Annotated in this window: 112 protein-coding genes and 3 pseudogenes (2 of these 115 cut by a window edge); 42 read left to right on the top strand and 73 right to left on the bottom strand. The window is 67.7% G+C overall.

Annotation, left to right across the window (positions count from 1 at the left end; genetic code table 11):
- The 5 genes from NI1_RS28920 to NI1_RS28900 all read right to left on the bottom strand — a co-directional run.
- On the bottom strand, positions 1–1,543 hold the 5' portion of the coding sequence (locus NI1_RS28920; RefSeq protein WP_067826848.1) for an FAD-dependent monooxygenase. 161 nt of this gene lie to the left of the window's left edge; the window shows 1,543 of its 1,704 coding nt (coding positions 1–1,543); its start codon is at positions 1,541–1,543; its stop codon lies off the left edge, out of view.
- Positions 1,540–2,472: a hypothetical protein gene (locus tag NI1_RS28915; protein WP_067826845.1), complete on the bottom strand. Its 933-nt coding sequence runs from the start codon at positions 2,470–2,472 to the stop codon at positions 1,540–1,542. The genes NI1_RS28920 and NI1_RS28915 overlap by 4 nt, the downstream gene beginning before the upstream one ends.
- Positions 2,469–3,617, bottom strand: coding sequence for a StlD/DarB family beta-ketosynthase (locus NI1_RS28910; RefSeq protein WP_067826844.1), 1,149 nt, complete (start codon positions 3,615–3,617; stop codon positions 2,469–2,471). Before NI1_RS28910 ends, NI1_RS28915 begins: the two co-directional genes overlap by 4 nt.
- A gap of 3 nt (positions 3,618–3,620) precedes the next feature.
- The gene (locus NI1_RS28905) at positions 3,621–3,902 is read right to left on the bottom strand and encodes an acyl carrier protein (protein ID WP_067826841.1); all 282 of its coding nucleotides are present in this window, start codon (positions 3,900–3,902) and stop codon (positions 3,621–3,623) included.
- A gap of 260 nt (positions 3,903–4,162) precedes the next feature.
- The gene (locus tag NI1_RS28900) at positions 4,163–4,612 is read right to left on the bottom strand and encodes an SCP2 sterol-binding domain-containing protein (protein WP_067826839.1); all 450 of its coding nucleotides are present in this window, start codon (positions 4,610–4,612) and stop codon (positions 4,163–4,165) included.
- Between the two features lie 242 nt (positions 4,613–4,854).
- Here NI1_RS28900 and NI1_RS28895 point away from each other — a divergent pair, with 242 nt between their 5' ends.
- From NI1_RS28895 to NI1_RS28875, 5 genes are read left to right on the top strand one after another with little or no spacing between them, the layout of a single operon-like run.
- On the top strand, positions 4,855–5,112 hold the full coding sequence (locus NI1_RS28895) for a hypothetical protein (protein ID WP_067826836.1): 258 nt from the start codon (positions 4,855–4,857) through the stop codon (positions 5,110–5,112).
- A complete protein-coding gene (locus NI1_RS28890; RefSeq protein ID WP_067826834.1) occupies positions 5,109–5,732 on the top strand; it encodes a hypothetical protein in 624 nt (207 codons plus the stop codon). The genes NI1_RS28895 and NI1_RS28890 overlap by 4 nt, the downstream gene beginning before the upstream one ends.
- Before the next feature lie 5 nt (positions 5,733–5,737).
- Positions 5,738–6,202 carry a hotdog family protein gene (locus NI1_RS28885; RefSeq protein WP_067826831.1) on the top strand — a complete coding sequence of 155 codons (465 nt, stop codon included), beginning with the start codon at positions 5,738–5,740 and terminating at the stop codon, positions 6,200–6,202.
- Entirely contained in the window at positions 6,199–6,609 is a 411-nt protein-coding gene (locus tag NI1_RS28880) for a 3-hydroxyacyl-ACP dehydratase FabZ family protein (protein ID WP_067826827.1), read from the top strand. Before NI1_RS28885 ends, NI1_RS28880 begins: the two co-directional genes overlap by 4 nt.
- Complete coding sequence (locus NI1_RS28875) at positions 6,606–7,307, top strand: LppX_LprAFG lipoprotein (RefSeq protein ID WP_067826825.1); 702 nt, start codon at positions 6,606–6,608, stop codon at positions 7,305–7,307. The genes NI1_RS28880 and NI1_RS28875 overlap by 4 nt, the downstream gene beginning before the upstream one ends.
- Before the next feature lie 42 nt (positions 7,308–7,349).
- On the opposite strand, the gene narI is transcribed toward NI1_RS28875, so the two are convergent.
- Genes narI through NI1_RS28855 form a run of 4 tightly spaced genes read right to left on the bottom strand, consistent with a single transcriptional unit; the run spans position 7,350 to position 14,060 of the window.
- Positions 7,350–8,084: a respiratory nitrate reductase subunit gamma gene (gene narI, locus NI1_RS28870; protein ID WP_067826822.1), complete on the bottom strand. Its 735-nt coding sequence runs from the start codon at positions 8,082–8,084 to the stop codon at positions 7,350–7,352.
- Positions 8,081–8,719 (bottom strand): nitrate reductase molybdenum cofactor assembly chaperone, encoded by a 639-nt coding sequence (narJ, locus tag NI1_RS28865; protein ID WP_067826819.1) that lies wholly within the window; start codon positions 8,717–8,719, stop codon positions 8,081–8,083. Before narJ ends, narI begins: the two co-directional genes overlap by 4 nt.
- The gene (narH, locus tag NI1_RS28860; RefSeq protein ID WP_067826816.1) at positions 8,716–10,374 is read right to left on the bottom strand and encodes a nitrate reductase subunit beta; all 1,659 of its coding nucleotides are present in this window, start codon (positions 10,372–10,374) and stop codon (positions 8,716–8,718) included. The genes narJ and narH overlap by 4 nt, the downstream gene beginning before the upstream one ends.
- On the bottom strand, positions 10,371–14,060 hold the full coding sequence (locus NI1_RS28855; RefSeq protein ID WP_067826813.1) for a nitrate reductase subunit alpha: 3,690 nt from the start codon (positions 14,058–14,060) through the stop codon (positions 10,371–10,373). Before NI1_RS28855 ends, narH begins: the two co-directional genes overlap by 4 nt.
- Before the next feature lie 165 nt (positions 14,061–14,225).
- Between NI1_RS28855 and NI1_RS28850 the strand changes: the two genes are divergently transcribed.
- On the top strand, positions 14,226–15,401 hold the full coding sequence (locus tag NI1_RS28850; protein WP_067826811.1) for an MFS transporter: 1,176 nt from the start codon (positions 14,226–14,228) through the stop codon (positions 15,399–15,401).
- A 66-nt stretch (positions 15,402–15,467) separates the two neighbouring features.
- The gene (locus NI1_RS28845; protein ID WP_067826807.1) at positions 15,468–16,919 is read left to right on the top strand and encodes a flavin-containing monooxygenase; all 1,452 of its coding nucleotides are present in this window, start codon (positions 15,468–15,470) and stop codon (positions 16,917–16,919) included.
- A gap of 58 nt (positions 16,920–16,977) precedes the next feature.
- Here NI1_RS28845 and NI1_RS28840 read toward each other — a convergent pair whose 3' ends face one another.
- From NI1_RS28840 to NI1_RS28805, 8 genes are all read right to left on the bottom strand, one after another.
- The gene (locus tag NI1_RS28840; RefSeq protein ID WP_067826804.1) at positions 16,978–17,790 is read right to left on the bottom strand and encodes a lysophospholipid acyltransferase family protein; all 813 of its coding nucleotides are present in this window, start codon (positions 17,788–17,790) and stop codon (positions 16,978–16,980) included.
- A gap of 144 nt (positions 17,791–17,934) precedes the next feature.
- The gene (locus tag NI1_RS28835) at positions 17,935–18,783 is read right to left on the bottom strand and encodes a GNAT family N-acetyltransferase (protein ID WP_067826801.1); all 849 of its coding nucleotides are present in this window, start codon (positions 18,781–18,783) and stop codon (positions 17,935–17,937) included.
- A 219-nt stretch (positions 18,784–19,002) separates the two neighbouring features.
- Positions 19,003–20,115, bottom strand: a complete 1,113-nt coding sequence (locus NI1_RS28830; RefSeq protein WP_067826798.1) for an S-adenosylmethionine:tRNA ribosyltransferase-isomerase — start codon at positions 20,113–20,115, stop codon at positions 19,003–19,005.
- Complete coding sequence (locus NI1_RS28825) at positions 20,115–20,798, bottom strand: SDR family NAD(P)-dependent oxidoreductase (protein ID WP_067826795.1); 684 nt, start codon at positions 20,796–20,798, stop codon at positions 20,115–20,117. The genes NI1_RS28830 and NI1_RS28825 overlap by 1 nt, the downstream gene beginning before the upstream one ends.
- A gap of 57 nt (positions 20,799–20,855) precedes the next feature.
- Positions 20,856–21,614 carry an ABC transporter permease gene (locus NI1_RS28820; protein ID WP_067826792.1) on the bottom strand — a complete coding sequence of 253 codons (759 nt, stop codon included), beginning with the start codon at positions 21,612–21,614 and terminating at the stop codon, positions 20,856–20,858.
- Entirely contained in the window at positions 21,611–22,633 is a 1,023-nt protein-coding gene (locus tag NI1_RS28815) for an ABC transporter ATP-binding protein (RefSeq protein WP_084523874.1), read from the bottom strand. Before NI1_RS28815 ends, NI1_RS28820 begins: the two co-directional genes overlap by 4 nt.
- 56 nt (positions 22,634–22,689) lie before the next feature.
- The gene (locus tag NI1_RS28810) at positions 22,690–23,307 is read right to left on the bottom strand and encodes a PadR family transcriptional regulator (RefSeq protein WP_067826786.1); all 618 of its coding nucleotides are present in this window, start codon (positions 23,305–23,307) and stop codon (positions 22,690–22,692) included.
- A gap of 108 nt (positions 23,308–23,415) precedes the next feature.
- The gene (locus NI1_RS28805) at positions 23,416–24,708 is read right to left on the bottom strand and encodes an NAD(P)/FAD-dependent oxidoreductase (protein ID WP_067826783.1); all 1,293 of its coding nucleotides are present in this window, start codon (positions 24,706–24,708) and stop codon (positions 23,416–23,418) included.
- 113 nt (positions 24,709–24,821) lie between these two features.
- Between NI1_RS28805 and NI1_RS28800 the strand changes: the two genes are divergently transcribed.
- Positions 24,822–25,679, top strand: a complete 858-nt coding sequence (locus tag NI1_RS28800; RefSeq protein ID WP_067826781.1) for a LysR family transcriptional regulator — start codon at positions 24,822–24,824, stop codon at positions 25,677–25,679.
- 65 nt (positions 25,680–25,744) lie between these two features.
- Complete coding sequence (locus NI1_RS28795; protein ID WP_067826778.1) at positions 25,745–26,146, top strand: DUF1707 domain-containing protein; 402 nt, start codon at positions 25,745–25,747, stop codon at positions 26,144–26,146.
- Here NI1_RS28795 and NI1_RS28790 read toward each other — a convergent pair.
- From NI1_RS28790 to NI1_RS28770, 5 genes are all read right to left on the bottom strand, one after another.
- Entirely contained in the window at positions 26,143–27,084 is a 942-nt protein-coding gene (locus NI1_RS28790) for an aminoglycoside phosphotransferase family protein (protein WP_067826776.1), read from the bottom strand. The genes NI1_RS28795 and NI1_RS28790 overlap by 4 nt on opposite strands.
- Positions 27,085–27,093: 9 nt before the next feature.
- Positions 27,094–27,495 carry a hypothetical protein gene (locus NI1_RS28785; protein ID WP_067826773.1) on the bottom strand — a complete coding sequence of 134 codons (402 nt, stop codon included), beginning with the start codon at positions 27,493–27,495 and terminating at the stop codon, positions 27,094–27,096.
- A 61-nt stretch (positions 27,496–27,556) separates the two neighbouring features.
- A complete protein-coding gene (locus NI1_RS28780; protein ID WP_067826770.1) occupies positions 27,557–27,793 on the bottom strand; it encodes a hypothetical protein in 237 nt (78 codons plus the stop codon).
- A 177-nt stretch (positions 27,794–27,970) separates the two neighbouring features.
- A complete protein-coding gene (locus NI1_RS28775) occupies positions 27,971–28,930 on the bottom strand; it encodes an electron transfer flavoprotein subunit alpha/FixB family protein (RefSeq protein ID WP_067826768.1) in 960 nt (319 codons plus the stop codon).
- 69 nt (positions 28,931–28,999) lie between these two features.
- Complete coding sequence (locus NI1_RS28770) at positions 29,000–29,785, bottom strand: electron transfer flavoprotein subunit beta/FixA family protein (RefSeq protein ID WP_067826765.1); 786 nt, start codon at positions 29,783–29,785, stop codon at positions 29,000–29,002.
- 191 nt (positions 29,786–29,976) lie between these two features.
- On the opposite strand from NI1_RS28770, the gene NI1_RS28765 reads away from it, so the two are divergent.
- The 5 genes from NI1_RS28765 (at position 29,977) to NI1_RS28745 (ending at position 35,548) form a co-directional block, all read left to right on the top strand.
- Positions 29,977–30,759, top strand: coding sequence for a class I SAM-dependent methyltransferase (locus tag NI1_RS28765; protein WP_067826761.1), 783 nt, complete (start codon positions 29,977–29,979; stop codon positions 30,757–30,759).
- Positions 30,756–32,282, top strand: a complete 1,527-nt coding sequence (locus NI1_RS28760; protein WP_067826759.1) for a 1,4-alpha-glucan branching protein domain-containing protein — start codon at positions 30,756–30,758, stop codon at positions 32,280–32,282. The genes NI1_RS28765 and NI1_RS28760 overlap by 4 nt, the downstream gene beginning before the upstream one ends.
- On the top strand, positions 32,282–33,544 hold the full coding sequence (locus NI1_RS28755) for a glycosyltransferase family 4 protein (protein WP_067826757.1): 1,263 nt from the start codon (positions 32,282–32,284) through the stop codon (positions 33,542–33,544). The genes NI1_RS28760 and NI1_RS28755 overlap by 1 nt, the downstream gene beginning before the upstream one ends.
- Positions 33,545–33,622: 78 nt before the next feature.
- Positions 33,623–34,777 (top strand): serine hydrolase domain-containing protein, encoded by a 1,155-nt coding sequence (locus NI1_RS28750; protein WP_067826755.1) that lies wholly within the window; start codon positions 33,623–33,625, stop codon positions 34,775–34,777.
- Positions 34,778–34,837: 60 nt separating this feature from the next.
- Complete coding sequence (locus NI1_RS28745) at positions 34,838–35,548, top strand: class I SAM-dependent methyltransferase (RefSeq protein ID WP_084523872.1); 711 nt, start codon at positions 34,838–34,840, stop codon at positions 35,546–35,548.
- Between the two features lie 3 nt (positions 35,549–35,551).
- Here NI1_RS28745 and NI1_RS28740 read toward each other — a convergent pair whose 3' ends face one another.
- Together NI1_RS28740 and NI1_RS28735 are read right to left on the bottom strand one after the other, a co-directional pair.
- A complete protein-coding gene (locus tag NI1_RS28740) occupies positions 35,552–36,097 on the bottom strand; it encodes a DUF1697 domain-containing protein (RefSeq protein WP_067826754.1) in 546 nt (181 codons plus the stop codon).
- Positions 36,094–36,840 carry an acyltransferase gene (locus tag NI1_RS28735; RefSeq protein ID WP_067826752.1) on the bottom strand — a complete coding sequence of 249 codons (747 nt, stop codon included), beginning with the start codon at positions 36,838–36,840 and terminating at the stop codon, positions 36,094–36,096. The genes NI1_RS28740 and NI1_RS28735 overlap by 4 nt, the downstream gene beginning before the upstream one ends.
- A 206-nt stretch (positions 36,841–37,046) precedes the next feature.
- Here NI1_RS28735 and NI1_RS28730 point away from each other — a divergent pair, with 206 nt between their 5' ends.
- Both NI1_RS28730 and NI1_RS28725 read left to right on the top strand, forming a co-directional pair.
- A complete protein-coding gene (locus NI1_RS28730; protein ID WP_067826751.1) occupies positions 37,047–39,008 on the top strand; it encodes a zinc ribbon domain-containing protein in 1,962 nt (653 codons plus the stop codon).
- A 128-nt stretch (positions 39,009–39,136) separates the two neighbouring features.
- The gene (locus tag NI1_RS28725; protein WP_067826749.1) at positions 39,137–40,429 is read left to right on the top strand and encodes an outer membrane protein assembly factor BamB family protein; all 1,293 of its coding nucleotides are present in this window, start codon (positions 39,137–39,139) and stop codon (positions 40,427–40,429) included.
- Here NI1_RS28725 and NI1_RS28720 read toward each other — a convergent pair.
- Positions 40,413–40,859 carry a MarR family winged helix-turn-helix transcriptional regulator gene (locus NI1_RS28720; protein WP_084523870.1) on the bottom strand — a complete coding sequence of 149 codons (447 nt, stop codon included), beginning with the start codon at positions 40,857–40,859 and terminating at the stop codon, positions 40,413–40,415. The two genes, NI1_RS28725 and NI1_RS28720, sit on opposite strands and share 17 nt — an antisense overlap.
- Positions 40,860–40,926: 67 nt before the next feature.
- On the opposite strand from NI1_RS28720, the gene NI1_RS28715 reads away from it, so the two are divergent.
- Positions 40,927–41,385, top strand: a complete 459-nt coding sequence (locus tag NI1_RS28715; protein ID WP_245663451.1) for a MarR family winged helix-turn-helix transcriptional regulator — start codon at positions 40,927–40,929, stop codon at positions 41,383–41,385.
- Here NI1_RS28715 and NI1_RS28710 read toward each other — a convergent pair.
- Complete coding sequence (locus NI1_RS28710) at positions 41,382–41,825, bottom strand: MarR family winged helix-turn-helix transcriptional regulator (RefSeq protein WP_245663450.1); 444 nt, start codon at positions 41,823–41,825, stop codon at positions 41,382–41,384. The genes NI1_RS28715 and NI1_RS28710 overlap by 4 nt on opposite strands.
- Positions 41,826–41,937: 112 nt before the next feature.
- On the opposite strand from NI1_RS28710, the gene NI1_RS28705 reads away from it, so the two are divergent.
- Positions 41,938–42,948, top strand: coding sequence for an SMP-30/gluconolactonase/LRE family protein (locus tag NI1_RS28705; RefSeq protein ID WP_067826746.1), 1,011 nt, complete (start codon positions 41,938–41,940; stop codon positions 42,946–42,948).
- Position 42,949: 1 nt separating this feature from the next.
- Positions 42,950–43,345: a PPOX class F420-dependent oxidoreductase gene (locus NI1_RS28700; protein WP_067826744.1), complete on the top strand. Its 396-nt coding sequence runs from the start codon at positions 42,950–42,952 to the stop codon at positions 43,343–43,345.
- 1 nt (position 43,346) lies between these two features.
- Here the strand turns inward: NI1_RS28700 and NI1_RS28695 are convergent, their stop codons facing one another.
- From NI1_RS28695 to NI1_RS28675, 5 genes are all read right to left on the bottom strand, one after another.
- A complete protein-coding gene (locus NI1_RS28695; RefSeq protein ID WP_067826742.1) occupies positions 43,347–44,513 on the bottom strand; it encodes a class I SAM-dependent methyltransferase in 1,167 nt (388 codons plus the stop codon).
- Between the two features lie 21 nt (positions 44,514–44,534).
- Entirely contained in the window at positions 44,535–45,512 is a 978-nt protein-coding gene (locus NI1_RS28690; RefSeq protein ID WP_067826740.1) for a class I SAM-dependent methyltransferase, read from the bottom strand.
- 48 nt (positions 45,513–45,560) lie between these two features.
- On the bottom strand, positions 45,561–46,328 hold the full coding sequence (locus tag NI1_RS28685) for an enoyl-CoA hydratase-related protein (protein ID WP_067826739.1): 768 nt from the start codon (positions 46,326–46,328) through the stop codon (positions 45,561–45,563).
- Between the two features lie 54 nt (positions 46,329–46,382).
- A complete protein-coding gene (locus NI1_RS28680; protein ID WP_245663449.1) occupies positions 46,383–47,213 on the bottom strand; it encodes an NUDIX hydrolase in 831 nt (276 codons plus the stop codon).
- 88 nt (positions 47,214–47,301) lie between these two features.
- Positions 47,302–48,531, bottom strand: a complete 1,230-nt coding sequence (locus tag NI1_RS28675) for an MFS transporter (protein WP_084523989.1) — start codon at positions 48,529–48,531, stop codon at positions 47,302–47,304.
- Between the two features lie 84 nt (positions 48,532–48,615).
- Here NI1_RS28675 and NI1_RS28670 point away from each other — a divergent pair, with 84 nt between their 5' ends.
- The gene (locus tag NI1_RS28670; protein WP_067827707.1) at positions 48,616–49,497 is read left to right on the top strand and encodes a LysR family transcriptional regulator; all 882 of its coding nucleotides are present in this window, start codon (positions 48,616–48,618) and stop codon (positions 49,495–49,497) included.
- Here NI1_RS28670 and NI1_RS28665 read toward each other — a convergent pair.
- The 6 genes from NI1_RS28665 to ctaD all read right to left on the bottom strand — a co-directional run bounded on the left by NI1_RS28665 (position 49,487) and on the right by ctaD (position 56,011).
- A complete protein-coding gene (locus tag NI1_RS28665) occupies positions 49,487–49,939 on the bottom strand; it encodes a MoaF-related domain-containing protein (RefSeq protein WP_157535388.1) in 453 nt (150 codons plus the stop codon). The genes NI1_RS28670 and NI1_RS28665 overlap by 11 nt on opposite strands.
- Before the next feature lie 169 nt (positions 49,940–50,108).
- On the bottom strand, positions 50,109–50,942 hold the full coding sequence (locus tag NI1_RS28660) for an ABC transporter ATP-binding protein (RefSeq protein WP_067826731.1): 834 nt from the start codon (positions 50,940–50,942) through the stop codon (positions 50,109–50,111).
- A 307-nt stretch (positions 50,943–51,249) separates the two neighbouring features.
- Positions 51,250–52,005: a peptidyl-tRNA hydrolase gene (locus NI1_RS28655; protein WP_245663448.1), complete on the bottom strand. Its 756-nt coding sequence runs from the start codon at positions 52,003–52,005 to the stop codon at positions 51,250–51,252.
- 14 nt (positions 52,006–52,019) lie between these two features.
- Complete coding sequence (locus NI1_RS28650; protein WP_157535387.1) at positions 52,020–52,520, bottom strand: protease inhibitor I42 family protein; 501 nt, start codon at positions 52,518–52,520, stop codon at positions 52,020–52,022.
- A 152-nt stretch (positions 52,521–52,672) separates the two neighbouring features.
- Positions 52,673–53,902, bottom strand: a complete 1,230-nt coding sequence (serB, locus tag NI1_RS28645; RefSeq protein ID WP_067826729.1) for a phosphoserine phosphatase SerB — start codon at positions 53,900–53,902, stop codon at positions 52,673–52,675.
- Between the two features lie 372 nt (positions 53,903–54,274).
- On the bottom strand, positions 54,275–56,011 hold the full coding sequence (ctaD, locus tag NI1_RS28640; RefSeq protein WP_084523863.1) for an aa3-type cytochrome oxidase subunit I: 1,737 nt from the start codon (positions 56,009–56,011) through the stop codon (positions 54,275–54,277).
- Between the two features lie 178 nt (positions 56,012–56,189).
- Between ctaD and NI1_RS28635 the strand changes: the two genes are divergently transcribed.
- On the top strand, positions 56,190–57,323 hold the full coding sequence (locus tag NI1_RS28635; protein ID WP_067826725.1) for an iron-siderophore ABC transporter substrate-binding protein: 1,134 nt from the start codon (positions 56,190–56,192) through the stop codon (positions 57,321–57,323).
- A gap of 3 nt (positions 57,324–57,326) precedes the next feature.
- On the opposite strand, the gene NI1_RS28630 is transcribed toward NI1_RS28635, so the two are convergent.
- From NI1_RS28630 to mgtE, 3 genes are all read right to left on the bottom strand, one after another.
- A complete protein-coding gene (locus NI1_RS28630; RefSeq protein WP_067826722.1) occupies positions 57,327–57,545 on the bottom strand; it encodes a hypothetical protein in 219 nt (72 codons plus the stop codon).
- A gap of 132 nt (positions 57,546–57,677) precedes the next feature.
- Complete coding sequence (gene nrdF / locus NI1_RS28625) at positions 57,678–58,649, bottom strand: class 1b ribonucleoside-diphosphate reductase subunit beta (RefSeq protein ID WP_067827700.1); 972 nt, start codon at positions 58,647–58,649, stop codon at positions 57,678–57,680.
- 253 nt (positions 58,650–58,902) lie between these two features.
- Positions 58,903–60,366, bottom strand: coding sequence for a magnesium transporter (gene mgtE / locus NI1_RS28620; RefSeq protein ID WP_084523861.1), 1,464 nt, complete (start codon positions 60,364–60,366; stop codon positions 58,903–58,905).
- A 400-nt stretch (positions 60,367–60,766) separates the two neighbouring features.
- On the opposite strand from mgtE, the gene NI1_RS28615 reads away from it, so the two are divergent.
- The gene (locus NI1_RS28615) at positions 60,767–61,426 is read left to right on the top strand and encodes a response regulator transcription factor (RefSeq protein WP_067826718.1); all 660 of its coding nucleotides are present in this window, start codon (positions 60,767–60,769) and stop codon (positions 61,424–61,426) included.
- 55 nt (positions 61,427–61,481) lie between these two features.
- Positions 61,482–62,789, top strand: a complete 1,308-nt coding sequence (locus tag NI1_RS28610) for a sensor histidine kinase (protein ID WP_157535386.1) — start codon at positions 61,482–61,484, stop codon at positions 62,787–62,789.
- A gap of 78 nt (positions 62,790–62,867) precedes the next feature.
- On the opposite strand, the gene NI1_RS28605 is transcribed toward NI1_RS28610, so the two are convergent.
- Both NI1_RS28605 and NI1_RS28600 read right to left on the bottom strand, forming a co-directional pair.
- Positions 62,868–63,536 carry a hypothetical protein gene (locus tag NI1_RS28605; protein WP_067826712.1) on the bottom strand — a complete coding sequence of 223 codons (669 nt, stop codon included), beginning with the start codon at positions 63,534–63,536 and terminating at the stop codon, positions 62,868–62,870.
- Positions 63,537–63,641: 105 nt separating this feature from the next.
- Positions 63,642–63,785 (bottom strand): annotated as a pseudogene (locus tag NI1_RS28600) (MMPL family transporter); the annotation flags it as partial.
- Positions 63,786–63,877: 92 nt separating this feature from the next.
- On the opposite strand from NI1_RS28600, the gene NI1_RS28595 reads away from it, so the two are divergent.
- The 3 genes from NI1_RS28595 to NI1_RS28585 all read left to right on the top strand — a co-directional run bounded on the left by NI1_RS28595 (position 63,878) and on the right by NI1_RS28585 (position 66,909).
- Entirely contained in the window at positions 63,878–64,531 is a 654-nt protein-coding gene (locus NI1_RS28595) for a histidine phosphatase family protein (protein ID WP_067826707.1), read from the top strand.
- A gap of 96 nt (positions 64,532–64,627) precedes the next feature.
- On the top strand, positions 64,628–65,404 hold the full coding sequence (locus tag NI1_RS28590; RefSeq protein ID WP_067826704.1) for an alpha/beta fold hydrolase: 777 nt from the start codon (positions 64,628–64,630) through the stop codon (positions 65,402–65,404).
- 236 nt (positions 65,405–65,640) lie between these two features.
- Positions 65,641–66,909 (top strand): PucR family transcriptional regulator, encoded by a 1,269-nt coding sequence (locus NI1_RS28585; RefSeq protein ID WP_067826697.1) that lies wholly within the window; start codon positions 65,641–65,643, stop codon positions 66,907–66,909.
- On the opposite strand, the gene NI1_RS28580 is transcribed toward NI1_RS28585, so the two are convergent.
- A complete protein-coding gene (locus tag NI1_RS28580) occupies positions 66,894–68,066 on the bottom strand; it encodes a lipase family protein (RefSeq protein ID WP_245663482.1) in 1,173 nt (390 codons plus the stop codon). The two genes, NI1_RS28585 and NI1_RS28580, sit on opposite strands and share 16 nt — an antisense overlap.
- Positions 68,067–68,402: 336 nt before the next feature.
- Between NI1_RS28580 and NI1_RS28575 the strand changes: the two genes are divergently transcribed.
- Complete coding sequence (locus NI1_RS28575) at positions 68,403–68,621, top strand: hypothetical protein (RefSeq protein ID WP_067826694.1); 219 nt, start codon at positions 68,403–68,405, stop codon at positions 68,619–68,621.
- Between the two features lie 10 nt (positions 68,622–68,631).
- Here NI1_RS28575 and NI1_RS28570 read toward each other — a convergent pair whose 3' ends face one another.
- A complete protein-coding gene (locus tag NI1_RS28570; RefSeq protein WP_067826691.1) occupies positions 68,632–69,576 on the bottom strand; it encodes an alpha/beta hydrolase in 945 nt (314 codons plus the stop codon).
- 554 nt (positions 69,577–70,130) lie between these two features.
- Here NI1_RS28570 and NI1_RS28565 point away from each other — a divergent pair.
- From NI1_RS28565 to NI1_RS28555, 3 genes and pseudogenes are all read left to right on the top strand, one after another.
- Positions 70,131–70,658 carry a hypothetical protein gene (locus tag NI1_RS28565; RefSeq protein ID WP_067826686.1) on the top strand — a complete coding sequence of 176 codons (528 nt, stop codon included), beginning with the start codon at positions 70,131–70,133 and terminating at the stop codon, positions 70,656–70,658.
- A gap of 382 nt (positions 70,659–71,040) precedes the next feature.
- Positions 71,041–71,139 (top strand): annotated as a pseudogene (locus NI1_RS39590) (cytochrome c oxidase subunit I); the annotation flags it as partial.
- 512 nt (positions 71,140–71,651) lie between these two features.
- A complete protein-coding gene (locus NI1_RS28555) occupies positions 71,652–72,065 on the top strand; it encodes a hypothetical protein (RefSeq protein WP_157535385.1) in 414 nt (137 codons plus the stop codon).
- Between the two features lie 85 nt (positions 72,066–72,150).
- Here the strand turns inward: NI1_RS28555 and NI1_RS28550 are convergent, their stop codons facing one another.
- The 8 genes from NI1_RS28550 to NI1_RS28515 all read right to left on the bottom strand — a co-directional run bounded on the left by NI1_RS28550 (position 72,151) and on the right by NI1_RS28515 (position 79,610).
- Positions 72,151–73,065 (bottom strand): tyrosine-type recombinase/integrase, encoded by a 915-nt coding sequence (locus NI1_RS28550; RefSeq protein ID WP_067826680.1) that lies wholly within the window; start codon positions 73,063–73,065, stop codon positions 72,151–72,153.
- Between the two features lie 877 nt (positions 73,066–73,942).
- Positions 73,943–74,101 (bottom strand): DUF397 domain-containing protein, encoded by a 159-nt coding sequence (locus NI1_RS28545; RefSeq protein WP_067826677.1) that lies wholly within the window; start codon positions 74,099–74,101, stop codon positions 73,943–73,945.
- A gap of 188 nt (positions 74,102–74,289) precedes the next feature.
- Positions 74,290–74,508 carry a type II toxin-antitoxin system VapB family antitoxin gene (locus tag NI1_RS28540; protein WP_067827692.1) on the bottom strand — a complete coding sequence of 73 codons (219 nt, stop codon included), beginning with the start codon at positions 74,506–74,508 and terminating at the stop codon, positions 74,290–74,292.
- A 137-nt stretch (positions 74,509–74,645) separates the two neighbouring features.
- Entirely contained in the window at positions 74,646–76,751 is a 2,106-nt protein-coding gene (gene nrdE / locus NI1_RS28535; protein ID WP_218026847.1) for a class 1b ribonucleoside-diphosphate reductase subunit alpha, read from the bottom strand.
- Between the two features lie 32 nt (positions 76,752–76,783).
- Positions 76,784–77,254: a class Ib ribonucleoside-diphosphate reductase assembly flavoprotein NrdI gene (nrdI, locus tag NI1_RS28530; RefSeq protein ID WP_067826671.1), complete on the bottom strand. Its 471-nt coding sequence runs from the start codon at positions 77,252–77,254 to the stop codon at positions 76,784–76,786.
- 57 nt (positions 77,255–77,311) lie between these two features.
- A complete protein-coding gene (locus NI1_RS28525) occupies positions 77,312–77,551 on the bottom strand; it encodes a redoxin NrdH (protein ID WP_067826669.1) in 240 nt (79 codons plus the stop codon).
- A gap of 474 nt (positions 77,552–78,025) precedes the next feature.
- Complete coding sequence (locus tag NI1_RS28520; protein WP_067826667.1) at positions 78,026–78,910, bottom strand: G1 family glutamic endopeptidase; 885 nt, start codon at positions 78,908–78,910, stop codon at positions 78,026–78,028.
- Between the two features lie 136 nt (positions 78,911–79,046).
- Positions 79,047–79,610 (bottom strand): NAD(P)H-dependent oxidoreductase, encoded by a 564-nt coding sequence (locus tag NI1_RS28515; RefSeq protein ID WP_067827689.1) that lies wholly within the window; start codon positions 79,608–79,610, stop codon positions 79,047–79,049.
- Positions 79,611–79,809: 199 nt separating this feature from the next.
- Between NI1_RS28515 and NI1_RS28510 the strand changes: the two genes are divergently transcribed.
- Both NI1_RS28510 and nadE read left to right on the top strand, forming a co-directional pair.
- Complete coding sequence (locus NI1_RS28510; RefSeq protein WP_439957321.1) at positions 79,810–80,433, top strand: TetR/AcrR family transcriptional regulator; 624 nt, start codon at positions 79,810–79,812, stop codon at positions 80,431–80,433.
- Positions 80,434–80,437: 4 nt separating this feature from the next.
- Complete coding sequence (gene nadE / locus NI1_RS28505) at positions 80,438–81,277, top strand: NAD(+) synthase (RefSeq protein WP_067826664.1); 840 nt, start codon at positions 80,438–80,440, stop codon at positions 81,275–81,277.
- A gap of 2 nt (positions 81,278–81,279) precedes the next feature.
- Here nadE and NI1_RS38210 read toward each other — a convergent pair whose 3' ends face one another.
- The 3 genes from NI1_RS38210 to moaA form a co-directional block, all read right to left on the bottom strand.
- The gene (locus NI1_RS38210; protein WP_157535384.1) at positions 81,280–81,420 is read right to left on the bottom strand and encodes a hypothetical protein; all 141 of its coding nucleotides are present in this window, start codon (positions 81,418–81,420) and stop codon (positions 81,280–81,282) included.
- Between the two features lie 88 nt (positions 81,421–81,508).
- Positions 81,509–81,751 carry a MoaD/ThiS family protein gene (locus NI1_RS28500; RefSeq protein WP_067826662.1) on the bottom strand — a complete coding sequence of 81 codons (243 nt, stop codon included), beginning with the start codon at positions 81,749–81,751 and terminating at the stop codon, positions 81,509–81,511.
- The gene (gene moaA, locus NI1_RS28495; RefSeq protein ID WP_067826660.1) at positions 81,744–82,802 is read right to left on the bottom strand and encodes a GTP 3',8-cyclase MoaA; all 1,059 of its coding nucleotides are present in this window, start codon (positions 82,800–82,802) and stop codon (positions 81,744–81,746) included. Before moaA ends, NI1_RS28500 begins: the two co-directional genes overlap by 8 nt.
- Before the next feature lie 86 nt (positions 82,803–82,888).
- Between moaA and NI1_RS28490 the strand changes: the two genes are divergently transcribed.
- The 3 genes from NI1_RS28490 (at position 82,889) to NI1_RS28480 (ending at position 85,716) form a co-directional block, all read left to right on the top strand.
- Entirely contained in the window at positions 82,889–84,094 is a 1,206-nt protein-coding gene (locus NI1_RS28490) for a molybdopterin molybdotransferase MoeA (protein WP_067826658.1), read from the top strand.
- 157 nt (positions 84,095–84,251) lie between these two features.
- Entirely contained in the window at positions 84,252–85,295 is a 1,044-nt protein-coding gene (gene moaCB, locus NI1_RS28485; RefSeq protein WP_067827684.1) for a bifunctional molybdenum cofactor biosynthesis protein MoaC/MoaB, read from the top strand.
- Positions 85,288–85,716, top strand: a complete 429-nt coding sequence (locus tag NI1_RS28480) for a molybdenum cofactor biosynthesis protein MoaE (protein ID WP_067826655.1) — start codon at positions 85,288–85,290, stop codon at positions 85,714–85,716. Before moaCB ends, NI1_RS28480 begins: the two co-directional genes overlap by 8 nt.
- A gap of 57 nt (positions 85,717–85,773) precedes the next feature.
- Here the strand turns inward: NI1_RS28480 and NI1_RS28475 are convergent, their stop codons facing one another.
- Positions 85,774–87,159: a uracil-xanthine permease family protein gene (locus tag NI1_RS28475; RefSeq protein WP_067826652.1), complete on the bottom strand. Its 1,386-nt coding sequence runs from the start codon at positions 87,157–87,159 to the stop codon at positions 85,774–85,776.
- Positions 87,160–87,351: 192 nt separating this feature from the next.
- Between NI1_RS28475 and pucL the strand changes: the two genes are divergently transcribed.
- On the top strand, positions 87,352–88,263 hold the full coding sequence (gene pucL / locus NI1_RS28470) for a factor-independent urate hydroxylase (RefSeq protein WP_157535414.1): 912 nt from the start codon (positions 87,352–87,354) through the stop codon (positions 88,261–88,263).
- On the opposite strand, the gene NI1_RS28465 is transcribed toward pucL, so the two are convergent.
- The gene (locus NI1_RS28465; RefSeq protein WP_169815647.1) at positions 88,245–90,038 is read right to left on the bottom strand and encodes a PucR family transcriptional regulator; all 1,794 of its coding nucleotides are present in this window, start codon (positions 90,036–90,038) and stop codon (positions 88,245–88,247) included. The two genes, pucL and NI1_RS28465, sit on opposite strands and share 19 nt — an antisense overlap.
- A gap of 140 nt (positions 90,039–90,178) precedes the next feature.
- Between NI1_RS28465 and NI1_RS28460 the strand changes: the two are divergent.
- Positions 90,179–91,108: pseudogene (locus NI1_RS28460) on the top strand (CobW family GTP-binding protein); the annotation flags it as partial.
- 93 nt (positions 91,109–91,201) lie between these two features.
- Here NI1_RS28460 and NI1_RS37490 read toward each other — a convergent pair.
- The 5 genes from NI1_RS37490 to NI1_RS28440 form a co-directional block, all read right to left on the bottom strand.
- Positions 91,202–92,014 (bottom strand): GlxA family transcriptional regulator, encoded by an 813-nt coding sequence (locus tag NI1_RS37490; protein WP_084523986.1) that lies wholly within the window; start codon positions 92,012–92,014, stop codon positions 91,202–91,204.
- A gap of 61 nt (positions 92,015–92,075) precedes the next feature.
- Entirely contained in the window at positions 92,076–92,789 is a 714-nt protein-coding gene (locus tag NI1_RS28455) for an alpha/beta fold hydrolase (RefSeq protein WP_067826644.1), read from the bottom strand.
- 27 nt (positions 92,790–92,816) lie between these two features.
- Entirely contained in the window at positions 92,817–93,782 is a 966-nt protein-coding gene (locus tag NI1_RS28450; protein ID WP_067826641.1) for an alpha/beta hydrolase, read from the bottom strand.
- A 45-nt stretch (positions 93,783–93,827) separates the two neighbouring features.
- On the bottom strand, positions 93,828–94,541 hold the full coding sequence (locus NI1_RS28445; protein WP_067826638.1) for an alpha/beta fold hydrolase: 714 nt from the start codon (positions 94,539–94,541) through the stop codon (positions 93,828–93,830).
- Positions 94,542–94,645: 104 nt separating this feature from the next.
- Positions 94,646–95,665, bottom strand: a complete 1,020-nt coding sequence (locus tag NI1_RS28440; RefSeq protein WP_067826635.1) for a GlxA family transcriptional regulator — start codon at positions 95,663–95,665, stop codon at positions 94,646–94,648.
- A gap of 75 nt (positions 95,666–95,740) precedes the next feature.
- Here NI1_RS28440 and NI1_RS28435 point away from each other — a divergent pair, with 75 nt between their 5' ends.
- Positions 95,741–96,349, top strand: coding sequence for a TetR/AcrR family transcriptional regulator (locus NI1_RS28435; RefSeq protein ID WP_084523856.1), 609 nt, complete (start codon positions 95,741–95,743; stop codon positions 96,347–96,349).
- A gap of 226 nt (positions 96,350–96,575) precedes the next feature.
- On the opposite strand, the gene NI1_RS28430 is transcribed toward NI1_RS28435, so the two are convergent.
- The 5 genes from NI1_RS28430 to NI1_RS40170 form a co-directional block, all read right to left on the bottom strand.
- Positions 96,576–97,571, bottom strand: a complete 996-nt coding sequence (locus NI1_RS28430; protein ID WP_067826632.1) for a sulfate/molybdate ABC transporter ATP-binding protein — start codon at positions 97,569–97,571, stop codon at positions 96,576–96,578.
- Positions 97,568–98,377 carry a sulfate ABC transporter permease subunit CysW gene (cysW, locus tag NI1_RS28425; protein WP_067826630.1) on the bottom strand — a complete coding sequence of 270 codons (810 nt, stop codon included), beginning with the start codon at positions 98,375–98,377 and terminating at the stop codon, positions 97,568–97,570. Before cysW ends, NI1_RS28430 begins: the two co-directional genes overlap by 4 nt.
- A complete protein-coding gene (gene cysT, locus NI1_RS28420) occupies positions 98,374–99,261 on the bottom strand; it encodes a sulfate ABC transporter permease subunit CysT (protein ID WP_067826628.1) in 888 nt (295 codons plus the stop codon). The genes cysW and cysT overlap by 4 nt, the downstream gene beginning before the upstream one ends.
- Positions 99,262–99,296: 35 nt before the next feature.
- Positions 99,297–100,343, bottom strand: a complete 1,047-nt coding sequence (locus tag NI1_RS28415; protein WP_174564535.1) for a sulfate ABC transporter substrate-binding protein — start codon at positions 100,341–100,343, stop codon at positions 99,297–99,299.
- 192 nt (positions 100,344–100,535) lie between these two features.
- Positions 100,536–100,625 carry an Ms4533A family Cys-rich leader peptide gene (locus tag NI1_RS40170; protein WP_328601465.1) on the bottom strand — a complete coding sequence of 30 codons (90 nt, stop codon included), beginning with the start codon at positions 100,623–100,625 and terminating at the stop codon, positions 100,536–100,538.
- A 70-nt stretch (positions 100,626–100,695) separates the two neighbouring features.
- Here NI1_RS40170 and NI1_RS28410 point away from each other — a divergent pair, with 70 nt between their 5' ends.
- Together NI1_RS28410 and NI1_RS28405 are read left to right on the top strand one after the other, a co-directional pair.
- Positions 100,696–101,751: a M48 family metallopeptidase gene (locus NI1_RS28410; protein ID WP_067826626.1), complete on the top strand. Its 1,056-nt coding sequence runs from the start codon at positions 100,696–100,698 to the stop codon at positions 101,749–101,751.
- Positions 101,751–103,298: a serine/threonine-protein kinase gene (locus tag NI1_RS28405; protein ID WP_067826623.1), complete on the top strand. Its 1,548-nt coding sequence runs from the start codon at positions 101,751–101,753 to the stop codon at positions 103,296–103,298. The genes NI1_RS28410 and NI1_RS28405 overlap by 1 nt, the downstream gene beginning before the upstream one ends.
- A 172-nt stretch (positions 103,299–103,470) precedes the next feature.
- Here NI1_RS28405 and NI1_RS28400 read toward each other — a convergent pair whose 3' ends face one another.
- Positions 103,471–103,722, bottom strand: a complete 252-nt coding sequence (locus tag NI1_RS28400; protein ID WP_067826620.1) for a hypothetical protein — start codon at positions 103,720–103,722, stop codon at positions 103,471–103,473.
- A gap of 105 nt (positions 103,723–103,827) precedes the next feature.
- Complete coding sequence (locus NI1_RS28395; RefSeq protein ID WP_067826618.1) at positions 103,828–104,064, bottom strand: hypothetical protein; 237 nt, start codon at positions 104,062–104,064, stop codon at positions 103,828–103,830.
- Between the two features lie 222 nt (positions 104,065–104,286).
- Here NI1_RS28395 and NI1_RS28390 point away from each other — a divergent pair, with 222 nt between their 5' ends.
- On the top strand, positions 104,287–106,185 hold the full coding sequence (locus tag NI1_RS28390; protein ID WP_084523982.1) for a glycoside hydrolase family 15 protein: 1,899 nt from the start codon (positions 104,287–104,289) through the stop codon (positions 106,183–106,185).
- Positions 106,186–106,290: 105 nt separating this feature from the next.
- On the opposite strand, the gene NI1_RS28385 is transcribed toward NI1_RS28390, so the two are convergent.
- The 3 genes from NI1_RS28385 to lepA form a co-directional block, all read right to left on the bottom strand.
- Positions 106,291–108,102, bottom strand: coding sequence for a P-loop NTPase family protein (locus NI1_RS28385; RefSeq protein WP_245663446.1), 1,812 nt, complete (start codon positions 108,100–108,102; stop codon positions 106,291–106,293).
- Positions 108,099–110,807 carry a hypothetical protein gene (locus NI1_RS28380; RefSeq protein ID WP_067826615.1) on the bottom strand — a complete coding sequence of 903 codons (2,709 nt, stop codon included), beginning with the start codon at positions 110,805–110,807 and terminating at the stop codon, positions 108,099–108,101. The genes NI1_RS28385 and NI1_RS28380 overlap by 4 nt, the downstream gene beginning before the upstream one ends.
- A gap of 380 nt (positions 110,808–111,187) precedes the next feature.
- A complete protein-coding gene (gene lepA, locus NI1_RS28375; RefSeq protein ID WP_067826612.1) occupies positions 111,188–113,038 on the bottom strand; it encodes a translation elongation factor 4 in 1,851 nt (616 codons plus the stop codon).
- Between the two features lie 156 nt (positions 113,039–113,194).
- Here lepA and NI1_RS28370 point away from each other — a divergent pair, with 156 nt between their 5' ends.
- On the top strand, positions 113,195–113,776 hold the full coding sequence (locus NI1_RS28370; RefSeq protein ID WP_067826610.1) for a type II toxin-antitoxin system PemK/MazF family toxin: 582 nt from the start codon (positions 113,195–113,197) through the stop codon (positions 113,774–113,776).
- 94 nt (positions 113,777–113,870) lie between these two features.
- Here NI1_RS28370 and NI1_RS28365 read toward each other — a convergent pair whose 3' ends face one another.
- Positions 113,871–113,977, bottom strand: the 3' portion of a protein-coding gene (locus tag NI1_RS28365) for an aquaporin (protein WP_067826607.1). It continues 673 nt past the right edge of the window; 107 of the gene's 780 nt are visible here — the last part of the coding sequence; its start codon lies off the right edge, out of view; the stop codon is at positions 113,871–113,873.

Genomic DNA, 113,977 nt, shown 5'->3' with positions numbered 1-113,977 from the left:
CGAGTTCGCCGGAGTGATCGACCAGCGTCCGCGCACCGGCGAACTCGGTCGCCTCGGACTCCGGTTCGAGCACCAGCGCCGCGTGTACGGGCACGGTGTTCATCAGGTGGACGTAGCCCACCGCGTCGATCCACTGCTCGGCCGCCGTGGGCCCGAACAGCAGCGCGAAGCCACGGTCGGGCAGGTCGAGGGTCGAGATCAGCTCACCCTCGATGGTGCGGACCCAGAAATGCGGTGCGCGGCAGCCGGATTCGACCCGGGGCAGGTAGTCGATCACCTGCTCGACCACTTCGGCCGCCCCGTAGCGGAAGCCGAGCGCCTGCCCGGAGATATCGAAATGCGGTCGCTGCACCTCGATTCCGGCCCGCAACCGCTCATCGCGGTCCGGATCGGCATCCTCGGCGAGCAGGGCCGCCGCGGTTACCGCGAATTCGCGCATGGCCAGGGCATTGCGCTCGCTCTGCGCGCCGTTGAAGTCGGCGACGGGCGCACGATCGGATTCGTAGCTGTCCAGCAGCGCCGGTGCCGCCCAGCCGTCCAGCACAGCGGCGAGTTTCCAGGCCAGATTGTGCCCGTCCTGAATACCGGTGTTCATGCCGAAACCACCGGTGGGCGGGAAGGCGTGCGCGGCATCGCCCACGACGAGCACCCGGCCGCTCGCGTCCCGCCAGCGCTGCGCCCGGCTCGAGCCCATGGTCCAGGTGCGGATGCCGATGATCGGGGCCTCGACGCCCGGCCCGAGCGCGGCGGCCAGGATCTCCGCCGCCTGTTCCGGCGTGATCGCCGGATCCGCCTCCGGCAGTGGGACTTCCAGCATCCACTCACCGTCCTCGGGCGCGACCGTGATCAGCACGCCGGCGGTGCGGTCGTTCATGATCCAGGACAGCACGCTGTCGGCGGCCTGCGGCAGCACCCGCGGATCGGCGCGGAAATGGATGTCGAGCAGGGTGCCCAGCGGCGGTTCGGCCCGCGTGTCGATGCCGACCGTGGAGCGCAGCGCGCCGTGCACGCCCTCGGCCAGCACCACGTATTCGGCGGCCAGGGTGTGGCGGGTGTCGTCGGCCGTTGCGCGATAGGCGATTTCGGCGCCGTGCACGGTGGTGACCAGGTCGGTCACCTGCGCGCCGGTGATCAACCGGACCGCCGGATGATCGGCGAGTTGTTCGGCCATCACCGTCTGGAGCTTCTGCTGCGGACAGAGCAGCGGCTGAACCGGGCTCTGGGTGAGCACCCGCATCAGCTTCCCGGTCGATTCCACCAGCTCCAGCCGCCCGAATTCGGCGCCGGTCTGGGTGCGCAGGAAGCGCACCCGGGTGGCGTTCTCCAGGGTGGTGCCGGCGGCTCGGGTCTGCTCGAGCAGGCCGAGTTCGCGCAGGATCTCGGCGGTCCGGGTGTTCACCAGGGTGGCCTGCGGATGCGCGGAGGGCGTGGTGCGCCGTTCCAGCAGCACGGTCGGAATTCCCCAGTGGCCCAGACAGAGTGCGGTCGCCAGTCCGGCCGGGCCGGCGCCGATGACGGCGACGCGGGTGTTCGAGACGGTCATGCGAGCACCACCGGTCGGGCGGGCCGGTCCAGCGCGGCCGCCACCCGCGCGCTCACCCAGCGGTCGAAACGCGCGCCGAAGAGCAGGCGCGCCACGGCCAGTGCGGGCAATCCGGTGGCGATGGCGACGCCGAGCGCGGCGACGAAACCGGTCATCGCACCGGCCCAGGCCAGCGGCCCCCGGCCCGCCGCGCGCCGGATGACCGCACCGAACTTCCGGAAGACCCGGCCCGCCAGCAGATCCGCCGCCGCCAGCACCGGAACCACCGGCGCCGCACCGGAATTGCGCAGCACGGCCGCCGGATCGTCCGCCTCGGCCAGACGCGCGCCGAGCACCCCGATCCGCTCCAGTTCGTCGGCGCCCACCCCGGCCCGACCGAATACCGCGCCGTCTCGCGGCCCGGTGAGCAGCCAGCGCAGCGTGGTGACGAACGTGATCGCCTGTGCCCGGGTGTCGATGGCGGCCACCGTGCCCAGTGGACGCGCCCCCATATCGGCGAGCCGGCCCTGCACCTCCGCCGCGGCGGTGTACCACATATTGCGGCAGGCCACGACGCTCAGCACCTCCCGGCCGGTGAAGAGTTCGCTGTGCCCGGCCAGCAGCGACCGGGCGGGCAGCGACGGTGCGAGATACCAGACCTGATAGGCGAATATCACCAATTCATCGGGTGCGGTGTGGAACTCGTCGTCCGCCAGCGCGATGGTGGCGTCCCGGTCCACGCAGGCCGGGAATACCCCGAAGAACCGCAGCACCGGCCACGGGAACGGGAACGGGGTGGCGGGACGCACCGCGACCCGGCGGATCAGCCAGCCCGCGGCCACCAGCGGTGCCACCAGCGCGTCCACCACCTCGCTCAGCTGCCCCGTCTGGGTGTACTCGAAAACGACCGCGCGGCGGCCTCTTTCGCGCCCGGCGTCGGACCGCGTCATGCCCGGGCCTCATCGGAGGCCCCGGCGACGGCGGTCAGATGCATGAACGAAATCGCGAAGCGGCCCGATTCCGGCACCATGCACAGCAGGGTGTCGCCCGCTTTGATGAGCCCCTCGTTCAGCATTTCGTCGAGAATCACGTAAATGCTTGCGCTGCCGATATTTCCGACCTGGGTCAGGTTGCTGTACCAGGCTTCGGGCCGTCCGGCCGAGACGCCGCGCCGTGTCAATTCACCGATGAGCATGGTCTTCATGCGCTCGCTCGAATAATGCGCGGGAAACCAGGTGACGGCATCCGGGTCGAATTTCCCGGCCTCGGCGAGTTTCACGTATTCGTCGATGCCGATGCGCACCAGGTGCGGCAGCAGCGACAATTTCTGGCGCGGCGCGAGCGCACCGTCGAGTGCGGCCGCGGCGGTGGTGGGATAGTCGCCCCAGGTCTTCTCCGCCGAATTCGTCTTGCTGCCGAAGAACATGCAGGCTTTCTGCGTATTGGCATAGGACGTCAGCGAAATCCAGTCGATCCGCAGGCTGATGCGGCCGGGGGCCGGGGCATTGGCGACCACCGCCGCGCCCGCGCCATCGGAGAGCATGTAGCGCAGGAAGGCCGCCTCCATGGGCAGCGAGCCGTCCTCGGAGATGGCCTTCATCTCCTCGTAGCGGGTGTGCTTGAACCCGCGCGAGGCCAGTTCGCTGGCGACCGAGACGGCGGTGGCCTTCTCGCCGACCTTGACCTGGAGGTAGGCGCTCTTGAGCGCCATCATCCCCGAGCTACAGATGCCGTGCGCGGTAATGATCTCCATGGGCGGGTAGCCGAGCTCGCCGTGCACCATGCTGGCGTGGCCCGGGCCCATCAGGTCGGGCAACGTCGTTGCGGCGGCGAGCATCTCGACATCGTCGGGGGCCAGCCCCGCGCGTTCGACCGCGTGCCGCACCGCGCCCGCCGCCATGGCGGCGTTGGAGACGACGGTCTGCTGCTGCTTGTCGATGGCGTAGTAGCGGGTCTTGATCCCGTTATTGGTGAGGATCTGATCCTTGAGGTCGGAGGAGGCGCGCCCGGCCTTGCCGATGTACTCCTCCATTTCGTCGTTGCCGACGGGCGCACCGGGTAGGAAACGGCCGGTGGCGGTGATGTAGGCCTCCACCGGTCACACCCCTTCGGCGGGCTCGGCCGCGGCCGGCGCGGCCTCGGCGATCTTGAGCTTGATCAGATCCAGCAGGCCGGCAAAGGTTTTCACCGTCGCGATCCGCTCGTCGTCGAGGGAGATGCCGTAATTGGTCTCGATGAGATCGGCAATGGTCAGTACCCCGAGGGAATCGAGGCCGATGTCCTGCATGGTGGCATCGGGAGAAATGGTCTCGATATCCAGGTTGTAATGGGTTCGCAGAAACTCCGCGATATCGTCCCTGATCGAAATGTCAACGGGCATGGTGCGGAAACCTCTTCACAATGACGCACAATCGAATTGCGCACACAGCGGACACGAAAGAAGGCCGGCGTCGGCCGATCTGATTTGGGATTTGTCCGGCCACGTTGCCGAGACGTCCATTCACACACTCGCCTGTGCAAATCCGCGGGATACATGGCAGCGCCGCGGGTATTTCGAACATTAAGTAACGGTTCGGGTGAAGTCAATCGAACGCGGACGGCTCCGCGTTGACAAGAACCTGCCATGGCAGGCCCTGGCGATCAGCCGCGCGCGAACCAGTCCTCCAGGTGCCGCGCGATGGTGAGACTGCCCTTGATGCGCAGTTTGCCACTCAGCACCAGCGCCATGCCGCCGGTCTGACCTGCGATCATGCGCAGAAATGGCACGGTGCCCAATTCCAGGGTGACAGTAGGGGTCCGGCTTGTCATACCGGACCTCACCGCACAGGCACCCCCGTCGATGAGAACGGTCCAGCAATCGGGTTCGTCACCGATGCGCCAGCGGATCACCGCCGAGACGCCGTCGATCTTGTCGCCGCGAACCCGCTGCGGCATCCCGGCGAACACCGCGCCGAGCACCACGGCCCGGGTCATCGGATCCGCCATGGCGGTGCGCAGCGTCCGGTCGTCGATGCGGGCGACGATCGCATTGAATTCGGCGGCCTGCGCGAGGGTGGCCGGGGCAGTGGGAAATTGGGATGACGAGGACATGTCACTCACTCCAGAGCTGGGGAAGGGGAGAATCGCGGCGGCACGGCGGCCCGGCCACGATGGGGCACACCATAGGTGCCCGGATTCCGGGCGGTCAACGACGGCGCATCCGGCATCCGCCGTGTTAAGCTCCGGCCACACACTCGCGAGTTCTCCGATCCCCTTGTATCACTGCGGTTCTCGATCACTACTCGATGCCGAGTACGCCCCGTCGCGACCGCTTCTCCAGTGAAGAGTGTGAAATGACTCCACCTGATTCCGGCCCGGCGACCTCCGCCGCGGCAGCACCGGGCGGCTTCGACAAACTGACCGCCGTCCTGCGGACGCGAGCACCCGAGAGTCTCGCGGCGCTGCCCGCCGATCAGCTCGAGGAGCTGGCGGACCTGATCGAACAGGCGAATCAGCGCCTGCTCCAAGAACTTTCCTACGCCGCACTGGGCGCCCTGGACAATGTGCCCGGCTTCCTGCGCCCGGTGGTGCGGAAGGCGGTGGGGCGGTGAGCACCTCGCCGGCGCCCGCGGAGATCGAGGTCACCCGGCTGGCGCGCGCGCTCGGGGTGCCGTTCGAGCGGATCGGGTACCTGACCCAGCTGCCCGCCGAAGACATCGCGGCGCTGCGGCATTCGGTGGCCGACCTGTTCCACGACACGGTGGCCCCGGGCCTCGGCAAGATCGCGGCCGTCACCAAGGTCATCCCGCCGCCCATCGCGGCCAAGGTCGCCACCCGCAACGACAATCCGCTGTGGACGGCGTATCTGGCCTCCGTGCTCGATACCGAGCGGGCGGTGGCCGTGGCCCAGCGGCTGCCCGCACGGTATCTGGCGCTGGTCGCCACCCATCTCGATCTGCGGCGCTCCGCACCGATCATCGCGGGCCTGCCGCGCGAACAGTTGATCGCGGCGGCCCGGGCGCTGGCCGAGCTGGAGGATTGGACCACGCTCGGAGAAATGATCGAGATCCTGCCCGCCGCCTATCTGGCGCGCTGCGTCGCCGTGCTCGACGCCGGTCAGATCCACAGCGCCGCGGCCCGTATCGCGGATGCGGCGGCGCTCGACCGCCTGATCGGCGCGGTCTCGGAGCCGCTGGCCACCCAGCTCCGTGACAGCTTCGGAAAAGACTGAACGACATGCGATTTCATTTGATCGATCGGGTGGAGTCGTGGGAACCCATGCGGCACATCACCGCCCGCAAGGCCACCTCGGTGTACGAGGACTACTGGCAGCACTCCGCCGCCGGGCCGGTCGCCCCGTTCGGGGTGGTGCTCGAGGCGCTGTGCCAGGCCGGCGCCTGGCTGGTGCTGCTGAGTTCCGAACATCGCAAGCGCGCCGCCCTGCTCGGCATCGGCGAGGTGAGCGTGCTGGGCGAGGCGACGCCCGGCGATGTGCTGCGCATGAGCGCGGAGGTGGTCTCGGCGCATCGGCGCACCGCGGTCGTGCACGGGCGGGTGACGGTGGGCGAGCACCCGATCCTGGTCGTCCGCAACCTGATGTGCGCGCTCATCGACGCCGATCGCCTCGACGATCCCGCCGACACCGAACGGCTGGCGCACGCGCTGCTCGGCCGCGGACCATTGGATTGGAGCCGACAGTGAAAGAAGCCATGCTGGAGACGCCGGCGCTCGGCCCCGCGACCCTGGGCGCGCCGCGTCTGGACCGTATCGACCTGCTCGAGCCCGGCCGCCGCGCCCGCGGCTACCTCAATGTGACCGGCACGCTGCCGTTGTTCGCCACGCACTTCCCGCGCTATCCGGTGCTGCCGGGCGTGCTGCTGGTGGAGAGCGCGCTGGCGCTGATCCGGATCGCCGCCGACGATCCCTGGCTGCGGCTGCGCGCTGCGGACCGATTCCGCTTCCGGCGCTTCATCGTTCCCGGCGACGCGGTCGAGATCGAGGTGTGGGTACGGTCGGATCCGGATGCGGCGCAAAACGATTGGTGCGTCGAAGCGCGGGTGGACGCCGAGCCGGCGGTCACCATCGAGACCGTGGCGGTGGCGCGATGAAGATCATCTGGCGCATCACTGTCGCCCTGGCCGTGCTCGCCGGGGCCACCGCTTGCTGGGACGGTACCGGCGGGCTGCCCGATGCCGGGTTCCTGTTGCGCGGCGCGCGGGCCGCGAGCGGAGACGTCACCAGCGCCCATGTCGAGATGTCGGCCTCGGCGCCGGTGCCGGGGCTGGCGGCGCGGACCTTCTCGGCCGATGTGCGCGCGCCGCACAAGTCCGAGCCGGGCGCGTCGGTGGGGGCCGCCGATATCGTGCTGGGCGCGAACCGTTCCCAGCGCGTGGAGTTCGTCGAGCGGGACAGTCAGCTGTACACGAAATCGGCGAGTGGGAAATTCAATCCCGCGCCGAAACTCTCGGGGGCAGGCGAACTGCCGATACCGTCCACGCTGCTGGATCCCGAGCGCGGGCTGGCCCGGATGCTGGCCAATATCAGCGATGCCCGCACCGAGGTCCGGGAGACAATCGACGGGGTGCTTGCGTTCCGCGTCACCGGTACCGTGCCCCGCGCGGACGCTCAGGTGTGGCTGCCCACCATTCGCGAGGATGCCCGGCTCACCGTGTGGTTCGCGGCGACGGGACGGCATCTGCCGGTCGGTACGCGGCTGACGGTGCCCGGAGCCGACGGCGCACCGGTGACCATCGACTTCGCGCTGTCGGATCTCAACCGGAAGGTCAGCGTTCCGGCGATCGATTGAGCCCCGGAACGGGTGTGCGGCGCAGGCTCGAAAGGCCCTGCCTCACACCCGTTCCCAGCCACGCCGCGGTTCCTTCGCGCCCAGGGAACGCGCGTCACGGCTGCGGTACACCACGTACGGCCGGGAGAGGTAGCCGACGGGCGCGGAGAACACGTGCACCAGGCGGCTGAACGGCCAGAAGGCGAACAGCGCGCAGGCGGCGAGGGCGTGCAGCTGGAATCCCACGGGGGCCTCGACCATCAGCTCCGGCTTCGGCTGGAAGTAGAAGATGGAGCGGAACCAGGGTGCGATGTCCTCGCGGTAGTTGTGCGGGTGCCCGGTCAGGTTGCCGTACAACGTCGCCCCGAGCCCGAGCACCAGGGTCAGCCCCAGCAGCACATACATGACCTTGTCGTTGCGGGTGGTCGCGGAGAAGACCGGGCCGACGGTGCGGCGGCGGTAGACGAGGATGATCAAGCCGACGACGGTCGCCACCCCGGCGACCGCGCCGAGACTGAAAGATGCGGCGTGATAAGCGGATTCGCTGATGCCGATCCGCTCGGTCCAGGATTCCGGGATCACCAGGCCGATGACGTGGCCGAGAAAAACGAAGACGATGCCGTAGTGGAACAGCGGGCTGCCCAGGCGCAGCAGACGGTTCTCGTACAGCTGCGACGAGCGGGTGGTCCAGCCGAACTTGTCGTAGCGGTAGCGCCAGAGCAGGCCGACGATACAGACGGCCAGGGCCACGTACGGGACCGCGACCCACAGCAGATAGTCCTTGGCGCTCAACGTCATCGACGGCCTCCGATGAATTCCGGCAGGTAGGTGGGCGGGGCGAACGGCTCCAGGCCGACATCCTCGCCGGGCGGTCCGGCGGCGATCAGCTTCGCCACGGCGTCACGTTCTTCGCCGCGCAGCGGGGACAGGCTGGCACTGACCGAGTCGAGCACGCCCGTCCACGGGGATTCGGCCTCGCGCAAGGCCATTCGCATCACCTCGATGCCCGCGCGGTGCTCTTCCAGGAGTTCCCGGCCGGGCAGCGGGTGGGCGGCGGCGAACTCGAGCACCACCGCGAGGTGATCGGAGAGTTCACCGTCGTCGAGCACCAGGCCGGCGGCGCGGTAGAGCTGCTTGAAGCGCAGCAGGGCCATACCGCGCTTGCGGGTATCGCCGTACAGGAACCAGGTCAGGTACGGGCTGAAGCGTTTGCGATGGTCGAAGGTGTCCACGTATTCGGTTGTCACCGTGAGCGATTCGCCCTGCTCCAAATAGGTGACCACCGACCCCAGCGGCGCGCCGATCGGCTCCGGCAGCGCCCGCGCCACCCGCCCCAGCATCGGCAGCTGGGACCGCATCTCGTCGTCGGGATACCCGAGCAGCAGCGATTGCGCCTGCCATGCCGCCGCCCGGTCGGCACCGCTCACCTTCATTTCCGATGCCTTCCACCGTTACCGCGCGGCATCAGCCCGTCGGGATTACCGCGACCGTCCCAGTTGAGCAGGTTCACCCGGCCGCTGCCCTGCACCGGCACCGATGCGTCGGCCGTCTGCCGCTCCTGCAACATGCGGAAGTTCTCCACCGCCACCGGCGTCGGCGCCCCGGAGCTCTCACCGAAGGGGCCGTTCATGCCCGGCCCGCCGTCATAGTCCAGGCTGCACTCGGTGGCGAGCTCCTCCAGCCCGTGCGCCTGCTCCTCGTGCGCGGCCGGAATCACATAGCGCTGTTCGTATTTGGCGATGGCCAGCAGCCGGTACATGTCATAGATGTCCTCCTCGGTCATGCCGACCCGCTCCGGTATCTCGGGGCGGGTGTCGCGGCCGAGGTTGATATCGCGCATATAGCTGCGCATGGCGGCCAGCTTGCGCAGCACATCGTTGACCGGCGCCACATCACCCGCGGTGAAGAGTTCCGCCAAATACTCCACCGGGATTCGCAAGGCTTCGATGGCGGCGAAGAGATTGCCGTGATCCTCCGCGTCGTGGCCGGTGTCGCGGAGCGCGTCCACCACCGGCGACAACGGCGGGATGTACCAGACCATCGGCACGGTCCGGTACTCCGGATGCAGCGGCAACGCCACCCGGTACTTGCGGATCAGCGCGTACACCGGGGACTGCTGGGCGGCCAGCACCCAATCGCGCGGCATACCGGCGCGCTCACAGGCCGCGATCACCTCCGGATCGAACGGGTCCAGGAACGCATCCCGTTGCGCCGCATACAGATCCTTCTCATCGGGGGTGGCGGCCACCTCGGCCACGGTGTCGGCGTCGTAGAGCATGACGCCGATGTAGCGCAGCCGCCCGACACAGGTCTCCGCGCACACCGTCGGCAGGCCGACCTCCAGGCGCGGGAAGCAGAACGTGCATTTCTCGGCCTTGCCGGTGCGGTGATTGAAGAACACCTTCTTGTACGGGCAGCCCGAGACGCACATTCGCCAGCCCCGGCATTTGTCCTGATCCACCAGCACGATCCCGTCCTCGGACCGCTTGTAGATGGCTCCCGACGGACAGGAGGCGGCACACGCCGGATTGAGGCAGTGTTCGCAGATGCGCGGCAGATAGAACATGAAGGTGTTCTCGAATTCGAACTTCACCTTGTCGCCGAGCTTCTTCGCGATAGGGTCCTGCGATGCGAGTTGCGGTGCGCCGCCGAGGTTGTCGTCCCAGTTGGCCGACCAGGTGATGGCGGTGTCCTTGCCGGTGATCAATGACTTCGGGCGCGCGACCGGGGTGTTCTGCTGCACCGGAGCGGTGGTCAGCGTCTCGTAGTCGTAGGTCCACGGCTCGTAGTAGTCGGACAGCTCGGGCAGGATCGGATTGTCGAAGATGGTGAACAGCTTCTTGTAGCGCCCGCCGCCGCGCAGCTTCAACCGTCCCTTGCGATCCAGCGTCCAGCCGCCGCGCCACTTCCGCTGATCCTCATACGTGCGCGGATAGCCTTGGCCCGGACGGGTTTCCACATTGTTGAACCACACGTACTCGACGCCGGCCCGGTTGGTCCAGGTCTGCTTACAGGTGACCGAGCAGGTGTGGCAGCCGATGCATTTGTCGAGGTTCATCACCATCGCCAGCTGCGCCATGGGTTTCATCGGTACCGCACCTCCTGGCCACGACGGCGGATGACCGTCACTTCGTCACGTTGATTGCCGGTCGGGCCGAGATAGTTGAAGGCGAAGGACAATTGGGCGTAGCCACCGATCAGATGCGTCGGCTTGATGAGCAGCCGGGTCAGCGAATTGTGGATGCCGCCGCGCTTGCCGGAGGTCTCCGAGAGCGGGACGTCGATCAGCCGGTCCTGGGCGTGATGCATGTACACCGTGCCCTGCGGCATCCGCGAAGACACCACCGCGCGCGCCACCACCACGCCGTTGCGATTGACGGCCTCGATCCAATCATTGTCGGAGATACCGAGTTTCGCGGCATCACGGTCGGACATCCAGATGGTCGGGCCGCCGCGCGAGAGGCTCAGCATGAACAGGTTGTCCTGGTATTCGGAGTGGATGGACCACTTCGAATGCGGGGTGAGATAGCGCAGGGTCAGGCCCATCTCACCGTTCTCGCCCAGCGGTGGTTCGGCGAAGAGGGCGGTCATGTTCAACGGCGGACGGTAGATCGGCAGCTGTTCGCCGACCTCCGACATCCAATCGTGGTCGAGGTAGAAGTGCTGGCGGCCGGTCAGGGTGTGCCACGGCTTGTTCCGCTCCACGTTCACCGTGAACGGGGAGTAGCGCCGGCCGCCGGTCTCCGAGCCCGACCATTCCGGGGAGGTGATCACCGGGACCGGGGCGACCTGGGTGTCGGCGAAGGTGATCTGCTTGCCCTCGTGCTCGGCCGCCAGATCCGCCAGCCGGGTGCCGGTGCGCTCCTCCAAGGTGCGGAAACCCTGGGTCGCCAAGTGCCCGTTGGTGGTTCCCGACAGCGCCAGGATCGCCTCGCAGGCATCGATATCGCGAACCAGCGAAGGGCGGCCGTCGGCCGGGCCGCCGCGCACGATGCCGTTCTTGCGGCCGAGGTAGTCGATCTCCTTCTCGACCCGGTAGGTGATGCCCTTGGTGGTCGCGCCCAGCGTGTCCAGCAGCGGGCCCAGCGCGCTCATCTTGGCGTAGACGGCGGTGTAGTCGCGCTCCACCACCGTCAGGCGCGGCATGGTCTTGCCCGGAATCGGTTCGCACTCACCGGCTTTCCAGTCCCGGACCACCCCGTGCGGGTTGGCCATCGCATCGGGGGTGTCGTGCAGCAGCGGGGTCGCCACCAGGTCGCGGCGCACGCCCAGATGCCCGCGCGCCAGCCGCGAGAACTCCTTGCCGATGGTCATGAAGGCATCCCAGTCGGTGCGGGTCTGCCACGGCGGGGAGATCGCGGGGCTGAAGGAGTGCACGTACGGATGCATATCGGTGGAGGACAGGTCGTGCTTCTCGTACCAGGTCGCCGCGGGCAGCACCACATCGGAGAAGATGGTGGTGCTGGTCATGCGGAAGTCCAGGGTGAGCAGCAGATCGAGCTTGCCCACGGGCGCTTCCTCGTGCCAGACAACGTCTTTGGGTCGCTGCCCCGGTCCCGCTTCCTCGGCGCGCAGTGAATTGGTCGCGCCCAGCAGGTGTTCGAGGAAGTACTCGTCACCCTTGGCCGAGGAGCCCAGCAGGTTGGAGCGCCAGATGGTGAGCAGGCGCGGGAAGTTGCGCGGCTCGTCCGGATCCTCGCAGGCGAACCGCAGCTCACCCGATTTCAGTTGGGACACCACGTAATCCGCGGGTTCGAGGTCGCGGGCGCGGGCCTCCTCGGTGAGCTCGAGGGGATTGCGATCGAAGGTGGGGAAGGACGGCATCCAGCCCATCCGCGCCGATTGCGCCACCAGGTCCGCGGTGGTCTTGCCCGCGAACCGGCCCCGACCGTAGGTGGTGGTGAGCTGGTCCGCCGAGAACGGGTCGTAACGGAACTGATCGGTGTGCAGGTACCAGTAGGCGGTCTGGATCATCTGGCGCGGCGGGCGCGACCAGTCCAGCGCATTGGCCACCTGCGCCCAGCCGGTGACCGGGCGGCACTTCTCCTGGCCGACGTAATGCGCCCAGCCGCCGCCGTTCACGCCCTGGCAGCCGGTGAGCGTGGTCAAGGCCAGGAAGGCGCGGTAGATGGTGTCGGAGTGGAACCAATGGTTGGTGCCCGCGCCGAGCAGGATCATCGAACGGCCGCCGGACTCCTCGGCATTGGCGGCGAATTCGCGGCCGATGCGGGCGGCCTTGTCGGCGGGGACACCGGTGATCAGCTCCTGCCAGGCCGGGGTGCCGGGCTGGCTGGAATCGGCGTAGCCGAGCGGCCATTCACCCGGCATGCCCGGGCGGGCCACACCGTACTGGGCCAGCAGCAGATCGAAGACGGTGGTCACCAGCTGGCCGCCGATGGTGCGGGCCGGGACGCCGCGCTTCAGTTCCGCGGCCGAACCGTCACCGGTATCGAAGCGCGGCATGGTCACCGCCACCGCGCCCTGGCCATCGACCGAGAGCAGCGGTTCCAGCTCACCCAGTTCCAGATTCCACTTGCCGGCGCCGTCCTCGCCGAAGCGGAAGCCGAGCGAACCGTTGGGCACCACCGGATTTCCGTGCTGGTCCAGCAGCACCGTCTTGAACTCGGCGTTCGGCTGCGCGGCATGCTCGGGCAGATCGGCGGCGGTCAGGAACTTGCCGGGACGGAAACCGTCGTCCGCCTTGTCCAGTCGCACCAGGAACGGCAGGTCGCTGTATTTGCGCACGTACTCCTGGAAGTACGGCACCTGCCGGTCCACGAAGAACTCTTTGAGGATCACATGCCCCATCGCCATGGCCAGCGCGCCGTCGGTGCCCGGATGCGGGGCGAGCCATTCATCGGCGAACTTCACATTGTCGGCGTAGTCGGGGGCGATCGAGACCACCTTCTGGCCGCGGTAGCGCGCCTCGGCCATCCAATGCGCGTCCGGGGTGCGGGTGACCGGCACATTCGAGCCCCACATGATGAGATACCCGGCGTCCCACCAGTCCCCGGACTCCGGGACGTCGGTCTGGTCGCCGAAGACCTGCGGCGAGGCCACCGGCAGGTCGGCGTAGAAGTCGTAGAAGGAGAGCATGCAGCCGCCGAGCAGGGAGATGAAGCGCGAGCCGGCGGCGAAGGAGGCCATGGACATGGCGGGAATCGGCGAGAAACCCGCCACCCGATCCGGGCCGTAGGTCTTGATGGTGTGCACGTGCGCGGCGGCGATCAACTCGACCGCCTCCTCCCAACTGGCCCGGACCAGACCGCCGCGCCCGCGCAGGCTCTTGTACTTGCGCGCCTGCTCCGGATCCTCAACGATGGAGGCCCACGCCAGCACCGGATCATTGGTGCGCGCCTTGGCTTCTCGATACATCTGGAGGAGCACGGCGCGGATATACGGGTAGCGCACCCGGGTGGGCGAGTAGGTGTACCAGGAGAACGCCGCACCGCGCGGGCAGCCGCGCGGCTCGTACTCCGGGCGATCCGGGCCGGTGCTCGGATAGTCGGTGGCCTGGGTCTCCCAGGTGATGATGCCGTCCTTGACGTACACCTTCCAGGAGCACGAGCCGGTGCAGTTCACCCCGTGCGTGGAGCGCACCACCTTGTCGTGCGACCAGCGGTCCCGGTAGAAGTCGTCGGCCTGGCGGCCGCCGCGCAGGTATTCGCTGCGCAGGTCCGGGGAGACATCGGCGCGAGTGAAGAATCTCCGGGCCCGGATGAGTGATTCGGTCAGTTCCCCGTCCACCAGCCCGCTCGAGCCGTTGCGTGCCATCAACCCTGCCTCTCCAAGCCGAGAAAACAAGCCGTCCGGAAGTACCGGCTCAGTATGGGCAAACATGGGAAGACAGCGCGTACGCGACACGGACCGGGAAACGCCCGGACGCGCCGAACCGCCCGACGCACACCTTTTAACCAGCGGTTCTGCTAGACAAGGCGAATGAACGCGAAAAACCTGACGCTCGCCACCGCGGCCTTCGCGCTCACCTTCTGGGCCTGGAATCTGATAGGGCCGCTATCCAGTAGTTACACCAAGGATCTGGACCTGTCCCCCGGTCAGACCTCACTGCTGGTCGCCACCCCCGTCCTGGTCGGCTCACTGGGCCGCATTCCCGCGGGCGTGCTCACCGACAAGTTCGGCGGGCGGCTCATGTTCGCCGTGATCTGCTTCCTGTCGATCATTCCGACGCTGCTGGTCGGATGGTCGAATTCCTATGGGGCGCTGATCCTCTGGGGATTCTTCCTCGGCATCGCCGGCACCTCGTTCGCGGTCGGCATCCCCTTCGTGAACGGCTGGTACGAGCCCGCCCGGCGCGGCTTCGCCACCGGCGTGTTCGGCGCGGGCATGGGCGGCACCGCCCTCTCGGCGCTGCTGACCCCGCGCCTGGTCGATCATCTGGGCCGCGCCCAGACCCACATCCTGATGGCCGTGGCGCTGGCCGTCATGGGCGTGGTCATGCTCATGTTCAGCCGCAACGCCCCCAGCTGGCAGCCCGCCACCGAGCCGGCGCTGCCGCGCATCCGAGATGCGTTGCAGCTCAAGGCAACCTGGCAGGGTGCGCTGCTCTACGCGGTGGCCTTCGGCGGCTTCGTGGCCTTCTCCACCTACCTGCCCACCGTATTGAAGAACGTCTACGAGTTCGCCCAGTCCGATGCCGGATTGCGCACCGCCGGGTTCTCCATCGCGGGCGTGCTGGCCCGGCCGCTCGGCGGCATTCTCTCCGACAAGATCGGGCCGGTGCGGGTGCTGACCATCGCCTTCGCGGGCACCGCCGTCATGGCCGTCGTCCTGGGCTTCGAACCCGCGCCCGAGATCCCGGCCGGGGCGAGCCTCATCCTGATGGCCTTCTTCCTCGGCCTGGGCACCGGCGGCGTGTTCGCGCTGATCGCCAAGCTGGTCGATCCGGCCAAGGTGGGTACGGTGACCGGTCTCGTCGGTGCGGCCGGCGGCCTGGGCGGCTACTTCCCGCCATTGGTCATGGGCCTGGTCTACAGCTCGCGCGGCGACTACACCGTCGGTTACCTGCTACTGGCCCTGACCGCGGCGGCCGCACTCCTCTACACCCTCAAGGTCGGGCGCGAAGTGCGCAGCAAGAGCGTCGCGACGGCCGATTGACAGACCCGACCCCCGGGCATACCGTCAGCTTTCGAATACTGGCGGTATCTGACGAGGAGGTCGGGCATGCGCACTCCGCGTATCGTGATCATCGGAGCCGGGGTTTCCGGCATCGCGAGCGCGGTCACCCTGCGGCGCAACGGTTTCCACGATTTCGTGATCCTGGAGAAGGGATCCGACGTGGGCGGGGTGTGGCATTGGAACCGCTACCCCGGACTGACCTGCGATGTGCCCTCGCAGCTGTATCAGTTCGGGTTCGCGCCCAAGCCGGACTGGTCGCAGGTGTTCGCGCCCGGAGCCGAGATCCAGGAGTACCTCGCCGGCGTGGTCGACCGCTTCGACCTGCGGCGGCAGGTGCGCGTGAACTCCGAAGTGGTGCGGACCGAGTTCACCGGTACGGGGTGGCGGGTGGAGACGGCCGCCGGTGACGTGCACGAAGCCGACTTCGTCATCGCCGCCACCGGCGTGCTGCATCACCCGGCCTGGCCGGACCTGCCCGGCCTCGACACCTTCAGCGGGGATGTCGTGCACACGGCGCGCTGGGACGACACACTGCGCACCGAAGGCCGCCGTATCGCCGTCATCGGCACCGGATCGACCGGCGTGCAGGTGGTTTCGGCGCTGCAACGCAAGGCCGAGCACATCACCCACTTCGTCCGCAGCCCGCAGTGGGTCATCTGGGCCCCGATGAATCTGCCGCAGCCCGCGCTGGTCGGCGCGGTGCTGGATCGCCTGCCCAAGGTGAATCAGGCGCTGTACCAGGCGGGTATGACCGGTGCGAGGCTGTTCACCGACGTCGTCACCCGCCCCAGCTGGCGTCGCCGCGTCGTTCAGGAATACGCGAAGCTGAGCCTGCGCGCCCAGGTCCTCGATGCGGACCTGCGTGCGCGGCTGACCCCGGACTATCAGCCGCTGTGCAAGCGACAGGTGTTGTCCGGCAGCTACTATCGCGCCCTGCATGCCCGCAATGCCGAGCTGGTCACCACGGGCATCGACACGATCACCCCGACCGGAATCCGCACCGCCGACGGCCGCGACCACGAGGTAGATCTGATCGTCTTCGCCACCGGATTCCGGGCCCACGATTACATGCGGCCCATGAACCTCACCGGGCGAGACGGCATTTCGATCGACGACGCCTGGATGAAGGGTCCCCGCGCCTACCGCATGACCGCGATCCCCGGCTTCCCCAACTTCTTCACCGTCCTGGGCCCCAACTCCCCCACCGGCTCCATCCCGCTGCATCACGCCGCCGAGGTCACCGCCCGCTACATCACCGCCTGGATCAAGCGTTGGAGCGCAGGCGAATTCGACACCGTCGAGGTGACCGAGGCCGCCACCGACCGCTTCGGTGCGCAGGTCGCCGCGGCCCTGGGCCCCACCGTGTGGAACACCGGCTGCAACTCCTGGTACTTCACCGAGGGCGGCAATATCGACCTGCTGCCCTTCGACCGGCGCGGCATGGAAGAGATGCTCGCCGCACCCGACGACGCCGACTTCCACTTGACCACCGTCTAGCCGACAAGCAGTTGTACCCGGCCCCTTTCGGAGCCGGGTACAACATTTTCAGGTGGCTTCAGACGTGGACGGGGTGGGCGATCGCGGTGGCACGGCGGACCGCACCGGAGCCGATGGCCTCCACTTCGTCCGCGCCGTCGATCACCTCGGTGAAGGCGCGGGCGGTGTGGTCGCCGTCGATGGCCAGCTGGCAGCGGCGCGCCAGTTCGTGACGGTCGGTGGCGGGGAATTCCAGTGGCAGCAGGGTGATTTCGGCTACCACGCCCCGCGAATTGAGGATGCGGCTGATCGAATCGGCCATGGAGTCCGTGCCGACGAAGCCCGGGACCGTGGAGAGTTCGCCGTGACGATCCACATAGCGGACGCGGATCGGCTGTACCGGGGCTCCGGTGTCGATGGCGGCTTGGAACAGGGCGGGACGCAGGCCGCCGTGGGCGCGACCGCACCAGGTGGTGCCCTCGGGGAAGAAGGCGATGCGTTCGCCCGACCGGACGCGGGCGGTCATATCGGCGATCACGTCGGGCAGGGTGCGCAGGCGTTCGCGGGCAATGGGGATCACCCGGACGGCCTTGGCGACATTGCCGAGCATGGGCCAATCGACCAGGTCGGCCCGGGCCACGAAGCCCATCGATTCGAAGGCGGAGAGGGCCACCACATCGGTCCAGCCGACATGGCGGGCGGCGACCAGAATGCCGCCTTCGACCGTCACGTCACCGCGCCGGTCGATGATGCGGACGCCGATCCCCAAGCAGCCCAGGAAGGTTCGGGCATAGCGGCGGTTCATGGCGGCACGGTAGCGGCGCGGGGTGGCCAGACGGGCGAAGGGGAACGAGAGCAGGGTGCCGGCCACGCCCAGGACGCGGGCGGCCACCCGGACGGTCCCGGCTTCGCCGGGGATGTCGACACACGAAGAGCCACACGGGCTGACGGGCATCCAGGCGTGGGCGCTCGTCTCAGCGGGGGGACACGGGATCGAGACCGCGTCCGGAGAAAGGAAGGCGGGCATCATGATTCATCACCGGGCGTCGAAGGTAGCGGCAGCGCCCTGCAAGCGCTCCAGGTAACGGGTGTTGATGGTCGAAAGGCCCAGCAGCGCCACGAAATCCGCGACCGCGAACTCCGGGTCGTGGGCGGGCTCGCCGCAGATCTCCGCGCCCAGGCGCAGGTAGCCGTTGAGCAGCGGGGGCAGCTTGGGGCGGCCGGAGAACTCCAGCTCGTCGAGGGACCTGCCGTCGACCACGACCGGGTTGTACGGGCGCACATGGCGTTCCACGTCCAGGGCGTGCTTGGCCAGCAGCAGGTCACGCACCCCGCGCACGTTCACGCCGGGGGCGTCGGCGGGAGTCATCTGCATCGGGACCGAGACGCAGCCCATCACCCACTCGTAACCGGTGAGCTGGATGTAGTGCAGGATGCCCGCCCACATCAGGGTGAGCACCGAACCGTTGCGGTGCTCGGGCACCACGCAGGCGCGGCCCATCTCCACCATCCGGTTACCGGTGGGATCCAGTCCGGCCAAATCGAATTCGGTGGCGGTGTAGTAACCGCCGGCGGCGGTCACCTTGTCCGGCGGCAGCATGCGGTAGCAGCCGACGAACTGCTCGGTGAGCTCGTCGCGCACCAGCAGATGGTCGCAGTGGTCGTCGAAACGGTCGGCGTCCAAGCCGGTTCCAGTGTCCGGAATGGTGAAGCCGGGCTCATTGGCGAACACCTGGTAGCGCAGGCGCTGCGCGGCCTCGCGATGCTCGGCATCGGACGAGACGACCAGGGAGTACTGGGACTTCCCGGTGGTGCGGGGAGCCGCCGGAGCGGCATATGACGCGGGGGCGAGCAGGCTGGCACTCGACACTGCCGTGGTGGTCATAACGATGATCAAGCCAGTCCCAGACGGCATCGGGGAAACCGTCAGGTGGCGGCTCGATGCCAGTCCGGTGAACGCGATCTGGACCGCACCGCAAGTTCATCCGAAGGCCGTCGAACGTTCTCTACCAGGACAAACGCTCGTATTCCAGCTGGGTACCGAGGCGCTGCGCGCAAGCTTCGGAATCGAATCGAGCAGTCCGGCGCGGGCGAAGAGGCAAGCCTAGAACACCGGTTCGCAGCCCTCCACGGCGGGTCCGTCACGGAACAACAGGGCGGTATCGCCGAACTCGTGCCACAGATATCCGGACTCGAGCGCGGCCCGGTACGCGGCGCGCACGACCTGCGCACCCGCCACCGACTCCAGCAGGTGCAGATGGGAGGCCCCGGGCGCGTGCCAGCCGGTGATGAGGCCGTCCACCGCGCGTGCCGGGCGGGAGCCGTCCAGTACCAGCTCCGTCCAGCCCGCCGCCGGATGCACGGAACCATCGGCATCGGTGGCGGATTCGAGCGCCCGCGTGACCGTGGTGCCGACCGCGATCACCCGGCCGCCGACGGCGTGGGTGGCGTTCACCAGCCGGGCGGTGACATCGGGAACTTCGAACCGCTCCGGGCTCGGCGGTTCTCCCGCCTCCGGCGAGGACACCCCGGTATGCAGGGTGATCGGCGCGACCCCCACCCCGCCCGCCACCAGCTCGGTCACCAGCGCCTCGGTGAAAGGGCGACCGGCGCTGGGCATCTCGGCGCTGCCCGGCCGCAACCCGAAGACCGTCCGATAGAAGGAGGCCGACCAGCGCTCCGGCACATAGGAATACGTGATCGGCCGACCGTGCCGGGCCAGCAACTCGGCAACCTCCACCGCTTCCGCGCCCACCTCGTCATTCCGGCGTGAGGCCGGCCCGGGCTCGATGCCCGCGACCCACAGGCGATTCGAGCGGGGCAGCCAAGGCCGGCGCAGGAGAGCGGTGCGGCCGTCCGGAAGCTGTACTCGCGCACCGGGTTCCGGAGCCGGTCCCGCCCAGGGCGTGCCGTGTGGGTCGCGTAGTTCGACCGCCCAGTCACCGTTGTCGAGGCGCGTCGAGAAGTGCAGGACCGCGGGGCGATCCCGGTAGCGAACGTCCAGAGCCGCCGACAGCATCGCCGAGTTGTTCACCACCACCAGATCACCGGGGCGCAGGTAGGCGGGTAGTTCGCGGAAGCGGGCGTGGGCCACCGTGCCGCCCGCGCAGACCATGAGCCGCACCTCGTCGCGCGCCAGCCCGCGCGCTTCCGGCGGCCGGGTGGCCGAGAGTTCCTCGGGGAGGACGAAATCGATGCGCTCCAATTCGACCGTCATCACGCCACCGGCTGTTCCGTGGCCAGGTAGCGGCCGCTGGGCGGGCGGGTTTCGAGCAGGTGCAGCAGCGCGGGGACCACGGTTTCGGGTTCGGGGCGATCGGAGATGTCCTCGCCGGGGAAGGCCGCCTGATGCATTTCGGTGCGCATATCGCCGGGATCGAAGCTGTAGATCCGCAGGTCCGGTTGTTCGGCGGCAAGCACATTGGTGAGCTGATCCAGCGCGGCTTTGGATGACCCGTAACCGCCCCAGCCCTCGTATGCGCCGAGCGCGGCATCGGAGCTGAGGTTCACGACGGTGCCGCCGGTGCCCCGGAGCGCGGGCAGGGTAATTTGCAGAATCGCCAGGGGCGCAATCACATTGGTGTCGAAGACGGCGCGCAGCTCGTCCAGTGGGTAGTTCTCCAGCGCGGGTAGCGGGCTGGGCCCGAGCCCGCCGGCATTGTTCACCACGAGGTCGAGGCGGCCGCCGCCGATGATCCGGGCGAGTTCGGCACGGTGCCGCGGATCGGCGATGTCCCCGGCCACAGCGGTCGCGCCGGTATCGGCCCGCACCTTCTCCAGCCGCTCGCTCCCCCGCGCGGTAATGATCAAATCCCAGCCGCGGGCCGAAAGGGCGAGCGCGAACGCCCGCCCCAATCCGGCCGAGGCCCCCGTTATCAGGGCTCGTCTCTTCGCTGTCATGACTCCAGCGTGAAACCTGAACCACACTTCAGGTCAAGGTCGTTCGCCGGGAGCGAATCACGCGTTCTCGCGAGCGAACCCGCGCGCTCCTATCACCATCAGCACGAGCGCCAGCACCAGCGTGACGACCGTTCCCACATACACGTCGGAGCCGCTGAACTCGCCCCGGAAGAACGCCCGCGCCGCATCGACGGTATGCGAGAGCGGGTTCGCCTTGGCGATGTTCTGCAACCAGGCCGGCCCCACCGTCATCGGCAGCAGGATCCCCGACAGCAGCATGACCGGCACCGATACCGAGTTCAGTACCGAGGCCAGGGTGCCTTCCTCCTTCGCCCACAGCCCCAGCGCGTAGGACGCCGACGCCAGCCCGGCCGCCATGATCGAGATGAGCAGCACGGCCAGCACCAGGCCGAGCGGATCGGGGCGCAATCCGAACGCCGCCATGGCCACGCCGACCAGCACCAGCGCCTGCACGATGAGCAGCGTCATGTCCTTGAGCACCCGGCCCAGCAGCAGCGCGCCACGAGCCGCGGGCGTCACCCGCTGGCGTTCGATCACGCCCGCGCGCGCCTCGGACACGATGGCGAAACCCGCGAACATCGAACCGAACAGCGCGATCTGGATGACCAGGGCGGGGGTGAGGATCTTGTACGAGTCGCCCGAACCCAGCGCCGGGGATACGCCCTTCACCAGCGGCCCGAACAGCACCAGGTACAGGACCGGCTGCATCAATCCGATGATCACCCACACCGGATTGCGCAGGTTGGCGCGCAGCTGCGACCAATAGATCAGCCCGGTTTCGCGCAGGAATGTCATGACCGGTCTCCTTCCCGGAGCGAACGCCCGGTGAGCGTGAGGAACACATCGTCGAGGCTGGGCCGCTTCACGGTGAGCGCGCCCGGCCGGATGCCGCGCTCGCCCAGGGCCGCGAGCAGCGGAACCACCGCCGCGTCACCGTGTTCCACGGTCAGGTGCACGAGCGCCTTCCCGGCATGGCCGTTCTCGTGCCCTTCGGTGAGCAGCCGGTGCCGGACCTCCAGCACCTCCGCGGCCACCTCCATGGCGAGATCCGCGCCGGCGGAGTCGATTTCGAGGCTGATCACATCGCCGGAGATACGCCGCTTGAGCTCGTCGGGCGAGCCGGTGGCCACGATGCCGCCGTGATCCATCACCAGGATGCGGTCGCACAGCGCGTCCGCCTCCTCCAGATAATGCGTGGTCAGCACCACCGTGGTGCCCTCGTCGCGCAGGCGGCGGATGTGCTCCCACAGATTGGCGCGGCTCTGCGGATCCAATCCGGTGGTCGGCTCGTCCAAGTAGACGAGCGTCGGCCGATGCACCAGCCCGAGCGCGATATCCACCCGGCGGCGCTGCCCGCCGGAGAGCTGCCCGCACTTGCGCCGCTCCAGACCGTCCAGCTCGAGCGCCTTCAGCAGGTCATCCGAGCTGGTCTTCGCCTCGGCCTTGGACAGCCCGAAAAGCCGGGCCTGCAAGATCAATTCATCTTCGACCAGCTCCAGCTCGTTGGTCGATCCGCCCTGCGGCACGTAGCCGATGCGGGAGCGCACCGTCCGCGCCTCGGTGCGCAGGTCCGCGCCGACGATGGTCGCCTCCCCCGCGGTGGGCTGCAACAGGGTGGAGATCATCCGCAGGGTGGTGGTCTTGCCCGCGCCGTTGGGGCCGAGCAGACCGATGATCTCGCCGTAGTGAACGTCGAAGTCGATACCGGAAACCGCTTGCACGGCATCGGTTTTGGTTGCGAAGGTGCGCGCGAGTCCACGAACCCGGATGACCGGGTCGGTGGACGGACCGCGCACGACAGAGGTCGTTTCCACCCGACCTACGGTAGAAACGACGCTTCAAATAGTCAAGCTTGACTATTAAAACTTGATTACCGCACCGGCGGCGGCACCTGCGATCGGCCCATGCGCCCCGACCACACATCCAGCTGCCCGGCCTCGATGCGCTCCAGGGTCCGGCGCGTCCACTCCAGATCCGCGCGCAGATGATCGGCTTGCAGGCGCATGGCATCGGCTACGTGATGCGGTTCGATCTCCATCGGATCGCCGCTACCGGCCAGAATCCGGCGCTGCTCGCGCTCCAGGAACACCAGATCGGCCTCGAACTTCAGCAGCCGGGCGCGCAACGCCGCCTCCACGTCCTCCTTGGGCGCGGACGGAAACAGCGCCACCGGAACCACATACGGATGTTTGACCTGCTCGGCCGAGAAGAGCGCGGTCCGCAGCATCTCACCGAATTCCTTCTCGCCCTCGGCGGTGATGCGGTACGTGAGCCGCTCCGGCCGCGCGCCTTCGCGCTCGGTGCCCTCCATCGCGATCAGGCCGTCGCGCTGCAAGGTGTTCAACGCGCCGTACACCGAGCCGGGCTTGATATTCGCCCACTCCTGCGCATTCCACGACAACAGCTCGCGGCGGACGTCGTACCCGTGCACCGGTTGCAGCAGACGCACCACCGCCAGTACCAGCAATCGCGTTGTAGGAACAGCCATATGCGCAGGTTACGCGGTGCTATCGGGGAATCGGGCGGGGGTCACCGACCTCCGGAAACACACGAGCCGCCCGGAGTGGACACCGGGCGGCTCGGGAGCGGGCAGCGGTCAGGCCGCGCGCTGTTGCGCGAGAGCCTTTGGCTGCTGGGTCTTTTCGACCTCGTCGAAGCCGGGGCGGCCGGTGCCGATGAAGGCGACCAGCCAGGAGAAGACCGCCGCGAAACGGTTGCGGAAGCCGACCAGGTAGAACAGGTGCACGGCCAGCCAGACGAACCAGGCCAGCGCGCCACGGAAGGTGATCTTGTCGTTCAGCTTGGTGACCGCGGCGAAACGGCTGATCACCGCCATCGAACCCTTGTCCCAGTACTTGAATTCGGTGGCCGCCTGCTTCTTGCCGCGAATGATGTCGGCGACGTGGCGGCCCTCCTGCATGGCGACCGGCGACTGGCCGGGGTAGCCCTTCAGCGAGGTCATATCGCCGATGGCGTAGATATCGGCGTGCCCGCCCACGGTGCAGTCCGGATTGATGAGCAGCCTTCCGGCACGGTCGGTTTCGCAGCCGGTGGCCTCGGCCAGGATGGCCGCGAAACCGCCGGCCTGCACGCCCGCCGACCACACCACGGTCTCGGCCGCGATACCGCGCTGCACGCCGTCCTTGCTCTTGACGGTAACCTTGCCGTCCTCGATATCGGTGACGAAGGTGTCGACCATGACCTCCACGCCGCTCTTCTCGAGCGAGCGCTTCGCGTACTCCGACAGCCCACCGCCGAACGGGGGCAGCACCACGCCCGCGCCCTCGACCAGGGTCACGGTGTCATCGGTGTGGTAGTAGCGCTTGGCCAGTTCCTTGAGCTGACCCGCGACCTCGACGCCGGTCGCGCCCGCGCCGACCACCACGAAGCTCAAAAGCCGGCGCCGGGTTTCCGGGTCGGCGGTCTTGGCCTCGGTGAAGACCCGATCGATCTGCGCGCGTAGTCGCTTGGCGTCGTCGATGGTCTTGAGCGAGTAGGTCTTGTCCGCGAAATCGTCACGGCCGAAATAGGACTGGCTGGCTCCGGTGGCCGCGATGAGCGAACCGTAGCGGATCTTGCGCAGGCCCTCGGGGGTCTCGTAGGTCAGCACCGCGTTCTCGGCGTCGATGGCGACGGCCTTGCCCACGCGGGCCTCACCGTGCTCGTGATGCTTGACGATATTGGCGATCGAAGGGGCGATCTCGTGGGAGGCCAGCACACCCGTCGCAACTTGATAGAGCAGTGGCTGGAAAAGATGCTCGGGGGTGGCGGAGATCAGGACATACCCGACCCCCGACTTGTTCAACTGCTTGGCGGCAGCGAGCCCGCCGAAGCCCGAACCTACGATTACGACCTCTGCGGCTTCGATTCCCGCATCCACGTGTTGCATGACAGCTCCCTTCTGTCATGAGTAACCGTGATTCGGAACGCGAATGTTCCAGGGGTCAGGGCGCATAATCAAGATGACTCTTATCTAGCTTGATCATGAATGGGAGAGGTGCCGTGGAGCTGCGCCAACTGGCCTACTTCGTAGCGGTCTGCGAGGAGCTCAGCTTCAGCCGTGCCGCCAATCGCTGCTACATATCGCAATCGGCGATCAGTCATCAGATCGCACGCCTGGAACGCGACCTCGGAATACCGCTGTTCGAACGCTCCACCCGCTCGGTCGTACCAACCGACGCGACCACCCGGCTACTTCCGCTTGCGAAGCAAATGCTGAGCCTGGAATCGGCTATTCGCGCAGCTGTACGCGCTTCCGGACCACGGATTCGCCTGGCAGCCAATATGAGCTTCGCAACAAGATCGCTCTCGGCCATCGCCGGAGCACGCGAAGCGCATCCCGGCGCGGAGATCGAATTCGTCATCAAGCCCTTCCGCCAGCGCATTCAAGCCGTGGCGGACGGCGACTGTGATCTTGCTCTCATCCGGGGCAGCGTGGATCAGCCCGGGCTGGCGGTGGAGAAGCTCTGGGTGGAGGACTTGGTCATCGCGACCTCGACCGCGCACCCGCTCGCCGGGCGCGACAACGTGACGCTCTCGGAGCTCAGTGCGTATCCGCTACTACTCCCGCCGGAGTCCGATCAGGTGCTGCTGCACAACGTGGTGCGGGCCGCCTTCGCCGACCTACCGACCGGACCCGCCTACGGTCCGCCGATTCCGCTGGACCACACCGCCACCATGGAGCTGATCAACCGCCCCGACGCGTGGACCATCCTCTACGCCGACAGTCCCACCGAAGGCATCGCCACCCTGCGCCTGTCCGGAAACCCGTTGCGGGTCCCCGTCTCCGCGGTGCTGCGCGCCGACGCCCGCCGCTCCCCCATCCTCGACACCCTGCTCGCGGCCCTGCACAGCTCCTAGATTCCCGTCAGCGCACCGGACAATTGGGGCAGCACGGCAGCGGTCCGCGACCTACGCTGACAGTCGTGAGCCAGGAGAACATGCGGGCCTCCGATGCCGACCGCGAACAGATCGTCACCAAACTGCGTGCGGCCATGGACGAGGGCAGGATCAACCTGCACGAATTCGACGAACGACTACAGCAGGTCTACGCCGCCAAAACCTACGGCGAACTGGTCCCGGTGCTGTCCGACCTACCCGCCCAGCGCAATTCGCGCCCCGGCGCACCCGCCACGAAGGGCGGCATTCCCACCTGGGTGATCATCATGTGGATCCCGTGGGTGTTCGTGAACCTGCTCTGCCTGGCCATCTACCTGGCCACCGGCGCGGGCTACTTCTGGCCGTTCTGGGTCGAAGTCCCCTGGGGCCTGGCGCTTCTCATCCCCACCACCATCGGCATCGTGACCCAGCGCGATCGGCGCGGTTAGGCCAGCGCCGAGGCCACCGCCAGATGCAGCCGGAGCTCCTCCGGCTCTTCGTCCTCCACCGCCCACGCGATCTCTTCCATGGCTCGCAGGAACGCCCATGCGCGCGCCCGGTCCGGATCGATCTCCAGCCCGGCCGCCGTACGTGCCACCACCGCCGCGGCGTGTGCGGGCTCCGGCGCGCTCTGCACCTGGATCATGACCAGGAATCCGGCATCGAACGCGGCTTCGCCGAGATAACCCTTCGGATCGATCAACAGCCACGGTTCCCGTTCGGGGGCAACGATATTCCCCAGATGGGTATCCCGGTTCACCACCAGCAGCGGGCCCTGCGGCGTCGCCAGCTCCGCACACCGCTCCAGCGCCCGTTCCCGCAGTCGCTCCGGAATCACCTGCGCCACAGCGGGTTCGGGCGCGCTGAACATCTCCACCCACTCATCGACCATCCCCACGGCGGCCGGCAGCGGCGGCAGGCCCTCCGGAAACGCCCCGGGCGCACGCCGCAACCGCTTGTACAGCGCACACGCCCGCTCGACCTTCCCGATGTGCTCCGGCAACCCCTCCAAGCTCGGAAACCCCGGCTGATAAAGCAATTCCGTCCCCGGCCGAGCCCATTCCAGCAGCATCGCATGGCTTTCCGGGTCGAACTCGAACAGCCGCACCGCCCCATCCCCGTCATAGCAATGCAGGGCGGCCGCCTCCCCCAGATTCTCCGGATCCACCACCGGAATCTTCAGCACCGCCACCGACCCATCGCCCCGCCGCACCGGCGCCACGAACGAATGCGTCCCGCCCCCGAACGCCTCCCCGACCACCTCCAACCCCCAAGCATCACACCGCTCCCCGACCACCCCCGGCAGCTCCGCGAGCCACCGCCGCCCCCGCTCCTGAAAAACCTCGGCGATGTTCCCGGCGACATCCTCAGGCAGCGAATACGGCATGCGCCCACCCTAGCCAGCAACCTCCGGAGCACTCGTCTCGTGCACCGTCCGCCACCGATACGTCCGCCCATCGGTCACGATCACCGCCGTCACCCACCGCTTCACCCGAGCCTCCCCCATCACGTTCTCCGCCGCGAACCGCGCCACGATCAAATTCCCGCTCCGCGCGATCTCCGCCACCTCGGAAACCTCGATCTCCAACCCCGGCTGCGCGTTCCGCGCCGACCACAACCCGGCCAGCAACGTCTCCCGATCGACCGCCTGCCCCGTGGTCACCACCGAGGTGAACTGCTCGTCCAACGCCCCCGCCACCCGATCGAACACCTTCGGCAGCGCATCGGACCCCAGCCACTCGGCCAGGTCCCAGTGCAGCGCGGCGACCACGTCCGCCAAGTCGGGATTCGAAGACATATCGGCAATCTAGATCGCCGCCCCCGATCCCGACACCCGGCGCAGCCGGCCGGGTCCGCGCTCAGGCCGGAGTGCCGGGGAAGTCGCAGGAACTCAAGGTGCACACCAGCTTCCAGAAGACGGCCACCGGAATCTGCACCGAGCCGGATTCGATCAGGTTCTGGACGGACCCGTTCCCGGCCTGAACAGTCACCGGCACCGCAGCGGATTCGGCCGGGGAAAGCGGTACGGCGGCGGCCTGTCCGATTCCGGCGAACAGCAGACCGGCTACGCCGATCGAAGTGATGAACGAACGCATGGCGCAGTGCCTTTCGTGAGCCTGCGACTCCCCCGACCGGCAGCCGCAGCACAAATTAAAGCGCATACATTTCACAATCTGGGTGAAACGTTCCACCCGATATGCCCCCAATTTCCCGGCCCCGAAAACAACTGTCCCCCGGCCGAATTCGACCGGGGGACAGTATGGCGTTGCGGATCAACCCTTGTGGGCCTTGACCGCCTCGGTCAGCTGCGGGGCGACGTTGAACAGGTCACCGACGATGCCGTAGTCGCTGATCTCGAAGATCGGGGCCTCTTCGTCCTTGTTGACGGCCACGATGGTCTTCGAGGTCTGCATGCCGGCGCGGTGCTGGATGGCGCCGGAGATGCCGAGGGCGATGTACAGCTGGGGGGAGACCGTCTTACCGGTCTGGCCCACCTGGAACTGGCCCGGGTAGTAGCCGGAGTCGACGGCCGCGCGGGAAGCGCCGACGGCGGCACCGAGGGCGTCGGCCAGGGGCTCGACGACCTTGCCGAAGTTGTCGGCCGAGCCGACGCCACGGCCACCGGAGACCACGATCGCGGCCTCGGTCAGCTCGGGGCGGTCGCCGCCGACGTTCGCCTCACGGGAGACGACCTTGACGACGCCCTCTTCCTGGGCGGGGAGCTCGACGGCGACCTTCTCGCCGGCGCCGGCGGCCGGGGCCGCCTCGATGGCGCCCGGACGCACCGAGATGACCGGGACGTCGCCGGTGGCCTTGGCATCGACGGTGAACGCGCCACCGAAGATGGAGTGCTGGGCCGAGCCGTCGGCGTTCACCGCGATGACGTCGATGAGCAGACCGGAACCGATGCGGGCGGCGAGGCGGCCCGACACCTCCTTGCCCTCCGCGGTGGCGGCGACCAGGATCGCGGCCGGGGCGGCGGACTCGGACAGGCCGGCGAGCACGTCGACCTTCGGGGTCACCAGGAAGCCCTCGGCGTCGTCGGACTCGGCGACGTAGATCTTCTCGGCGCCGGCCGCGGCCAGGGCGTCGGCCAGCTTGTCGGCGGTGCCGGGAGCGGCGACCACGACGGCGGACGGGCTGCCCAGGGTGCGGGCGGCGGTGATGAGTTCGGTGGTGACCTTCTTGGGGGCACCTTCAGCGTGCTCCACGAGCACGAGTACTTCTGCCATTGTTCTTTCTCCTGCGGCGTCTATGGGGCGAGCTGCAAGCACTGCGCCCATTCGTTCGGCTCGGGGGCTTTAGATGATCTTCTGGCCGACCAGGTAGGTGGCGATCTGCTGGCCGCCCTCACCCTCGTCGACGATCTTCTCGCCCGCCGTGCGCGCCGGCTTCGGGGTCACACCGGTCACCTGGGTGCCGGCGTTCGCAACGCCCACGGTCTCCGGGTCCACGCCCAGGTCGGCCAGGGTGAAGGTCTGAACTTCCTTCTTCTTGGCGGCCATGATGCCCTTGAAGGACGGGAAGCGCGGCTCGTTGATCTTCTCGGTGACCGAGACGATGGCCGGCAGGGTGGCCTCGAGCTTGAAGACGCCCTCGTCGGTCTCGCGCTCGCCGGCGATGCGCTCGCCGTCGACGGTCAGCTTGCGCAGGTGGGTCAGCTGCGGCAGACCCAGGTACTCGGCCACGATGGCCGGCACCGCACCGGCGCGACCGTCGGTGGCCTCGTTGCCGGCGATGACCAGCTCGACGCCCTCGATCTGGCCGAGAGCCGCGGCCAGGATGTAGGCGGTCTGCACCGCGTCGGAGCCGTGGATGGCGTCATCCTTGATGTGGATGGCCTTGTCGGCGCCCATGGACAGCGCCTTGCGGATGGCCTCGGTGGCACGCTCGGGGCCTGCGGCCAGCACGGTGACCTCGCCGCCCTGCGCCTCCTTGATCAACAGCGCTTCCTCGACGGCGCGCTCGTTGATCTCGTCCAGGATGGCGTCGGCAGCCTCGCGGTCGAGGGTGTAGTCACCGCTGGTCAGCTTGCGCTCGGACCAGGTATCGGGAACCTGCTTGATCAGTACGACGATGTTCGGCATTGGTCTTCGTCGACCTCCTGTTCTGGTGGCACTGGGTGTGGCGGTCGCACGATGGTTGGCCGTACGTCCACATGTAGCTCGTTCGGGAGATTACCCTACGTTAAGTTACTCGTGGGTAACTTAGCGTGTGATGTTCTCCATGGCCTGATCCGGTGGTCGCTGTGATATGGCTAACCGCTAACGTCGGAGCCATGAGCGAGGCCGTGACACCAGTCGAAAACCCTGCCGATCCCCTGCCTTTGACGGGTGAGCGGACGGTGCCCGGCATCCCCGAGGAGAACTACTGGTTCCGCCGCCACGAGATCGCCTACACCGAACTGCTGGAGCAGTGCCGGGGCAAGGTCGTCCTGGAGGCCGGTAGCGGAGAAGGCTACGGGGCCAACATGATTGCCGACGTTGCCGCGAAGGTGATCGGCCTGGACTACGACGACAGCGCGGTCGCGCACGTGCGCGCCAAGTACCCGCGGATCGAGATGATCCAGGGCAACCTCGCGGACCTGCCCCTGGAGCACGACTCCGTCGACATCGTGGTGAATTTCCAAGTCATCGAACACCTTTGGGATCAGGCGCAATTCCTGCGCGAATGCCTGCGGGTGCTGAAGCCGGGCGGCAAGCTGCTGATCAGCACGCCCAACCGGATCACCTTCTCGCCGGGCCGCGACACGCCGCTCAACCCGTTCCACACCCGCGAACTCAACGCGGCCGAGATGGACGAGCTGCTTGTCGAGGCCGGTTTCCAGGTCGAGCTGATGGCGGGCATCTTCCACGGGCCGGAGATCGTTGCGCTGGACCGGAAGTGGGGCGGGTCGATCATCGACGCGCAGATCGAGCGTGCCCTGAAGGGTGAGCCGTGGCCCGCCGACCTGGCCGCCGACGTGGCCGCCGTGCGCACCGAAGACTTCCAGCTGCTGTCCGACAAGGACGCCGATATCGACGCCAGCCTGGATCTGGTCGCCATCGCGGTGAAGCCGTGACCGCGAAAGACGCTGTCCCGGGCCAGTTCACGCTGGTTCTGCACTCACACCTGCCGTGGCTGGCCCATCACGGGCGCTGGCCGGTGGGTGAGGAATGGCTGTACCAGTCCTGGGCGTCCTCCTACCTGCCCGTCGCGAAGGTGCTGAGAACCCTTGCCGCCGAAGGGCGTTCGCATCTGCTCAGCCTGGGGATCACGCCGGTGCTGGCGGCGCAGCTGGACGATCCGCATTCGCTGCACGGCATGCATCACTGGCTGGGGAACTGGAAGCTGCGCGCGGACGAGGCGTCCATGGCGGGCAATACCGCGCTCGGCGCACACGAACACCGGCTCGCCACCGAAGCTTTGACCGATTTCGAAGAGCGCTGGATGCACGGCGCGTCGCCGGTGTGGCGGTCGCTCATCGATGCCGAGGCCATCGAATTGCTCGGTGGACCGCTGGCGCATCCGTTCCAGCCGCTGCTGGATCAGCGCCTGCGCGCTTACCAGTTGAGCGAGGGTCTCGCCGACGCGCAGCACCGCTGGGGGCACACCCCGGTCGGCATCTGGGCGCCCGAATGCGGGTTCACGCCCGGCATGGAAAAGGATTACGCGGCCGCGGGCATCGGGCATTTCATGACCGACGGTCCGGCCCTGCGCGGCGACACCACCCTCGGCCGCCCGGTCTGGGACTCCGATGTGGTGGCCTTCGGACGCGATCTGGCGGTCTCCTATCGCGTCTGGTCACCCAAATCCGGCTACCCGGGCCAGCCCTACTACCGTGATTTTCATCACTACGATCACGCCACCGGGCTCAAGCCCGCGCGGGTCACAGGCAAGACCGTCGCCGGACCCGACAAAGCGCCATACGATCCCGAACTCGCTGCGGCGGCCGTCACACGCGATGTCGAGGACTTCGTGGCGACCGTGCGGGAACGGCTCATCAGCGAGTCCGAGCGCATCGGGCGCCCCGCGCTGGTGGTGGCCGCGTTCGACACCGAACTCTTCGGCCACTGGTGGCACGAGGGCCCGCAATGGCTCAAGCAAGTGCTGCGCGCGCTCCCCGAAGCCGGGGTCACCGTCGGCACGCTCGCCGATGCCCGAGCCCGCGGCTACGTGGGCGAACCCGTCGAATTGGCCGATTCCTCCTGGGGTTCGGGCAAGGACTGGCGGGTGTGGGCCGGGGACCAGGTGGCCGATCTGGTCGAGCTCAATGCCGACATCGTGCGGCACACCCTCGACACCCTGGACAAGGCCCGCGTCGACGCCGACGGCCTGCGCGATCCGGTCGCCGACCAATTGCTGCGGGAAGCCATCTTGACGATCTCCAGCGACTGGGCCTTCATGGTCTCGAAGGATTCCGCGGCCGGGTACGCGCGTGACCGCGCCCATGAACACGCCCACGCCGTGCGCGAACTCGCAGCCGCCTTGACGAGCGGGCAACTCGCCAAAGCACGGCAGTTGGCGGCAGGATGGAACGCGGCCGACGGACTCTTCCCCGCGCTCGACGCGCGCAGGCTCGGCCCCGCCCCAGAAGGACCCTAATGAAGATTTTGATGGTGTCGTGGGAGTACCCACCCGTCGTAGTCGGCGGATTGGGCCGCCATGTGCACCACCTGGCCGTCGAATTGGCCGGTGCCGGGCACGAAGTCGTCGTGCTCGCGCGCCGGCCGATGGGTACCGACGCCACCACCCACCCCACGCACTCCTTCATCGAGGAGGGCGTGCTCGTCGTCGCCGTCGCCGAGGACCCGCCCGCCTTCGACTTCGGCGAGGACATGCTGGCGTGGACGCTGGCCATGGGCCACGCGATGGTGCGCGCCGGGATCGCCCTGGACAAGCCGGGCATCGGCGAGGGCTGGACCCCGGATGTGGTGCACGCGCACGACTGGCTGGTCGCGCACCCCGCCATCACCCTGGCCGAGTATTACGACGTGCCTTTGGTTTCCACCATTCACGCCACCGAAGCCGGGCGGCACAGCGGCTGGGTCTCCGGCCGGGTGAACCGGCAGGTGCATTCGGTGGAGTGGTGGCTGACGCACGAATCCGATGCGCTCATCACCTGTTCGGAGTCGATGAAGGACGAGGTCACCCGGCTCTACAGCCCGGAGCGGGTGCCGGTCACGGTGATCCGCAACGGCATCGACGTCGGCTCGTGGACGTTCCGGGAGCGCGCGCCGCGCTCGGGTCCGCCGCGGCTGCTCTATGTCGGGCGGCTCGAGTACGAGAAGGGCATCCAGGACGCCATCGCCGCGCTGCCGCGCATCCGGAAGGCGCATCCCGGAACGACTTTGACCGTGGCGGGCATCGGCACGCAGTTCGATTGGCTGCGCGAGCGCGCCCGCGTGCATCGGGTGGCGCGGGCGGTGAATTTCGTGGGGCGGCTCGATCACACCGATCTGCTCGGCTGGCTGCACAGCGCCGACGCGGTGGTGCTGCCCAGCCGCTACGAACCGTTCGGCATCGTGGCCCTGGAAGCGGCTGCCGCGGGCACCCCGCTGGTCACCTCGAACGCCGGTGGTCTCGGTGATCTGGTCACCGACGGCGTCACCGGGCGCTCGTTCGAACCGGCCGATGTGAGCGGTGTGGTCGAGGCCGTCTGCGATGTGCTCGACGATCCCGCCACCGCCCAGGACCGGGCCTGGTCCGCGCGCGAGCGACTCACCGCCGACTTCGCCTGGGATGTGGTGGCGCAGGAGACCGCGCTGGTCTACCAGTCCGCCAAGCGCCGCGTCCGTACCCCGCTGGGGCGTCCGGTCATCTCGGAACGTCCACTGCCGGAACGGGATCCGAACCAGCCCTACTGACCTCCGACACGCCGGGTCCAGCAAGATTTCCCTGGGACACCCTTTTGCCCTGAAATAGAACGTGTTCTAATTCGGGGCATGAGGGGACAGGTCTCCGGGCATACCGATCCGGCGTTCCAGGGCGTGCGCGACGTCTTCGCGGCGAGCTTCGCGGACGGGCAGAACCTGGGCGCGGGCGTGGCGGTGTACGCCGGCGGGCGGCTCGTGGTGGACCTGTGGGGCGGGATCGCGGACAAACACACGGGGCGGGCGTGGGAGCGCGAGACGCCCGTCGTCGGGTTCTCCTGCACCAAGGCGGTGACCGCCACCGCGGCGCTGCGAGTCGCGGCCGATACGGGCATCGCGATGGACGATCCGGTCGCCCGGTGGTGGCCCGAATACGCCTGCGCGGGAAAGGAATCCACGACCACCGCGGATTTCTTCACGCACAGCGCCGGGCTGCCGGTCATCGATCGCCCCGTCACCGCCGCCGAGGCCGCCGATCCGGAACTGATGGCCGAATACCTTGCCGCGCAATCACCCCTGTGGGAGCCGGGTTCCGAGCACGGCTACCACGCGATGTCCTACGGCTGGCTCACCGGCGAGATCGTCCGCCGCCGCACCGGCCTCACGGTCGGCGACTACACCCGCCGCCACCTCTCCCCCGACCTGCATATCGGCGCACCGGCGCCCATGCTCGAACAGATTGCGCGACTGAGCTTTCCACCCGCCGAAGAGCAGGTATGGCAGGGCGACCCCGCCCCCATCGATGCCGAGACCGTCGCGCACATGACCCGGGCTTTCCAGGACCCGAATTCCCTGATCCGGCGCTCCGCAGCCAACCCCCGAGCCGCGTTCGGCCAACCGGAGGTCCTCACCGGCGGCTGGCCCGCCGTCGGCCTGGTCACCACCCCACGCGCCCTGGCGACCTTCTACCGCGATCTCGTTGCCGGAGTACTACTCCCACCACAGATCCTGCGTGACGCGATCCGCGAACGAGTACGCGGCATCGACCAGGTGCTGCGCATGGAATCCGCCTACGCCCTCGGCTACACCCTGCCCGCCCAGAACATGATCGTCCCGGAATCGGCCCGACCCACCGTCTTCGGGCATCCGGGCGCAGGCGGCGCCATCGGCCTCGGCGATCCGGAAAACCAGGTGGCCCTGGCCTTCATGCCCAACCTGCGCCGCGACTGGCTCGCCGGCGACCGCCGCGCCTACCAGCTCATCGAAGCCGTGTACGAAGCACTCTGAACAAGGGCCGGCAGGACCACAGCCTTGCGGCACACCCGAAGACAGCGACATGGTGGAGATATGAGCGAATCCGAATTCCGTCCCGAGAACCCCGATTTCGAGGCCGTCTATCGCGGCGAGGGCCCTTTCGACGACGCACCCGCGCCCTGGGATATCGGCGCGCCGCAGCCGAGCTTCGTCGCCTTGGAAGAGTCGGGTCTGGTTACCGGCGCGGTCCTCGATTCCGGTTGCGGCACCGGCGAGAACGCGCTGTATCTGGCCGGCAAGGGGTATGACGTGACCGGCGTCGATCTCGCGCCCACGGCCATTCAGCGCGCCCACGACAAGGCGAAACAGCGTGGCCTGTCCGCCGCCTTCGCGGTCGCCGACGTCTTCGACCTGGAGGCGTATCGGGGCCGTTTCGACACCGTGGTCGATTCCGGTGTCGCGCATCTGTTCCACGGTGAAGAACTCGCGCGCTACGCGGCCTCGCTGCACGGAGTGTGCAAACCGGGTGCTCTCGTGCACGTGCTCGCCCTCAGCGATCGGGCGGCCAAGCATTTCGAGCAGCTGATCGCGGAGATGATGGAGAAGTTCGGGGCTACGGATATCGAGGTCCCGGCGGACCGGGGCAATGTGGCGCCCTCGCTGCGCGCCGACGAACTGCGCGCGGGTTTCGCGGACGGGTGGACCCTGGAAGCCCTGGACGAGACCGACTTCCGCATCGCCATGCCGGTCCGGCCGGAGCCCATCGAAGTCCCCGGCTGGCTGGCCCGCTTCCGCCGCGACTGACCGTCAGGACTCGAGCTTCTTCAGCGCCTTCTGCACGGTGAGGAAGGTGCGGGTGGTGATGTTGTCCTTGCCGTAGAACTTCTCGACCACCTGCATGAAATTGGTGGTGCTCGGGTTGGTGTTGTCGATGACCGACAGCAGCGCGCTCGCCGGCGCATCGAAGCCGACCAGGCGGATCGCGTCCATTTTGCCAACCGCTTCGTCGGGCAGTCCGGCGGAGGGGTCACGTACGAAGGTGACCGTGAGATAGGTTTCGCGGCAATGAGTCAGGCCCGCGAACGGGTCCGCATCGACCAGTTCGCGGAGTTGCTCGTAGGTGCGGATCAGGGTGCCGCCGGGAATTCCGAGTTCGGCATTGAGCGCGCGCTGGATCTGCGATTCCAGCCTGGCCGCATCGGATTTCTTGCTGTGGAAGGTGACATTGCCGCTGGAGAGCAGTGTGGTCACGTTCTCGAAGCCGAGGCCCTCGAACACCGCGCGCAGTTTCTCGTTGCGCATGTTCGGGTTCGAGGGCATGATGCCGCGCAGGAAAGCCGCGTAGCGGTTCACGAGGCGACGGCGCCGTTCTTCTTGCGTTCGATGTCCGCCAGGGCGGCAAGGTATTCGGCGCGCTTGTCGGCGGCGGCGTCCCAGGCGTCCTTGCGGTTCTTCACCGCGCGCGCGGGCGCACCCACGCAAATGCTGTAATCCGGGAAATCACCCTTGACGACGGCGTGCGCGCCGAGCACGCAACCGCGGCCCACGCGGGTCGAGCGCAGCACGGTCACCTTGGCGGCGATCCAGGTATCGGGCCCGATGCGCACCGGCGACTTCACGATGCCCTGATCCTTGATCGGCATATTGATGTCATCGGTGACATGGTCGAAATCGCAGATGTAGCACCAGTCCGCCACCAGCGTGGATTCGCCGATCTCGATATCGAGGTAGGTGTTGACGACATTGTCCTTGCCGAACACCACCTTGTCCCCGATGCGCAGCGAACCCTCATGGCACCGGATGGCATTGCCGTCGCCGATATGCACCCAGCGGCCGATCTCCAGCCGCGCGAACTCCGGCGTCGCATGCACCTCGACGTTCTTGCCGAGGAACACCATTCCGCGCAGCACGATATGCGGATTGGCCATCTTGAACTTCCACAGCCGGTAGTACCGGACCAGGTACCAGGGCGTGTAGGCGCGATTGGCGAGGACCCACTTCAGCGAGGCCAGGGTCAGGAAGCGGGCCTGCTCGGGATCCCGGCGACGCGAACCCTTCCACCGCGAGCGCAACGGTGCGCCCCACATGCTCGTCACGAACTTGCTCCTACAGTCCTCGGGCCATTTAGACGAGGGTATCGGTCCTCACTTCCGGGCACGAAAGTAGGTTGACGGCGTTTGCGGGGCGTCGTTCGTTTGCTCCGAATGTCCGACTCGCCGGAGCCCCGGTGGATTCGGGTGATTCCGGACCTCTCAGCACCACTATCGAACATAATTTCGAGTCGGCGGCTAGCGTTCGGCCCATGAGCTGGAACCTGCCGCTGACCTGCGGCCAGACCGCCCGCACCGCGAGTACACGGGCGTCGATCCGGACTGGTGTGGATGAGCGGACCGGCGAACTCCTCACCGCTGCCACCGTGATCGACCGTGTGCGATGGTGCGCCGGCTTGGTGGCAGAGATGAGCAATCGGCTGCTGCGCGAGCACTGGAACCAAACGGGGGTAGACACGCTGGCTCGCGGCCGGGATGCAAACGGGCGCAAGCTGCCGTCGAATGCATGGATGGCGCTGCGGCGCTTGGCCTGGACAGTGACCTGTGAGGCGAAGACGAACGATCGGATCGTACGCATGGCGCAGGAGCAGACCGGTCGCACCCTTCGGTCGGTCAGATGGCGGGCCGAGCTGATCGCCGGGATACTCGCCACCTGGCCTGGCGACCCAACCCACCGCACCGCCCAGGAGTGGGAGCAGGTTCGCGCTGCAATCCCGGCCGGAGAGTTCCTGCCGTCCAGCGTCATTCGTTCCCGCACGCGCCAGGTTGTCGCCTTCGAACGTCGGCACGGTCATCTCCCGTCAGATCTTTTCGAACTCGAACCCATCCCGCACACTGCCCAGATGCTGCTGTTGTCCGCATGCGACAGCCAGCAGGCCACCATCCAGCGGTCGGCAACCGATCCGGCGAAAGTCGTACTGCGACTGCGACTTCCCATTCGGCCCGACCCACGCGCCTACAAGGATTGGTCGTGGGTCGCATGCCCTCTCGTGCTACCTACAACCGTTCCGCCGACCGCGGTGATTTACCTGCCTACCGTGCGCGTCACCGAAGGGAAGATCCGTACCGACCTCGCATACACCCATGCGGTGCCCATGTCCCGCCATCACGGGCATACCGTCGCTCTAGGCGTGGACTGGGGCCTGAACACCTTGCTCAGCGCGGGCGCGGCCCAACTGCACAATGACGGCCGGATCACCGCCCTCGGGACCGGCGCCCAGTTCCGAGCCGCCGGAGTCGTCGCCAAACAGGACCGGCTTCGCCGCCTCAGCGAACGTCTCCACGTCAAGGTTGATCACTACGCCCGACTCGACGACCCCGCCCTAGAAGGCAAAGCCGATGCGTTGGCTCAGGAAATTCTCCGCGTCTGCGGCAAGAGATCGCGTCTCAATGATGCTCTGGCCTGGGCGGGCGCGCGTTGGATCGTCGACCAAGCCGTTGCCATCGGAGCCACGGTGATCTACCTCGAAGACCTGCGGTCGTTGGAAGCCAAAGGTATGGGCCGCACCCACAACACTCGCCTCTCGCAGATGGTGCGCGGCCGAATCGCGGACCACACAAGGCATCTCGCCGCAGCGGCGGGTATCTCCGTGGTCACGGTGCCAGCACACAACACGTCCAAACACTGTCCACGCTGTTTGACCGACCTGCGGCATCGCAAGGCACCGGACAAGCCCGTTACGCCGGGCTGGAAGTGGGCAACTTGCCCCAACCTCGGCTGCGGGTGGCAGGGCGACCGCGACCAGGGTGCCTGGCAGCGCATCGCCGCGCGCGGCCTGACCCACCAATCCATGACTGTCACCGACCGCAGCAGCGCCCACATGGTGATCCGTACCGTGACCGACTCGATGGAAGCCCGGGCATTCATCACCGCCATCCCACCGACCCGCCAGGCGGACCGGACCGAGGCCGGGCCGCCGCGGACGAAAAGCACCCACCTCACGCCCAGGCGACGTGAGGTTCCCTCCCCCGCACGCCTTTCGAGGCGTGCAGGCCAGCGTCCGGAGGGACACGTTTCCACGGACCGGGCCGGGTTGCCCCGCGCAGCCAACCGGAACCAGAGCGTGACGACGATCAGCACACCCATTGCCGGCCGACACCGGCCACGCGGAGCGGAACTCGGCGCGGGATTCCATCTCCACGCCCATGCCTGCCCGCCCCGATGGGCACAACCCATGCCGGACGAAATGTCTTCCATGGGATCGCTAAGCTGACCAGAGACGCTGTGCCCCGGCTGTGCGAGCTTGCGCGTGACCACCCTGTCCGGCGGAGCGCGATCAGGCATCAGCCCGACAGCAAACCACTGACTCCGTACTGGCAGAAGGGACATCGGCAAGTGCGAATGGGGAGCGGTATCCGGGCATTGGCGATCGCGGCGGCGGGCTTGTTCGCGGCGAGCGCCTGCGGTAGCACCACGGTCGACGATATCCGGGTGGGACCCGGGGACGGCTGGCCGCTCGCCATGCACGATGCCCGCAACAGCGGGTCGAGTCCGGTGACCGGGTCGCGGGCGCTGGCGTTGAACTGGCAGCGGCCGATCGGCGGACCGGTGGCCGCGCCGGTGACCATCGGCCCGGACGGGCAGCTGTTCGTCACCACCCGCACCGCGTCCTGCAATATCTTCTCCTTCCAGATGCCGACCGGCCGCAAACGCTTCTGTAACCCGATGGGCTACAACGCCATCGAGGGCGGGGCGGCCGTGGACGGGGCCACCAACATCTACGTCGGCGACGACGGCGGGGTGAACGCCTACAACGCGCTCGGGCAGCCGCGCTGGCGCACCCCGGCGGCCGGCGTGCCGGTGTCGGTGCAGTTCACCGGTGACGGCAATGTGCTGTCGGTGACCCAGCTGGGTCAGGTGGATGTGCTGAGCCGACAGACCGGCGACCGGCAGGTGTCGACCTTCCAGCTATTAGGCGAACCGGACTTCCTGGCCAACGCGAGCCTGAACCGGCCCCCGGACGGGCAGGGCCTCGAGGATTGCGCCGACGGCGGCCCGCAGTGCCCCGTGGCGAATGTGTCCGCGGTGGACGAGAAGTCGGGCCGGTTCTACGCCACCGTCTGGCAGCCCGGCAAAGGCACCGCCGAGCTGGTCGCACTGACCTACAACGGCAAGGAGATTCGCCGCGACTGGAGCGCCGCGATGCTCAACGGCGGCAGCGCCACCAGCCCCGCGCTCTCCAAGGACGGCTCCACCCTGTATGTCGGCGACAACAGCAATCAGCTGGTGGCGGTGGACACCACCGACGGCCACGCGAAATGGGTGCAGAAACTGGACTTCGCACCGCGCGGAGCCATCTCGGTCTCGGACGACATGCTGATCCCGGCCGGCGACGACGGGCATCTGATGGCGATCCACGATCGCGGTGACAAAGCCGAGATCGGCTGGGAGCGCAAGGATCTCACCCTGCGCGGACGCCCGGTGCAGACCGGCGGCAATACCGGCTACACGGTCGCGCCGATCGGCGACGGCCTGACCCTGGTCACCTTCGACACCCGTTCCGGGGCGACCGTCGATTCCGACACCATGCCGGGCGCGGAGGGGACCACGGTCGGCACCGCGATCAGCAAGGACGGCGATGTCGTGGTGACGACCCGCATCGGCGAGTTGTTCGTCTTCAAGCCCGAGAAGTGATGCGGTCCGCGGCGATCGCGTCCACATTGGCCGCGATGCGGCGCAGCTGATCGATCAGGGTGTTGTAGTCGCCGGGGCTCAAGCCGTCGATGGTGGCGGCGCGTTCGGCGTCGATACGTGCTGCGAGAGAGCGGTATTCGGTCCGGCCGTCGCCGGTGAGGGTGTACGCCCCGGCCGGATCGGCGGTCAGCCAGCCGCGCCGCACGAGTGGTTCGACGAATTCGGCGACGGTCGGGTGCTGCTCGTTCAGGAACGGCGCGAGGGCCTCGTCGAGTCCCGCCGGGGTGAGCGGGCCGCGCGCGAGGGTATTCATGATCTGCCACTGGCGGCGCACCACGCCCTTCGATTCGAGCAGGGCGGCGAAGTTGGCTTCGAGGCCGTTGTGAATGTGCATGAGCCAGTAGCCCAAGGGTTTACGGGTGGCGTCCACAACATCCTCCAATAGTTGTCCAATTACATGTATATGTAGTTTAGCAAGTAATTGTAGGATGACAAGGGTGAGCGATAACGCCATCGAAGCCATCGAACGCGCCATGGTGGCCGTGCGCCGCAATCAGACTCGGCGGGCGCTCAATCGCATCGGCTCCAAGAGCGGCGGGCCGGCGGTCGATCCCACGGTGTTCGCGGTGCTCGACGCCGTCGAAGCGCGAACCGATGAGGCCACCGTCTCCGATATCGCGATCGCGCTCGGTGTGGACCAGCCGCGCGCCAGCCGGCTGGTGGCCAAGGCGGTCGCGGACGGGCTGCTCGAACGCCGGGCCGATCAGGCCGACGCGAGACGGGTGCTGCTGCATCTGACCCGGCAGGCGCGCACGATCCTCGAGCACGCGCACGCCACCCGCCAAGCCGTGTTCGCCCGCACCACGGCGGAGTGGACCGAGCGAGATCGCAGCGAATTCGCGCGACTGCTCACCAGATTCGTGGCCGACTTCGAGACCACCGTGGGCGGCGACTAGTCGGGGCGCTGCGCCTCGTAGGCGGTGGCCGCCCGCGCCAGCAATTCCACCAGGGTCGCGAATTCCGCCGGGGTGAACTCGGCGGCGACAGCGCGTTCGACGCGCACGCCCGCCCGGTCGGCCTCGCGCAGAACCTTCGCGCCCGCATCGGTGAGGCGGGTTTCCAGCACGTTCTTGTGCCAGGCGTGCTGGGTGCGTTCGATCAGGCCGCGGTCGCGCAGGTTCGCCAGCACGGTGTTCATGGTGGGCGGGGTGACGCCGCATTGACGCGCGAGGGCCGCGGCCGAGATGCCCGGGTTGTCGCTGAGCACCAGTAGCGCCGCGTACTGCGGGACCGTCACGCCGGCGGGTTTGAGCGCCGCCATCTTCGTCGCTTGCATGGCCTGTTCGACGCGCTTGATATGGGAACCCAGGCGCTCTTCGGCAGGCATCGACGTCATGACCGGCATCCTATTCGACCCTCTCGACCGTTCGTACGTTGACAATCATTAGAGCTCTAATCTACGTTAGCCATCATTCGAAGATGTCGCCCCTACCGAAGAGGTTCGAAAGATGTTCACCGCCAACCGCCGCCGCCTCGCCGGACTCCTCGCCGCGGGCACCGTGCTCACCCTCGCGGCCTGCGGCAATACCGAGGACGGCGGCGCGCCGAGCACCAGCCAGCCGAAGATCAGTACCGCGTTCGAACTCCCCGAAGAACGTGCCTACCCCGAAGGCATCGCGGTCGACACCCGCACCGGCGACACCTACGTCGGCTCCTTCACCGACGGGGCGGTCTACCGGGCCGCCGCCGGGCAGCAACGCGCCGAGATCTTCCTGCCCGCCGGCACGGACGGTCGCCGGACCGCCAACGGCCTGCGCGTGGATGCGGCCGGGCGACTGTGGGTCACCGACCACACCGCCGGAGTCGCGGTGTACGACACCGGAACTCGCAAACTCATCGCCCGATTCGATACCCCGGCCCAAGACCAGCCGTTCATCAACGACCTCGCCGAAACCGCCGACGGCAGCATGTATCTCACCGACAGCGTGCGCCCGGTGATCTACCGCGTGACGCCGCAGCAGCTCACCGACGCCGCAACCCAGGGCGGCCGGGCCACGCTCGCCCAGTACGCCGATCTGACCACCGCGAACGGCGCCGGTGCGCCGAGCCCCAAGCTGCTCAACGGAATCGTGGCCGATGCGTCCGGCCGCTACCTGCTGGTCGTGGATATGACCCCGGGCGAACTGTTCCGCATCGGACTGGGCGCACAGCCCGCCATCACCAAGGTGACGCTGCGCGGCGCGACCATGGTCGACGGCGACGGCCTGGAACTACGCGGGGACACCCTCTGGGTCGTGCACAACAAGTCGAACTCGGTGAGCCGCTGGAAGATCGACGCCGACGGCGGCGTTGCCGAACAACAGCAGCGTTTCACCGACGAGACCCTGCGTATCCCCACCACCATGGCGCACAACGGAAATCGCCTGCTGGTCGTCGTCTCGCAATTCGATCGCGGCGGCCCGATGGGCGAGGGCACCCCCACCAATCCCTTCCGCGTCGTAGAACTGACAGGAATCTGACATGCCCGACCAGGTAGTCCCGCAATCCCACGCCGACCTGCTCACCCGCCCGCTGTTCGCACATCTGGCCACCCTCAATCCGGACGGCACGCCCCAGGTGACGCCGATCTGGCAGATCTGGGACGGCGAGTTCATCCGTTTCACGACCACCACCGACCGCGCGAAACACCGCAATACCGCCGCGGATCCCCATGTCGCGGTGAGCATCAGCGATCCGGAGGCCCCGTACCGCTACCTCGAGGTGCGCGGCGTCATCGAGCGCATCGACCCGGACCCGCAGGGCGATTTCTTCGATGTGCTGGCGCGCCGCTACGGGCTGACCTACGAGAAGCCGGTCGGCGACCATCCGCGCCGCGTGGTGCTGGTCATGCGGCCCACGCATGCCACGTATCAGTGAATCACGGTGTGGCGCAGAGGAAAACGGTCGCGGTGCGGCCGATCCTGGTGACCACCAGGGTGTGCGGCACCGAGCCCTTCGGCTTGAGCTTCGAGCGCAGTGCGTCGGGGTCGAGATCCACGCCGCGGGTAAGGATTTCGAGGGGGCCGCAGTCGCGGCGGTGCAGTTCGGCGCGGAGCGGCTTCTCCCGGAAGTCCATGCGGTCGAGGATGCGGAAGCCGCGCATGCCTTCGGGCACCGTGTCGCCGGTCAGATAGGCGATCCGGGGATCCAATTGCCACAGGCCGTGTTTCGCGGCGTAGTGGCGCACCAGGCCCGCACGCACGACCGCGCCGTCCGGGTCCATGATCCACTCCCCCGGTTCCCGCTCCGGGATGTCGTCGGGGTCGGCGTCGGCGAGGCTCCAGGGCTTGCCGGTTGACGACAGCACCGTCGCGCGGCGGGTGACGCCGGATTCGGCCAGCCCCGGCGACCACAGGCAGGCTTCGCGCACCGCACCGTCGAGCGAGACCACCTCGACCTCGCCCGCCCAGGCCAGTTTGTCGAAATCCAGTCCGGGAGCACACTTCACGGCGAGATCGCGGCCCGCGTACGCCTCCAGTAGATCCGGCAGCGGGGGTTGCAGCTTCGCCGGATCGTGGGTGCGGCGGCCGTCGGCCCGGCGCGCCGGATCGGCGATCACCACCTCCGCGCGACTGCACGGCTGTAGCGCATCGGCCTTGGCCAACAGGATGTTTCCCGTGGCGTCGGGCAGATTATGGGCCGCCATGGCCAAGCGGACGTCGTCGAGGTCGCTGCCGATGACGGCCGGGCAGGTGCGGGCGAGCTCGGCCAGTTCCGCGCCGATCGAGCAGGTGACGTCGTGGACGGTGCGGCCCGCGAGGCGGTCGGCACGGTGCCGGGCGACGGCGGTCGGCGTGGCCTGCTGGAGGGCGTCATCGGTGAAGAGCCACTCTCCCGCGCCGGGGAGTTTGGTGACGGCGCGGCGGCGCAGGCGGACCGTTTCCACCAGGGCGGCGGTGCGGTCACCATGGGTGCGGCGGAGTTTTTCCAGATCGCCGAGGAGCGATTTGGGAGTCAGGGCGAATTCGTTCGCTTCGGTCAGCGCGGCCGTGCCGGCCGCGCTGCCGAGGTATGCGACGTCGTCGCGAGAGAAGGCGTAGCCCAAGGGAATTCGCCGGGTCTCGGATTACTTCGCGGAAGCGCCGGGCTTCACGCCGGTGATCATGGCGTTGTAGAAGAACTGGCGCGGGACGACGTGGCGCAGCACCTTCTCGTCCAGCTTGCTCAGCGCCAGCCACGCCTTGTACTGAGCCATGCGGTAGCCGATGGTCAGCTTCTCCTCCGGCACGGCGGCCTCGAAGGTGCGGACCGGCCAGCCCCACAGGGCGGCGGCGAACTCTTCGGTCTCGGCGTGCACATCCACCGCGCCCGCGCTGGTCGCCATGCGCTCCAGATCGCTGGGATCGAAGGTGTGCAGGTCGACGACGGCCTCGAGGGCGGCGGCGCGGGAGGACTCGTCCAGTTCCTCCTGCGGGCGACGCCAGCCGGACAGGAACGGCAGCTTGGTGACGTTGGTGGTGATCTTCCAGGTGACCTGGCCCAGGCGGCGCGCGTAGATATTGCCGATGGTGGTCGGCTCGCCCGCGAAGACGAAACGGCCGCCGGGCTTGAGCACCCGCAGGCATTCCTTGAGCGCCAGCTCGACGTCCGGAATATGGTGCAGCACAGCGTGACCCACGACGAGATCGAAAGTGTCGTCCTCGTACGGGATGGTCTCGGCGTCGGCGACGCGGCCGTCGACATCCAGGCCCAGGTGCTGGGCGTTGCGGGTGGCGACCTTGACCATGCCCGGGGACAGGTCGGTGACCGAACCGGTCTTGGCCACGCCGCCCTGCATCAGGTTCAGCAGGAAGAAGCCGGTGCCGCAACCGAGTTCGAGCGCCCGCTCGTAGGGCAGGTTCGCATCGGGCGCCACGGCGTCGAACCGGCCGCGCGCGTACTCGATGCAGCGCTCGTCATAGGAGATGGACCACTTGTCGTCGTAGGTTTCCGCCTCCCAGTCGTGATACAGCACCTGGGCGAGCTTGTTGTCGGAATACGCGGCCTGGACCTCCGCCTCGGTGGCGTGCGGGTTCGGCGCGGGGTCTTCAGGACGAGCTGTCATAACAGGGCAGCCTAATGAACGCCCCGGTAGGCAGTGTTATCGGGCCGGTTATCGGCCGGTGAAGCGGGCCACTCCCGGGCCATTGTCCAAATAGGAACGTGTTCCAACCTGCTGGTCTGCGGTGCCGAACAGCCGCACCCACTCGGTGCGGGCGCGATCGTGGCCGTGCGTACCGGCCTCGAAGACGCGTTTGGCGGCGGCCAGGGCGAGGGTCGGCGCACCGGTGAATCGGCGGGCCCAGCGCAGTGCGGACCGGAACACCTCGTCGGGGGCGACGACCTCGTCGACCAGGCCGATCCGCTCGGCCTCCTTCGGATCCACGAAGCGGCCGGAGTAGACCAGGTCCTTGGCCTTGGACGGGCCGATGAGCAGGCTCAAGCGGCGGATGCCGGCGAGCGGGATCAGGCCCGCCTTGATCTGCGGCAGGCCCAGTTTCACGTTGTCGCCGATGATGCGGTGGTCCGCGCCGAGGGCGAGTTCCAGACCCGCGCCCAGGGCGTAGCCGGAGATCGCGGCGACCGTCGGCTGCGGGAGCTTGGCGAGGGCGCCCAGCGCCTGCTGGAAATCCTTCACGACGGCTTCCGCCTGCTCGGGGGTGAGGTCGGCCAGCTCGGCCATCTCATCCCCGGCGGAGAACACGCGCTCGTCGCCGTAGACGATCACGGCCGTGATTTCGGGATCCGGGCCGATCTCCTCCGCTGCGGCGGCGACTTCGAGCGCCACCTGCAAGTTGATGAGATTCAGCGGCGGGCGTGCGATGCGCAGGACGGCGATCCCTTGCTCGACACTCCGGTCCACGGTCACGAATTCGGCCACAGCTGAACACAGTAAGGGGTTGGGGTGGGGGCCTCGCCCCCACACCCCCCATGGTTACTCCGGCCGCTGGGAGCCGCGCAGGCGGGCTTGCTTCGGCAGGTCGGCGAAGTACTGTTCGGCGTGCGGGAAGGCCAGGGCGGGACCGTCGGCTTCCGGGTCGTAGATCGGCATGATCGGGGAGATCTCGCGGGTGGCGGCGAGAATCTCTGTGGTGGAGGGGAATTCGGCGATGGCGACCAGCTGGGTCCAGGTGGGCGGGAGCAGGACGTCGAGGCCCTCGCGCCAGCGGGTGATGGCTTCCTCCGGGGTGGACCAGGTGACGACCTCGGCTTCGGAGGTCGCGCCGTCGGCGAGCTGGCCGTCGGGCAGGACCGCGACGAAGAAGCGGGTGTCGTAGCGGCGCGGCTCGACCTCGGGGGTGATCCAGTGATCCCAGGGGCGCAGCAGGTCGGCGCGCAGGACCAGGTTCTCGCGCTGGAGGAAATCGGCGAAGGAGAGTTCCCGGCGCTCCAGCTGTCCGCGAGCGTCGGCGTAGACCGAGGTGTCGGAGACGACCGTGTCGGCGGTGGGACCGGCGAGCAGGACGCCGCATTCTTCGAAGGTTTCGCGAACGGCAGCGCAGACCAGCGCTTGCGCACGCCCCTCGTCGGTGCCGAAACGCGCTGCCCACCAAGCCGGTTCGGGCCCGGCCCAGTCCAAGGTGGCCGAGGCGTCGGACGGGTCGACGCCACCCCCGGGGAACACGGTCATACCGGCCGCGAAGGCCATGGCATTGACGCGCCGCTGTAGGAAAACTTCGGGTCCGCGCGCCCCATCGCGCACCAGCACGACCGTGGAGGCGTCCTTGACGGGCGCGACGGCGGGCTGGGAAACGGTCTCACTCACACTTCGCACCATAACCGTTGCCATGACGAAGGGACAGAACCTGGTTCGGTCGGCACCGACCGCCGTTCGCGCTCCGCACCCCGCCGCATCAGCCGGCGACGACTCGCGGCACGGTCCGGGGCGCCGTGGGGCGCGCGCTCACCGCCCACAGCACCGTCGCCACCAGCATTGCGGCACAACCGATTCCGCACACCAGGCCCCAGCCGCCGGCTTGATAGGCCGCGCCCGCGGTGACCGAGCCCGCCACGCCACCCAGGAAGTAGGTGACCATGTAAGCGGTGGTCAGGCGGCTGCGGGCGGCGGGATCGAGGGCATAGATGGCGCTCTGGTTGGTCAGATGGGTGGCCTGGATACCGAAGTCGAACACCACCAGCGCCAGGATCAGCACCAGCACCTGATGCGCCCCCGCGGCCAGCAGCACCCAGCCGAGCAGCACGGTCGCGAGCGCACCCCAGGTCACCGCTCGCAGCTGCCCTCGATCGGCCAGCTTGCCCACCACCGGCGCGCCGAGCGCACCCGCGACACCCGCGAGGCCGAACAGTCCGATGGTGAATTCGGAGAGGTCGTAGCTGCTCCCGTGCTCGCCGCTGAGCAGGAACGCGAGAGCGGTCCACACCCCGGAGAAGCTCGCCATCAGGAAGAAGCCCAACAGCATTCGCTGCCGCAGCACCGCATGCGTACGGATCAAGGTCAGGATCGAGGCGAGCACCTCGGGGTAGCGCTCCCCGGTGGCGGCCCGCCCGGTCGCGGGCACCAGCAGGTACACGCTCACCGACATCAGCGATTGGATGCCCGCCGCGGCCACCAGCACCGCCCGCCAGCCGCCGAGCTCCGCGACCGCCCCGGACAGCACCCGCGACAACAGGATTCCCAGCAGCAGACCGCTCATCACGGTGCCGACGATCTGCCCGCGATGCTCCGGCGCGGCCAGCGCCGCCGACCACGGCACCACGATCTGCGCCGCCGACGCGCTCACACCGGTGACGAACACGGCCCCGAGCAGCAGCGGCAGATTCGGGGCGGCGGCGGAAACGGCAAGCGCCGCAACCGAAACCGCGAGCAGGGCGGGCACCATGCGGCGGCGCTCGAGGAAATCGCCGAGCGGCACCAGCAGCGCCAGACCGCTCAGATAACCGATCTGCGCGGCGCTCACCAGCAGCGCGGCGGTGGCGGTGGAGACGCCGAGCTCGCTCGCGACCTGCGGCAGCAACGGTTGCAGATAGTAGAGGCAGGCGGCGGACGAGCCGGCGGTGACCGCGAAGACCAGCACCGTGAGCCGGGACAGGTGCAGGGCGGGCGGGGCAACGGAAACACTCACATCGACCATGGTCCGACCTGGCGCTGATCAATGGAAGCGATGAGTTTCGATACGCCCATCTATGTCAGAGATAGGCTCTCCGGCATGGAGATCCGCCAGCTCGAATGCTTCCTCGCCTGCCACGAACAGCGCTCCTTCACCGCCGCCGCCCGCGCCCTGAACCTGGTGCAGTCGGCGGTCTCGACGAGCGTGGCGAAGTTGGAGCGCGAACTCGGAGCCCGGCTCTTCGATCGCACGCCCGGCGGCCTGGAACTGACCGAGGCCGGGCACGCCACGCTCGAACCGGCACGCACCATGCTGCGGGCCCGGCACGACATCGTCGACGGAATCGAGTTGGCGCGCGGCCGGATTCGCGGCGAAGTCGTGGTCGGCAACCTGATGAACCTGCACACCCTCGATCTCGCCTCCGCCATCGCCGAGATCCGGCAGCGGTATCCGGAGGTGACCTTGCAGATGCGGCAGAGCACCACCGGCATGGCGGGCAATATCGCCGGATTGCGCGACGGCAGCCTGGAAATCGCGCTGCTGGCCGGCATGAGCACCGAGATCGCGGGCCTCACCCTGCATTCGATCAGCGCCGAATCGCTGGTGCTGTGCACCGCACCCGATCATCCGCTCGCCGGGCGGCCGTTCGCGGCCACGGACCTGGCGGGCGTGCGGTTCATCGATTTCGCGCCCGGCTGGGGCATCCGCCATATCGCCGACACGCTGTACCCGCTGCGCGATCCGGTGATCGAGGTAGCCGATCAGGTGTTCGCGCTGGAATTGGCGGCCAAGGACTTCGGCGTCACGCTGGTGCAGCGCTCGGTGGCCGAGCGCGCCTCCGGGATCGCCTTCGCCGAGCGCGCCGGCACTCCCATCCCCTGGCTCACCACCGTCGGCCACGATGCCCGGCGCACCCCCTCCAATGCCGCGCGCATGGCCATCGCGATCCTGCGCGAGCACGGCTCCCGCCTCAGTCGGTGAGCCGCACCGACCCCAGGCGCGATTCGATCCCCGAGGGCGCGTTGGCATCCGAGCGCCGGGTCCAGGTGCTGTGCACCTTGCCGGTGCGATAGTCCTGCACCTGACTGACCACGGTGCCGCGGTCGTCGTCGGCCCAGGTGACCAGGAAGATGCCCGATTCGATGGGTTCGACGACGACCGGCGCGGTGGTCTTGCGCCCGGTGTCGGCGGCCACGTAGGTCAGGGTGCGGCCGTCGTCGGAGAAGGTGGCGGTGCCGCCGGGCCCGCTGTCGTAGGTGAGCTGGGCGGTCCGGCCGCGCAATTCGGCGGGGATGGCGGCGGGGCTCATGCCCTCGGCGGATTCGGAGGCCGAAACCCGGTGCGGTGGTGCGGGATCGGCGGAGCAGGCGACGGCCGTCAATGCGACGGCCGCGAGTAGCGCCGCCACCGGTATGCGTCCCAACCCCAGCTCCCTCCGCCCATCGCACCGCATTCGCTATCAGGTAGCGAGTACGGCCGCGATCGCCTCGACACGCTGGCCCATCGAACACCAGCAACTTTGCCGACAGTTTGCCCGCAGTGCGCGCCGGACGCAACGGCAGCACGCGGGCAGCGGTGCAAGCGGTAGGAAATCAGCGGGTGCGATGCCGTCCGAAACGCTGTGAGCGCCGGGCGAAGTAGCGGTCCTCGATGCGATCGAGGGTGATCGACTGGTGGAACGCCTCGCTCAGGTTCTCGGCGGTGAGCACATCCTCCAGCAAACCCTGCGCCACCACATTGCCCTCCTTGAGCAGCATGCCGTGGGTGAAGCCCGGCGGGATCTCCTCGACGTGGTGGGTGACCAGCACGGTGGCGGGCGCGTCCGGATCGGCGGCCAGATCGCCGAGGCGCTCCACCAGTTCCTCACGGCCGCCCAGGTCCAGCCCGGCGGCCGGTTCGTCGAGCAGCAGCAGCTCCGGATCGGTCATCAGGGCACGCGCGATCAGCACCCGCTTGCGCTCACCCTCCGACAGCGTCCCGTAGGCGCGATCGGAAAGATGCTCCGCGCCCAGGCTTTCCAGAATGTCCACGGCGCGATCGTTGTCGATCTCGTCGTAGCGTTCCCGCCAGCGACCCATGACCGCGTAACCGGCCGAGACCACCAGGTCGGCGACCTTCTCGTCGACCGGGACCCGGCTGGCGATGGCGGCCGAGGAGAGTCCGATGCGCGGGCGCAGCTCGTTCATGTCGACCTTGCCGAGGGTCTCGCCCAGCAGGTTGGCCGTCCCCGAGGTCGGGTACATCTCGGCCGCGGCCATGCGCAGCAGCGAGGTTTTCCCGGCGCCGTTGGGGCCGAGCACAACCCAGCGTTCGTCGAGCTCCACCTGCCAGGTGACCGGGCCGACCAGGGTATGGCCGGAGCGTCGGACGGTGACGTCACTGAAATCGATGAGCAGATCTGGATCCGGTTGCGGCACGGGGTCCATCTTGGCCCACCGCTCCCGGTGATCGTCAACGCGGTGGGAAAACTTGCGATAGATCGTCCTTGCGTTCCCGGTCGCCGCGGGCGCGAGCGTCGGCGCTCGTGGACCGGAACATTCGAGCCAAGAGCAATGCCGCCGGTATCGAGAGCAGCACCCACACGATGAGTATCACTATCAGTGTCGTCATTTTCGTGTTTCCTCCGTCGGAAACTCGTGGCTCCGATCCTGGACCTGTCGTCGATACAAGTCGATACCCACAGCGCACATATGCCAACCGCCCAACCGAACGGTTTGTCTCGTGGACACCGACTCAGACTGCCGTCACAGGTACCGCTATCACCGTCATGGATCCCGGAGCCACCTCGGTGAATCCGGCATCGCGCACCGCGACCGCCGTCCCGTCCGACACCCGGCCGACCAGTTCGGCCCAGTGTTCGGCATCGGCTTCGGCCACGGTGCACCGGAAGCCCTGCGCGGCCCAGGAATACGCCTGCCCCACCGGCATGGCACCGGCCAGCAGCATGCTCGCATGCCCGACCTGCGCAGCGGCCTTGCCTACAGTCATACCCAATTCGGCCTGCACCCATAGGACGGGATACCGCGTGTCGATCGAATCGAGTTCATCCGATGACAATTCGGTGCCGCCGATCTGGAGCCGGCGAATCCGCGGATCGATGGCACCGACCGGTCCGGGCACGAAGGCGCGGGCTTGCGCGCCATCGTGTTCCACGGTGATGCCGTCGACCTGCTGCGCGGTCAGCCAGTGCGCGCCGCGAGCCCGCCTGGCCACCTTGCGAATCCGGGAACGCTTCCACGCGAGATAGCGCTCCTCCCATTCACCGTCGGGGCCGACCCGGGGATCCAGGCAGACCGCGACCGCGGCGGACGCGGCGGCGGCCAGCAGCGCACTGCGGCGCGGCGGATCCTGTTTCGGAATGTGCAGCACCATCTGCATGGCCTGCACCAGCTCCGGATCGTCCGGATCGCCGCTGCCGCCGTAGCCGCGCGCCAATTCCGCGTGCCGGGCCGCGAATCCGGGATCGACGAGGGATTCGATGCTCGACAACGCTGGTGCTCCTTCTACTTCACATTCACCGTGACCGAGAACTTCTGTGCGGGCTCCGCACCCTGTTCCCACGGCCGACGGTACTCGAGGGTCAATCGGGTGGCGCCCGGGCCGGCGGCGGCGAAGTTCCAGATCGCCTGGCCGCCCACCCCGACCATGCCTTCGGGGCTGGGGTCCTGCCGGTACTCCGGGCTGCCGTTCTGCTTGACGATGCCCTGATCCAATTCGGCCAGGCCCCACTGGAATCCGGTGGTGGGATTGCTGGGCAGGGTGATGATCAGGCCCTGCCCCGGCACCAGGGTGAGGTCCTTGCCATTGGCGTCCTGGCCCAGCCGCACCGCCTCGTGCGAGGCCGAGGTGGTGGTCAGCGGCGGGTTCGAGGTGGTCGGGATCGGGCCCACCGAGGTCGAGCCCGCGGCCGTGGTGGTCGCCGTCGAATCGCCGGAAACGCTGTTACCGCAGGCGGTCAGCGCGAGGCCGACCATGAGTACCGCCACTGGCGTCCGCACCCGCACGAACCGTCTCCTCTCGTCGGCAACACTGTCCGGACCACGGTACCGACCGGCTGGTTACGGTCCCCTCTCGTCATCCCGGCGTGTTTTTGGCCGGGATCCACACGGTGGGCATGTGGATTCCGGCTAAGGGCATGCCGGAATGACGGGGAAGCTCAGTGCGGCAACGGCACTCGGCGCACGCCGCCGTCGCGGGCATCGGCGGCCTCGACCTCGTCGCGAGTCACGCCCAGGATGAACAGGATCGCGTCCAGGTAGGGGTGCGAGAGGGCGGCGTCGGCGACCTCGCGCAGGGCGGGCTTGGCATTGAAGGCGATGCCGAGGCCGGCGGCATTCAACATGTCGATATCGTTCGCGCCGTCGCCGACCGCCACGGTCTGCTCCATCGGCACCCCGGTCTCGGCGGCGAAGCGGCGCAGCATGACGGCCTTGGCGGCGCGGTCCACGATCTCGCCGACCACCTTGCCGGTGAGCTTGCCGTTGACGATCTCGAGGGTGTTGGCCTGCACGAAGTCGAGTTCCAGCTCGTGCGCGAGGGGTTCGATGACCTGACGGAAACCGCCCGACACCACGCCGCAGCGGAAGCCGAGCCGGCGCAGGGTGCGAATGGTGGTGCGCGCGCCCGGGGTCAGCTCGATCTGATCGGCCACCTCGTCGATGACGGAGGCGTCCAGTCCGGCCAGGGTGGCGACGCGCTGGCGCAGCGATTCCGCGAAGTCGATCTCGCCGCGCATGGCCGCCTCGGTGACCTGGCGGACTTCCTCTTCCACGCCCGCGTGCGCGGCCAGCATCTCGATGACCTCGCCCTGGATCAGGGTCGAGTCCACGTCGAACACGATGAGCCGCTTGGATCGCCGGGCCAGGCCCGCGCGCTCGACGGCGATATCGACGCTCTCCTTGGCGGCCACCACGCTGAGCGCGGTACGCAGCCTGGTCTCGGTCGCCGCGTCGTTCGACGGGACCGTGACGGTCAGTTCCAGACCGGTGACCGGATAGTCGGCGATGCCGCGAATGGCATCGATGTTCACGCCCTGCTCGGCCAGCTTGCGCGAGATCGAGGAGAACGCGCGCGCGGTGACCGGCGAACCCAGCACCACCACCGCGTGCGTCGAAACCTTGGCCCCCGAGACCGAATTCGCGCCGATCTCCACCTCGACGTCCATGCCCACGGTGGCCATGGCGTCTTCCAGCTGATCCTGAAGTGCTTCCGGATCGCTCGGACAGGAAACCAGCACACCCAGGGTCAGGCGGCCCCGAATGACGACCTGCTCCACATCCAGCAGGCTCACCGCGTTATTGCTCAGTGCCGCCAGCAGTACCGACGTCACGCCCGGCTTGTCGGGTCCGGTGACCGTAACCAGAACCGTCGTTTCAGACGTGCTCAATCGATAACTCCGTTCTCGGGGCGCGGCGGCCCAGGCATGGCGGGCAGCCCGCTCATTCTGTCAGGTCGGCCCACACAGCCCCGCGCCGACTACTGCCCTCGTGGTCGGTATCACCCGCTCCTGCGGGGCGGGAAGAGAAAACGGTGCGGCCGCCTGTCGGCGGCCGCCACCGAGTCTCGGCGGGAACACGCGCGCCGAACCCCTCCGAACGCCGATAGACGGCCGCCACTGAATCTCGGCGGGAACACGCGCGCGGAGCCTCTCCGAACGCCGCCGCGGCGGCCGTCCTCAGACGGCCGCCGCTCCTATCTTCAAGCAGCGCGGCACCCCTCGTCAGAGGGGTGCCGCGTCTGTATTCGCTTGTGTCAAGCCTTACTTCGAGAGCTTCTCGAGTTCCTTGACGGTGTGGGACTTGGAGCCCCAGCCGACATGGGCTTCGGCGCGCATGCGCTCGACCATGTGCGGGTAGTGCAGCTCGAACGCGGGGCGCTCGGAGCGGATGCGCGGCAACTCGTAGAAGTTGTGGCGCGGGGGCGGGCAGGAGGTGGCCCACTCCAGGGAGTTGCCGTAGCCCCACGGATCGTCCACGGTCACGACCTCGCCGTAGCGGTAGGACTTGAAGACGTTCCAGATGAACGGCAGCATCGACGAACCCAGGATGAAGGCACCGATGGTGGAGATGGTGTTCAGCGTGGTGAAGCCGTCCGAGGGCAGGTAGTCGGCGTACCGACGCGGCATGCCTTCGTTACCCAGCCAGTGCTGGACCAGGAAGGTGGTGTGGAAGCCGACGAAGGTGGCCCAGAAGTGCCACTTGCCCAGGCGCTCGTCCATCATGCGGCCGGTCATCTTCGGGAACCAGAAGTAGATACCCGCGAAGGTCGCGAACACGATGGTGCCGAAGAGCACGTAGTGGAAGTGCGCCACCACGAAGTAGGTGTCCGACACGTGGAAGTCGATCGGCGGCGCGGCCAGGATGACGCCCGACAGACCACCGAAGAGGAAGGTCACCAGGAAGCCGATGGACCACAGCATCGGGGTTTCGAAGGTCAGCTGACCCCGCCACATGGTGCCGATCCAGTTGAAGAACTTCACACCGGTCGGAACCGCGATCAGGAAGGTCATGAACGAGAAGTACGGCAGCAGCACCGCACCGGTGGCGTACATGTGGTGCGCCCACACCGCGATGGACAGCGCGGCGATACCCAGCGTCGCGTAGACCAGCGTGGTGTAACCGAAGATCGGCTTACGCGAGAAGACCGGGAAGATCTCCGACACGATGCCGAAGAACGGCAGCGCGGTGATGTACACCTCGGGGTGACCGAAGAACCAGAACAGGTGCTGGAACAGCATCACACCGCCCGAAGCCGGGTCGTAGATGTGACCGCCCAGGTGGCGGTCGTAGGCCAGCGCCATCAGCGCCGCGGTGAGCAGCGGGAAGGCCAGCAGCACCAGCACCGAGGTGACGGCGATGTTCCAGGTGAAGATCGGCATCCGGAACATGGTCATACCGGGGCAGCGCAGGCAGACCACGGTGGTGAGCATGTTGACGCCACCGAGGATGGTGCCCAGACCGGAGACGGCCAGACCCAGGATCCACAGGTCCGCGCCGACGCCGGGCGAGTGCACGATGTCGGTCAGCGGGGTGTAGGCGGTCCAGCCGAAGTCGGCCGCACCACCGGGGGTGATGAAGCCGGCGGTCGCCATGGTGCCGCCGAACAGGTACAGCCAGTAGCTGAACGCGTTCAGACGGGGGAACGCCACGTCGGGCGCGCCGATCTGGAGCGGCAGGATGATGTTGGCGAAGCCGAACACGATCGCGGTCGCATAGAACAGCAGCATGATGGTGCCGTGCATGGTGAACAGCTGGTTGAACTGTTCGGGCGAGAGGAACTGCATGCCCGGCCGAGCCAGCTCGGCGCGCATGAGCAGCGCCATCAGGCCACCGACGAGGAAGAAGGACATGGCCGTCACGAGGTACATGACGCCGAGCACCTTCGGGTCGGTCGTGGTGACCATCTTGTAGATGAAAGAACCCTTAGGACCCGTCCGTTGCGGGTAGGGCCGAGCCGCCTCCACTTGGCGGACTGGCCTCGGTTCTACGGCAGTCACGAAACCTCCACAGGTATGCCATCGTTCGTACGCTGCTTACCGCGTCCTGTTCGGCACGTGACGAACGACGGTGGCTTGCGCTTCAGGCATCGTAAACGTTGTCCCGACGGGCGACGCGCCTAGGTCCTACTCTGTGTCGTAATTGGGCGCCGGGGTGCCCGCAGGTACGCTGCCAGCCATGCCGGTGCGCGAGTCCGCTTCCACCCGAATCCAGTTCGCTTCCAGCCAGTCCCGTTTGCGACGTTTGCGCACCTGGGGAGTGGTGCCGGGGGCCGCGGCGGCGCTGGCGGTGAGTGTGCTGACAGGTTGCGGAGCTCCCAGTGATGACGCGCTGAGTTCGATTGTGCGCACCACCACGAATATCGCGGGGGCGGGTGTGGTGGGGATCGAGCGCGATACCCGAACCGCTTGCGGGCTGCCCGGTTCGGCCGATCCGGCCGCCGGCGCCACCCGCAGCATCACCGGATCGGCCGGAACCGCCGAGGTGCCCGCCGATCCGAAGCGCATCGTGGTGCTGTCCACCGCGGCCCTGGACGCGGTCTGCGGGGTCGGGCTGTGGGAGCGGGTGGTCGGTGCGGCAACGGTTTCCGGTCTCACCGATGACGCGGGCAAGCCGACACCGCAGCCGACGTACCTGGGGACCGGCGTCGCCGCCATCCCGGGTGTCGGTCTGGTCGGCGCGGCGGACCCGGCGAAAATCGCTGAGCTGAAACCGGATCTGATCCTCGGCGGCGAGACCGAGGGCGCGGCCTACGAATCCCTGAAGTCGATCGCGCCCACCGTGCTGGTCGGCGCGGACGGCGGCTGGCAGGCCCAGTTCACCCGCTACGCAGAGGCCATGGGCCGCAGGACCGCGGCCGCCAAGGCACTCGAGGACTACCGCACCGCCGCGAAAGACGCCGGTACGGCCGCCAATTCGAGCCTGACCCAGGCCTCGGTGGTGCGTTTCGGCGCGCAGGACATCCAGGTGCAGGGCGGCAACAGCTTCGCGGGTCAGGTGCTCGGCGACGCGGGCGTGCAGCGGCCGGCGGCGCAGCGGGCCGGCTCCTTCGACGTGGGTTCGGATCTCAGCGCGCAGGCCACCCGCAACAAGCTCGAGGGCGATGTCCTCTACGTCATGTTCGACGGCCCGGAGGGGCTGAAGTTCGGCAAGTCCGAGCTGAAGAGCGACGATTGGAAAGAGCTCGGCGTGGTGGGCGACCACCGCATGTTCGCGGTGGACGACAGCATCTGGCACGGGTCGGGGATCACCGCCGCCCGCGCCCTGCTGGTCGATATGAGCAAATCGCTCAATGCCTATGTGGGCGACTGAGACTCAGTCGCGCAGGTACAGATTCCAGGTGTCGTCGATGCCCTTGCGGCAGTCGTAGGCGGTCCACCCGGGGTGCGCGGGGGTGTTCTTGCCGTCGGCCTCGCAGGCCGCCCGGGTGCGGTAGTTGCCGTAGAAGATCTCGTCGGCGTGCGCGGCGGCGGAACCGGTGGTGAGCAGGCCCGTGACGAGGGCGGCACCGATGAGCAGCGATCTGATCTTCACGATGGAACTCCTTCGTACCCAGCACTTTTCATCCGAAGGATCAGCATTACCACGGCGTCCGTAAGGATTTCGTGAATGAAACGGCCCCAGGCGCGAATACGCCAGGGGCCGTTATGGTTCAGCGGGAGTAGCTCAAAACTCCCAGTCCTCGTCTTCGGTGTTGACGGCCTTGCCGATGACGTAGCTGGAGCCCGAACCGGAGAAGAAGTCGTGGTTCTCGTCGGCGTTGGGCGACAGGGCCGACAGGATCGCCGGGTTCACCTCGCACTCGTCCTTGGGGAACAGCCCCTCGTAGCCGAGGTTCATCAGCGCCTTGTTGGCGTTGTAGCGCAGGAACTTCTTGACGTCCTCGGTCAGCCCGACCTCGTCGTAGAGGTCCTGGGTGTACTCGACCTCGTTCTCGTACAGCTCGAACAGCAGCTCGAAGGTGTAGCTCTTGAGCTCTTCGCGCTCGGCCTCGGAGACCAGCTCCAGGCCCTTCTGGTACTTGTAGCCGATGTAGTACCCGTGCACGGCCTCGTCGCGAATGATCAGGCGGATCATGTCGGCGGTATTGGTCAGCTTGGCCCGCGAGGACCAGTGCATGGGCAGGTAGAAGCCGGAGTAGAAGAGGAACGACTCCAGCAGGGTGGAGGCCACCTTACGCTTGAGCGGGTCCTCGCCGTTGTAGTACTCGAGCACGATCTCGGCCTTGCGCTGGAGGTTCCGGTTCTCCTCGGACCAGCGGAAGGCTTCGTCGATCTCGCGCGAGGAGCACAGCGTGGAGAAGATCTGGCTGTAGCTCTTGGCGTGGACGGACTCCATGAAGGCGATATTGGTGAGCACCGCCTCTTCGTGCGGGGTCAGCGCGTCGGGGATGAGGCTGACCGCGCCGACCGTGCCCTGAATGGTGTCCAGCAGCGTCAGGCCGGTGAAAACCCGCATGGTGAGCTGCTTTTCATTGGGGGTCAGCGTGGCCCACGACGGAATGTCGTTCGACACCGGAACCTTCTCCGGCAACCAGAAGTTGCCGGTGAGCCGATCCCAGACCTCGGCATCCTTGTCGTCCTGCACTCGGTTCCAGTTGATCGCCGAAACTCGGTCGATCACCTTGGTTACCCGCATCGTCGTGTGGTCCACAGTCATCCTCTCCGCTCACCCCATGCCGTCGTGCCCTGAACACTACCATTGGTGTCGGCTGCCGAGGAGCAACACAACACCTTGTTATTTCGCGTTGCCGGCGCGCCGACCGGCGCGAACCCGGAAAGGCGTGCGCCTCAGCACGCCCCGGACCGGAAAATTACAGCCGTGCAATCCGTCACAACTCGGCGGGGCAGCCCTAGGGCTGCCCCGCCGATGTTTGCCAATGGGACGCTGGTCAGATGCCCAGCACCACCTTCGCCGTCATGAAGTAGATGATCAGGCCGGTGGCATCCACCAGCGTGGTCACCATGGGCGCGGAGATCACCGCCGGATCGATGCGCAGCTTCTTGGCCAGCAGCGGCATGGTGCCGCCGATGGTGGCCGCCCAGCCGCAGATGACGACGAGCGTAATCGCCACCACCACCGCGATTTTGGCCTCCACGAAGATCGCCCCGATGACCAGGCCGGCCACCGCCAGCATCGCCCCGAGCAGCAAACCCACCCGGCATTCCCGCCAGATCACCTTGAACAGGTCCGAGACCCGCACCTCGCCGACGGCCAGCGCGCGCACGCAGGAGGTCGCCGCCTGCGCCCCCGCGTTACCGCCCGCGCCGATCAGCAGCGGAATGAACAGGGCCAGATGCGCGGCCTGCTCCAGGGTCGGCTCGAAGTAATCGGTGACGGTGACGGTGAGGGTGGCCGCGACCAGCAGCAGCATCAGCCACAGCGCCCGGTAGCGGGCCAGCTGGAAGACGCCCGCGGCCATGTAGTGACCGGCCCACGGGGTGGTGCCGGCCTGCCGCGCCACATCCTCGGAGTCGGCCGCCTCGATGACCTCGATGGCGTCGTCGATGGTGAGCAGCCCGACCAGCCGGTCCTCACTGTCCACCACCGGCAGGTTGATCAGGTTCGCGCCCTGCATGAGCCGGGCCGCCTTCTCCGCGGAGTCGGTGGCGCGGGCGCGCATCGGCTCGGCCTCGACGAGATCGGCGATCATCGCGTCGGGGGAACTGAGCACCAGGTCGCGCAGCTCCACCACGCCGATGAGCCGCCGACCGGCGTCCACCACCGGCAGGGTGTAGACGGTTTCGGCCTTGCCGCCCTCGGTGCGGACCATCTGCAAGGCCTGCGCGATCGGCAGATTACGCGGCAGCGCAATCACTTCCGGCGTCATATAGAAACCGACCGACCCCTCCGGGTAGCCCAGCAGGATCGCCGTCATGCGGCGCTCCTCGGCGCTGAGCCCGGCGAGCACCTTCTTGGCCACCTTGGCCGGGGCCTCGCGCAGCATGCGGGCGCGATCGTCGGGATCCATCTCCTCGACCAGGTCGCGGAAGCTCTGATCGCGCAGCCCGGTCAGGATCTGCTGCTGATCGATCGGCTCCAGCTCCTCGAACACGTCGAGGGCGCGGTCCTTGTCGAGCAGGCGGAAGGCCATGCCCGCGCTGACGGCATCCATGCGGGCGAGCTCGTCGGCGATGACGTGCGGCGCGTGATTGTCCAGCCACTCGGTGGTGGCGGCCAGGTGATGGCAGTCGACGATGTCGCGCAGCGATTTGCCTTGGGAGACAAGGGAATCGCGCGCACTGTCGAGTGCTTCGAAATCGTCGGTCATCGGGGCCACCTCGGTCATCGGACGAACGGGCAGCGTGGCGACGGCGGGCAGCGTCGAAACGACGGGCAGATCGGTCTGCGTCATGGCGGAACCTCAGCCGGGATAGGCGAGTCAGGGGTGAACGGATGGAAACTCCAGGTCACACCGCGAGGCACCCACCCCGCTGCCGCGAAGGAACTACCGGCAGGAAGAAAGGCGGGCGCCGCGCGGCCTTCGACTGGGGGGTTCGCTACGCATGCAACCCACCTCCTCGAAGCCGTCGCGCACCGTCATGGTCACCCGCCGAGCGCGGGTGGAGTCGTTCGCGGGATTCGGCGAACGACGCAAAGCATCCTTGTGCAGGATACCCTTATCGCTGAAACCACGCGCGCACCGGGGGTTATTCCGGGCGAGTTCCCGGTTCTATCATTTTCCGATCATTTCCGGGTCACGACCGGTCCGTACCAGTTGGGCGCTAGTCCAGCGACGTCTAATCTCTGCCTCTGTGCGTGTTTTGGTGATAGAGGACGATCCGCAGCTCGGCCGTGAGGTAACCGACGGGTTGCGATCGGCGGGGTTCGCGGTCGACCTGGCCCGGGACATGGCCGACGGTGATTTCAAGATAGCGGTCAATCGCTACGACTGCCTGGTCGTGGACCGCGGGCTGCCGGACGGGGACGGACTGGATCTGGTGGCGCGGGTACGCCGGGCCGGGCATACGGTGCCGGCGCTCATCCTCACCGGCCGCGACGGCCTGCACGACCGGCTGGCCGGATTCGAGCAGGGCGCCGACGACTATCTGACGAAGCCGTTCGCGCTACCCGAACTGGTGATGCGGGTGCGAGCGCTGTGCCGCCGGCAGCAGCAGCCGACCGCGTCACGAATGTCGTTGGGCGACATCGACATCGACCTGATGCGGCGGCGGGTGACGCGCGGCGGGGTGATGCTGACGCTCACGCCCAAGGAGTTCGCGGTGCTGGAATTGATGGCGGCGCGGCGCGGCAGCGTGGTGACCCGCACCGAGCTCATCGAATGCTGCTGGGACGAAATGGCCGAGCCCGCATCGAATGTGGTGGACGCGGTGGTGGCCAAGCTGCGCCGCAAACTCGGCGAGCCGTGCGTGATCGAGACGGTGCGCGGCACCGGATTCGTGGTGCCGGCGTGAGTGTCACCCGCCGCGTGCAGGCGTGCCCGATCACGCAGGACCGAAAGGAAACAGCTTGAGTTCGCATCGCTCCCCCGCCGTCGCACGGTTGCGCCGGGCGCGCTGGATGATGACCGCACTGGTCGCACTGATCACCGCGTCGGCGGTGCTGGTGCTGGGATTCGTTGCGGCGTCCATCGATTCGCGTTCCCGCACCGACGATGTGGACCGGCTGGTGGCATCGGTGGCGGGCGGGCTGGCGCGCGCCATCCAGCACGACGACAACCAGACCCTGGACCTGACCACGGTCATCGACGACAAGCTGGCGCAGGGCCCGACCTCGGTGGTGGTGGCGGTGCGCAAACCGGGTGAGCAGTGGCGGCAGGCGCACACCTATCAGCGCTCGCTCATGCCCAGCGACAGCGATATCGCCACCATCGCCACCCGGACCGAGGACCACTCGGACGGGCAGATGTACGACACGCTGCTGACCACCACCACCGATATCACCGGGCGGTCGGTGCGGGTCGCGGCCACACCCATCTACTGGACCGATTGGGACAATGTGGTGGTCATCCTGGCCGCCGCCGAATCCATGACCGATCCCGGCGATCATCGGAGACTGGTGTGGGCGTTGATGATCGGCGGCGCGCTGCTGATCGCGCTGGCCACCGCGGCCGCCTATCTGCTGGCCGGGCGCAGCGTGCGGGCCGCACTGCACATGCTCGACCAGCACGAGCAGTTCCTCGGCGACGCCGCGCACGAATTGCGTACGCCGCTCACCACTTTGAAGCTGCTCACCGAATCCAAGCCGAAGAAACCCGAGGATGTCGATCAGACCCTCGCCGAAGCGCGGCGCCTCGCCGATCGGATGGCGCGGCTGGTCACCGGGCTGCTGGCGCGGGCCCGTATGCAGGCCGGGATCGCCGCCCCCGAACGCACCATGCTGCGGCTGGATCAGCTGGCCGAGGCGGTCGCCGAGGAGGCCGGGGATCCGCGCATCACCGTGGCCGCGCATCCGACCGTGGTGGTGGGTGATCCGGAGCTGCTCACCCTGGCCATCAAGAACATGCTGGAGAACGGGTTGACCCACGGCGCCGTGAACCGCGCCGCGCCGGTGGAGGTGCATGTGGCCGAGGGCCGGGTGAGCGTGCGCGACCACGGCCCCGGCGTCGATCCGGTGATGTCGGCCAATCCCTTCGATCGCGGTGCGGCCGGGCGGACCGGGCGCAATGGCATCGGCTTGGCGCTGGTGGCGTGGGTGGCGCAGACGCACGGCGGCAATGCCTCCATCGAACCGGCCGTCGGCGGCGGCACCATTGCCACCCTGTGGCTCCCGCCCGCCGATATCACCGCGGGCACACTCGCCGGGGCGCGCTTGTAATCGGAGGGCGCCCCGGTGGGCCGCACCGGCCACACCCGGTTTTCATGCCATGATGCGCATATTTATATCGTGGCATTATCAGGTTGAAATGCGTTTCATCTCGCTGATCAGCCAGCGCCCGTCGGGCTGCTCCTCGGCCGTTACCGCCGCGGCGGTCAGCGACACCTCCGCACCGGCGATGTGGTCACCGGCGGTGGACTGTTTGACGTAGCCGATGCCCAGCGCGGTGTTTCCGGTAATCGCCCGCAATCCGCAATTGAATTCGAGCACCTCGCTCCGGCTGTTGGTGGCGAGAAAATACTGCCGGGTGGCGTTCTGCGTGTCGATCAATTGCTGACGATAGGTTCCGGTCGTCGCATCTATGGCACCGGCGAAATATGCGTCGAGCGAATTCGGATCATAGCTGGAAATATGATTCAAGAAATTATGAATAGCGTGCAGCGCCGCTATATGGCGGCTGCCGATGCGGGAGATCTCGGGAGCCAGCCCCGGCGCAGGTTCGCTCCGGGTCGGCAGACCGCCGGTGCCGGTCTTGCTCGCCGCGGTGGTGCCCGGTACCGCGGCGGTCTGCTCACCGCCGCCGTCACGCATGACATAGACGGTGCCGGCGCCCGCGCCGAGCAGCGGGAGGCCCGCGATCGCCGCGAGTCGCCGCCGCGAAATACCCTTGCCCTCGGACTGTGCGGCCGGGAAGGCCGGCGGCTCGGCCGGAGGGAAGGACAACGACACTTTCTCGGTCTCGGTCACGATTCTCCTCACTGTCGAGCGACTCTGCGCGACGTTACCCGGTCGCACAGTTGCGAGGCGCAGAATTGCGCGCATTCGAGATTCGGAACGCGCCGAATGCCGGAATTAGGCGGAATGTGATTTTACCGGCCGGGCCGGCCACCACATTCGATCGCCGAGCAATGCGAACAATGCCGGGATCGCGACCGTGCGGACTACGAAGGTGTCGAGCAGGATCCCGATGCCCACCACGATGCCCAACCGAGTGAGGTGATCAGCCACCAGGAGGATGGTGTAGCCGACGCCCAGCGCCACCAGGCCGGCCCGCTGACACCGCCGCCGTTCTGTGCTGGGGTCATGGCATGGCGCTGGAATCGCTGACTATGGTTCGGCACGGGGAGAGTACGGGTAATGCGCGCAAGGCGGCCGATGAGGCGGCCGGTCTGGAGCGCTTCGACGAAAGCGGCCGAGACGCGGACACCCCGTTGTCCGAACTCGGCCGGGCGCAAGCACGAGCCGTAGGCACTGAATTATGCGCGGGCGACCGGCGTTTCGACACGGTGCTGTCATCGCCGTTCGTCCGCGCCCGCACCACCGCCGAGCTGGCGTTGAAATCGCTTCCCATCCAATGCATCCGAGTGGACGAACGGCTGCGTGACCGTGATACCGGCGTCCTCTTCGGCTACACCGAACTGGGCATCCGCCGCCATTTCCCGCTCGAGCACCGGGAACGAGAACGCAAGAGCCGCTTCTACTATCGCCCGCCCGGCGGGGAATCGTTCACCGATGTCGCTCTGCGCCTGCGCACGCTGCTTCGCGAACTCGACGGCCACGTCCTGATCTTCACCCACGACGTGGTGGTCGTGATGGCCCGCTACATCCTCGGCGACCTGGACGAGGCCACCATCCTCGACATCGAGCGCAACCAGATCGGCAATGCCTCGATATCCCGTTGGGAGCGTGTGGAATCCGGGTTGGAGCTCGTCACTTACGGCGATGTCACCCACCTGACCTGAGCACGGACGCCGGCCCGAACCGCATTTAGACAAATGTCTTGCACAAATGTCTAAGTGCGGGTTAGAGTCGTGTCACGCACTCGAAAGGGACCAGAAATGACCACTCGCAACGCATTCGACATCGACGGCCGCACCCTGTCCTACCTGGACTTCGGCGGCACCGGGCGGCCGATCCTGGCGCTGCACGGGCATATGTCGGAGGCGGCGAGCTTCACCGAGTTCGCCGCGAGCCTGTCCCCCGAATGGCGGCTCATCGCGCTCGACCAGCGCGGGCACGGGCACTCCGACCGGGCCGCGGAGTACAGCCGGCGCGGTTATGTCGGGGATATCGTCGCACTGCTGGATCACCTGGGGCTGGAACGCGTTGTGGTGGTGGGGCATTCGCTCGGCGGGATCAACGCCTACCAGCTGGCGGCGTGGTTCCCGGAGCGGGTGCGGGCCTTCGTCGACGCCGATGGCGCGGCCGCGCTCGGGCTGGACGGGAGCAATCCGCTCGAGTTCATCCTGAGCCTGCCGCACCAGGGGCCCAGCCGGGAGCAGCTGCTCGCCGAAATGGGGCCGTTCGCAGCGCATTTCGGTGGGCTGGTGCGCGAACGGGCCGACGGGAGCTGGGGGCTGCCGTTCGATCCGGCCGATATCGTCGAATCCGAGCATCGGGTGCACGGCGATCACTGGGCCGAATGGCTGGGCAGCTCCTGCCCGGCGCTACTGATCCGCGCGACCGACGGCGTGATCCCGGCCGAGCAGGCGGCGCAGATGGTGGCGCGGCGGCCACACACCCGCATGGTCGAGCTGAATACCGATCATTTCGTGTACGCCGCGGACCCGGCGGGTTTCGCGAAGGCCGTCGCGGAATTCCTGGCAGAGCTGTAAACCGCACTGAATTCGGGGGCCCGCACTGTGGGGAATCACGATCGGCAGGTCTGCGGCCGGTTCCTGGGCATTCGAGGCCACGGGCCCGCGCGCGCCGTCCTGTGATCGCTCACAATCCGGTCCGCGTCCCGCTGCGCCGGGTCACAGCAGCGGAGGAAGCGGGCACCACCGCCGGGCGCATGGGTTAGCGTTCTTCAGTCCCCGGGGCGGTTTGCCCGGGGCGGAAGGAGTCACCGATGTCCGTCGATATGCCGGGGCGGGCGGGGCTCACCGTATCGGGCTCGCCCATGTCGTCCCCGTTGAAGGATGTGCGCGGGATCGCCCAGCACATGGTCGGGCACTTCGTGGAGACCGTCGCGCCGTGCGGGACGCTGCCGGGGGACGCCATTCACGGGGATGTCACCGCCATTACCCGCATGTGCCTGGAGCTGGCGGTGAGCATGCTGGACGGGCGCGATATCCCGGAGAAGACCAAGCGGCTCGAGCAGGCGGCCGCGCAGTGGGCGCGCGAGGGGATACCCATCGACACCATTCATCACGCCATCCACGAAGGGTTCAAGATCGGGTCGAATCTGGTGATCGCCAATGCGCTGTCCCGGCATCGGCGGCCGGACACGCCCGAGGGCACCCTGGTGATCTCCGCCGCCGATATGGAGAACATCCTGGACGGCTCGAAACTCGTGGTGGAGCTGCTGGATCGGATGACCTCCGCGGTGGCGCTGGCGTACGTGCGGGAAATGCGGGCGGTGGTGGCCGAACACCACACCGCCGTGCACACCCTCACCTCGGCGCTGCTCGGCGGGCACAGCACCTCCACCATGGCGCGCGAATGCGGGATCGAGATCGCCGAGTCGTATCACGTTCTGGCGGTGTCGATTCCGGAGCATCCGGAGGAGCACTCCCCCAACGTGGACGGGGCAGTGGTGGCACGGCGCAAGCTGCGGCGGGTGCAGGCCGAGCTGGCCACCCGGTACACCGACAAGGCGCTGTCGCTGCTGAGCGTGGACGGCGGCACGATTCTTGTTCCCGCGCAGGAGATTCCGGAGGAGCAGCTCGACGAATTGATCGAGGCGCTGTCGCAGGCGGCGCGGGTGCCCATTGCGGCGACATTGATTTCGGCTACGCCGCAACAGATTCCGGATGCCGCCGACCAAGCGCACGAGCTCCTGGACATCGTGCATCGACTGCGCCTGGTGCGCGGGCTGTTCCGCTTCGACGAACTGGCGCTGGAGTATCAGCTGACCCGGCCGGGTCCGGGGCGCGACCATCTCGGGTCGGTGCTGGATCCACTGGACGAGCATCCGGAACTGCTGGAGACCTTGCAGACCCACATCAGCAACAACCTCAATCGTCAGCGCACCGCCCGCCTGCTGCACGTGCACACCAATACCGTGGACTACCGGCTCAAACGCATCGGGCAGCTGACCGGGTTCGATCCGGCGCAGGCGTCCGGATTGTGGTACCTGCGTTCGGCATTGGTGGCGCGCACCTATCGGGCCGGTTGACAATTGCTCGGTGCCGGCTCGCCGCGTAGCCGGGCATCGAGCCAGGTCAGGGCCGAGGGCAGGCCGAGCACCGCGGCCGTCAGATGGTCGGGGACGGGGATCTGCTCCGACCACACCGCGGCGCCGGCCGTGCAGTAACGGTTCATGGTGTGCACCACGGCATCCACCGGGATCAGGCCGTCGATCGGCGAATGCCATTCGAAGACAGGGGTATTCGGGATCCCCGGGTACAGCTCGAGGCTGTTCTCCTCCACCACCGCGCGAGCCACCGGGTCACCGGTCATCACCGTCGTCTTGGCGACATCCATCACGCCCTGCCCGGCCGCCGCGGTGAGAATATCGTTGGTGCAGCTGTTGGCCAGTTTGGCGCGCATGGTCAGGCCGCGGTCGTTGAGCTGATCGCTGAGCGGGAAGCGGTCCCGGTACTCGCGCTCCAGGCCCAGCCCGGCCGCCAGCGCCAGGCCGAACACCGGATGCCGGCTGTAGCCCAGGGTTTCGAGCATGGTCACCAGGTTCATCGGCACCCCGCCCATGGCCGCGCCCGCCAGCTTCAACTCCGGGGCATAGGCGGGGGCGAGCGCGGCGGCCCAGGCGGTGGCCATGCCGCCGCCGGAGTAGCCGACCATGGCGACCTGACTGTGCTCGACCTTCAGTTCGGGCACGCGCTGGGCGGCGCGAATGCCGTCCAGGGTGATCTGACCGCCGAGTTTGGCCGCGCCGTAAGCGAATCGCGGGCCGAGATGGTCCGGCAGCGCGACACTCCAGCCGTGCTGCAACAGCAGATTCCAGGCCGGGGATTCGCGCACCATCAGGTTGGGGTCGCCGGTGTAGAGGATGTGCGAGACGGCGCACTGCGCGCCCAGGCCGTTGATGATGTGCTGCAACGAGAGCAGCGGGGCGTCGGTGCGGCGGTTACGGGGCGACAGGACGGTGGTGGTGGCGGCGATCGGGTCGCCGGTGGAGCCGGTGGAACGGAACTTGACCAGGGTGATGTCGGTATCGGGGAAGGTCGCCAGCGCGGGCATGGCACGCACGGCCAGCACCTCCCCCGGAGCGTGGTCGGCGATATCGGCCGGGGCGGCATAGAAAGAATCCGGGTCCGGGCTGGGGTCCAGGGGCTGCGCGGCGGCCACCCCCGGAGCGCAGGCCAGCAGCATCGCACCGAACAATGCCGCCAGCCGCGTCTGTCTTGATCGAATCCTCATGGGCTGCTTCCCTTCCGGCCGCCCCGCCACCGCGTCCACCAGGTGGCAGGTGCTCACCGGCAGCGTAGGAATCCGCCCTGCTCAGGGGCGAGACGCGGGGAAAACCTTGCGACAGTTCACAACCGCGCGAGTGGGATCTTGTGAATACGTGGATTTTCCGTTCCCTCGGGTAACAATCAATTCGATGCATAGCTTGTGAGTTGTCCAGTCACAGGCAGGGAACGCATTCCCGCGCAAGTGGTTCCGCCTAGCGTCCGAGGTGAGATCAGCCCGGCGAAGGAGTGCGCAATGACCGGCATCATCGACAGTGAAGCTCTCACCCACCGGGTCACCGTCTACGCGGGCGGGCCGCACGACAACGCCGAACTGGTGATGGAGTACGCGGCCACCTGGTCGGAAGCCTCGGCCTTCACGGTCGCGGCGGTGCAGGCCGGATTGGTGGTGACCGTCGACGGCCGGATACGGCCCGGACTGCGCAGGTTGCCGCGATATGGGTTGCGGCACTGAGGCTTCCGTATCAGCCTGCATGTGCGAACGCCCCGGCGATGGTCTGCCAAGCCGCATCCAGCTGTGCCCCGAAATCCACCCAGGTGTGCAGCCCCGCCGGTTCGTAGTGCACGGTCGCCGGAATCCGCAACTCGCTCAAGCGTTTCGCGAAGCGCTCGGTGCAGGCCCGGGCCCCGGCCTCCAGCACCGCCCCGCCACCCGCGAGCTGCAAGGCCGCCGCCACATCCGGCGCTCGCGCCACATTCAGCAGATCCCCGACCGTCGGTAGACCGTTCGCCGCCGACAGGTGAATCACCGTGCCCCGCAAGGCTTCCGCCGCGATAGTACTGTCGTGCGCCGCCCATTCCGTGGTCCCCGGCGGGCCCCAGAGGTTCACCACATTCCCGCCGCGCGAGGCCACCGTGATGGTGGTGACCGCACTCCCGGTACCGTCCACCGTCGAATAGCACCCGCTGATACCGGCGACCGCCCGGTAGAACCCGGGATGCCGGTGCACCAGCATCATCGCGCCCTGCGCCCCCATCGACACCCCCGCGATGGCCCGCTGCCCGCTCCCACCCAACTTCCCTTCGATGACCCGGGGCAGCTCGTCGGTCAAGAACGTCTCCCACCGATTCCAGCCCAGCGCCGCGTCCGGCCGCTCCCAATCGCTGTACATGCTCCCGGTCCCGCCCGACGGCAACACCACATCGACCGGCTTGTCCGCGAAGAAGTCCGCGGCCCCGCCCTTGGTCAGCCAATCCGAAACCCCTTCGGCATCAACGCCGTCCAGCAAATACAAGGTGGGCCGAGGCGCTCCGCCGTGCCCGCGCAACACATCGACCCCCACCGCGCGGCCCATCGACTCCGACCTCACATACATCCGCTCCCACCCCACCGACTCCGCCCGCGCCGGCGCGAACCCCAACCCCACCAGCATTCCCACCACCACAGCCACAATCCACCGCTCGGCCATGGCAACTCCTTACGACGATCAGCCTTCGCCGCCCGAAGCTAAGGCCCGCTCCCCCGCCGCGCCCCGTTTCCCGCCCACCGCTGGACCATTCACCGCCCCCGGCCCGCCCCCGCTGTATCCCGTCACAACCCGCCCCCACCTGTGCAAACACGAACGGCCCACCGAACGGGCGCAAGCCATCCGCTCGGTGGGCCATTCTCTTGTCGCAGGAAAACGAGGTCTGAACACCACCTCCAAAACCACAGTGCTCTATCGGTTCTCGTCCCGGCCACCGCCCGCGCATCTCGGATCATCGCCAGGACTTCCCGACCCTAACCACGAACCGCCGCCGAATCCCCTGCCCGCAAAGGCTTCTGGAGAGATCACAACCCCACCCCGGTCCACCCGAGGACCACTCACACCGTCCCGGATGAATCGCCGGGATTCACCGATGTGGCAGATCCTCGCCGATCCTCCGCGGACCACTTTCCTAAACGGCCCGAACAGCCCTATAAGCGGCATTACAGCGCGTGACCGGTCAAGGCTGATTAGAGTGGGTCGGCGCGAGAGATGGGGTGAGCGTGGCGATCTGCTTCGAACTGGTGGTTAACTTCGGTGACAACATGGACGCGGCGCGATCAGCAGTGCTCAGCTGCGCCAGCCGCCTACCGAGAACGCTGCGGGTAGGAGGTCGGCGCATCCCCTTGCACATGCCGCTTTTGCGTTCCGACGGTCCTTACATCGAGTTGTCGGTGCTGCCTGTGGCCGTCGGATACGGTGTCGCGCTTGACGGTTCGATTCCTAGACTCGCTCTGACGGCGGCGGAGTTCACCGAACTCGGCAATGGCCTGTATGCGCTGCTCGCTACGTTCGATGGATATCTCGCCGCGCACGTCGGCTGGGACCCCGAAGGTGTCGTCGACCCCGTCGAGCTCAGCAACGAGTGGATGGACGAGCTCTCCGACGGGGCGATTGATGGCCTTGTTCTCTGTGACGGCCTCCATGCCGAGTTCGGTTTGGGCAGTAACTATGGCGTCTTTCAGCCCGGGTTCCGGTGGATACCTTCTCGTGGCCATACACCCAGCACGCTGACAGCCGACTGATCATCGCACCTTCGCGTAAACAATTCGGTGTCTTCCGCTGGCTTCGGATCGGCTTGGGCCGTTGAGCTTCGGCACCGCGCTGGCCGTTCGATCAGCGCGCCACGCGGCAATGCAGGATACTGCACGAGGTCATTGACCCGCTGATCCCGCACGCGGTCATTGGTGTCCGGCGCGTCGTGGCGCTCACAGAACATGCCCAGGATGCGCTGGCTTAAGTTGCAACGCATGACCCGGCACCAGGCTTTTCGGACGGCGCACATCACAGGTCATGTGTTCTGGTGGGTGTTCATCGTGGCCGCCATGCTCGGCCAGGGCATCACCTGGTTCAGCAGCGGCGAGGCCGACGACTTCGTCTGGGACCCGTACGCGTCCCCTGACCGATGTGCCCCGGCGATATGCCGACTACCTGCCATCGGACGGGTTCGAGCAGATGGGGGCGATCTCGCTGATTGGGTTTTGCCTACTGGTGCTATCAGCACTTGTGGAAGCGGCTGCGGTGCGGAGGCTGACTGCCGGAATCACTACCGTGACAGTGCCGTTCGCGGCGGCCCTGCTGATCTGGTGCGCGCTGCCACGTGGACATCGGAACTTCTTTCTCACACCGCTCACCGCTTTGCTCGTAATCCTTCTGGCGGTGGCGATCCGTGAGCTATGGGAGCGGAAGTTTGCTCCCGCCGTCGCACGGATATGACCACCCGAAAATGCGTTGTAATCGGCATGAGCGCGCGCCCGGCAGCCGACCCGTTGCGGCGGTCTGAAGATCAAAGACGGTCGACCCCAGCGATCTTCGAGGCCGACCGTGTGGCCGCTTCGCTCAGCGCGGGAAGCGGCAGTAGTAGCGTGCGTTCGGTTCGAAGTTGTGCGACTGCCCGAGATGGCCTCAGCCCGTTGATAGTCCGGGAATCGCGTGATCGTTTCAAAGCGCGCTCAACAACACAACTGTTCACTTCGCTGACCTGGCAGCGCACCATATCGGACTTGTAGGCTCCTGCTGTGAGCACGGAATGGGTGGAACCTGTTGCGCCTGAACCACATAAACGCTGGCGAACGTTCAGGTGGATCGCCGCGCTTGTTGTCCTGGGCATGTACCTTGCGTCCCTGACCAGGTTGGCTGTGAGCGAGAACTGGAACGACATCATTGCAAGTAAGCTGCATGGCCTGACCTTGGTCGTTGCTGCCTTGTTAGCTTTGGTTTCACTGGGGGCCAAGACAGCGGAGGTCACTCCGCAGAAACGATGGACAACGCGCAGGATTGTTGCCGTGCTGGTCGTGCTCGGCCTGTGCTTGATCGACTTTGTCCTTGGGATCATCCGAACGGGCTCGGTGTGGGGCGACTCGATGAGTAACCTTTTCGGAGGTACGGGATTCGTCGCCGCCCTGCTGTTCATGATCATCGGATGGATCTAGCTCGACCTGCGAATAGGCCAGGATGGGACGCGCTACTCGTTCCGGAGTGGTGTCCTGTAATCGGCATGTGCGGATGGTTGAGATGTCATGTGGCCGAAGCCATGTAGGCCGCCAGGATGTAGTTCGGGTGCCGGTCGAGGTTGGTACGGGCCCGGTCGTAGCGCATCGTCGTGCGCGGGTCCGCGTGCCGGGCGGCGATCTGGACATCGCGCAGGTCCACACCGGCGTCGAGCATGGTGGTGACGAAGGTGTGCCGGAGCATGTGCGGGTGCAGCGTCGGCAGCCGCACCACCGACCGCTCGGCCAGGCGCCGCAAACGCCGGGTTGCGCAGTGCCGATCCATACGCCGGCTTCGGAGGTTGAGCAGGATCGGGCCGCGGGTCCGGTTCTCCACGGCGCGGTCGACGGCGCGTCCGACCGCGGGCGGCAGCGGCACGAGCGCGATCTTTGTTCCTTTTCCGATGGTGCGCAGCACGCGGTGACCGTGTTCCTCACCGATATCGTCGATGTCGCAGCGGCATGCCTCGCTGATCCGCAATCCGAGCAGTCCCAGCATCGCGACCAGCGCGAAGTCCGGTGGGTTTTCCGAGTCGCGGGCCGCGCACAGCAGTGCCTCGAACTGCAGATGCGAAAGTCCCAGTGTCGGTGACTCGTTCGACACTCGGGGCCGGCGCACGTACTCGGCCGGTGAGCGGTCCAGGACGCCGTCGATAACGCAGGTGCGGTAGAAACCGGCGACGACGGCGAGGCGGCGGGCGACGGTGGCGGGTTTGAAGCGGCGGACTTCCTGCATCCACCGCATGTACCGTTCGACCTCGGTGCGGGCGACTGCGAGCGGGGTCAGTTGCTGGTCGGTGCACCAGGAGAAGTACAGGCGCAGATCGGATTTGGTGTGGATGCGGGAGACCGTGGAGAAGCGGGCGAGGTAGGCGAGCGCGGCCAGCCGGAGCACGAGGTCGTCACCGGCGAAGGTGACATCGAGATCGGGTGAGGGAGCCATCCTTCACGATGCCGCTGTCCCAGCGAACCGCCCGAGCGGACGCGCGGGACGCGGCAATTGCGTACGTTCTGAATACACTTCGCCCGGACCTTGGATCTAGGATCCGGTGCGATGGACACCGTGCTCGAAACCGCCCCCTACACAACCGAATGCATCGAATGCGGGTCACTGATAGAGGCCACGGTTGTCGAGGTACTGACCGCCGGAACCCACCGGTGGGATCTTGAAGGTGATTGTCCGAAGTGCAGCTGCCGCTGGAACGAATGTGGCTACGAAACACCGCTTGCTGGTATGCGCGCAGCCATCCTGGCCGCTCATGGTCCCGCGACGTTGCAGCTGGTTGGCAGCACCATCACGCCCGCGCGGTTGATGCGCGCACTGCGAACGGTTCGAGCTCTGACGCTTACGGAGGCTCGGGACCTAGTCTCGCAGCTTGCCAATCGGGGAATAGAAGGAACCCGGGTCGAAATGGAGGCCCTCGCAACCCCTCTCCGTGCAATCGGAGCGCCCGTCCACATCCGGTCCTCCACCACTCCATGAGCTGCTCGCTCATCGGCATGAGGGTGCATTCAGACACGCCGACGGCACCGGACATGCTCGCCAGTGACGACAGATTTCGTCGATACCAATGGATCTCAGACCCGGGAACCGACGCCATACTTCGCGGGTACCTGTCGACCGAATCACCAGCGTAGCCAGAGCGGGTCTCGACGGCGGGCACCTGAGCGCGGGTCCCAGAACGCCGGAACCGGTGCGCTGGCTCAGCAAGCCTTAACAGGAGATCCGCGTTTCCAAGCCATCTCGACATATACGATGGCCGGCGCGGCTGCTAGGGGTGGTCCAGCTCGCCGGCCATGAGTTCGGATGTAAAGGCGTCCTACTCACTCGGGGCGAACACGAGCGCCGGGCCGTCGGGGTGCTTGGAGTCACTAACGCCGGCCACGCCTCCGCCCAGGAAGGCGACTTCGACGCATTCCTTGCCTGCCGAGCTGCGACTGCTCTTGAACCACTTTGCGCCGGGGAGGTCTACGCCCATCCTCGATCGCCCCTGCTGGCTACCTGTCGTAACCGCGCCGCGATCCTCGACACGATCCTCGACGGCGTCGAATCCCCCGAGCCATGCGACAGTTCACAACCGATCGAGGACGCCATCAGCGGTCACATCGTGAACGTGAATTGAGCGCTGCCGCAACCTATCCGAACCAGAGCACTCGCCTCGATGAGCTACCGCCACGCCTCAGCCTTGCGGCCAGGTGCGACCACGTCGTCGTATTGCCCTTCGCGCGACTTGGTCATCGTCCGCTCCAGGGCAGCCGCCCGTCGATGGCGCGCGATCACCTGCCGCAGTGCGGCATTCACCGTGTCCTGCTTCGTACTGGTGCCGAGCAACTCAGCGACCTGAGCCAGCGCTTCATCGTCGACGTCGATGATCGTCCGAGACATCGTCACCTCCCGGAGTGGGGCAACTCCATATCACGCATACCGATTCAAGAAATCGTATGCCTGCATTCGACCTCGGACAAGACGGAAGGGCGTTCCCGGAGGCCGGGAACGCCCTTACCGCAATGCTTTTCGGAAGGTCAGAGCATGCAGCTGACGCAGCCCTCTACTTCGGTGCCCTCCAGGGCCATCTGGCGGATGCGGATGTAGTAGAGGGTCTTGATGCCCTTGCGCCAGGCGTAGATCTGGGCGCGGTTGACGTCGCGGGTGGTGGCGCTGTCCTTGAAGAACAGGGTCAGCGACAGGCCCTGATCGACGTGCTGCGTCGCCGCGGCGTAGGTGTCGATGATCTTCTCGAAGCCGATGTCGTAGGCGTCTTCGAAGTACTCGAGGTTCTCGTTGGTGAGGTAGGGGGCCGGGTAGTAGACGCGGCCGATCTTGCCTTCCTTGCGGATCTCGATCTTCGACGCCACCGGGTGGATGGAGCTGGTGGAGTGGTTGATGTAGGAGATCGAACCGGTCGGCGGGACGGCCTGGAGGTTCTGGTTGTAGATGCCGTGCTCCATGACCTTGGCCTTGAGCTCGCGCCAATCGTCCTGGGTCGGGATGTGCACGCCGGCGTCCGCGAAGAGCTGGCGGACGCGCTCGGTGGCGGGCTCCCACACCTGATCGGTGTACTTGTCGAAGAACTCACCGCTGGCGTACTTCGACTCGGGGAAGCCGCCGAAGTAGCTGCCGCGCTCCTGGGCGATCAGGTTCGAGGCCCGGATCGCGTGGAAGGCCACGGTGTAGAAGTAGATGTTGGTGAAGTCCACGCCCTCTTCGGAGCCGTAGTGGACGTGCTCACGCGCCAGGTAGCCGTGCAGGTTCATCTGACCCAGGCCGATGGCGTGGGATTCGTTGTTGCCCTGCTCGATCGAGGGCACCGAGTAGATGTGGGTCTGGTCCGACACCGCGGTCAGCGCGCGGATGGCCGTCTCCACCGTCTTGCCGAAGTCGGGGGAATCCATCGACTTGGCGATGTTCAGCGAACCCAGGTTGCAGGAGATGTCCTTGCCGACCTTGGAGTAGGACAGATCGTCGTTGAACTCCGACGGGGTGGAGACCTGGAGGATCTCCGAGCACAGGTTGGAGTGGGTGATCTTGCCCTTGATCGGGTTGGCGCGGTTCACGGTGTCCTCGTACATGATGTACGGGTAGCCGGACTCGAACTGCAACTCGGCGATGGTCTGGAAGAACTCGCGAGCCTTGATCTTGGACTTGCGAATCCGCTTGTCGTCGACCATCTCGTAGTACTTCTCGGTGACATTGATGTCGGCGAACGGCACTCCGTAGATGCGCTCCACGTCGTACGGCGAGAACAGGTACATGTCCTCGTTCTTCTTCGCCAGCTCGAAGGTGATGTCCGGGATCACCACACCCAGCGAGAGCGTCTTGATGCGGATCTTCTCGTCCGCGTTCTCGCGCTTGGTGTCCAGGAAGCGGTAGATGTCGGGGTGATGGGCGTGCAGGTACACCGCGCCCGCGCCCTGCCGCGCACCCAGCTGGTTGGCGTAGGAGAAGGAGTCCTCCAGCAGCTTCATGATCGGGATGACGCCCGAGGACTGGTTCTCGATCTTCTTGATCGGGGCGCCGGTCTCACGAATATTGCTGAGCAGCAAGGCCACTCCGCCGCCGCGCTTGGACAGCTGCAAGGCGGAGTTGATGGAGCGGCCGATCGACTCCATATTGTCTTCGATGCGCAGCAGGAAGCAGGAGACCGGCTCGCCGCGCTGCTTCTTGCCCGAGTTCAGGAAGGTCGGGGTGGCCGGCTGGAAGCGGCCGTCCATGATCTCGTCGACCAGCTCCGAGGCCAGCTGCTCGTCACCGGCGGCGAGGGTCAGCGCGACCATGCAGACGCGATCCTCGAACCGCTCCAGGTAGCGCTTACCGTCGAAGGTCTTCAGCGTGTACGAGGTGTAGTACTTGAACGCGCCGAGGAAGGTGGGGAAACGGAACTTCTTGCCGTAGGCCTGCTTGAACAGCTTCTTGGTGAAGTCGAAGCTGTACTGGTCGAGCACCTCGGTCTCGTAGTAGTTCTCCTTGACCAGGTAGTCGAGCTTCTCCCGCAGGTTGTGGAAGAAGACGGTGTTCTGGTTGACGTGCTGGAGGAAGTACTGGTGCGCCGCTTCGCGATCCTTGTCGAACTGGATCTCGCCGTTGGGCCCGTACAGGTTCAGCATCGCGTTGAGGGCGTGGTAGTCCATGCCCGCGGTTTCGGTGCTGCTGACGGTCCGCTCTACGCGGGCAGCCTTTCCGGCCGGTGCTGTTGTCGTTGCCAAAACAAGTCCAATCCCTCTCGGACGCGCGCGACGTCCTCGGCAGTTCCCATGAGTTCGAAGCGATACAGGTACGGAACCCCTGCTTTGCGCGAGATGACCTCTCCCGCATAGCAGTACGTATCACCGAAGTTGGTGTTGCCGGCCGCTATCACGCCGCGCAGCAGGGCGCGGTTGTGGGGATCGTTGAGGAATTTGGCCACCTGACGGGGGACGAATTCCTTCTCGGATCGGGTCCCTCCCAAAACATGCCGACCACCCCCGTAGGTGGGGACGATCAGCACGTAGGGTTCTTCGACGCGAAGCGAGTCGGCAGTATGAAGCGGTATGCGAACGGCGGGGATACCCAGCCGTTCGACGAAGCGGTGCGTGTTCTCCGAAGCGCTGGAGAAGTAGACGAGATTGCTTGCCTGGGTAGACATCTCGGCCATCTCCCTCCTTTCGGGCTCGGACAACCTGCTGGAGCGGCCGGAGCCGCTCCGGTGTCGCTAGGCGACGGCGACGGACTCGGCGAGGGCCTTGATGCGGTCCGGGCGGAAGCCGGACCAGTGGTCCTCACCGGCGACGACGACGGGGGCTTGCAGGTAGCCCAGGGCCATGACGTAATCGCGGGCTTCGGGGCTCTCGGAGATGTCGATGACCTCGTAGGCGACACCGGCCTTGTCGAGCGCGCGGTAGGTGGCATTGCACTGAACACAAGCGGGCTTGGTGTAAACGGTGATGGTCATTGGTATCCCCTTCTCCTGGCCTTCGATCCGTATGCAGTGCACGACTGAAAACAAGATCCACGTAGTTCCTGCGCAAACCCCTGGAAGTGAGACCGAAGCCCCTGGTCGCGGAGACCGGAACCGTGATTTCTCCGGTTCATCTCTCGCGGCGTTCCAGCTCCCAAGACACTACACCTAGTGGCCGACAGAATCTTCCAACACGACATGTTGCGACTCACAAAGGTGAAATTCTGGTGCCGTAAGTACCTGGACACTCGATTCGCAACTCGACACGACTGAGGCGCAGATCACAATTTGGGCTTTCAGCACATTTCCAGCAAACACACCGTTCCCGCTGATCAACTGGCATCACAGCAGTCACAGCAGCACCGGCCGAACAGGGGGTTCGGGGCGGCTCCCGGCGGTGCCCCGAATTCCTGGGGCACCGAACCGCCTCGGCGTGTCGCGATCCCCCCGCGGGGCGCGGGCGACCCGCTAGGAGAGCGTGAAGCTGGACCCGTCGACGGGGCCGGGATACAGCATCCGGTTGGTGGCGGCGATGCCGTAGACCTGAGCGTCGTAGGCGGACAGCGGCTTTCCGTCGACCTCGATCTCGGTGAAGGTCACCGGCGTGAACCCCGGCAGCGCCGCGTCGAGGTGCCCTTCGATGACGATCTCCGCGGTGCGCGCCGGTGCGTCCGACACCTGGGTGGCCACCTTGCGCCAGTTCCGGGTGCGGTTCTCCAGCGCCATCGTGTAGACGTGCCCGTCCCAATCGACCGAGGCGTGCATGACATCGCCGGCGTTCACGGTCACGTCCTCGTAGGTGACCGGTGGATCCGGATACCCCTCCCACCACGCGTCGCTCCCCTGATCCGGCACGCAGGCCGCGCCCAGCGCTCCGGTCGCGCAGATGCCGTCGGCGATGCCGCCGAGCATGTTCGACAGGTCATCCCCCGCGCCCATGACCTGATTCGCCAGCCACGGGCTGGTGTAGACGAGCCCGGCCGCCACGTTCTCCAGCTGCAATCCGGGCGTGGTCGCGTACACGGCGGCGTCGCTGATGCATCCGGTCTCCGCGCCGGTCTGCATGAGCGGCAGCGCCACCCGGTTGTCCGGGCCGTTCGCGCCGTTCAAACCCACCCACGGCACCACGCGCTGGAACACACCGGGATTGGTGCAAGCGACGGCGGGCTGCACCCAGGTGGCGCTGACCGAGCGGAAGTCGCCCTTTATCACGTATCCGGCCCAGTTGCCCAGGTGCACAAGGACGTTCGATTCCGCGGCAGCCTCGGCGGCGGTCACCGTGGTGGCCGCCAGGGCCAGCAGTCCGGCCGCGCAATACCGCCCCCAGGCATGTTTGCCAGCAAGTTGCTTCATGCGCTGAAGTTAGCTCATCACACCCCGGAAAAGCGCGAGGCCACGGCTGTAAAGCCGTGGCCTCGTACTGGATTCAGCGAGTAATCAATGTGGTTGCCAGTTGATCGCTCCTATATACGGGGCGGCACCCGCACCGTCAGGCGTTCACCTTCGCGGTGGCGTCGGCCAGCAGCCGCACGGTCGCGGCCAGCTGGGTCAGCGCCTCGGCATCGTCGGCCGGGTGCGCCTCGGCGAAGCGCTGCCCGATCGTGCCGAAGTTCAGCGACGCGTCCTTCACGACCTCCGCGCCCGCCACGCCCAGCGCCTTCACCGCGTCGTCGTGCGACCACTTGGCGGCGTTCGGCGAAATGGACGCGCTGACCACCGCGACCGGCTTACCCTTCAGCGCGCCCGCGCCGTACGGCCGGGAAGCCCAGTCGATGGCGTTCTTGAGCACGGCCGGCAGGGTGCCGTTGTATTCGGGGGTCACCAGCAGCAAACCGCCGGCGGCCGCCACCTGCGCGCGCAACGCCTGCGCCGCGGCGGGCACCTTGCCTTCGGCGTCGAGATCTTCGTTGTAGAAAGGAATATCGGCGAGGCCCTCGTAGATGGCGACCTCGACGCCCTCCGGGGCGGTCTGCACGGCGGCCTCGGCCAACCGGCGGTTGATCGAAGCGGCGCGAAGGCTGCCGACCAGAACGAGAAGGCGGGTCTGCGACATGGTGATCACTCCTGGGAATTTCTGATCCAGTGGCTAACTTGCATGAGACACTAACCGGACTACAGTCCGCTTCCATTCCCGGGTTTGGAGAACCTGCACTGTGAACCGCGACACGCCCCGCGACCCGCCCCCGCCGGCCGAACCGCCGGCCTGGGGCTCGAGCCTGTCCATCGAACCCGTGGGACTGCCGCTCGAACCCATCCCGGGCCAGCTGCCGCCGCCGCATTCGGTGCCGCTGCTCAATCCCGGCGGCACCCACGAACGCAGCGACGCCGCCCGCAACCGGCAACTGCTGCTGGACGCCGCCGAGACGCTGGTGCGGGAACAGGGCGCGGCGGCGGTGACCATGGACGCGGTCGCCAAACGTGCGGGCGTCGGCAAGGGCACGGTCTTCCGCCGTTTCGGCAATCGCGCCGGATTGATGCTGGCACTGCTCGACCAATCCGATCAGAAGCTCCAGGCCGCCTACATGTTCGGGCCGCCCCCGCTCGGGCCCGGCGCACCCCCGGCCGACCGCCTGATCGCCTTCGGCCGCGCCCGGCTGGCCGCCGTCGAGGTGGAGGGCGACGTGCGCAAGGCCGCCGATCTGGCGCGGCACTCCAGCGCGCCGTACAACATCGCCAAAACCCATGTGGCACTGCTGCTCCGGCAGGCCGGGACCGCATGCGATCCGCGCCTGCTGGCCGACACCCTGCTGGCCACCCTGGACGCCGCGCTGGTGCTGCATCAGATCCGAGCGCTCGGCTACACCCTGGAACAGATCGGCGACCACTGGGAGACCCTCGTCCGCACGGTCACCGCGCCGGCCGCCCCGTTAGAGTGACGGCATGGGGAACCTGCGCGCACAGATCATCGCCGAGTTGGGCGTCTCGCCGACCATCGAACCGAAACTCGAAGTGCGGCGGCGCATCGACTTCCTCAAGGACTACCTGCGCGCCACGCCCGCAAAGGGTTTCGTGCTCGGCATCAGCGGCGGCCAGGACTCCACCCTGACCGGCCGCCTGTGCCAGCTGGCCGCCGAGGAGCTGCGCACCGAAGGCCACGACGTCACCTTCGTCGCGGTCCGCCTCCCCTACGGCGTCCAAGCCGACGAGGAAGACGCCCAGATCGCCCTGCGCTTCATCCAGCCCGACAAATCCATCACGGTGAACGTCAAGCCCAGCGCCGACGCCGGCGCCGACGAAGCCGCCGAGGCGATCCGCGAAATCATCGGCGACACACCACGACTGCGCGACTTCGTCCGCGGCAACATCAAAGCCCGCGAGCGAATGGTCTTGCAGTACGCGATAGCCGGCCAGCTGAACATGCTCGTCGTCGGCACCGACCACGCCGCCGAAGCGATCACCGGCTTCTTCACCAAGTACGGCGACGGCGGCGTCGACCTCACCCCCCTCACCGGCCTCAGCAAACGCCAGGGCGCCGCCCTGCTCCAGGAACTCGGCGCACCCCCCAGCGTCTGGCAGAAGGTCCCCACCGCCGACCTCGAAGACGACCGCCCCGCCCTCCCCGACGAAGAAGCCCTGGGCCTGAAGTACGCCCAGATCGACGACTACCTGGAAGGCCAGGACGTCACCCCCGAAGTAGCGGAGCGCCTGGAAACCATCTACCGCAACACCCGCCACAAGCGCACCGTCCCGGTCACCCCGCTCGATACCTGGTGGCGCTGAAGCTATCTCGGCGGCGTACCGGTACCGCCCAGCACGGTCGAGTTGCAGGTCAGCCGCGGGACCGCCGCGCCTTCGGCGAGGGAATGCAGGGCGGTGAGGACGATCGCTGTACCGAAGAGCAAGGCGAGCAGTAGCCGCTTCATGCGCTACCTCCGGGAGGCGGGATGTACCGGACAGTCGGTGTATCCCCGGGTGCGGCGATAGCGTTACCGCATAGTTGCGAAAAGGGTGCTAGCCGCCGGCGAAGGGCGGGAGGACGTCGACGCGGGGGGTGAGGGCGGCGGTGGCGTCTCGGGTGAGTTCGTCGCCGATGAGGTAGGCGCAGACCTTGAGCATGGGGTCGAGGGTGGGGCCGTAGGTGGCGGCGAGGGTGGTGCGGAGGTCGCCGACGGTGGCGCCGGCGGGGAGGTCCAGGTGTTCGCTGGATTTGCCTACCGCGTCGGCTATGGCGGCGAAATAGCGGACCTCAACCACCGATGGCTCCCATCGTTCGTTCGGGGGGGACGAAGCCGGCGGCGTCGATGCCGTGGCCGGCCCATTTCTGCCACATGGCACCTCGCCACAGGGTAGCGATGTCGGCGTCGGAGGCGTTGGCGCGCAATGCCGCTCGGACGTCGTATTCCTGATCGCTGAAGAGGCAGGAGCGGATGCGGCCGTCGGCGGTGAGGCGGGTGCGGTCGCAGTCGCCGCAGAATTTGCGGGTTACCGAGGCGATGATGCCGACCGTTGCCGGGCCGCCGTCGACCTGCCAGCGTTCGGCGGGGGCCGAGGGGTCCTCGCGGCCGACCTCGGTGAGTTCGAAGCGTTCGCCCAGGACGTTCAGGAGTTCGGCGGCGGTGATCATGTTGGCGCGCGCCCACTCGTGGTCGGCGTCGAGGGGCATCTCCTCGATGAAGCGCAGCTCGCAACCCTCGTCGAGACACCATTGCAGCAGGTCGGCGGCGCCGCCGAGGGTTTCACGCATGAGGACGGCGTTGACCTTGATGGGGGTCAGGCCGGCCTGCCGTGCGGCGCGGATGCCGGACAGCACCGAGTCCAGGCGGTCGCGGCGGGTCAATTTGGCGAAGCCGTCGCGATCGACGGTGTCGAGGGAGATATTGATGCGGCTGAGACCGGCCTCGACCAGTTTGCGGGCGCGATGCTCGAGGCCGACGCCATTGCTGGTCATGGACAACGGGATATCGGGGAGTTCGGCCCGGCAGCCGGCGATGATCTGTTCCAGATCGCGGCGCATGAGCGGCTCACCGCCGGTGAAGCGCACCTCCTGCACCCCGAGTTCGCGCACGGCCAGCACGACCAGGCGGATCAGCTCGGCGGTGCTGAGCAGTTCGTCGGCGGGGATGGCGGGCAGGCCCTCCTCGGGCATGCAGTAGGTGCAGCGCAGGGAGCACTTCTCGGTGATGGAGACCCGCAGATCCCTGGCCACCCGGCCGAAACGGTCCACCAGGAACGGGGTATCGGGGCGGCCGTCCAAGGATGGCTGCCCGGTTCGAACTGCGGGCATGCCCATCGCGACCACGGTCATCCGACCATTATTGCCCCATGCGCAAGCCCCCGCGCCACCGAACTGCCGAGGTTTCCTCCCGTGCTCGCGCGTATAGGCTCACCGGCATGAGTTCCCGGCACGCCGTGGCCCCGGCCCGTTCCGTCGATGACCACCGGCGCGAGATCGAGGATCTACTGCGGCCGCTGGCGCGGCGTGAACCCGAATCCGTGCCGATGGCGGCGGCGCTCGGGCGGCGGCTGGCCGCGGAGGTGTACTCCCCCCTGGATCTGCCGGTATTCCGGAACTCGGCCATGGATGGCTATGCGGTGCGGGCGGATTCGCTGTCGGTGGTGCCGGTGACCTTGCGGCTGGCCGGGGTGGTGGCGGCCGGGAATCCGGGCGAGACGCCGCTCCCCGACGGCGCGGCCCTGAAGGTGATGACCGGCGCGCCCATCCCGCCCGGTGCGGACTGCGTGGTGCCGGTCGAGCACACGCTGTCCGACGGGGCGACCGTCACCATCGAGAAGAGCCGCACCGCAGGCGATTTCGTCCGTGAGGCCGGGACCGATGTGCGCACCGGACAGTCCCTGGCCGCGGCGGGCACCCTGCTGCGGCCCCGGCACATCGCCGCGCTGGCTGCGGTCGGCCTCGCCGAGTTGCCGGTCGCGCCCCGCGTCCGAGCGGCCGTGCTGACCACCGGTGATGAATTGATGCCCGCCGGAACGCGGTTGCTGCCCGGACAGATCTACAACTCGAACGGCCTCGCGCTGGCGGCCGCGCTCGCCGACAACGGGGTCGAGGTGGTGTCGGTCACGCACGCCACCGACGACCCGGCCGAATTCCGGCAGCGGTTACACGAAGCCACCGCGGCCGCCGACGTGGTCTTCACCTCCGGTGGCGTCTCACAGGGCGACTTCGAGGTGGTCAAGGAGGTGCTGGGGCCGCTCGGCGGACGCTTCGGCGCGGTCGCCATGCAACCGGGCGGTCCGCAGGGGCTGAGCGTGGTCGACGGCATCCCGGTACTCAGCTTCCCGGGTAATCCGGTCAGCACCATGGTGTCGTTCGAGGTGTTCGCCCGCCCGATCCTGCGCGAGCTCGCCGGACTACCCGAGGTGGCGAATGCCGAACTGCCGCTGCGGGATACGGTGCGATCGCCCGCCGGTAAGCGCCAGTTCCTGCGGGGCCGGGCCGCCGACGGCGGAGTGGAGATCACCTCCGGCCAGGGCTCGCATCTCATCGCGTCCATGGCGCAGGCCGAGGTCCTGATCGAGATCCCGGCCGAGGCGACCGACGTAGCGGCCGGAACCGTGGTGCGGGTGCGCTGGTTGTGAAATCCCGGCGCTGACTCGGCCGGCCCGACCGCGCCCGAGTGCGGGACGCGGCGCCGGGTCGCTTGGCCGAATCTCCGAGCATCGGCGGTCCGGCGGCCGCGGCTTTTCGTGCAATCCGGGTATGAGGTGGGCCGAGCGCGCATGGCAGGCTGAGGGTATGAGTGAGTTGTCGCATGTCGATGCCGAAGGGCGCGCTCGCATGGTCGATGTGAGCGCCAAGGCGGATACGGCCCGGGTCGCGGTGGCGGCCGGGGAGCTGCGCACCACGGCCGAGGTGGTGCGGTTGGTGCGGGCCGACGACATGCCCAAGGCGGATGTGCTGAGTACGGCGCGGCTGGCCGGGATCAACGGTGCGAAGAAGACTTCGGAGTTGATTCCGCTCTGCCATCAGCTGGCGTTGTCGTCGGTGAGTGTGTCGTTCGGGTTCACCGAGGACAGCATCACCATCGAGGCGTCGGCGAAGACCAAGGGGCCGACCGGGGTCGAGATGGAGGCGCTGACGGCCGTCGCGGTCGCCGGGCTCACGCTGCACGACATGGTCAAGGCGGTGGATCCGGCGGCGACCCTGAACGGGGTGCGGCTGCTCACCAAGGACGGCGGCAAGCACGGGCATTGGGTGCGACCGGAGACGGAAAACGCTGCGCACCGGTCGCATTCGGACGCAGCGACCGCCGGCGGGCATGGGCAGCATGCGAAGCCGGTGGAAGTGAGGGCTCCGATCGGCAGCGGACGTGAGGCCGTGGTGCTGGTCGCCTCGACCGGTACGGCCGCCGGGACACGTGAGGACACCACCGGCCCGGTGCTGGTGAAATGGCTCGAAGCGCTGGGATTCTCGGTACGCGGACCGCTGGTCTACGCGGATTCCGATATCGCGTACGGACTTTCGGAGTCCCTGGCCAGCGAACCGGCACTGGTGATCAGCACCGGCGGCACCGGCGCCTCCCCCACCGACGCCACCCCCGAAGCCACCCTGGCCCTCCTGGACCGCGAACTGCCCGGCATCGCCGACGCCATCCGGCAGCGCGGTACCGCGAAATTCCCGCTGGCCGCGCTCAGCCGCGGGGTCGCCGGATTGGCGGGGCGTACCGTGATCGTGAATCTGCCCGGATCGCCGGGTGGCGTGAAGGACGGGATCAGCGTGCTGGAGCCGATGCTCGGGCATCTGCTGGACCAGGTGGCCGGAGGAGGCAGCCATGAGTGACGGCGGTGATCTGCTGGCGCGGATCAGCGACCAGCCGCTCGACCCGGACGAGGTCGAGAAGGCGGTCACCGGGCCGCAGCACGGTGCGGTCGTGGTGTTCACCGGGAAGGTGCGCGATCACGATGGGGGGCAGGCGGTTTCGGCGCTCGAATACTCGGCGCATCCGCAGGCCGACGTGTTCCTGCGGCGGGTATGCGAAGAGGTGGCGAGCGAGTCCGGGCTGCCGGTGGCGGCGATTCACCGGATCGGCCCGCTGACCATCGGAGACAACGCGATCGTGGTGGCGGTCGCCGCACCCCATCGCGCCGAAGCCTTCACCGTCTGCGCGAATCTCGTGGACCGCATCAAACACGAAGTGCCCATCTGGAAGCGGCAGCTCTTCGCAGATGGGCTCTCGGAGTGGGTCAACGCCTGCGGGTAATCCCCACCGCCCGGGGCGGCTCTCGGGGGTGCGCCCCGAATCACCTCGAACGCCGCGTCAGGCCGTGACGGGATCCTGACCCTCCGGTGCGACCGGATCCCGGACTTCCGGGGTGGCCGGGGATTGCGTTGCCGCGCGGGCGATTTCACCGAGCTTGGTGTGATTGAACAGCAGGTTCAGGGCGAAGGCCGTGGCGGCCGCCAGGGAGATGCCGCTGTTGAGCAGGATCTGGGCGGATGACGGGAACTTGTCGAACATGCCCTTGGTGAGCACCGGCACCAGGCCCACGCCGATCGATACCGCGATGATGCTCAGGTTCACGCGGTCGGACAGGTCGGCTTTGCGGAGGGTGTCCACGCCGATCACGGCGATGGTCGCGAACAACACCAGGCCCACGCCGCCGACAACGGGTTTCGGGACCGCCGCCACGATCGCGCCGAAGCGCGGGACGATGCCCAGCACCACCAGGATCGCGCCGCTGACCGCGGTGACGTAGCGGCTGAAGACGCGGGTCTGGGCGACCGCGCCGACGTTCTGGTTGAAGACGGTGTCGATGAACGAGTTGAAGACGCCGGCCAGCACCGCCGACAGGCCGTCACCGACCAGACCGCGCGCGATATCGGCGCGCTCCAGCTTCTTTCCGGTGATCTCGCCGATCGCCAGCATGCTCGCGGTGGATTCGGCGAAGACCACCGCCATCACGATGCTCATGGCCACCACGGCCGCGATCGGGAACTGCGGTGCGCCGAAGTGGAAGGGATGCGGCGCGCCCAGCCAGGCCGCCTTCGACACGCCGTCTAGCTTGATCAGGCCCATCGGGATCGAGATGAGCACGCCCGCGACGAGGGCGATGAGAATCCCCAGCTGCGACCAGACGCCGCGGCCGAGCACGGTGAACACCAGCGCGATCACCAGAACCGCTGCCGCCAGGGCGATATGCGACGGGGAACCGAAGGTCGCGGCCTTCGGGTCGCTGCCGACGATCAGCCCGCCCGCCACGCCGATCAGCGAAATGCCGACCACGGTCAGTACGGTGCCGGAGACCAGCGGCGGAAAGAATCGCACGATGCTCGCGAACGGCCAGGCCAGCGCGATGCCGATGACACCGCCGACCAGCATGGAGCCGTAGACGGCCTGGAGTCCGTACTCCTTGGCGATCAGGATCATCGGACTCATGGCCACGAAGGTCGCACCGGTGATCAAGGGCAGTCTGGCACCGGCGAACCGGCCCAGCCCGAGGCTCTGCACCACGGTGATGATGCCCGCGACCAGCAGGTCAGCGCTGATCAACAGCCCGACGGTGGATTTGTCGAGCCCGGCGGCGGCGCCGAACACCAAGGGAACGGTGACACATCCGGTGTACATGATCAGGACGTGCTGAATGCCGAACACCAGCAGGCGCTGCCAGGGCAGCCGGGCGTCGACGGGATGGGGCGTGGTCATGGGGGCTCCTTGCGGCGCGTGAATACATGGTCAGGCTAGGCAGCGGCGACTGGCCGGAGGTTTGTCGAATATGACCGATCGCGTGTCGCGAACCGCCCGGCGTTTTGGCAGTCGAACCAACGGCTTCGACCGGTTCGATGGGTAAGAGTGGGGCGAGATGTTCTGTGACCACGGGAGGCGAACGTGACCGAGATGTCCGGCAAGATCGTGCTCGGCCCGAACCAGTACGGTAAGGCCGAGAACCGGGTGGTGCGGGTGTACCGCGACACCGAGCGGCACGAGATCCGCGATCTGAACGTATCGTCCTGTCTGCGTGGATCTTTCGAGGCCGCGCATACGGTGGGCGATCAGGGGTCGGTGCTGCCGACGGATTCGCAGAAGCAGACCATCTTCACCTATGCCAAGACGCACGGTGACGGGAGCATCGAGGAGTACGGGCTCGCCCTGGCCCGGCATTTCGTCGACGATGTCGAGCCGGTGGATTCGGCGCGCATCGAGCTGGAGGAGTTCGCCTGGCAGCGGGTGCCGGTCGACGGGACCGGGCACGACCACACCTGGACGCGTACCGGTCCCGAGGTACGGATCGCCGCGATCACGGTGCGGGGCAAGGGATCCGCGCAGCGCGAGTGGGTGATCGGCGGCGTCAAGGATCTGGTGATCCTGAAGTCCACCGGCTCCGAATTCGCCGGCTTCCTCACCGACCCCTTCACCGTCCTGCAACCCGCCTACGACCGCATTCTTGCCACCAGCCTCACCGCGCACTGGCGTTTCGCCGCCCCGCCCGCCGATTGGGACGCCGCCTACTCCGGCATCCGCGCCCTGATGATCGAGAAGTTCGCCACCCAGCACTCGAAAGCCTTGCAGCAGACGCTCTTCGAGATGGGCCGGGTCGCCTTGGAGGCCTACCCCTGCCTGGCCGAGGTCCGGCTCTCCGCCCCCAACAAACACCACTGGAGCTTCGACCTGTCCCGCTTCGACGTCGAGAACAACGGCGAGGTCTTCTACGCCGACGACCGCCCCTACGGCTTGATCCAGGCCACCGTGCAGCGCGAGGACGCCCCCGACGCCGGAATCGCCTGGGAGCCTTACACCGGAGCCGTCTGAGCGCCGAGCGTGCGCATCGCCAGATAAAGATCCAGCCGGTCGTCGAGCCGTCCCAGATCCCGCCCGGTCAGCTCCTCGACCCGCCCCATCCGATACCGAACCGTATTGAGATGCAGATGCATTCGCTCCGCCGCCAGCCGCCACGACCCTTCGCACCCGAGAAACACCTCCAACGTCTCCAGCAACCCACCCCCGTGCCGCCGGTCGTACTCCACCACCGGCCCCAGCACCCGCTCGGCGAACCGCCGCTGCAACCCACCGGGCACCGCCGTGAAAAGCCCCACCGCCGAATCGATATCGGCCACCAGCACACTCACCGCTCCGTCATCGTCCCGCGCGGCGGCGGCAGCGGCCGTCGACGCCGCGATCGCACCGTCCAGCGTTTCCGACGCCCCGCGCGCACTCACCCCGATCGCGATCCGAGTCTCGTTGAAGGCGTCCGCGATCCGGCCCAATCGCCGACGCAGCGCGGCGGCCGTCGATCCCCCCAGTTCACGGTCGTCCGCAGAGCCCGCATCCTCCGCGACCACCACGACCAGCCGGCCGGCGGGATCCACCGAGCTCTCGGCTCGTGGAAATATGTCATGCAGCATCGACCGCATTGCCACCAGTTCCGCTGCGGCCCAATCGCTATCGCCCGGCATCGCCCCTCGACCCGCCGCACCGAACTCGGCCGCGCTCTCGATCGGCTCATCCCCCGCCGAGCGACCGGGGGAACGCGGGGTCGGCGAACCGCCCGCGGTCCGGCTATCGGGGACGAGCCGGCCGACCCTGCGTGCGAGTCCTGCGGCGGTCTGCCCATCTGCGGCACAACCGGTGACGACGAGCGAAGCGGGATCACTGGAGGCGCATCCTCCCGCCTGTTGTGCGGCCGCCGGATATGAACCGGTGCGGGCGACGACCACGGCGGAACCGCGAGACGTACCGGAGTGCAGCTCGCAGACGATCGCGACTTGACGGCCGCCGGGTGGCTCCGACGGTGGGGCCGGGAAGCGGTCGGCGAGTTCCCAATCCAGGTGCAGGCGGTCGGTGTGGCGCTGGCGGTAGAGCTCGGCGACGGCGGCGAGGTCGGGGCCGAAGGGTTCGGGGTCCGGGGCGGCGGGGCGCAGGACCAGGTACCAGGCGGTGCGGCGATCGCCGGCGCCGACTTGGAAGACGCGCAGCGCGCCGCTGGTCACCGCGGGCAGGCGCGGCGCGGTGACGGCGGTGACGACTATGCGGTCCAGGTCCGCGTCGGAGAGTGGGGCGGTACCCGCGATGACGGTGCCGGTGGCGGTCACCAGCCAGGCCGAAATGTCCTGTTCGGCAGCGATATCCACGAGGATCTCGGCGATATCCCGGCCGGCGGCGACGGCGGCGAGCATGCGGCGTTGCCGGTCGGCGGTGGACTGCATACGCCGCCAGCGGGATTCGGCGGCCTGGTCGGCGAGATGCTCGATGATGCGGCTGAAGGGCATGCTCTGGGGCGCGGACAGCAAGGGCAGGCCGTGCTTTTCGCAGGCGGCCGTCACGTCGTCGGGCACCCGGCCGTGTAATGCCTGTCCTGCCACCACACCCGCGACACCGGCGCTCGCGAGCAGGGCGATGTAGCGGTCCGAATCGGCGGCCACCTGGCGCCACACCAGACCGGTGCAGACCAGCGCGCCGGGCGTCACGAAGGGGCGGGGATCGGGCATATCGGTCGCGCAGACGCGGGCGACCGGGCGGTCCAATTCGGCCGCTTCGCCACGCAGCAGGTGCATGCGCAATTGCGGCGCGTTCAGAATGTCCCGCACCCGCACGGCGCACCTCCAGCTCGTTCCATTGCCGGTCACGGTAGGACGCGGGCGTTTCCGCCGGGTTTCATCCATGCTGCGGCGAGCGCACACGGCAGTCGGCGGGGTGCGGAACACGGTCGGCGGGCATCGGTAACCTGGTGCGCGTGAGTCGGCGCATTCCTGTTCTGGTCGTGGCCGGATTCCTCGGTGCCGGGAAGACGACCCTGCTCAATCGGTTGTTGCGGAGCCGGCAGGCGCGGATCGGGGTCGTGGTGAACGACTTCGGGGCGGTGAATATCGACGCGATGCTGGTGGCGGGGCAGGTCGATGCCATGGTGTCGCTGGGCAACGGGTGCGTGTGCTGCGCGGTGGATGTGAGCGAGCTGGACGAGTTGTTCGACAAGCTGGCGCATCCGAAGCAGAAGATCGATGTGATCGTGGTGGAGGCGAGCGGGCTCGCGGAGCCGCGCAATCTGATTCGGATGATCGCGCAGAGCGACAATCCGCGGATCCGGTACGGCGGGTTGATCGAGGTCGTGGACGCGGAGCATTTCCCGGAGAGCCGGGTACTGCATCCGGAGCTCGCCTCGCATCTGCGGATGGCGGATCTGGTGGTGTTGAACAAGGCCGACCGGGTCGAGGCCGATGCCTTGGCGGCGTTGCGGGACGAGATCGGCGGACTGGTCGGGCAGGTGCCGGTGTACGCGACCAGTCACGGGCGCATCGATCCCGGGCTGCTGTTCGATATTCCCGAGGTGGAGAAGCCCGACGACGGGGATCAGCTCAGCTTCGACGATCTACTGTTCGGGGCCGCCGAGGCGGACGAGCACGAGCATCACGACGGGTGCGAGTGCGACCATCGGCATCTGCACGACGGATACGACACCGTCTCCTTCACCAGCGCCGCCGATCTGAATCCGCGCGCGCTCATCGCCTACCTGGAGGATCCGCCGCCGGGGCTGTTCCGCGCCAAGGGCGTGCTGGCCTTCGCCGTGCCCACCGATCCGCGAAAGTTCGTGCTGCACATGGTCGGCCGGCATCTCACCATCGAGCCGATGCCGTGGGCGCGCAACGAGCCGCGCGCCAGCAGCCTGGTGCTGATCGGTGCGGGACTGGACACCGAGACCGTCACCGCGGACCTGGCGGCCACGGTCGCCCCGGCCCCGATGGACGACCACGCGCTACTGCCCATCTGGCGCTACACCGTCACCTTCGCCGACCGGGATCCGGCGGAAAGCCCGTCGATACCCGGCGGGGCCGAGGCCGACGGCGCGCTTGAAACGGTCGCGGAAAACAGCTGGTGACCCGAAACCCGCCCGGGCCGCAATGCGTTCCACGGTGTCGTCGGTGGTCTCCAGCAGCTGCTGGGCGCGCCTGAGCTCGGACGGCAGCTCCGCGACGCTGAATTGCGCCTGTCCCCCTTCGCGATTCAGCGGCATGATCGACGACCGGGCGGCAGCCAGCGCGACCTCCGAACCGTGATCGCGGTTCACGAGGTCCAGGCACAAATCCAGTCCGGCCGCCGCGCCCGCACACGTGAAGATCGTGCCGTCTGCGCTGCGCAGGGCGGCCGGATCGACCTCGACCCGCGGATAGGTGGCGGCCAGCAATTCGGCCACCGCCCAATGCGTGGTCGCCCGGCGGCCGTCGAGCAGTCCGGTCGCGGCCAGGTGGAAAGCCCCGGAACCGATGGCCGCCAGCCGGGCCCCGTCCTCGGCGGCCGCCAGCAGCGCCTCGCGCACCTTGGGCGGGAGCGGGCTGAGCGGATCGGCGGTCCCCGGGATCACCAGGGTGTCCGCCGCGTCCAAACCCTCCAGCCCCCACGGCACCCGCAGGTTGAACAGCCCCGCATCGATTTGCGGCCGTTCCGCGCAGAGCCGAACCCGATACCCGGCGTGCCCATCCGGCAGCCGGATCCGGCTGAAGACCTCTATCGGCGTGGCCAGATCGAACGGATTCACGCGGTCCAAGGCGAGGACTGCGACGGTGTGCATGTTCCGCACCTTAGTCAGCCGAGCAGTTTCCCGATGCCGATCCGCCACGCCGGAAGGGCCGCTACGCCTTTCGCACCGCGCGCAGGATCAGCTCCGCGACCGCGTCCGGCCGCGCTACCGAAACCGCGTGGGAGGCGGCGATTTCGACGGTCTCGGCCTGCGCGCGCTCGGCCATGAAACGCTGGGCTTCGACCGGGATGTTCTTGTCCTCGGTGGTGAGCAGGGCGAACGCGGGGATGCCGGTCCAGGCGGCGGCCGCGGCCGGCTCCTCGAGGGCGGCCACGGCGACCGGACGCTGGGTGACCGCCATGGCCGCGGCGGTGGCGGCGGGCACGTCGCCGGCGAACTGCTGCGGGAATTCGTCCTGACGGATGTAGAGCTCGGTGGCTTCGGTGCCGTCCGCGAGGGGGTAGGACGCGGGACGGGTGGTCGGGCCGAGGGTGGAACCCGGGAACTTGCCGGTCAGCTCCAGGGCGCTCTCACCCGCCTCGGGAATGAAGGCCGCGATGTAGACGAGCGCGGTCACATTCGATTTGCCTTGCGCCGCAACGCTGATGACGCTGCCGCCATACGAGTGACCGGCCAGCACCACCTGTCCTTCGACGCTGTCGAGCACCGAGGCGATATAGGCGGCATCGGAGGTGAGGCCGCGCAGCGGGTTGGCGGCCGCGAGCACGGGTACGCCTGCGGCGGTGAGCTTTTCGACGACGCCGTTCCAGCTGGAGGAATCGGCGAAAGCGCCGTGGACCAGGACGACGGTCGGGGTGGGGGTCATGAAGAGAACTCCTCGGAAGTTGAAGGATCAGGCCGGGTGGAGGGCCGAGCGCAAGGTCGCGACCGCTTGCGCCACAGCGGCTTTCGCGGCATTGGTGTCGTGCAGGGCGTTGACCATCACGAAGTCGTGGGTGATGCCGCCGTAGCGCACCTGGGTGACCGGCACTCCGGCGGCGCGCAGCTTCCCGGCGAACGCCTCGCCCTCGTCGCGCAGCACATCGGCTTCGGCGGTGATGACCAGTGCGGGCGGCAGGTCGGCCAGCTGTTCGGTGGTGGCGCGCAAGGGCGACACGGTGATTCGGGCGCGATCCTCGGCGCTGGTGGTGTACTGATCCCAGAACCAGCGCATGCCCTCGCGAGTGAGGAAGTAGCCTTCGGCGAACCGCTCGTAGGAGCCGGTGTCGAAGTTGGCGTCGGTGACCGGGTAGAACAGCACCTGCTGAGCGAAGGACACGTCGCCGCGCTCCTTGGCCATCAGCGTCAGCGCGATCGCCATATTGCCGCCGACCGAATCGCCCGCGACGGCCAGGCGGGAGGCGTCCAGGCCCTTGCTCGCGCCATCGGTGGTGACCCACTGGGCGATTCGGTAGGACTGCTCGTTGGCGACCGGGTACTTCACGTCGGGTGAGCGATCGTATTCCGGGAACACGACGGCCGCGTGCGCGCCGATCGCCAGGTCGCGCACCAGCCGGTCATGAGTGTGCGCGTCGCCGAACACCCAGCCCGCGCCGTGCGTGTAGACGATCACCGGCAGCGGCTCGGTCACACCCAGCGGCTTGACGATGCGCGCCCGCACCGACCCGGTCGGGCCACCCTCGACGGTGATCCACTCCTCGTCGATCTCGGGTTTGAAGATGGGCGAATCCTGCACCGAGTCAACGACTTTGCGGCCCTCCTCGGGCGGCAGCTGGTACAGGAACGGCGGCTGCGAGGTGGCGTCGACGAACTCCTGGGCGGCCGGTTCGAGGGAGATGCCCTGCGGGTTTCCGGACATGGTGATGCCTTTCTCTGCTGGAGCGGGGGCGAACAGCGTTGCTGTTCAGGCGATTTCGGCGACGGCCGTATCGATGACGGCGGCGACCTGCGCCGGATGGGTCTGCATGACCAGGTGCGGGGCATCGATCTCGACGACGGAGCGCAATTCGGCACGCCGGTAACCGAAGCGCTGCACATCGGGGTTGAGCGTGTGGTCCGCACTGGAGACGATGCCCCAGCCCGGCTTCAGCCGCCACGCGGCCGCCGACGCCGGTTCGCCGAACGCGGCGGCCGCCAGCGGACGCTGCGACACCGCCAGCACCCGGGCACGCGCGAGATCCAGCCCGGCCGCGAAAACCGCCGGGAAGGCGTCGATCTCGACCGAGACCTCGATCGCCGGTTCACCGCCCGGGGCGGGGAATGGCGTCTGGACCAGATGGGCGGACAGATCCGAATCGGGGAACCCGCCCTGCAATTGGCCCAGGCTCTCCCCCTGCTCCAGCGCGTAACCGGACACGTAGACCAGCCCGGCCACATTCTCGGCGACCCCGGCCACGGTGATGACCGCGCCGCCGTAGGAATGCCCGGCCAGCAATACCGGTCCGTCGATGCGCTCGACGACGGCCCGCACGTAGGCGGCGTCCGCGGCGAGACTGCGATTGGCGATCGGCGGCGCCAGCACCCGATGGCCTTGCGCCAGCAGGTTTTCGGTGACCGGAGCCCAGCTCGCGGCGTCGGCGAAAGCGCCGTGCACGAGCACGATGGTCGGGGTTGTCACGGGGATCCTCTCTGCGGCGCCGGAAGGGGTGCCGGCGCGGCCCCATCAGTTTCATCCGGAAATACCGCGCCCCGCCCCTCTCCGCGGGCCGTGAAAACCCCGATTCAGGACACGGCGGCGATGGTGGTGTCCGATATGTCCGACCAGCTCGCGGATCCGGTGGTCCGGAAGCGCTGCTGATACTTGCGCGGCGAAATACCCAGGCGAGCAACGAAAGCCCGGCGCAGCGCCTCACTGCTGCCGAACCCGGCGGCCATCGCGGCCTCGGTCACCGAGCAACCGGCATGCAGCAGGTCCCGCGCCACCCCGAAGCGGATGAAGGCCACGTATTCGGCCGGCGACCGCTCCAATTCGGTCCGGAACAACCGCGTCAGATGCCGCACGCTCACCCGGGCATGCTCGGCCAATGTCTGAACCGTATGCGGGAAGGCCGGATCCGCGCAGATCAGATCGACCACCTTGCGCACCAGCGGGCTGCGCGGCACCGGCCCGGTCAGCGACGCCGAGAACTGCGACTGCCCGCCCGCGCGCTGCATATAGACGACCAGCAACTGCGCCGCCCGCCGCGCCACATCCGCCCCGTGATCCTCCTCGACCAGCGCCAGCGCCAGATCCACCCCCGCCGCGACCCCGGCCGAACTGTACAGATTCCCGTCCCGCACGAAGATCGCATCCGGATCCACCACCACGGCCGGGTACCGCCGCGCCAGCTCCGGTGCGTACTTCCAATGCGTGGTCACCCGCCGCCCGTCGAGCAACCCGAGTTCGGCCAGCACCGCCGTCCCGCTGCATATCGACACCAGCCGCCGCGCCTGAGCCGACAGATGCCGCGCCGCCGCCGACACCTCCGGCGTCACGAACACCGAAGCGGGCAATTCACTCCCCGGAATCACCACCGTGTCGAACCGCCCGGCCTCGGCCGCCGCCCCGCTCACCGCCACCCGCGCCCCGATCGAGGTCTGCACCTCCCGCCCATCCGGCGAGACCAGCACCACCTCGTACCCATCGACCGCCTGATTCGCCTCCATGAAAACCTCGGCGGGACCGACGAAGTCGAGCATCTTCACGCCATCGAATACGAGGATCCCCACCCTGCGCCGAACACCGGAAGATTTGGATGACATGACCACCAGTATTCTGGAGCCACGCCTCCAGAACAAGTCGAGTGCTCGAGATCGCAGATTGATACGGTGAGTTCCATGGGTAGACCGCGCCAGTTCGACGAGCAAGCACTGCTCGACGCCGCGGTCGAGCTGTTCTGGGCGAAGGGCTTCGACACCACCTCGGTCGAGGACGTCTCGCGGGCGACCGGCATCGGCAACGGCAGCATCTACGGCGCGTACGGCAACAAACGCGGCCTGTTCCTCGCAGCCTTCGAAAGATACTGCGATCGGCGCGCCCGCTTCGTACGCGAGGTCGTCAGCACCGCGCCCGGCTCGGCGCGTGCGGCCGTGCGCACTCTCTGCCAGGCCGTCATCGCCGATTGCGCCGCCCACCCGGACCGGCGCGGCTGTCTGATGATCAACAGCATCGCGCAGCTCGGTGGCCGCATCCCGGAGGTGGCCGCGATCGGCCTGCGCACCACAACCGATATGGAAGATGCTGTGGCACAACGCCTGCGCCTGAGCATGGGCGCGGACGGAGCCGACGAAGCCCTCCTGTCGGCCCTGAGCGCGAATGTCGTTATGACTACCCAGGGCCTCATACAGCTGAGCCGGATGGGCGCCGCTCCGGAGCGATTGCGGGAGATCGCAGACGTGTCCTGCGATGCGCTGCCGCTCGCTTGGGCCGACCAGCCGGCGATCTGACCCACGCGAGCGTTTCGAGCACGCCTATCGCGGGCTCGCCGCCGGCGGAGCATCGAACTCGATCGCCGATCGAGCTTCTTCGCGACCGGCGACGTACTCATCGATATCGAAATCGAGGCGGCTGAGCCGCTCACTCCGCAGCTCGTCCAAGGACGTGTGATCAGAGCACATGCCTACCAAAATATATGGCACGCCCTATCTTCGAGATCGTCTTTTAAATGCCGACTCAGGATTCGGGCAGCTCCGGGATGCGGGTGGCGCGGGCGAAGACGGTTTCGCCTTCGGCCAGGTGCAGCGCTTCGGCGTCGCCGCGGGTGACCTGGGCGGTGAACAGGTCGCCGGTGGCGGCGTTGCGCAGTTCGACGCGAACTTCGAAGCCCAGGTGGACGACTCGCTCCACGGTGGCGCGGGTGACGCCGGCGGACTGGGCGGTGCCTTCGTGGGCGGCCAGGGCCATGCTGGGGTCGCGGCCGACGCGGATGTCGTGCGGGCGGACCAGGTGGCCGTTGAGTTTGGCCACCGCGCCGAGGAAGGACATGACGAAATCGTTCGCGGGACGGTCGTAGACGTCCTCGGGGGTGCCGACCTGTTCGATGCGGCCCTTGTTCATGACCGCGATGCGGTCGGCCACGTCGAGGGCTTCCTCCTGGTCGTGGGTGACCAGGACGGTGGTGACGTGGACTTCCTCGTGCAGACGGCGCAGCCAGGTGCGCAGGTCCGCACGGACTTTCGCGTCCAGCGCGCCGAACGGCTCGTCCAGCAGCAGCACCTGGGGGTCGACGGCGAGCGCGCGGGCCAGGGCCATGCGCTGCCGCTGACCGCCGGAGAGCTGCGCGGGGTAGCGGTGCTGGAAGCCGTCCAGGCCGACGATCTCGAGCAGGTCGTCGACCTTCTTCTTGATCTCGGCCTTGGGGCGCTTGCGGATGGTGAGGCCGAATGCCACATTGTCGCGGACGCTCATGTGCTTGAACGCCGCGTAATGCTGGAACACGAAACCGATATCGCGCTTCTGCGGGGGCACCCGGGTCACGTCCTTGCCCGCGATGGTGACGATGCCGTTGTCGAGGGACTCCAGCCCGGCGATGGAGCGCAGCAGCGTCGACTTACCGGAACCGGAGGGGCCCAGCAGGGCGGTCAATTCGCCGGAGGGGATGTCCAGGCTGACATTGTCGAGCGCCGCGAACGTGCCGTAGTGCTTGTTCGCATTGGTCACGGTGATCATTTGGCATTCTCCCGCTTGCGTTCGAGGAGGGTCATCAACAGGAGAACAACGAGGGCGATCCCCATGAGCAGGGTGGCCGCGCAGTACGCGCCGAAGGTGTTGTGGTCGTTCATGTACCGGCCGTGCACCAGCAGCGTCAACGTCTGCGACTTACCGGGCAGCGCGGTGGAGACCATGATGACCGCGCCGAATTCGCCCAGCGCCCGCGCCACGGTGAGCACGATGCCGTAGGTCAGGCCCCAGCGGATCGCCGGCAGCGTGATGCGCCAGAACGTCTGCCAGCGGGACGCGCCGAGGGTGGCGGCGGCCTGCTCCTGATCGTCGCCGATCTCGTGCAGCACCGGCTCCACCTCGCGCACCACGAACGGCATGGTGACGAAGATGGTGGCCAGCACCATGCCGGGCAGCGCGAAGATCACCTTGAAGCCGTGGTCGTCGAGCCCGCCGAACCAGCCGCCCGCCCCCCACAGCAGGATCAGCGAGACGCCGACCACCACCGGGGACACCGCGAACGGCAGGTCCACCAGACCTTGAATCAGGTTGCGGCCCGGGAACTTTCCGCGCACCAGGGCCAGCGCGGTGATGACGCCGAACACCACGTTCACCGGCACCACGATCGCCACGATCAGCAGCGACAGCTGGAACGCCGACTGCGCCGCGGGCGTGGTGATGGAGTCGAAGAACGGGCCGACGCCCTTCTCGAAGGTGCGCCACAGAATGATGACCAGCGGCAGCACCAGCAGGATCGCCAGATACGCCAGCGCGATGGTGCGCAGCGAGAGCTTGGTCCAAGGAGCGAGTTTCATCGGGCCTCCTGCTCCTTGCGGGAGAGACGGTCCGAGGCCGTCCGCAGCACCAGCAGCGTCACGAACGAGATGGCCAGCAGCGCAACCGAAACCGCGGCCGCGTTGACCGGCCGGTCGATCTCGATCTGTTGCTGGATGTACTGCGACGCCATCTGCGTCTCGCGGGGGATATTGCCGCCGATCAGCACCACCGACCCGTATTCACCGATGGCCCGGGCGAAAGCGAGCCCGCCGCCGGAGATGATGGCCGGGGTCAGCGTCGGCAGGATGATGCGCCGGAAGGTGGTCCAGTTGTCCGCGCCCAGCGACGCGGCGGCCTGCTCCACTTCCTTGTCCACCTCGATGAGCACCGGCTGCACCGACCGCACCACGAACGGCAGGGTGACGAACGCCAGCGCGACGACCAGACCCGGCTGGGTGGCATTGAGGTGGATATCCAGCGGGCTGCGCGGACCGTACAGCGACAGCAGCACGATCGAGGCCACGATGGTGGGCAAGGCGAACGGCAGGTCGATGAGCGCGTTCACGATGCCCTTGCCCGGGAATTCGTCGCGCACCAGCACCCAGGCGATCAGGGTGCCCATCAGCACGTTGATGATCGCCACGATGATCGAGACGAACACCGTCACCCGCAGCGAGTCGAGCGCGGCGGGCGAGGTGATCGCATCCCAGAAGCCGGACCAGCCGTCCTCGAACGAATTGACGGTCAGCGCGGCCAGCGGCAGCAGCACGATGATGCTGAGCCACAGCACCGACGTACCGATGCCGACCGGTCCCACCGACCCGGTCACCCGCAGCCAGGACCAGCGGTCCCGGGCGGGCTTCTTCTCTACCGGAACGCCGGGGCCCGAATCGGTCCCGGCGCTCGCGCTGCTGTCACTCACGGTATCGAGTATCGCTTGTGTCCCAGGTCACCCGGCTACTTGGTGGCCTTGTCGTAGATGACGGCGACGGTGCCGGTGTCCTTGGTGAACAGATCCTTGTCCACGGCCTTCCAGCCGCCCAGATCGGCGATGGTCCACAGCTTCTGCGGGGTCGGGAAGTCCTTGGCGTACTCGGCGGCCACCTTCGGGTCCACCGGGCGGAATCCGGCCGTGGCCCAAGCCTTCTGGCCCGCCGGGGTGTACAGGAAGTCCTTCAGCGCCACGGCCTTGGCCTGGTTCTTGGCGTTCTTGAGCACCGCGACCGGGTTCTCGATCTTGAAGGTGGTGGGCGGCACGATGTGCTCGATCGGATCGCCGTTGCGCTCGGAGAAGATGGCCTCGTTCTCGTAGCTCAGCAGCACGTCACCGGTGCCCTGCAAGAACGTCTCGGTGGCCTCGCGACCCGACTTCGGCTGCACCTTCACGTGATCCTTGGAGATCAGCTGCGACAGGTAGTCCAGACCGGCCTGCGGGTTCTTGCCGCCCTCGGACTTGGCGGCGTACGGGGCGAGCAGGTTCCACTTCGCCGAACCCGAGGAGAACGGGTTGGGGGTGACGACCTCGACGCCCGGCTTGAGCAGGTCGTCCCAGTCCTTGATGCCCTTCGGATTGCCCTTGCGGACCACGATCGCGACGACCGAACCGAACGGAACACCCTTGTTGGCGTCGGCATTCCAGCTCGCGTCCACCAGACCGGCATCGACCAGGCGGGTGACGTCGGGCTCCACGGAGAAGTTGACGATGTCGGCCTCGGCGCCGTCCTTCACCTTGCGGGACTGATCACCGGAGGCGCCGTAGGACTGCTCGACCTGCACGCCCTTCCCGGCCTCGGTCTTGTTGAACTCGGGAATCACCTTGTCGAAGCCCGGCTTCGGGACCGCGTAGGCGACGAGCTTGATGGTGCCGCCGCTGCCGTCGGCGACCGCGCCGCCCTCGGTGGAGTCGGAGGCGCCACCGCCGCAAGCGGTCAGCACGGTGGCTGCGACGGCCGTCAGCGCGACGGCGAGAGTACTGCGACGAGTCAGGCGCGGATTGCGAGACATCGGAGTGGACCTTTCCGGTAACCCACCGGGACAATCGGCCGGCGGGAGATTGTGCGTACTGCCGTAGACCCGTCGCGGGGGGAGAACGCGACGGTGGCGCATGGCCCGAAGGGCCACCGGGGGATCGAACACAGACTGCGAAAAGGTGCGCGCGCCAGTCTACTCAGACGTGCAGCTGTGCCCGGTCGGCAATCAGCGACAGTGAATGTCCGCGACCGCGAGGCAGCCCACAGCGATCAACGCCAATTCATGGCGGACCTGGGGCACAACACTCGACGACACGCGGCAGACTGTAGCAGAGCGGCCGATGGGGCCGCGAATCAAAGTGAATATCCACACGGGGGAAAACTTCATGACCACACCAGCCCGCCTGCGCCGGGAATTCCCGGGCATCTCCACGCGCGCCTGGGAGCATCCGGCCGACCGCACCGCACTGGTCGCGCTGCGGTCGCTGAGCGGCTTCGACATGGTGCTGCGGACGCTGTCCGGACTGCTGGCCGAACGGCAGCACCGGCTGCTGTACCTGGCCACGGCCGTGCGGGTGGACGAGCGGCAGTTCAAGAACGTGCATCACCTGCGCGAGGACGCGGTGCGGATTCTGGACGCGCGCACCACACCCGAGATGTTCGTCTTGCAGGACCCGGCGGTGAACGCCCTCACCATCGGCATGGACCGGCCGTTCGTGGTGCTCACCACCGGGCTGCTGGATCTGCTCGATCACGAGGAACTCCGGTTCGTGGTCGGGCACGAACTCGGGCACGCGCTGTCCGGGCACGCGGTGTATCGGACCATGCTGATGCATCTCATGCGGCTGGCGGCGAATGTCGGCTGGATGCCGGTGGGCGGCTGGGCATTACGCGCCATCGTGGCGGCGTTGATGGAGTGGAGCCGCAAATCCGAACTCTCCGGTGATCGCGCGGGGCTGCTGGTCGGGCAGGACGTGGAAGCCTCGGTGCGCGTGCACATGAAGCTCGCGGGCGGCTCGCGCGTGGAACAGATGAGCCACGCCGCCTTCCTCGCCCAGGCCGACGACTACGACCGCTCCGGCGACCTGCGCGACGGTGTGCTCAAGCTGCTGAACCTGGAACTCCAGACGCACCCCTTCTCGGTGCTGCGCGCCGCCGAACTGCGGCGCTGGATCGCCTCCGGTGAATACGACCGCATCCTCGACGGGCGCTACCCGCTGCGCGAACACGACAGGACCGTCCGCGTCAGCGACCAGGTCCGCGATGCCGCCCGCGCCTACCGCGAAACCTTCGACCAGTCCGAAGACCCGCTCATCAAGACCGTGCGCAACCTCGGGCGGGATTTCGGGGCGGCCGTCGGGACGGTGGGACAGGAAGTGGGAGACACTGTTTCGAAAATCGGCAAACGGTTCGATGAATGGCGCAAGGGGGATGACGCGTAGTGCGTTCGGAGCTGGATGAGACCTTCGCCGGGTACCGGCTGCTGCGGGTGCTCGGCGCGGGCGGGATGGGGACGGTGTATCTCGCCGAGCATCCCCGGCTGCCGCGGCAACTCGCGCTGAAGCTGCTCAACCTCGATATCGCGGCGCAGCGGGAATGGCGGGACCGGTTCGAGCGCGAAGCGAATCTGGTTGCGCGGCTGGACCATCCGAATATCGTGGCGGTGCAGGATCGCGGGGTGCACGACGGGCGGCTGTGGATCGCCATGCAGTACGTGCACGGCACCGACGCCGCCCGGCTCGACCCGCGCGGCGTCTCGGTGGAGCGCGCGTTGCGGGTGATCGCCGAAACCGGTGCGGCGCTGGACTACGCGCACAGCTGCGGCATCCTGCACCGCGACGTCAAACCCGCCAACATCCTGCTCTCCGCCCCGGAGTCCGGCCGCGCCGAACGCGCCGTCCTCACCGACTTCGGCATCGCCCGCCTGGCGGACTCGAACACCCAGCTGACCACCACCGGAACCTTCTCCGCGACATTGGCTTACGCCTCGCCGGAACAGCTCTCGGGCGAACCCCTGGATCATCGCAGCGACCAATACTCCCTGGCCTGTTCACTTTTCACGATGCTGGCGGGGCAGCCGCCGTTCGCGGCGACGAACCCCGGGCAAGTCGTCGCGGGCCATCTGAACAAGCCGGTACCGGCGCTGCGGCTGGTGCGCGCGGACGTACCCGAGGCCCTGGACGCGGTAATCGCCCGGGCCATGGCCAAGAATCGGGACCAGCGATTCGCCAGCTGCACGGCCTTCGCGCAAGCGGCCTGGGCGGCCCTGCACGGTTCGGGAGCACCGCCGCATCCCACCGCGCCGTTCGCTCCGGATTCCCGGCAGGCCGCGACTCGGGTGTTCGATCACGGTGCGCCCGTGGGTAATCCGGCACCGACGATCGTGGCCCACTCCGGGCCGGCCGATTCGGCACCCTCCGATCCGCGATCGCTGCCCCCGGCAGGGAGCCCGCCCGCCCCGAACCAGCGGTCACACGGGCCCGCTTCCCGGGCCGCCATCGCCTCCCTGGCCGCGGTCGCGGCGGGCGATCCGATCGCCAACGCCCGCCCGCGGGGTCGCCGCCCGGCCATCGCGGCCTCGGTCCTGGCCCTGCTGTGCGCGGCCATCGTGGCCAGAGGCGTACAACGCCTGCACGCCCGCTTCGGGCAATTCGTCGCCGGCAAGTACCCGCCCACGATCACCGACGCGGCCCACGTCAGCCTCTCCGCGGCAACGGCCTACGCCGCGGCGGTCGGCATCCTGCTCGTCGCCGGCGCGATCCTGCTGTGGCTGCACCCCCGGACCGGCCGCATCCTCACCGCGCTCGGCAGCCTCGGATTCATCGCGGGCCTGGTGGGCGGCCAGCTCTACATCCACTCCGTCGCGTCCTACGCGGCCACCCTCACCCTCGGCCCCCTCCGCGAACCACTCGCGATCGGCCAGTGCGCCATCGGCATCGCCCTCGGTATCGCCGCCCTGGTCTGCGCGATATCGGTCCGCCGCCACTGACAGCCGGACACTCCGGGGCTGGTGGCGCTGGGAAGGGGTCCGGGGGTACCCCCGGACCCGGCTCGGTTCCCGCATGAACAAGGCCGGGTTTCCCCGGCCCTTCACTCCCCCGGTGCACGGGGGTCCGGGGGCCTGGCCCCCGAATTGCGTTCCGTGCTGAGCCCGGACGGGCTTACTCGTCCTCGACGACCGGCGGGTTCTCGAGGATGTCGAGGATCCACTCCTCGGTCGCGGACTCGGCATCGTCCTCGTCGGGGCGGATGCGGTTTGCGAGCCGCACGCCCAGGCCCAGCAGCTGGGCGGCCTTCACCATTTCCAGGGCCTCCTCGGGCCCGCAGAGATGGGTGGCGATCAGACGGGGTTCTTCCTCGAAGTCCTCTTCGGACAGCAAGGTTTCCAGTTCCAGACCTTCATCGGTTGACATGGTGCAGCACAGTACGCGGCGAATTCGCTCAGCGTGTGAACAACCAGGCCACGACTACGAGAACAAGCAGTGCGATCAGCGCGAGCTGGACGCGAGAGCGTGGCATCAGGCGGCTTCCTTCCGGATGCGGCGGGGCGAGGTGACGGCGGCGGCGGATTCCCGGGCGACCACGCGGTCACGGCCGAGCACCCGCAGCACAATGCGCAGGGTGCGATCCAGCAGGAACGCCAACGCGAAACAAACCGGCACCATGGCGGCCAGCACCACGGCGAACTGGGGAACGAAGGGCAGGCCGGCCACCCACAGTTCGACGCCGTCCCACCATCCTGCAATCCGATGCACGGCACCAGCCTAGGCCGAAGCCGCGATGGTGGACGATTCGGGCCGATCGGACCGATCATGTTCTGTATGGAGTCCTACGACGAACCGGAGTCCTACGATCGCCCGCTCGGCAGCGACACCGGCGATCCAGGACCCGATACTTCGCTCGAACCACCGCATGAGGCGCTCGACCGGCCGGATGCGCAGCTCTCCGACGGCTACGTGCTGGCATCCTCCGGCGGGATGCGGCATTCGGTCTTCCCGCCGATCGACGACTACGCCTTCCTGTCCGATTGCGAAACCAACGCGCTCATCGCCCGCAACGGTTCGGTGGAGTGGATGTGCGTGCCACGACCGGACTCCCCCAGCATTTTCGGCGCCATGCTGGACCGCAGCGCCGGACACTTCCGGATCGGCCCGTACGGGCGCAATGTGCCCGCCGCACGGCGGTACCTGCCGGGCGGGCTGATCGTGGAGACCACCTGGCAGACCGAGACCGGCTGGCTCATCGTGCGCGACGCGCTGGTGCTGGGGCCGTGGCACAACAACAAGCAGCGCAGCCGCACCCATCGCCGCACCCCGATGGACTGGGATGCCGAGCACATTCTGCTGCGCACCGTGAAATGCGTGAACGGCGTGGTCGAACTGGAGATGAGCTGCGAGCCGGCCTTCGACTATCACCGCGGTCCGGCGCTCTGGGAATACAGCGGGGATGTGTACGAAAGAGCCTCCGCCACTTGCGATATCGAAGGCTGCCCGACGCTGACCCTGACCACGAACCTGCGGCTGGGCATCGAAGGCCGGGAGGCGCGCGCCCGCACCCGGATGAAGGAGGGCGACGAGGTGTTCGTGGCCCTGTCCTGGTCGGAACTCCCACCGCCGCGTACCTTCGCCGAGGCGGCCGAAAAGATGTGGACCACAACGGAATCCTGGCGGCAGTGGATCACGCTGGGGCGGTTCCCGGATCATCCGTGGCGCGGCTATCTGCAACGCAGCGCACTGACCCTGAAGGGCCTCACCTACGCCCCGACCGGGGCGCTGCTGGCGGCCGCCACCACCTCGCTGCCGGAAACGCCGGGCGGGGAACGCAATTGGGACTACCGATACACCTGGGTGCGCGACTCCACCTTCGCCCTGTGGGGGCTGTACACGCTCGGCCTGGATCGCGAGGCGGACGACTTCTTCGCCTTCCTGCACGATGTCGCGACCGACGGGAACGGGAAACCTGTTCCGCTGCAAGTGCTTTACGGCATCGGCGGGGAACGCGAGATCACCGAATCCGAGCTCACCCATCTCTCCGGTTACGACGGCGCCCAGCCGGTGCGCATCGGCAACGGCGCGTACAACCAGGAACAGCACGATATCTGGGGCACGCTGCTGGATTCCGTTTACCTGCACGTGAAGTCACGCCAGCAAGTCCCGGAAACCCTGTGGCCCATGCTGGAACGCCAGGTGCAGGCGGCGATCGAGAACTGGCGCAATCCCGATCGCGGCATCTGGGAGGTGCGCGGGGAGCCGCAGCATTTCACCTCCTCGAAGGTGATGTGCTGGGTGGCGCTGGACCGCGGCGCGAAACTGGCGGAGCTGCACGGGGAATTCGACTACGCCAAGAAGTGGCACGATATCGCCGACGAGATCCGGGCCGACATTCTCGACAACGGGGTGGACTCGCGGGGCGTGTTCACCCAGTCGTACGGCAGTGAAACCCTGGACGCCTCACTGCTGCTGGTGGTGCTGCTGCGCTTCCTGCCGCCCAGCGATCCGCGGGTGCGGGCCACCGTGCTCGCCATCGCCGACGAGCTCACCGAGAACGGGCTGGTGCTGCGGTATCGCACCGAGACCACCGACGACGGGCTGCTCGGCGAGGAGGGGTCGTTCACCATCTGCTCGTTCTGGCTGGTGTCGGCGCTGGTGGAGATCGGGGAATTGCAGCGGGCGCGGCAATTGTGCGAGCGGCTGCTGGGGTACGCGAGCCCGCTCAAGCTGTATGCCGAGGAGATCGATTCGCGCTCGGGTCGGCATCTGGGCAACTTCCCGCAGGCGTTCACGCATCTGGCGTTGATCAATGCCGTGATGCACGTGATTCGCGCCGAGGAGCAGACGCACGCCGGGACGTTCAGTCCGGCGCACACGGGTCGCTGAACAACCGGTGAAATGACGCCGCCCGCGCGAAAACGCGCGGGCGGCTTTACTTTTGGCGCTCTGCCGGACTTCCGGCACTTGGCCGGGCGACTGCCGGCCGCCGTATCAGTAGGAGGGCTCTTCACCCATCGCGTCGGCGCGCTCACGCACCTCGCGCAGGCGCACCAGCGCCGTCTCGATCTCGGTCAGCCGCTGCTCGCGCCGCTGCGGCGAATGCACCGCGGCGGCCTCCTCGGCGGCGCGCAGCGAGGCGTCCACCGAGCGCAGCGTGGCATTGGCGATATCGGTGAAATGGTCACGCAGACTGCGCTGTACGCCCCGCAGCCGGTACCGCGACTCCTTGGACACCTGGAAGATCACATCGTCCATCAGCCGCGCCACCGCCACCTTGGCCTCGGATTGGCGGCGCTGGGTGCGGGTCTTGCGGTCGTCCCACAGCGCGTTCACGCCCAGCAGCACGCCCGCGCCCGCGGAGTACCAGTTCACCAGCGACATACCGAGCAGGCTGGTGGCCAGGCCGACCATCAGGATGCCGCCGTAGGAGCCGCGCAGTGCGGACAGCACCTGTTGGGTGACACCGGCTTTCGCGCTGTCCAGGGTGTCCATGGCGGCCACCGGCTCCAGGACCGCGCCCACCTCGCCGGGATCGTCGAGCTTGAGATCCGCGGTGGGAACACCGCTTTCGGGGAACTTCGCGGCCACCTGCTCGGCCAATTCCACCGAACGGTAGTGGGCGATGACGAAGTTCTCCTCCACCGCCTCGCAGATCTTGGCATCCAGGTCGGCCCCGAAATCGTTCCAGCGCTTCACCGGATCGCGCTTCATGATGTCGGCTTCGGCATCGCGGATCAGGCTGCGCAGGCGATGCCGCAGATCGTGTTCGGTATCGGCCATCAACTCCGCCGCGCCGTCGGCGAGGGTGACCTGCCAGTTGGCGGAGCGCTGCCGCAGCTGCTCGGCCTCCTCGCGGGTGCGGCGCAGCTCTTCGGTGATGACGCCGTAGCGGCGCGGGTCGCGCAGGGTCTCGGCCTCGGTGCGCAGGGCCAGCGCCAGATGATCGGTGATCAGCTGGATATCCCGGACCGCGGCCTCGGCGGCCACCGTGTCGGCGCGGCCCAGCACGTAGGCGCGCAGATGGTCGAGCAGTTGCGGCACACCGGATTCCAGGTCCAGCTGCTGATCGCCGGATGCCTGGGCCCGGGTGTGCAGCAGCGCCGAGGCTGGGGCGACCGCGAAGGCGAGACCGGCCTGATCCAGCAGGCGGCGATCCTGCTGCTGCACCTGCGGCCACTGCGGATACTCGTCGATCTTGTTCAGCACGCAGACCACGGTCGGGCACACCTGCTGAATCCGCTGCAACTGCTCGATCTGGCCCGGCGTGAACGGCGCGTCCGCGGCGGCCACGTAGAGCACGGCGTCGGCGGCGGCCAGCAGCGACCAGGTGGCGGGGGTGTCACCGGGCGAACCCGGGGCATCCAGGACCACGAAACCCTCGGCCAGCAACGGGCTCGGAGCGGTGACCTCGGCGCGCACCACGCCATCGGAGGGCAGGGCGGTGAGCGCGGTCGCCGGATCCACCGATTCCCGTTCGGCCCGGCCGCCGACCGCCTTCACCAGGATCGCGGCGGGCTGCGCGCCGTACTCGGCGATCACCGGCACGCTGTGCTGGGAATCGGTGGCGCTCACCGGCATTCCCACCAAGCCGTTGACCAGGGTGCTCATACCGCTCTTGGAATCGCCCACCACCACCAGGCGCACCCGGGGATCGGCGATCCGGGCGCGCGCGATACCGAGGCGAGCGGCCAGGTCGGAGCGGCCGACGGCATGGGTCTGCTGGAGCAGCTCGTCGAGCAACTCCAGCAGGGGGCCCATCACATCCGGATTCTTCACGGCGGTAAGGCTTTCCAGGCCGCTCACAACAGCAAGGTGTGATCGGCCCCGCCGTGCACCTGGAAGTGGTTGTCGGCGAAGGAGGAATCGGATATCAGCTGGGTGCTCAGCGCACCGTTGTCGTACAGCGAAGCGGTGGCGTGCCAGCCGGAGTCCTCCGACAACGGCAGCACCGAAGGATGGCTCCCCGCTCCGCTCGCATCAGCGGGGTACTGGCTGGACGAATCACCGAGCGCGCTCGTATCACTCGCGAACAGCACGGACGAGTCGCCGGATTCGAAGCCGCTCGTGTGACTCGCGAACAGCACGGAATCGTCGACCGGCAGCGCGTACGCGTCGCTGACCGCGAGCACGTGCGGGCCCGAATCGTTCACTTCCGCAATCGGTTTCACCGGGACCGGCTTCGGCGCGGTGGCCTGCGGGGCCACGGTCGGCTGCGGGGCCACCGACGGGACCGTGATCTCCTGGCTGGGCAGATGCGGTTGGGTCGCCTGCGGCTGGGTGGTCGGGACCGTCGGCACCGTGACATCGGCGGTGGGCACGCTCGGCTGCGTCACCGTCGGCGCGTGCGTGCTGCCGCCGTCGGTATCGGGCACCGTGGAGGTGCCGCCGTGCGTGCCGGTCTGATCGCCGCTGTTCGGGCGGGTCACCTCGGGAACCTTGGTGGCGCCGCCGGTCGGGCCGTCGGTGTCGGTGCCGCCCGTGGCACCGCCGCCGGTGGTCGCACCGCCCGTCGTGCCGCCGTGTGCGCCACCGCCGACCGTGCCGGGAGTGATTGTCGCCCCGCCGGTTTCGACCGACGGAATCTTGGTCATGGTCGGCAGCGACGGCGCGGTCGTCAGCGCCACATCCGGCTTGGGCGGCACGCTGACCTGCGGCACCGCGGTGCCCGGCGCGGCCGAGGCCGGCATCGGCTTGGCGACCATGGTGGCCGGATGGCTGGTGCTACCGGCCCCGTCCGCGGCCAGCACCGGAGCGCGATGATCGGCGAACAACGACGGTGTGTTCACCGCGGGGACCGTCAGCGGCGACGGGCCGCCGGACGCACCCAACAGGTTCGCGATGGGATGCTGCGCGGCATCGGGCTGAATCGTGGTCTGCAAAGGCGTGGCCACCACGGGCTGCGCCACCGCCACCGGAGCGACGGACACCGGCGCGACGGCCGCCGGGACCACCGGGGCGACCGCGATCGGCGCGACCGGGGCATTGAACGCGGGGGCGGCGGGAGCCGTGGCCACCGGCGCGGGCGAACCGGCCGGGGCGACAGGCGATCCGGGAGCCGCAGCGCCACCGAAACCACCCTGGGGCGACACACCGGAACCGAGGCCACTCTGCGGCGACACACCGCCGACCCCGCCGGGGGCCGAGCCACCGGCGCCGATACCGGTCGGAGCCGCACCAGCGCCGACGGTGCCCGGGGCAGCAGCGCCTCCGGTGCTCACCCCACCGGCATGACCGGTCGCACCGTGCGCGTCCTCGGCCGAACCGCCGGGCTTTCCATATGTCTGGCCGCCCAGCACATTCGCGCCCGCGGTAGCCGGATTCATATCGGCGGCAGCGGGATTCGCTGCTCCGCCCGCAGCGGGATCAACGGCCCCGGCAGTTGCCGGGTTTCCCGCTCCCGCAGCCGGATTAACGCCTCCGGCGGTAGCGGGGTCGGCCGATGCACCTGCCGCGGGATTGACCGCTCCGGCGGTAGCCGGGTTGGTGGCTGCGGAATCACCGTTGGGGGCAAGCGGATTCGTGGCGGTTGCGCCCGGCTGGGTACCGGCGGAATGGGCGGCCGGGCCGCCTTCCTTGACGTACTGCCCCATCTGCTGCTGATACTCGGTGTACTGGTGGCCCACGTCGCCGACGTCGAACTCCACCTTCATATCCGACTTGAACCAGACGCCGTCCAGTCCGACGTGCGCGTCCACGTTCCACTGGGTCTTGACGAACATGCCGATACCGGAATCGCCCACACCGTCGAAATCGGTTCCGGGCGTAGGGTTCGCGGGTGCGGGGCTCAGGGCTCCGGGGATCCCGGTGTCGCCGAGGCCGCCGGGCAGGAAGGCGCTGGGCAGGCCGGGCAGATGACCGTCGGCCCCGGGGATCTTCAGGCCGGGCAGGAAGTCGGCGGGCTCGCCGTCGAAGGACGGCAGGCTGGGCACCGTGGGCAGGGTCAGCTGACCGTCGCCCCACGGGATGGTGACGCCGGTATTGCCGTGATGGCCGTCCAGCACCCCGCTCTCGGGGTGATAGCCCTGATACGCCGCCGAATAGTCGGGCTGCGGAATCGTGTATCCGCCCGCATCACCGAATCCGCCGCCGTAGTAGCCGCTCATGGTGGCGTCGGAGGGCAGGCTGCCGAAGGTGCCGGGCAGGAAGCCGGCGTCGGTGCCGTAGTGGTGATTGTCGGGGTGCGGCTGATCGGAGACCGAGACGACGGCGGGACCCAGCTTCGCCGGTGGCGTCGCCGAATCGGCGGTCAGGTCCGGGAAGGTGACGGTCGGGCTGGGCTCGTCCGGCTTGGGATCCTCGGCCTCGGACCAGCCGACGATCCGGCTGTCGTGATTAGTGTTGTCGTCGGAGGCGCCGCGAGTGCCGCCGGCCGCGAGGAGCGCGCCGCCGGTTACGTACGCGCCTGCCCTCGCTACGCGCGCGACTCCGGTGGCAATGCGATACGCGGTGTCTTCCACGTAGTTGTCGCCGGCTTCGGAATCGTCGTCGTAGGGCAGATCACGTGTCATACAGGCTCCGCTCTCACTGATCGGCGGCCCGCCGATGGCAGACCGCCGCTCTCAAACTCGTTTCACACCCTATTTCCGGATAACCGGTCTGTCACATCCACCAGGTAGGCGGCGGATTGCACAGAGGTGCGACACATAGCTTGTCACCCGGCATATCAGGACGGAAGCCCCAGTTTCTCACTGCGTAACGGACCAAAGTTACAAAACAGGACAACTGGTCTCAGGGCAGAGCCGGAGCATACTCCCGCCCCTCTCGCGCACCGGTGAATGAGAACCAGGAAGGGAGGTGCGGCGCCGAACCCGCCGGGCCCCAACCCTTTGAACGAGCTGTGCCCCGCTGCCATCGGGCAGCGGGGCACATCGTTCAGCGGATAACCCGCTTACTTCTTCGGCTTGTCGGTGGCGGACTCGGTGGAGAGCGCCGCCACGAAGGCTTCCTGCGGGACGTCGACGCGGCCGATCGTCTTCATCCGCTTCTTGCCTTCCTTCTGCTTCTCGAGCAGCTTGCGCTTACGCGAGATGTCACCGCCGTAGCACTTGGCGAGCACGTCCTTGCGGATGGCGCGGATGTTCTCGCGGGCGATGACGCGGGAACCGATCGCGGCCTGGATCGGCACCTCGAACTGCTGGCGCGGGATGAGTTCGCGCAGCTTGGTGGTCATCTTGTTGCCGTACGCCTGGGCGGCGTCCTTGTGCACGATGGCCGAGAACGCGTCCACCGCCTCACCCTGCAACAGGATGTCCACCTTCACCAGCTCGGCTTCCTGCTCGCCGGCCTCTTCGTAATCGAGCGACGCGTAACCGCGGGTGCGCGATTTCAGCGAGTCGAAGAAGTCGAAGATGATCTCGGCCATGGGCAGCGTGTAGCGCATCTCGACGCGGGTCTCGGACAGGTAGTCCATGCCGAGCAGCTCGCCGCGGCGCGACTGGCACAGCTCCATGATGGTGCCGATGAATTCACTGGGCGCGATGACCGTGCACTTGGTGATCGGTTCGAAGATCTGCTTGAGCTTGCCCGCCGGCCAGAACGACGGGTTGGTGACGATCTGCTCGGTGTTGTCTTCCTGGATGACCCGGTACACCACATTGGGCGCGGTCGAGATCAGATCCAGCCCGAACTCACGCTGCAACCGCTCGCGGGTGATCTCCATGTGCAGCAGGCCGAGGAACCCGCAGCGGAAACCGAACCCGAGCGCCACCGAGGTCTCCGGCACATAGGTCAGGGCGGCATCGTTGAGCTGCAACTTGTCCAGCGCGTCACGCAGATCCGGGTAATCGGAGCCGTCGACCGGGTACAGACCGGAGTAGACCATCGGCCGCGGTTCGCGGTAACCGGTCAGCGCATCGGTCGCGCCGTCGCGCGCGGAGGTGACGGTATCGCCGACCTTCGACTGCCGGACGTCCTTCACACCGGTGATGAGGTAACCGACCTCGCCGACCCCGAGTCCCTTGGTGGGCTTGGGTTCCGGCGACACGATGCCGATCTCGAGGAGTTCGTGGGTCGCGCCGGTGGACATCATCTTGATCTTCTGGCGCGGGGTGAGCTTGCCGTCGACCACACGCACGTAGGTGACGACGCCGCGGTAGGTGTCGTACACCGAGTCGAAAATCATGGCGCGGGCCGGGGCATCGGCATCGCCGACGGGGGCGGGCACCTGCTTGACGGCCTCGTTCAGCAGCTCGGCCACACCCACACCGGTCTTACCGGACACCCGCAGCACGTCCTCGGGCTCACAGCCCACGATGTGCGCGAGCTCGGCGGCGTAGCGATCGGGATCCGCGGCCGGCAGGTCGATCTTGTTCAGGACCGGAATGATGGTCAGGTCCTTGTCCAGCGCCAGATACAGATTGGCCAGCGTCTGCGCTTCGATGCCCTGCGCGGCGTCGACCAGCAGGATCGCGCCCTCACAAGCCTCGAGCGCGCGCGACACCTCATAGGTGAAGTCGACGTGGCCCGGGGTGTCGATCAGGTGCAGGACGTAGTCCTCACCGTCGACCGTCCACGGCAGCCGCACGTTCTGCGCCTTGATGGTGATACCGCGCTCACGCTCGATATCCATGCGGTCGAGGTACTGCGCCCGCATGGCGCGCTCCTCCACCACTCCGGTGAGTTGCAGCATGCGATCGGCCAGGGTCGATTTCCCGTGGTCGATGTGCGCGATGATGCAGAAGTTCCTGATCCGGGACGGATCGGTGAACGTCGTATCGGCGAAGCTGCTAATCGGAGTCACTCCTCGGCATGGCGAAAAGGCGGCATGTCAACCCAGAAGTCTACGGCGTGGCTCAGGGTGCTTCTGCCCCCGGCACAACCCACCGGTGAACTGGGCTTTGCCGCAACCCATTCCGGCCCGGATGAGAAACCGCGCGACCGCCGTTAGGGTGGCGAGATGGCCGGCAGGTGGAACGCGCTGGGGAAGCAGTTGGGGAACATGGCGAAAGAGCAGGGTTCGCAGCTCGTCAAGCAGCAGGGGCCGAAGCTCATCGATCGGGTGCAAAAGTCCTCGATGTGGGATCGGGCGCTGCGAGCGGTGACGACGCCGAAGCAGGCGGCGGGGGTTTCGGTCCGGCCGACGTCTTCGGCGGGGGTGCCGTCGCGGGAGCGGGCGCGGCAGATCGTGTACTCACCGCAGTTGGACGGGCGGGCCGATCCGGGCGAGATCGTGTGGACGTGGGTGCCCTACGAGGAGGACCCGTCCAACGGTAAGGACCGCCCGGTGCTGGTGGTCGGCCGCGACGGCAAGACCCTGCTCGGGTTGATGCTCTCCTCGAACGCCGATCATGCCCACCACGACAATTGGGTGGGCATCGGCGACGGACCGTGGGACAGCGCCGGACGCGACAGCTGGGTCCGGCTGGATCGCGTCCTGGACGTACCCGAGGCCGGGATCCGCCGCGAGGGCGCGATCCTGCCCCGGAAAACCTTCGACCGCGTGGCGCACCGGCTGTGCGCCGAATACCACTGGCATTAGACAACTCTCGTGGCTCTCGGGGGCTTCGGCCCCCGACCCCCCGAAACAACGAGCCCCGCGCTGCCGGGCGCGGGGCTCGTTTCGGTAATGGGGATCAGCTGACCATGTTGCGGGAGCGGCCGAACATCAAGCTGTAGACGAGCGCTCCGAGCACGCCGCCGATCAGCGGGAACACGATGAACACCCAGAGCTGGGAGAGTG

It is taken from the genome of Nocardia inohanensis NBRC 100128 (assembly GCF_001612945.1).
Lineage (GTDB): Bacteria > Actinomycetota > Actinomycetes > Mycobacteriales > Mycobacteriaceae > Nocardia > Nocardia inohanensis.
Note: the sequence above shows the minus strand (reverse complement) of the source record. Positions and strands in the feature narration are given on the sequence as shown.

Coding starts and splice junctions, on each gene's coding strand:
- NI1_RS28915 (WP_067826845.1), bottom strand. CDS start 2,472: ATGACGCGGTCCGACGCCGGGCGCGAAAGAGGCCGCCGCGCGGTCGTT.
- NI1_RS28905 (WP_067826841.1), bottom strand. CDS start 3,902: ATGCCCGTTGACATTTCGATCAGGGACGATATCGCGGAGTTTCTGCGA.
- NI1_RS28900 (WP_067826839.1), bottom strand. CDS start 4,612: ATGTCCTCGTCATCCCAATTTCCCACTGCCCCGGCCACCCTCGCGCAG.
- NI1_RS28895 (WP_067826836.1), top strand. CDS start 4,855: ATGACTCCACCTGATTCCGGCCCGGCGACCTCCGCCGCGGCAGCACCG.
- NI1_RS28885 (WP_067826831.1), top strand. CDS start 5,738: ATGCGATTTCATTTGATCGATCGGGTGGAGTCGTGGGAACCCATGCGG.
- NI1_RS28875 (WP_067826825.1), top strand. CDS start 6,606: ATGAAGATCATCTGGCGCATCACTGTCGCCCTGGCCGTGCTCGCCGGG.
- narI (WP_067826822.1), bottom strand. CDS start 8,084: ATGACGTTGAGCGCCAAGGACTATCTGCTGTGGGTCGCGGTCCCGTAC.
- narJ (WP_067826819.1), bottom strand. CDS start 8,719: ATGAAGGTGAGCGGTGCCGACCGGGCGGCGGCATGGCAGGCGCAATCG.
- narH (WP_067826816.1), bottom strand. CDS start 10,374: ATGAAACCCATGGCGCAGCTGGCGATGGTGATGAACCTCGACAAATGC.
- NI1_RS28855 (WP_067826813.1), bottom strand. CDS start 14,060: ATGGCACGCAACGGCTCGAGCGGGCTGGTGGACGGGGAACTGACCGAA.
- NI1_RS28850 (WP_067826811.1), top strand. CDS start 14,226: ATGAACGCGAAAAACCTGACGCTCGCCACCGCGGCCTTCGCGCTCACC.
- NI1_RS28845 (WP_067826807.1), top strand. CDS start 15,468: ATGCGCACTCCGCGTATCGTGATCATCGGAGCCGGGGTTTCCGGCATC.
- NI1_RS28835 (WP_067826801.1), bottom strand. CDS start 18,783: ATGACCACCACGGCAGTGTCGAGTGCCAGCCTGCTCGCCCCCGCGTCA.
- NI1_RS28830 (WP_067826798.1), bottom strand. CDS start 20,115: ATGACGGTCGAATTGGAGCGCATCGATTTCGTCCTCCCCGAGGAACTC.
- NI1_RS28825 (WP_067826795.1), bottom strand. CDS start 20,798: ATGACAGCGAAGAGACGAGCCCTGATAACGGGGGCCTCGGCCGGATTG.
- NI1_RS28820 (WP_067826792.1), bottom strand. CDS start 21,614: ATGACATTCCTGCGCGAAACCGGGCTGATCTATTGGTCGCAGCTGCGC.
- NI1_RS28810 (WP_067826786.1), bottom strand. CDS start 23,307: ATGGCTGTTCCTACAACGCGATTGCTGGTACTGGCGGTGGTGCGTCTG.
- NI1_RS28805 (WP_067826783.1), bottom strand. CDS start 24,708: ATGCAACACGTGGATGCGGGAATCGAAGCCGCAGAGGTCGTAATCGTA.
- NI1_RS28790 (WP_067826776.1), bottom strand. CDS start 27,084: ATGCCGTATTCGCTGCCTGAGGATGTCGCCGGGAACATCGCCGAGGTT.
- NI1_RS28785 (WP_067826773.1), bottom strand. CDS start 27,495: ATGTCTTCGAATCCCGACTTGGCGGACGTGGTCGCCGCGCTGCACTGG.
- NI1_RS28780 (WP_067826770.1), bottom strand. CDS start 27,793: ATGCGTTCGTTCATCACTTCGATCGGCGTAGCCGGTCTGCTGTTCGCC.
- NI1_RS28775 (WP_067826768.1), bottom strand. CDS start 28,930: ATGGCAGAAGTACTCGTGCTCGTGGAGCACGCTGAAGGTGCCCCCAAG.
- NI1_RS28770 (WP_067826765.1), bottom strand. CDS start 29,785: ATGCCGAACATCGTCGTACTGATCAAGCAGGTTCCCGATACCTGGTCC.
- NI1_RS28765 (WP_067826761.1), top strand. CDS start 29,977: ATGAGCGAGGCCGTGACACCAGTCGAAAACCCTGCCGATCCCCTGCCT.
- NI1_RS28755 (WP_067826757.1), top strand. CDS start 32,282: ATGAAGATTTTGATGGTGTCGTGGGAGTACCCACCCGTCGTAGTCGGC.
- NI1_RS28750 (WP_067826755.1), top strand. CDS start 33,623: ATGAGGGGACAGGTCTCCGGGCATACCGATCCGGCGTTCCAGGGCGTG.
- NI1_RS28745 (WP_084523872.1), top strand. CDS start 34,838: ATGAGCGAATCCGAATTCCGTCCCGAGAACCCCGATTTCGAGGCCGTC.
- NI1_RS28730 (WP_067826751.1), top strand. CDS start 37,047: ATGAGCTGGAACCTGCCGCTGACCTGCGGCCAGACCGCCCGCACCGCG.
- NI1_RS28725 (WP_067826749.1), top strand. CDS start 39,137: ATGGGGAGCGGTATCCGGGCATTGGCGATCGCGGCGGCGGGCTTGTTC.
- NI1_RS28710 (WP_245663450.1), bottom strand. CDS start 41,825: ATGACGTCGATGCCTGCCGAAGAGCGCCTGGGTTCCCATATCAAGCGC.
- NI1_RS28705 (WP_067826746.1), top strand. CDS start 41,938: ATGTTCACCGCCAACCGCCGCCGCCTCGCCGGACTCCTCGCCGCGGGC.
- NI1_RS28700 (WP_067826744.1), top strand. CDS start 42,950: ATGCCCGACCAGGTAGTCCCGCAATCCCACGCCGACCTGCTCACCCGC.
- NI1_RS28690 (WP_067826740.1), bottom strand. CDS start 45,512: ATGACAGCTCGTCCTGAAGACCCCGCGCCGAACCCGCACGCCACCGAG.
- NI1_RS28670 (WP_067827707.1), top strand. CDS start 48,616: ATGGAGATCCGCCAGCTCGAATGCTTCCTCGCCTGCCACGAACAGCGC.
- NI1_RS28660 (WP_067826731.1), bottom strand. CDS start 50,942: ATGGACCCCGTGCCGCAACCGGATCCAGATCTGCTCATCGATTTCAGT.
- NI1_RS28635 (WP_067826725.1), top strand. CDS start 56,190: ATGCCGGTGCGCGAGTCCGCTTCCACCCGAATCCAGTTCGCTTCCAGC.
- nrdF (WP_067827700.1), bottom strand. CDS start 58,649: ATGCGGGTAACCAAGGTGATCGACCGAGTTTCGGCGATCAACTGGAAC.
- mgtE (WP_084523861.1), bottom strand. CDS start 60,366: ATGACGCAGACCGATCTGCCCGTCGTTTCGACGCTGCCCGCCGTCGCC.
- NI1_RS28595 (WP_067826707.1), top strand. CDS start 63,878: ATGGCGCTGGAATCGCTGACTATGGTTCGGCACGGGGAGAGTACGGGT.
- NI1_RS28590 (WP_067826704.1), top strand. CDS start 64,628: ATGACCACTCGCAACGCATTCGACATCGACGGCCGCACCCTGTCCTAC.
- NI1_RS28585 (WP_067826697.1), top strand. CDS start 65,641: ATGTCCGTCGATATGCCGGGGCGGGCGGGGCTCACCGTATCGGGCTCG.
- NI1_RS28580 (WP_245663482.1), bottom strand. CDS start 68,066: ATGCTGCTGGCCTGCGCTCCGGGGGTGGCCGCCGCGCAGCCCCTGGAC.
- NI1_RS28575 (WP_067826694.1), top strand. CDS start 68,403: ATGACCGGCATCATCGACAGTGAAGCTCTCACCCACCGGGTCACCGTC.
- NI1_RS28570 (WP_067826691.1), bottom strand. CDS start 69,576: ATGGCCGAGCGGTGGATTGTGGCTGTGGTGGTGGGAATGCTGGTGGGG.
- NI1_RS28550 (WP_067826680.1), bottom strand. CDS start 73,065: ATGGCTCCCTCACCCGATCTCGATGTCACCTTCGCCGGTGACGACCTC.
- NI1_RS28545 (WP_067826677.1), bottom strand. CDS start 74,101: ATGGGCGTAGACCTCCCCGGCGCAAAGTGGTTCAAGAGCAGTCGCAGC.
- NI1_RS28540 (WP_067827692.1), bottom strand. CDS start 74,508: ATGTCTCGGACGATCATCGACGTCGACGATGAAGCGCTGGCTCAGGTC.
- nrdE (WP_218026847.1), bottom strand. CDS start 76,751: ATGGACTACCACGCCCTCAACGCGATGCTGAACCTGTACGGGCCCAAC.
- nrdI (WP_067826671.1), bottom strand. CDS start 77,254: ATGGCCGAGATGTCTACCCAGGCAAGCAATCTCGTCTACTTCTCCAGC.
- NI1_RS28525 (WP_067826669.1), bottom strand. CDS start 77,551: ATGACCATCACCGTTTACACCAAGCCCGCTTGTGTTCAGTGCAATGCC.
- NI1_RS28520 (WP_067826667.1), bottom strand. CDS start 78,910: ATGAAGCAACTTGCTGGCAAACATGCCTGGGGGCGGTATTGCGCGGCC.
- NI1_RS28515 (WP_067827689.1), bottom strand. CDS start 79,610: ATGTCGCAGACCCGCCTTCTCGTTCTGGTCGGCAGCCTTCGCGCCGCT.
- nadE (WP_067826664.1), top strand. CDS start 80,438: ATGGGGAACCTGCGCGCACAGATCATCGCCGAGTTGGGCGTCTCGCCG.
- NI1_RS38210 (WP_157535384.1), bottom strand. CDS start 81,420: ATGAAGCGGCTACTGCTCGCCTTGCTCTTCGGTACAGCGATCGTCCTC.
- moaA (WP_067826660.1), bottom strand. CDS start 82,802: ATGACCGTGGTCGCGATGGGCATGCCCGCAGTTCGAACCGGGCAGCCA.
- NI1_RS28490 (WP_067826658.1), top strand. CDS start 82,889: ATGAGTTCCCGGCACGCCGTGGCCCCGGCCCGTTCCGTCGATGACCAC.
- moaCB (WP_067827684.1), top strand. CDS start 84,252: ATGAGTGAGTTGTCGCATGTCGATGCCGAAGGGCGCGCTCGCATGGTC.
- NI1_RS28480 (WP_067826655.1), top strand. CDS start 85,288: ATGAGTGACGGCGGTGATCTGCTGGCGCGGATCAGCGACCAGCCGCTC.
- NI1_RS28475 (WP_067826652.1), bottom strand. CDS start 87,159: ATGACCACGCCCCATCCCGTCGACGCCCGGCTGCCCTGGCAGCGCCTG.
- pucL (WP_157535414.1), top strand. CDS start 87,352: ATGTCCGGCAAGATCGTGCTCGGCCCGAACCAGTACGGTAAGGCCGAG.
- NI1_RS37490 (WP_084523986.1), bottom strand. CDS start 92,014: ATGCACACCGTCGCAGTCCTCGCCTTGGACCGCGTGAATCCGTTCGAT.
- NI1_RS28455 (WP_067826644.1), bottom strand. CDS start 92,789: ATGACCCCCACCCCGACCGTCGTCCTGGTCCACGGCGCTTTCGCCGAT.
- NI1_RS28450 (WP_067826641.1), bottom strand. CDS start 93,782: ATGTCCGGAAACCCGCAGGGCATCTCCCTCGAACCGGCCGCCCAGGAG.
- NI1_RS28440 (WP_067826635.1), bottom strand. CDS start 95,665: ATGTCATCCAAATCTTCCGGTGTTCGGCGCAGGGTGGGGATCCTCGTA.
- NI1_RS28435 (WP_084523856.1), top strand. CDS start 95,741: ATGGGTAGACCGCGCCAGTTCGACGAGCAAGCACTGCTCGACGCCGCG.
- NI1_RS28430 (WP_067826632.1), bottom strand. CDS start 97,571: ATGATCACCGTGACCAATGCGAACAAGCACTACGGCACGTTCGCGGCG.
- cysW (WP_067826630.1), bottom strand. CDS start 98,377: ATGAAACTCGCTCCTTGGACCAAGCTCTCGCTGCGCACCATCGCGCTG.
- NI1_RS28415 (WP_174564535.1), bottom strand. CDS start 100,343: ATGTCTCGCAATCCGCGCCTGACTCGTCGCAGTACTCTCGCCGTCGCG.
- NI1_RS28410 (WP_067826626.1), top strand. CDS start 100,696: ATGACCACACCAGCCCGCCTGCGCCGGGAATTCCCGGGCATCTCCACG.
- NI1_RS28400 (WP_067826620.1), bottom strand. CDS start 103,722: ATGTCAACCGATGAAGGTCTGGAACTGGAAACCTTGCTGTCCGAAGAG.
- NI1_RS28390 (WP_084523982.1), top strand. CDS start 104,287: ATGCGGCATTCGGTCTTCCCGCCGATCGACGACTACGCCTTCCTGTCC.
- NI1_RS28380 (WP_067826615.1), bottom strand. CDS start 110,807: ATGACACGTGATCTGCCCTACGACGACGATTCCGAAGCCGGCGACAAC.
- NI1_RS28370 (WP_067826610.1), top strand. CDS start 113,195: ATGGCCGGCAGGTGGAACGCGCTGGGGAAGCAGTTGGGGAACATGGCG.